The organism is Pseudomonas sp. LM13, from assembly GCF_041381355.1.
In the GTDB taxonomy this organism is placed as follows: Bacteria; Pseudomonadota; Gammaproteobacteria; order Pseudomonadales; family Pseudomonadaceae; genus Stutzerimonas; species Stutzerimonas frequens.
The window spans coordinates 57,672-170,632 of record NZ_JACBXH010000004.1; the positions used below are offsets into that span (position 1 = coordinate 57,672).

Here is a 112,961-nt window from a genome sequence, read left to right on the forward strand (position 1 = left end):
ACCGCCAGGGTCGTGGCGAGGCGCCGAACAGCGCAGCTTCTGGGTATCGGTGACCCGGGCGGTACTGACGGAAAGGTCCATCGCCGGGTTGAGTGTCAGGGTCGCAATCAGGGGCATCGCTCGCTCCTTGGCAAGTGCTGCCCAAGCCTACCAGCAACCGCGGAGACTGCACCGCCCTGCCCCGATTTGGCCCACCGCTGCGCACTCGTTGTGCAGCTGCCGCACCCGCCACGTGCAACTGAACCGCCGGGAACCACGCGCTACGGGCCTTCGCGATGGCTGGCACGCTAGATGCTTTGTTCTGGACACGCAGGCCAACGGCGGTCTGCCCATACGACAAAGGCGTCGCAACATTCCTGCTCCGGCAGGCGTGCTGCGGCGCCTTTTTGTTTTCCGCCTCGCCGATGGGGCGGATCGAGCAGCCCTGGCGGCCAACGCCGCGCCACGTAACGCCCTGGAGTCGATCCAATGAGCACAAGTTTCTGGAAAGCCGGCCACGCGCCGACCCTGTTTGCCTCCTTTCTCTATTTCGACCTGAGCTTCATGGTCTGGTACGTGCTCGGCCCGCTCGGCGTGCAGATCGCTGCCGACCTGGGCCTGACCACCCAGCAGCGCGCGTTCATGGTGGCGACGCCGATCCTCGCCGGCGCCGTGTTGCGCCTGGTGCTGGGCGTCCTCGCCGACCGCACCTCACCGAAGACCGCCGGCCTGTTCGGCCAGAGCGTGGTCATCGTTGCCCTGCTGGTGGCCTGGTTGCACGGCATCAACAGCTATGAGCAGGCGCTGCTGCTCGGCCTGTTCCTCGGCATGGCTGGTGCCTCCTTTGCCGTGGCGCTGCCGCTGGCCTCTCAGTGGTATCCGGCCGAGCACCAGGGCAAGGCCATGGGCATCGCCGGCGCGGGCAACTCCGGCACCGTGCTGGCGGCCCTGTTCGCGCCGGTCCTGGCGACGATCTTCGGTTGGAACAACGTGTTCGGCCTGGCGCTGATCCCGCTGGTTCTCACCCTGATCATCTTCGCCAGCGTCGCGAAGAACGCGCCCAACCGCCCGGCGCCGAAGTCACTGGCCGACTACCTGAAGGCGCTGGGCGACCGCGACAGCTGGTGGTTCATGTTCTTCTACAGCGTGACCTTCGGCGGCTTCCTCGGCCTGGCCAGCACCCTGCCCGGCTACTTCCACGACCAGTACGCCTTCGACCCGGTCAAGGCCGGCTACTACACCGCCGCCTGCGTGTTCGCCGGCAGCCTGCTGCGGCCACTGGGCGGTGCCCTGGCCGACCGCATCGGCGGCATTCGCGCACTGCTGGTGATGTACACGGTCGCCGCCATCTGTATCGCCGCGGTTGGCTTCAACCTGCCCAGTTCCACGGCCGCGCTGGCGCTGTTCGTGGTCGCCATGCTCAGCCTCGGTGCCGGAAACGGTGCTGTGTTCCAGCTGGTGCCGCAGCGTTTCAACAAGGAAATTGGCGTGATGACCGGGTTGGTCGGCATGGCCGGCGGTATCGGTGGCTTCCTGCTCACCGCCGGGTTGGGCGCGGTCAAGCAGTCCACCGGCGATTACCAGCTCGGCCTCTGGCTGTTCGCCAGTCTCGGCGTGCTCGCCTGGTTCGGCCTGCATGGCGTCAAGCGCCGCTGGCGCACCACCTGGGGTTCGGCAGCTGTGACCGCGGCGCGGGTGTAATGCCCAAGCAGATCCTGCAGGGCGCGAATATTGCTCTGCTGCAGTACGCAGCCATTCGAGAACGACCATGCCCCTGCGATTGAGCTATGGCGAGGCCAGCGGTGCCGGCCCGCGCGCAGAAAACCAGGACGCGATACGCATCGTCACCCCGGCGCCCGGGCTGGCCACTGGCAAGGGCTATCTGTTCGCCCTGGCCGATGGCGTCAGCCAGTGCGCCGATGGCGGACTGGCGGCCCGCGCGACACTGCAGGCGCTGGCCTTCGACTACTACGCGACACCGGAAACCTGGGCCGTCGCGCAATCGCTGGATCGCGTGCTGGTGGCGCACAACCGCTGGCTGCAGGCCAACGGTGGCAGCCAGCCGCTGCTGACCACGCTCACCGCGCTGGTGCTGCGTGGCCGGCGCTTCACCCTGGCCCACGTCGGCGATTGCCGCGCCTATCGCTGGAATGGCTCTCAGCTCGAGCGACTCAGCGAAGACCATGTCTGGGAACAGTCGGGCATGCAGCATGTCCTCAAGCGTGCGCTGGGGCTGGATCAACACCTGGTGATGGACTACCTCGACGGCGAGCTGCAGGAAGGCGAAAGCTACCTGCTGCTGAGCGATGGCGTCTGGTCCTACGTCCCCGAGCGCGACATCGCGCATATCCTGCACGATCAACCTGACCTCGACGCCGCGGCTCGGGCGCTGGTCAATCTGGCGCACCAGAGCGGCAGCCAGGACAACGCCAGCGCCTTGCTGCTGCGCGTCGAAGCCCTGCCCGAAGCGGTGCTGGCCGACGCCCTCGCCCAGCTCGATCATTGGCCGTTGCCGCCGAAGCTGCGCGCCGACCAGCTGTTCGAGGGCTGGCAGGTGAATGCACTGCTGCACGAGTCGCGGCAATCGCTGATCTACCGCGTGCTGGATGGCCAGGGCCAATCGTGGCTGTTGAAGACGCTGCCACCCAGCCGACAGGACGAGGCGGATGCCGGACCGGCGTTGCTGCAGGAAGAGTGGTTCATGCGGCGGGTCGCCGGGCGCAACTTCGCCGAGCTGCACCCGCTGCCAGAACGCCAACACCTCTATTACGTGCAGCGCGAGTACAGCGGGACGACGCTGGCGCGACGCTTCGAGCGGGACGGCCCCCTGCCACTGGCCGATCTGCTACAGGTCGCCTCCCGGCTGATCCGCGCGGTAGGCATGCTGCATCGGCGCAATATCCTGCACCGCGACATCAAGCCGGAGAACCTGCTGCTGGGCGAGGACGGCGAGCTGCGCATCCTGGATTTCGGCCTGGCGTTCTGCCCCGGGTTGTCCCGCGACCTGCCCAATCACCTGCCCGGAACCCCGAGTTTCATTGCCCCGGAGGCATTTACGGGAGCCGAACCCAGCGCAGCGCAGGATCTCTATGCGACCGGCGTGACCCTCTATTACCTGCTGACCGGGCACTACCCGTACGGCGAGATCGAAGCCTTCCAGCGTCCGCGCTTCGGCAATCCGACACCGGCCAGCCGCTATCGCCCGGACGTGCCGAACTGGCTGGAGGAAAGCCTGAGCCGCGCGGTGGCGGTCGATCCACGGCAGCGCTTCGAGACCGCCGAGCAATGGCTGCTTGAGCTGGAACAGGGCGAACAGCGCAGCGCCAGTCTTCGGCCACGCCCCCTGCTCGAACGCGAGCCGCTGAAGGTATGGCGCGGCATGGCGCTGCTGTCGCTGCTGCTCAACCTCTTGCTGGTCGTGCTGCTGATGAAGAGCGCCTGATTCAGCGCCGGGTGATCAGGCCCTGCCGCGCGACGCGGGTCAGCTCACGCACGCATTCTTCCAGGCGCTCTGCTGTCGGCGCCTGGATCACGGCCAGGTCGAAGCTGTCGGTGGCGAAACGCGCCAGCGACTCGTCGGCCGTGGCGAACTGGATAAGCAGGGCGCGGGATTTGCGATGACGTCGCGGCCAACCTTCGAGGTAGCGCAACAGGGATGGCTGGTGAGTACCACCCAAGAGGATTTTCGGATTGCTGGGATGCAGGCCGCTGGTGATCGGGGCCAGGCGCAACTGGGCGTGCTTTGCGTTCATCAATTCAACTTCCGCCTCGAGGATTCCGCTGGGCAGCGGTGGGAGGCGACACCGGAACCAGCGCTTTAGCGGTATTTCGAAGCCATCGGCTCCAGGCGCCCCGCAAGTAGCTGACTAAATCGGCGCATGGGCGAAACTTTAGAAAGCTGGCCGCAGCCTGTCAACGGCGTTTTTCAGAGTCGATCTCAGGGCGGATTCGCACCATCAGGGCGCAAGCCGCTGCATATCGGTGCAGCTGATCGGTCAGCGCCGCTCCACAGCAGGCGCTCAAGCCCTTGAAAACCGGCGCAATTGCAAGTTGGCACAGCCTCTGCAAAGCAGAACATCGAAGAATCATTACGACCTGACCCTCAACGTGGAGCGGCAGGTTTCCCGACTGAGCGGGACACGGACAAAGGCGTCCTCACTGGGTAACCGGTGGGACGCCTTTTTTGTTGTTGAAAAATTTCGAGCAGGCCGGGCGGCAGACATCGCTTGGCACGGAGAACGGGCATGAAGAAACTCAAACTGGTGATGATCGGCAACGGCATGGCCGGCGTGCGAACCCTCGAGGAACTGCTCAAGCTCACCAACGAGCTCTACGACATCACGGTGTTCGGCGCCGAGCCGCATCCCAACTACAACCGCATCCTGCTCTCCCCCGTGCTGGCCGGCGAACAGCAGTTCGAAGAGATCGTGCTCAACGACCTGGACTGGTACGCCGCGAACGACATCCGCCTCATGCTCAACCGCAAGGTGGTGAAGATCGATCGCGTCAAACGCCGGGTCATCGCCGATGACGGCAGTGAGGCCGAATACAACCGCCTGCTCATCGCCACCGGTTCCAATCCGTTCATCCTGCCGATTCCCGGCAACGATCTGCAGGGGGTCATCGGCTACCGCGACATTGCCGACACCCAGGTGATGATGGAAACCGCCAAGACCCACAAGCACGCGGTGGTCATCGGCGGCGGCCTGCTAGGCCTGGAAGCAGCCAACGGCCTCAAGCTGCGTGGCATGGATGTGACCGTGGTGCACATCGGTGACTGGCTGATGGAGCGCCAGTTGGACAAGACCGCCGGCACCTTGCTGCAAAACGCGCTGGAAAGCCGCGGCCTGAAGTTTCTCCTGCCCAAGCACACCGCCGAACTGCTCGACAACGGCGAAGGCCGGGTCTGCGCGGTCAAGTTCAAAGACGGTGACGTGATCCCCGCCGACCTGGTGGTGATGGCCGCCGGCATCCGCCCCAACAGCGAACTGGCCGAACAGGCCGGTATTCCGTGCAACCGCGGCATCCTGGTCAACGACACCCTGCAAACCTATGACCCGCGCATCTACGCCGTCGGCGAATGCGCCAATCATCGCGGCACCGCCTATGGCCTGGTCGCCCCGCTGTTCGAACAGGCCAAGGTCTGCGCCAACCACCTGGCCATGCTCGGCTTCGCCCGCTATCTCGGCTCGGTGACTTCGACCAAGCTCAAGGTCACCGGCATCGACCTGTTCTCCGCCGGCGATTTCATCGGCGGCGAAGGCACCGAGACCATTACCCTCTCCGATCCCATCGGCGGTGTGTACAAGAAGCTGGTGATCAAGGACGACGTGCTGGTCGGCGCCTGCCTGTATGGCGACACCGCCGATGGCGGCTGGTACTTCCGCCAGGTGCGCGAGGGCCAGAACGTCGCGCAGATCCGCGACCACCTGATGTTCGGCGAGGGCGCCATCGGCGACGCCGGCCACCAGGGCCAGAGCAAGGCCATGTCCATGCCGGACGACATGGAAGTCTGCGGCTGCAACGGCGTGTGCAAGGGCACCATCGTCAAGGCGATCCAGGAGCACGGGCTGTTCTCGGTGGACGAGGTGAAAAAGCACACCAAGGCCGCCAGTTCCTGCGGCTCCTGCGCCGGGCTGGTCGAACAGATTCTGATCAACACCGTGGGCGGCGCGGCCGACGTCAAGCCGAAGAGCGAAAAAGCCATCTGCGGCTGCAGCGACCTCAACCATGGCCAGGTGCGCAAGGCCATTCGCGAACACCATCTGACCAGCATTCCCGCGGCCATGGCCTTCATGGAATGGCGCACGCCGAACGGCTGCGCCACCTGCCGCCCGGCGCTGAACTACTACCTGATCTCCACCTGGCCGGGCGAGGCCAAGGACGACCCGCAGTCGCGCTTCATCAACGAACGCGCCCACGCCAACATCCAGAAGGACGGCACCTACTCCGTGGTGCCGCGGATGTGGGGCGGTGTCACCAATGCCGCCGAGCTGCGGCGCATCGCCGACGTGGCGGACAAGTATCAGGTGCCGATGGTCAAGGTCACCGGCGGCCAGCGTATCGACCTGCTGGGCATCCGCAAGGAAGACCTGCCGGGCGTCTGGAAAGACCTGGACATGCCCTCCGGTCACGCCTACGGCAAATCCATCCGCACCGTGAAGACCTGCGTCGGCAGCGAGTTCTGCCGCTTCGGTACGCAGAACTCGACGCAGATGGGCATCGACCTGGAACACGCGCTGTTCAACATGTGGTCGCCGCACAAGGTCAAGCTGGCCGTCTCCGGCTGCCCGCGCAATTGCGCCGAATCCGGTATCAAGGACGTCGGCATCATCGGTGTGGACTCCGGCTGGGAGCTGTACATCGGCGGCAACGGCGGCATCAAGACCGAGGCCGGCGAGTTCTTCGTCAAGGTGAAGAGCGCCGAGGAGGTCATGGAATACAGCCTGGCGTTCCTCCAGCTCTACCGCGAGGAAGCCTTCTACCTCGAACGCACCGTGCACTACCTGCAGCGCGTCGGCATGGATCACATCAAACAGGCCGTGCTGAACGATGCCGAGCGGCGCAAGGCGCTGCACCAGCGGCTGCTGTTCTCGCTTTCCTTCGAGCAGGACCCGTGGCAGGAGCAGCTTTCCAAGCCGCAGCTGAAGAAGGAATTCGACCGCATCGCCGTCAAGCAGCTGGAAAACGCCTGAGCACCGACCTGGAGGGACACCGCATGAACTGGCTCGATATCTGCGCACTGGATGAGATCAACCCGCTCGGCTCGCGCATCGTCGCCGGCCCCAAGGGTGACATTGCGATATTCCGCACCGCGGACGATCAGGTCTTCGCCCTCGACGATCGCTGCCCGCACAAGGGCGGGCCGCTGTCGCAGGGGATCGTCTACGGCAAGCAGGTCGCCTGCCCGCTGCACAACTGGCAAATCGATCTGGCCAGCGGCGAGGCCTTGGCCCCGGACGTCGGCTGCGCCCATCGTCACGCGGCGCGCGTCGAGAACGGGCGCGTGCAGCTTTCGCTGAACCCACGCAAGGAATGCGCGGCCTGAACACGCGCAATTGACCCAGCACCTTTTTCCAGGAGACGACGCCATGCGTATGACAACCGCCTCGACCTGCTGCTACTGCGGAGTCGGCTGTGGCGTGCTGATCGAGCACGACGGCGAGCGCATCCTCGATGTGGCCGGCGACCCCAGCCATCCGGCCAACCTCGGCAAGCTGTGCAGCAAGGGCTCGACCCTGCACCTGACCGGCGACCTGGGGGCCCGCGCGCTCTACCCTGAGCTGCGTCTGGGCAAGGGCCTGGCCCGCGGTCGCACCGACTGGGACAGCGCGCTGGAGCATGCGGCCAGCGTATTCGCCGAGACCATCCGCGAACACGGGCCGGACAGCGTCGCCTTCTATGTCTCCGGCCAGCTGCTGACCGAGGACTACTACGCCTTCAACAAACTGGCCCGCGCCCTGGTCGGTACCAACAACCTGGATTCCAACTCGCGGCTGTGCATGTCCTCGGCGGTGGTCGGCTACAAGCGCAGCCTGGGCGCCGACGCCCCGCCCTGCTCCTACGAAGATATTGAGCAGGCCGACTGCCTGCTGATCGCCGGCAGCAACATGGCCTACGCGCATCCGGTGCTGTTCCGCCGCCTGGAGGAAGCCAAGTCGAAGCGGCCGGAGATGACCATCATCGTCGTCGACCCGCGGCGCACCGACACCAGCGAACTGGCCGATCTGCACCTGCCGATCCTGCCCGGCACCGATGTCGCGCTGTTCCACGGCCTGCTGCATATCCTCATGTGGGAAGGCTGGATCGACCGCCGCTTCATCGATGCGCATACCGAGGGCTTCGATGCGCTGAAAAGCCTGGTGCGCGACTACACCCCGGCGATGGTCGCCGACCTCTGCGGCATCTCGGTAGATGATCTGCAAACCTGCGCACGGCTGATCGGAAGCGCTCCGGCCTTCCTCTCCCTGTGGTGCATGGGTCTGAATCAGTCTACCGCCGGCAGCGCGAAGAACAGCGCGCTGATCAACCTGCACCTGGCCACCGGACAGATCGGCAAGCCGGGCGCCGGGCCCTTCTCACTCACCGGTCAACCGAACGCCATGGGCGGCCGCGAAACCGGCAGCCTGTCCAACCTGTTGCCCGGCCACCGCGACGCGGCCAATGCCGAACACCGTGCAGAAGTGGCGGCCTACTGGGGTGTCGAGCAGCTGCCCGAACAGCCTGGATTGCCCGCCATTGGGCTGTTCGAGGCGGTGCGTGCAGGCAAGATCAAGGCGCTGTGGATCGCCTGTACCAACCCGGCGCAGTCGCTGCCGGACCAGCAGAAAGTCCATGAGGCCCTGGCCACCTGCCCCTTCGTCGTGGTGCAGGAAGCCTTCTTCACCACCGAGACCTGCCGCCACGCCGACCTTCTGCTGCCGGCCGCGAGCTGGGGCGAGAAGGAAGGCACGGTGACCAACTCCGAGCGCCGCATCAGCCATGTACGTCGCGCCGTGCCGGCGCCCGGCGAAGCCCGCGCGGACTGGGCGATCACTTGCGATTTTGCCCGACGGCTGGAACGTCATCTGCGTCCCGGCGCGCCGAGCCTGTTCGCGTTCGAGAGTGCCGAAGCGCTGTTCGAGGAGTACAAGCCGCTCACCGCCGCCCGTGATCTGGACTACAGCGGCCTGAGCTACGCACTGATCGACGCCCTCGGTCCGCAGCAATGGCCGTTTCCGCCAGGCAGCGAACTGGGCACCGCGCGGCTGTATGGTGACGGTGTGTTTCCCACTGCCACTGGTCGTGCGCGCTTTATCGCCGAGCACTACCAGGCGCCGAAGGAAAAGCGCGAGGCGCGCTACCCGCTGACGCTCAATACCGGCCGGCTGCGCGACCAGTGGCACGGCATGAGCCGCACCGGCACCGCGGCGCGGCTGTTCAGCCATGTCGAGGAAGCACTACTCGGCATGAACGCCGAGGACATGCGTCGCCGGCGTCTGCTGGACGGCCAGCTGGTACAGGTGAAGAGCCGCCGCGGCAGCCTGATCCTGCCGGTGCAGAAGGACGACAGCCTGCGTGCCGGCCAGACCTTCCTGCCGATGCACTGGGGCGATCGCTTTCTCAAGGGGCTGGGCTGCAACGTCCTGACCCTGGCCAGTGTCGACCCTTTGTCGAAGCAGCCGGAACTCAAGCACGCTGGCATCGAAGTCGAACAGGTCGAACTGCCGTGGCAGTTCTTCGCGCTAGTCGAAGGTGATGTGCAGCGACGCTTCGAGGCGCTGCGGCCATTGTTCGAAGCCTTCGACTACGCCAGCTTCAGCCTCGGCGGGCGCGAACGCTCGGCATTGCTGATCCGCGCCGCCCGGGATGCGACCCCAACGGCTGCCGAGCTGGACGCCATCGACAGCCTGCTCGGCCTCGACGAAGGCCCGGTGCTGGCCTATGACGACCCGCGCCGTGCTGTCGGCAAGCGCGTACGCATCGAGGAAGGCCGTATCGTCGCCCTGCGCCTGGCCGGCGAAACCGCCGCTCGGCAGTGGCTTCGCGGCCTCTGGGAAAGCGGCAGTGCCGATGCCGAACTGCGTCGCTGGCTACTGGCGCCCCTCAGCGCGCCGCCTGGCGGCGCGACGATCAATACCGACCGCACCCTGTGCAATTGCATGAACGTCAGCCAGAGCAAGGTCCGTGCAGGCATCGAGCGCGGTCTCGATCTGACTGGCCTCAAGCAGGAACTCGGTTGCGGCACCAGCTGTGGCTCCTGCGTTCCCGAAATCAAGCGTCTGCTGGCCAGCCAGCCGGAACGCGCACTTCTCTGATACCACCCAAGACGAGGATTTCCCTATGAGCGCAAAAGTCTGGCTGGTAGGCGCCGGCCCCGGCGACCCGGAACTGCTGACCCTCAAGGCCGTGCGCGCGCTGGGCGAGGCACAGGTGGTGATGATCGATGACCTGGTCAATCCCGCCGTGCTCGAACACTGCCCGAACGCTCGCATCATCCCCGTGGGCAAGCGCGGCGGCTGCCGTTCCACGCCGCAGGCCTTCATCCACCGGCTGATGCTGCGCTACGCCCGCCAGGGCAAGTGCGTGGTGCGCCTCAAGGGTGGCGATCCGTGCATCTTCGGTCGCGGTGGCGAAGAGGCCGAATGGCTGTCGGCACGCGGCATCGAGGTCGAACTGGTCAACGGCATCACCGCCGGCCTGGCCGGCGCCACGCAATGCGGCATCTCGCTGACCCAGCGCGGCGTGGCCCGCGGCGTCACCCTGGTCACGGCGCACACGCTCGACGACAGCAGCCCGGAATGGCAGGCGTTGGCCAAAAGCGGCACCACGCTGGTGGTGTACATGGGGGTCAGCAAGCTGGAGCAGGTACAGGTCGGGCTGCTGGAAGGCGGCCTTGCCGCTTCGACGCCAGTGGCGATGATCGAGAACGCATCGCTGCCGCAGCAACGCGAATGCCGTTCGAGCCTCGCCGACATGTGCCGAGATGCCCTGACCTTCAAGCTGAAGAGCCCGGCAATCCTGGTGATCGGCGAAGTCGCCGCCCAGGCTGCGTTCCAGGCGATAAGCCAGAGCGCCTGAGCGTAGCTGTCATGCGTAAGAAACCCATAAAAAAACCGCGGCCCCAGGGCCGCGGTTTTCGTTACAGCGTGATCATCACGCCTTCTGACGCAGCTTCTCCGGTTTGATCAGGAAGCGAGCCAGAGCCGGCAGCAGCCAGATCGCGCCGACCATGTTCCAGAGGAACATGAAGGTCAGCATAAGGCCCATGTCGGCTTGGAACTTGATCGCCGAGAACACCCAGGTCACCACACCGATCGCCAGGCAGATGCCGGTGAAGATCACCGCCTTGCCGGTGGATTTCAGCGTCTGGTAGTAGGCTTCCTGCAGGGTCATCCCCTGACGCAGGAAGGTCTCCAGGCGGCTGTAGATGTAGATCCCGTAGTCCACACCGATGCCCACACCCAGCGCGATCACCGGTAGCGTGGCGACCTTCACCCCGATGCCCATGAAGGCCATAAGCGCGTTGCCGAGGATCGATGTCAACACCAGCGGCAGGATCACGCAGAGCGTCGCGGCCAGCGAGCGGAAGGTCAGCAGGCACATGATGCTCACCGCCAGGTAGACGGCGATCAGCATGGTGGTTTCCGACGCGGCGATAACCTCGTTGGTGGCCGCCTCGATCCCGGCGTTGCCCGAGGCCAGCACGAACTCCAGACCTTCGCGGTTGTTCTCCTCGGCGAAGTCCTTTGCCGCGGCCACCACGTGTTCCAGCGTCTCGGCCTTGTGATCGTTGAGGAACACCAATACCGGCGCCAGCGAGCAGTCGCTGTTGTACATCCCTTCAGCACGGGCGATGGAGTTGTTCAGCACATGCTGGTTACGCGACAGCGTCTCCCATTTCAGGCTGCCCTCGTTCATGCCCTTGATGCCCTGGCGCGCCACCGACACCATCGATACCGCCGACTGCACGCCCTCGGTGTTCTGCATCTTCCACATCAGCTCGTCCATGGCGGCGAGCGTGTCGTAGTGCGAGCAGCCTTCTGGCGCGGTCTTGACCATCACCACCAACACGTCGGAGCTGGTCGAGTAGTTGCGGATGACGAAGTCGTTGTCCAGGTTGTAGCGCGAGTCCGGATGCAGCTCCGGTGCGCCCTGATCGAGGTCGCCGATCTTAAGGTTCTGTCCGTACCAGAGACCACCAACCAGGGCGACCACGGCAATGGTGATGGAAATCGGCGCCACTTTCGGGCTGGCGAAGTTCGACAGCGCGCGCCAGAAAGGATGATCGCGCGAGGCCTCTTCGCGGGCCTGCTTGATCGCCTTCTGGCTGATCCCCATGTAGGAGATCGCCACCGGCAGCAGGATCAGGTTGGTCAGGATAATCACCGCCACACCGAGCGAAGCGCCGATGGCCAGCTCGCGGATCACACCGATATCGATCAGCAGGAGGGTGACGAAACCCACCGCATCGGACAGCAACGCCACCATTCCCGGAATGAAAAGCTGGCGGAACGCCATGCGTGCTGCCGTCACCGGATCTTCGGTATAGCCCGAAGCCATGGCGATCCCGTTGATCTTCTGCACGCCGTGGGAAATACCGATGGCGAATACCAGGAACGGCACCAGCATCGAATAGGGGTCTAGCCCGAAGCCGAGGGTATGCAGCAGGCCGAGCTGCCAGACCACCGCGATCAGCGTCGTGATCAGCACCGCGATGGTGCTCTTCAGGCAACGGGTGAACCACAGCAGCAGCACGAAGGTGATACCGATGGCGACGATGAAGAACAGCGCCACGCCAACCAGCCCGTCAATCAGGTCACCGACCTTCTTGGCGAAGCCGATGATGTGCACCTTCACGTTAGGGTTCTGTGCCTGATACTTCTCGCGGATCTTCTCTTCCAGCTCGTGGGAGAACTTCTGGTAGTCCAGTTTGATCTGCCGGCTCTGGTCTTCCGGGTCCGGGTAGGACTCCAGCAGCGGCACATCGATGATGCTCGACTTGAAGTTGTTCGCCACCAGACGGCCGATCTGGCCGGACTTGAGGATGTTGTCGCGCAGGTCATCCAGGCTTTCGGGCGAGCCGTCGTAGGTCTGCGGGATCACTTCGCCGCCAGCGAAGCCCTCCTCGGTAACCTCGGTCCAGCGCACGCTCGGGCTCCACAACGACTTCATGTTCGAGCGGTCGACGCCGTGGATGTAGAACACCTCGTCATGGATCTGCCGCAGCGTCTCCATGTACTCCTTGGAGAAGATGTCGCCCTCCACCGCTTCCACCGAAATCCGCACGGTGTTGCCGAGGTTGGCCAGGTCGTTCTGGTGCTCGAGCATCTTCTGGATGTACGGATGCCCCAGCGGGATCATCTTCTCGAAGCTGGTCTGCGGCCGAACCTGGGCCGCCTGATAAAACAGGAACGCGCTGATCAGCAGGCAGAGTACGACGACTGCCGGCCGGTTATTGAATATCAGGCGTTCGAGGAACGACGCCGGCTTCTGTTGGTGCTTGGTCATGCAGACTCTCCCGGCTTTATTGTTTTGGGGCCAGATCCGCGCCCGATGGCGAGGCGATGCGAACACCACCCTGCCCTACCAGGATCAGGTTGCCTTGGGAATCGGAGGTAACGCCCGACAGCGAACGGCGGTCGGGACGATTGAACAGTTTGAAGCTACGGCCCTGATCGTCGCTGGTGAGCACCGCACCGCCATGGCCGACCACCACGATGCGCCCGTCGCGCAGCAGATTGCCGTCGGCCAGCCCGGACTCCAGCACATTGCCATTACCGTTGCTGAGCTCGATGCCTTCCCAGTTGTCGCCGAAATCGACGGAACGGAAGAGGTGGCCGCGCAGACCGAAGGCAACCACAACCCCCGGCTCCGAACCACTGACCACCCCGAAGAACGAACCCTGATACGGCGATTCGACGCGCTCCCAGGTTTCGCCGAGATCGGAGGAACGGAACATGCCGCCCAGTTCGCCAACCACGAACAGGCCCGAGCCCTGGATATGGGCGATGGCGTTCAGGTGGTAACCGTCCTCGTTGTCGAGGCGCTCGCTGATGTCCTCCCAGCTCTGCCCGCCATCGATGGTTTCGAGCAGCGCGCCGTAGGCGCCTACCGCGATGCCGTGCTGGGTGTCTTCGAACCAGACGTCCAGCAAGGGGGCTTCGCGTTCGCGATCCTCGTACTGCACCGTCCAGCTCTCACCGCCGTCGGCGGTAGCCAGGATCAGCGCGTCGTGGCCCACCGCCCAGCCGTGCTTGTCGTCGACGAAGTCGATAGCGGTCAGCAGCTGACGCGTCGGCACCTTGGCCTGCGTCCAGCTGGCACCGTCGTCATCGGAATAGAGAATGTGGCCCCGATCGCCCGCCGCAACGAGGCGTTCACCAGCCTGGGCGATGTCGAGCAGAAGATTGGATACGGCTTTCGCCGACTCGATGGAGTAGCGGGTCTGGCCGTCGGTAGCGGCCTGGACTGGTGCCGTTGCTGCCAGCAACAGGAGCGAAACGGCGCCGCACAGTGAAAGCATGCCGGCAACCGATGAGTGAAGACGCGACGCCCTCGCCTGGCTTGGAACCTCGGCGCGGCCGGATAGTGTGCGCCGCTGAACGGGCTCACTCATACATACCCCCTTTATTCTTATTAGGTAAGGCCCGAGATACAGGCGCAGCCATCCTAGCCAGCTTCCGCGGGCAGGCACAATTGGCCGGACGTTATGAATTGTTAACTCTCACGCAATGATTGACGCATGATCAGCCAGGCTGATTGGGCCAGTGGCCAGTATGGCCGGCCGCCTCGTTCGCACGCGCAGTGACGATCCGACGCGAGGCGCCGGTGGATGGTCACGATACGCAGGAAGGTTTGTTCTTCTGGATAGCGCCAGGGAACAGGCTCTCGCAAAAGAAAGGCCGATCGCATTGCACGATCGGCCTTGTCGAATCAGGCGAGGCTCTTGCTCACCACTTCGTAGACATCGCTGGACAGCTCTCCGGATGCAAGGATGCGCTCCAGCTCGCCCTTCATCAGCGCCTGGCGAGCGCTGTCGTATTTGCGCCAGCGGGTCAGCGGTGCCAGCAGGCGCGAGGCGATCTGCGGGTTCAACGCGTTGAGGGTGATGACCTGGTCGGCGAGGAAGCGGTAGCCGGCGCCATCGGCGCGGTGGAAGTTGACCAGGTTCTGGTTGGCGAAGGCGCCGATCAACGCACGCACCTTGTTCGGGTTCTTCAGGGTGAAAGCCGGGTGCTGCATCAGCGTCTGCACCCGCTCCAGCCCACCGGGCAACGGGTTGCCGGCCTGAACGCTGAACCACTGATCCATGACCAGCGGGTTGTCCTTGAAGTGCTCGGCGAAGGCCTGCAGCGCCTTGTCGCGCTCGGCCTCGAACGGCGAGTTGACCAACACGGCCAGTGCGGTCAGCCGCTCGGTCATGTTGTCGGCCTGCTCGAACTGTTCCAGGCAGGCTTCCACGACTTCGGCTTTTTCGCTCAGCATCAGATACGACAATGCGATGTTCTGCAGGGCGCGACGGGCGAAATGTTCGGCCGAGGCGACATAGGGCGTGCTGCGCGAGGTTTCGCGATTGGCCTGGTAGCGCTGCCACAGCGGCTCGAACAACGCGTCGGCGATGCGCTTGCGGGCGAACTCGCGTGCCGTATGGATGGCATCCACGTCCGCCACTTCGCTGATTTCGGTCAGATAGGCCTCGCCCGGCAACGAAAGCATCTCGGCAACCATGGCTGCATCGAGCGTCTCGTTTTGCAACAGGCTGCGTAGCGCATCGACCAGGCGCTCATCCATCACCAACGCTTCCCCACGCTGATGCTGACCGATCAGCTCCTGCAGCACCTGCACCGACAACTGCTGACCCGCTTCCCAGCGGTTGAAGCCATCGGAGTCGTGCTGCATGAGGAACATCAGCTGGTCACGGTTGTACGGATAGTCCAGCTTCACCGGTGCGGAGAAGCCACGCAGCAGCGATGGCAGCGGGCGCTCGGCGACGTCGACGAAGGTGAAGGTCTGCTCGGCTTCGGTCACCGCCAGCACGCGGCTGGTCCCGACGGCGGAGGCTTCACCGTCCAGACGCAGCGGCATGTCCGAACCATCGGCGGCAAGCAGGCCCAGCGCCACCGGAATCACGAACGGCTCCTTGGTCGGCTGGCCCGGTGTCGGCGGACAACTCTGGCGGAAGGTCAGGCGGTAGGTCTTCGCCGCCTCGTCGTATTGCTCGCTGACGGCCAGGCGCGGCGTGCCGGACTGGCTGTACCAGCGCTTGAACTGGGTCAGATCGGCACCGTTGGCGTCTTCCATGGCTTTGACGAAATCGTCGACCGTCACCGCCTGGCCGTCATGGCGTTCGAAATAGAGGTCGCTGCCCTTGCGGAAGCCTTCTTCACCTAGCAGCGTCTGGATCATCCGTACCACTTCGGCACCCTTCTCGTAGACGGTCAGGGTGTAGAAGTTGGAAATCTCGATAAAGGATTCCGGGCGCACCGAGTGCGCCATGGGGCCGGCATCCTCGGCGAACTGGTGAGTGCGCAGGTAGGCGACATCCTCGATGCGCTTGACCGTCGCCGAGTTCATGTCGGCACTGAACTGCGAATCGCGGAAGACGGTGAAGCCTTCCTTGAGCGACAGCTGGAACCAGTCGCGACAGGTCACGCGATTGCCCGACCAGTTGTGGAAGTATTCGTGGGCGACGATCGCCTCGACGCGCTGGTGCGCAGCATCGGTCGCGGTTTCGGCGCGGGCCAGCACGGCGCTGGAGTTGAAGATATTGAGGCCCTTGTTCTCCATGGCGCCCATGTTGAAGTCGTTGACCGCGACGATCATGAAGATGTCCAGGTCGTACTCGCGACCATAGGCCTCTTCGTCCCACTTCATCGACTTCTTCAGGCTGTCCATGGCGTGCTGGCACTTGTCGATATTTTCCGGCTCGACGTAGATGCGCAGCGCCACGTTGCGCCCGCTCATGGTGGTGAAGCTGTCTTCGACGCACCAGAGATCACCGGCCACCAGGGCGAACAGATAGGCCGGCTTCTTGAACGGGTCTTCCCAGGTCGCCCAGTGGCGGCCGTTTTCTTCGCTGCCGCTGGCAATCGGGTTGCCGTTGGAGAGCAGCACCGGGTAGGCCTTCTGTTCAGCGCTCACCGTGGTAGTGAACTTGCTCATCACGTCCGGGCGGTCGAGGTAGTAGGTGATCTTGCGGAAGCCCTCGGCCTCGCACTGGGTGCAGAACATGCTGCCGGACTTGTACAGCCCTTCCAGCGCGGTGTTGCTTTCCGGGTGGATCACCACCGAGCTGTCGATGACGAAGCTGTCGCTATCCGGCTGCAGGGTCAGGCAATCGTCGCTGATCTGGTAGTCACCCAGGCCAAGCTCGCGGTCGTTCAGCGCAATGGACAGCAGCTCGAGCTGCTGTCCATGCAGCTCCAATGGCGGCAGCTTGCCGGCCGGACGCTCGGAATTGCGGCGCATCACCAGCTGGGCGTGCACCAGGGTGCGATCCTCGTACAGCTCGAAGGTCAGATGGGTTTCATCGATCAGGTACTCGGGGGCCTGGTAATCCTTCAGATGAATGACTTTCGGTTGTTCGGTACGCATGGAAACCTCGTCGACTGAGCTTCAAGCGGCACGCTTCAAGCGGGAATATGGCGATGGTGCCAGCCCGGGGAACCCGGGCTGCGAGTGAGTTCGAGCTTAGCGTCTGTCGCGGCGGACTTGTAGGGTGGAAACAGCGAAGCCTTTTCCACGCGATTGCCCTGGCCGCTCATCCTTGAGCCGGCAGCCCTAGCGCCGTAGGGTGGATGTCGCTTCCTACATCCACCGTATGCACTCACTGTGTCCTGCCCTGCGGTGGACAAGGCTGCGCCGTTGTCCACCCTACGCAGCGGCGCTGGCGGCCACCTGATAGGCAGTGAACTTGCGGATATTGATCACGCCGGTATCGAGGATCAGGTATTGACCCTTGATGCCCAGCAGCGTCCCCTCGACCACCGGCGTCTTGTCCAGATCGAGACTGACGACCTTGGTCGGGTAGGCCTCCACGGGATAACGGATCTCCACCACCTCGGCATCGGCGACCGGCTGGATCGCCTGCAAGCCGTAGCGCTGCTGCAGACCCTGCAGCCCGGCGGCGCAGGCATCGAAGATCCGCTCGCGCATCTCGATCAGGTCGATGGGCTCGGCGTCACCCTTGAGCAGCGCGCGCCAGTTGGTGCGATCGGCGACCTGGCTGCGTAGCAGGTCTTCGACCATGCCCGATTGCTGACGGGTGGCGACCCGCATGATCGGCAGCGCCTGGCTCGCACCCTGGTCGAGCCAGCGGGTCGGCAGCTGGGTGGCGCGGGTGATGCCGACCTTGATGCCCGACGAGTTGGCCAGGTAGACCACGTGGTCGGTCATGCAGAAGTCCATGCCCCATTGCGGATCACGGCAGGTGCCGAAGTCGTGGTGGCATTTTTCCGGGCTCATGATGCAGACGTCGCACTGCGGCAGCTTCTTGAAGCAGGGATAGCAGTAGCCCTGGCTGAAGCTCTTGTTGGTCTTGCGCCCGCAGTGTGTGCAGTGGATGGCACCCAGGTATTCCAGCCGAACCTGCCGACCGATCAGTGGGTTGACCGGCACCAGTCCTTCGCCGAGGCGAAAGGCGTACTGCACAGGCACGCCCGATTCGAGCTGAACCGACATCTTCTCCAGCGCGCCGCGTCCGAGCTCCAGCATCAGTGGCGGGTTCCGGAAGCCGGTGTGAACAGGCTGGTGTCGATGGCGGCCTCGGCCTTCTTGCTCTTGGAGCCGCATTCCTGGCCACCCATGTAGCCGGTGCGCTCTTCCTCGGGAAGATTCTTCATCTCCCAGGCGATCACCGCCTGCATGCAGGTTTCCTTCTGCTCGGGGGTCAGCTTGCGGCCGTCAGCCCATTTGCCCAGTTCGAGGGCCTGCTTGAGGCTCGCGTAGATTTCGGGGGTGATGTTTTCGGCGGTTTGGATAAAGGTCGACATGGCCAGCTCCGGGGGAAACGAGCGGCCATTCTACCGGGCTGTCGCGCTTTAGGGAAAAGCGCGACAGCCCGCTAGCGGCGCCGCGCCAGCGTGCCGCCAATCACACCGGTCAGGCAGCCGGCGACCAGCCCGCCGACATGCGCCGCGTTGGCGATCGCCAGCGCGCCGAAGCTGAGCACCTCGATGACGCCGGTCAGGCAAATCACCAGCCACACCAACATCAGCACCACGACGCCGGGTGGCAGCCGGTAGGCCTCGTTCGGTGCGAGCTTCTGATACAGCCAGCAATGACCGAGCAGACCGTAGAGCACACCGGACAGACCACCGAAGATGCCCGGCCCACCGAACAGATACTGGGCGAAGTTGGACACCAGGCCGAACAGCACGGTCAGCGCCAGCAGCATCCAGGCACGCTGACGTGCTTCGATACGCCGCCCCAGCTCCCAGTACCACATGCTGTTCATGGCCAGATGAAGGATGCCGAAGTGCACGAAGATCGGCGTGATCAGTCGCCACCACTGGCCGGCCGCGAGGCTCTGCTCCAGCGTGGCGAAGTAGGCGTACTCGCCGTCGATGCGAAAGTCGACGAAGTTCAGCCAGCGGATCGTGGCAAAGTTCTCGCCGAGCAGAGTGATCCCGGCAACCACGAGGGTGATCAGCAGCATCGCCGCGGTAAGCGGGCTGGCGCGCAAGGCGGCGACGAAACCGCCGCGCCGCCGAGGCTGCTCGGCCACCACGCTGTCGTCTCCATGCGGGTATCGGGCATACAGGTCGCGCACCTGTTCGACCACCTCGCTTGGTACCCGCAGCACCTGCTGGTCGCCCTCTTCCGAAACCCGGCAAGGCACGCGCAGGCGGCGCAGCAGCGCGATGAACCCGCTGAGGTCTTCCGACAGCGGCAGGCGCAGCGCTTCGCTCACCGCGACACTCATGGACGGAACACCGCGCAGACCTCGACCCAGGCGAACTTCGCCGGGTCCAGGCGCGTTTCCTGGTCCAGCCGATAGGCCACCAGCTTGCCGTTCTTCACCGCACTGTAGTCCAGGCAGGCCAGGTTGCCGCGCAGCGGCCCCGGCTGGCCGCGGCGCCAGTAATGGCCGACGAACAGCAGCGGCTCGTCCGGCCCGTAAAGGAACAGCCGATTCTTCTGTTGCGGCGACAGCGGCAGGCGCGCCGCATGCTCCGGCAGGCCATCGGGCTGGAATACCACGTCACCGTAGGTCTGCGGGTTCTCTTCCCAGAACTTGGTGCGGAAGAAGGTGCGCACGAAGCCTTCCTCACTGGTCAGCGTCATGCCCTCGGGCAGCGGCATGTCGGTGCCGCGCAGCAGCCGATCCAGCGCCTGGCAGATGAAGGTACCCGGCAGCCCGGCCTCGCGCAGGAGCGCCGGGTTGATCCGGCCATCGTCGAGCAGCGGGCGCAGGCGCGCGATCACGCTGCTGTCCCAGCAGGCATGCACCACTCGGAAACGTTCGGTTTCCAGGAACAGCGGCAACTCGTAGAACCAGTCGCGGAAGGCCTGCCACTCGTCCGGATAGTGTTCGAACTGCTCGAACGTCTCCTGCAGCAGGCGTGCGAAACGCGGCGAGTGCGCACGCACGAATTCCCGGCCACTTCCCGGCGGCGCGGGCATGTACCAGCCCAGCGCGTTGAACTCGTGGTTGCCCATGATGCAGTGCGCCTGGCCGTGCTCGACCATCCCATGAACCAGATGCAGCGCCTCGCGAATATGCGGACCGCGGTCGATGATGTCGCCGAGGAAGATCACCTGCCGGCGTGAATGTCGCCAGACTCCGCCCTGCTGACGGTAGCCCAGCTGATCCAGCAGGCGCGCCAGCGCATGGCCGCAGCCGTGGATATCGCCTATCAGGTCGTAGCCGCGCTCGGGATCAAGCTGCATCAATCGCCCCCGCCGAGGCGGCTGCCCCAGCCCAGCTTGGTTCGGCAGACTTCGTAGTAGTTGTGATCCAGCGGATGGATCAGGTGCAGCTTCTGCGGCTTCTTGCGTACGGTCACGGTGTCACCGGGAGCACAGGTGAAATGGTTCTGGCCGTCGCAGGATACCTGCGGATAGATCTGCATGTTCGGCGACACCACGATCTTCAGCTCGCTGTTGCCATCGACCACGATCGGGCGACTCGACAGGGTGTGCGGGTACATCGGCACGACGACGATGGCGTCCAGCCGCGGATGCATGATCGGCCCGCCGGCGGAAAGCGAATAGGCGGTGGAGCCCGTCGGGGTCGCCACGATCAGGCCGTCGGCCTTCTGGCTGCAGACGAACTGGCCGTCGATGTACAGCTCGAACTCGATCATGCGCGTGGATTTTCCCGGATGCAGCACCACGTCGTTGAGCGCGTCGCCCTCGCCGATCGGCTCATCGAAGCGGCGCGCCTGGGCTTCCAGCAAAAAGCGGTTTTCCAGGGTGTACTGGCCGTTGAGCACCTCGGCGACCTTCTCTTCCAGCTCGTCCGGGCGGATGTCGGTGAGAAAGCCGAGGCTGCCGCGGTTGATGCCCAGCACCGGCACCCGATGCTTGGCCATTGCCCGCGCAGCGCCGAGCAGGCTGCCATCACCACCGACCACGATCACCAGATCACAGGATTCACCCAGCCGCTGCCGTGACGAGGTCTGCATGCCATGCCCGGGCAGGACCTCGGCAATGTTCTCCTCCAGGATCACATGCAGATGGCGTTCGACGAGAAATCGCTTCAGCCGGCGGATGGTATCCAGCACCTGGGAGCTACCCAGGCGGCCGATGATGCCGATATTGCGGAATTGCTCCATTGACGCTCCCTGGTGTGGCTGGGCGGATGGTTGCGGGCGTCGCAACGCCCGAAAGTTAACATGCGACGCGCCGGCGAGGCAGCCGGCCTGGGCGTGACGTGCCAGCAGATGCGCTCGAAGGTTCGCTGACAGCCGTTAGAGCGGTGCCGCGGCGCCTCTGTTCAGCGGCAGCGGATTATCGGCGAAACGTCGAACCGGCGGCAAACTGACGGCTATGCTGCTGACATGAACCCGATCAGTCTTGCCGAGCTGTCCAGCCTGCTTCGCCATCCACAGGTGCGCGATCTCGCCTGGACGCTGCTGTCGCCAGCATTGCTGAGCGAAGCGCCGCTGCGCCAGCGCCATCCTCTAACTGCGAGCCGCTGGCATCGCGAACCCGAGCTGCTGGCCACCTGGCTGCTGAGCCAGGATGCCGAACCATCGGTACTCGAGGCCTGGCTGTCGCAGCGCAGCAATCGCCGCCTGGGTCTGTACTACGAGCGCCTCTGGCAGTACGCGCTTTGCCAGGCACCCGATATTCAGCTGCTTGCAGCCAACCTGCCGATCCGCCAGAACGGCAGCACCCTCGGCGAGCTGGACCTGCTGTTCTGCGATGATCAGGGCGTGCACCATCTGGAGCTGGCGATAAAGCTCTATTTGGGCTTCGGACCTGGCGACGGCAGCCAGCACGCCCACTGGCTCGGTCCGGGCAATCATGACCGCCTGGATCTCAAGCTCGCCCATCTGTGCCAGCACCAGCTGCCCCTGTGCAACCAGCCGGCGACACAGGCCGTGCTCTCCGAACTCACCGGGCGCGAGGTGCAGAGCAGTTTCTGGCTCAGCGGTTACCTGTTCCAGCCCTGGCCACAGGGTTGCGCCCTGCCTCATGGAGCCAATCCTCGACATCTGCGCGGTCGCTGGCTGCGTCAGTCCGACTGGCCTGGCTATCAGGCTGCGACGCCCGAGACCGTCTGGCAACCGCTGCCCCGCGCGGCCTGGCTGGCCGCAGCACGCATCGCGCACAGCGAGCTGTGGAGCGTCAGCCGGCTTGCCGAATGGCTGGCGGGCCATCCGGCCCGAACGCGGGCGCAGCTGATGGTGCGTCTCGAACCTGACGCATCCGGCGACTGGCTGGAGCAGGAACGGCTGTTCCTCGTGGCGGACGACTGGCCACACAATGGCGAAGCGACACGCGCGTCTTCGGCCTGACACAATCGCCGGCTAGAATTTTCGCCCGACTCGACCCTTGCAGATCAGCCCATCCCCACATGTCCATCGACACCCAACGCCCCGCCGCCGAGCCCCTGAAAACCTGGACCATCTTCCTGATCTTCCTGCGTCTGGGGCTGACCTCCTTTGGCGGCCCGGTGGCGCATCTGGGCTACTTTCGCGACGAATTCGTCGCGCGCCGCCGCTGGTTGGACGAGCGCGGCTATGCCGATCTGGTTGCGCTCTGCCAGTTCCTCCCCGGCCCTGCCAGCAGCCAGGCCGGCCTGGCGATCGGCCTGCTGCGCGGCGGTTATCGGGGCTCGCTGGCGGCCTGGGCCGGCTTCACGCTGCCCTCGGCCGTCGCGCTGACGCTGTTCGCGCTGGGCATCGCCCGCTGGGGCGACGCCCTGCCCGGCGGGTTCATCCAGGGCCTGAAGATCGTGGCGGTGGCGGTCGTCGCCCAGGCCGTGTGGGGCATGGCACGCTCGCTGTGCAGCGACGGGCCGCGTGTTGCGATCATGCTCGGCGCAGCAAGCGCCGTGTTGCTGCTGCCTTTCGTCTGGAGCCAAGTGGCGATCATCATCGTGGCGGGGCTGATCGGATTGCTGGCGTTCCGCCCGACGCCAGGCGAGGCAACCCCCAACTTGCCCGTGCGCATCAGGACGCGCACCGCGCTGTCTGCCCTGTTTGCGTTCTTTGCGCTGCTGGTGCTGCTGCCCATGCTGGCCGGCGTCAGCGGCAGCCAGGCGCTGGCGCAGATCGATGCGTTCTATCGCACCGGTGCGCTGGTGTTCGGTGGCGGCCACGTGGTGCTGCCGCTGCTGCAGGCCGAAGTGGTGCCGTCCGGCTGGGTCGACAACGACGCCTTCCTCGCCGGCTATGGCGCGGCTCAGGCCGTACCCGGTCCGCTGTTCACCTTCGCGGCGTTTCTCGGCGCGTCGATGAACAGCGGCCCAAGCGGCTGGCTCGGCGCAACCATCTGCCTGCTGGCGGTGTTCGCGCCCTCCTTCCTGCTGGTGTTCGGCGCCTTGCCGTTCTGGGAGCGCCTGCGCGGCAATCGCCGCAGCCAGGCGGCGCTGGCGGGTGTCAATGCCGCCGTGGTCGGGTTGCTGCTGGCGGCGCTATACGACCCGGTCTGGACCAGCGCGATCAAGGCCGCGGAACACTTCATCCTGGCCGTGCTGGCCTTCGCCGCACTGAGCTACTGGAAGCTGCCGCCGTGGCTGGTGGTAATCGCCGGTGCGCTCGGCGGCGGCCTACTCGGCCTGACGGGCTGAAACTGCTCAGCTTTCCAGCGCCAGCAGCACCGCACTGGTCACCAGAAATCCGCTGAACAGCAGGCGCAGCAGATGCTCCGGCAGCGCATGGGCGAGGCGCACGCCCAGACTGATGCTGAGCAGCCCGCCAACGGCTAGCGGCAAGCCCAGCAGCCAGTTGACCTGCTGATGCAGCGCATAGGTCACCAGGGTAACGCCGGTGCTCGGCGCAGCCAGCGCCAGTGACAGCCCCTGGGCGACCACCTGCGAGGTGCCGAATACGCTGGTCAGGATCGGCGTGGCGATTACCGCACCGCCCACGCCGAACAACCCGCCCGCCGCCCCCGCCCCTGCGCCGAGGACGCTGAGCCATGGCCAGGAATGACGCAGCTGACCATTGCCGGGCGCTGGCCGCAGAAACACACGCAGCAGATTGTAGGCCGCCAGAGCCAAGAGAAAGCCAACGAACGCCAGGCGCATGCGGCCAGCGTCCAGCGAGACCGCTACGCCCGCGCCGAGAATGGCGAAGACAAAACTGGCTCCTGCCAGCGCTGCGGCGTGGCGCCAGTCGATGCGGTTGCGCTGATGGTAGCGCCAGATGGCGAGCAGCACGTTGGGCACCACCATCACCAGCGCCGTACCCTGGGCCAGTTGCTGGTCCAATCCGAAGAGCACGCCCAACACCGGAATCGCGATCAGCCCGCCGCCAATGCCGAACAGTCCGCCAAGCGTGCCCAACGCCAGTCCCAGCAGAATGTTCAGCCCGATGTCCAGCAGCATATGCGCGTTCCAATGTCAGAGAGACGCGAATGCTACGCCGCTACGGCTGGCGTCGATACGCACAGCCGCGCACAATGGCTTTGCACTTTACGCACAAGCAGAGTCGACAATGCTGCCAGACGCCCTTTCCGCTCAACTCGAACTCTTCCTCGACGTGCTGGAATGCGGCAGCTTCTCCGCTGCTGCGCGCCGGCATGGCCTCACGCCCTCCGCCGTGGCACGGCGTATCGATGCACTGGAGCAGGCCCTCGGCGGTCAGCTGTTCAGCCGCAGCACCCATGCCGTGCGGGCGATGCCTGCGGCACTGGCCTTTGCCGAGCGCGCCCGGCGCATCGTGCAGGAACTGCATCTGGCGCGTGCCGAAGCGACGTCGTTGGACAGCGCACCGGAAGGTCGGATCCGCATCGACGCCCCTGCGCCATTCGGGCGTCGGCACCTGGCGCCGGCGCTGGCTGAGTTCCTGCAGGCCTATCCAGGTGTAGATATCCAGCTGCGGCTGATCGACAGCTTCGTCGATCTGCAAGGTGAACATCTGGGGGAAGTGGATCTGGTGTTGCGCATCGGTCCGCTGGCCGACACGCGGCTGGTCGCCACGCCGCTGGCACCGATGGTGCGGATCGTCTGCGCCAGCCCGGCCTACCTGGAACGTCGTGGCCTGCCATTGCAGCCGGAGGAGCTTCCCGAGCATGACGGGCTCGACTGGGACGCGCTGGCTCCGCCGCATGCCTGGCGCTTCGAGCGCGACGGCAAGCCGCGCCTGCTGCGTCCCGGACGCCTGCGGATGGTGGCGAACAATGCCGAGGCGCTACTGGCCGGAGCGCTGGCCGGGCTCGGCATCGCTCACCTGCCGACCTGGCTGATCAGCGATCAGTTGCTGCGCGGCGAACTGCTTCCGCTGTTCTGCGAAAGCGGACTGCCGCAACCGGAAGCCAGCGGCATCTATGCCCTGCGCCTGACACGCGAGGCCGACTCGCGGACCCGACTGCTGCTGGAGTTTCTCAAATCCCGCTTCGGCCCGGTCCCGCCATGGGACCAGGCGCTCAATAGCGATTTGAAAAGGGAGTGACGTTCAGAGGCTCTGGCTTTCGATTTCCTGGGTGACGCCCCAGCCATCGAGCACACCACCGAGGGGTTCAACCAGATCCTCCAGATCCTGCTCGAAGTCGCCGATGCCGTCGAACGTCGCGTACATCACCTTGCTGACCTGCAGATTCCAGCTTCCGTCCTCGCGCGGAAAGACCTGGGTGTTGATGGTTTCACCGCGGAAGTTCTCGGCGGCGATCTGGGCACGGTCCCTCTCGGGGAATACCGCGTAGAACTCGATGGGATGCACACGGGCGAAATCGAAACCGCCCTCTTTCATCCGGCGCAGAACGGTGCTGCTGACATCCTCATGGAAGGTGGTGCTCATGATTCAACCTCCTCTCATACCTGGATGAAGTTGCCACGAGCTCAGCGGGAGATCGGCTCCGTCGTCGAGACATCGGGCAAACGGGAGTCGCAACAGCTAGTCGAAGAGACGTGGACGATGTCCACAGTGACAAGCTAGCAGGCCAGGGACCTGACTGCACGGACTCGATGACTCGACGCCACCGCGCGCCAGGGTCGCGGGCTTCATCAGTAGAACCCGCGAGACATGTGGCAGTTCAACCGGAGCGCGGAACACAAAACGGCCCGCACCGTTGCCGGGCGGGCCGCTCGAGGGGCGATGCGCCGTGCGCGATCAGTCGTTGCTGGGCTTGGCGATCGCATGTAGCACGTACTGCGGCAGCGCGAAGGCGGCGATGTGCACGTGCGGGTTGTAATAACGGGTCACGATGCCGCTGCCGCTATAGCGCTGCATCAGGGTTTCCAGCGGCAGTTTGCGGCTCTCGGCACTGCTGGCGCCCCAGGCGAAGGTCATCGCACCGCCAATGTAGGTCGGCACCGCGGCCTGATAGAAATGCCAATCGGCGAATAGACCCTGCATGCGCTTGGCGGTGGTCTGCACCTCGCCCAGTTGCAGGAACGGCGTGCCGTTCTGGGCGACCAGGATACCGCCCTCGTTCAGGCAGCGCCGGCACGCCTGGTAGAAGTTCTCGGAGAATAGCGCCTCACCCGGGCCGACGGGATCGGTGGCATCGCAAATGATGACGTCGAACTTCTCCTCGGTTTCCGCCAGGAAGTGCATGCCGTCATCGATCACCAGCTTCAGCCGCGGATCATCGAAGGTCCCGGCCGAATGGTTCGGCAGGAATTCCCTGCATATCTCCACCACTGCGCCGTCTACCTCGACCAGGGTGATGCTCTCGATGTCGCGATGGCGCGCCACTTCGCGCAGGATGCCGCCGTCGCCACCACCGATGATCAGCACCCGGCGCGCCAGGCCGTGGGCCAGGATCGGCACATGGGCGAGCATCTCGTGGTAGACGAATTCGTCGGCCTCGGTGGTCTGGATCACCCCATCAAGAGCCATGACGCGGCCCATGCGCGGGTTCTCGAAGATCACCAGATGCTGGTGCTCGGTGTGCACCTCGTGCAGCAGCTTGTCGATATGGAATCGCTGCCCGTATCCCTCGTAGAGAGTTTCCTGAAAGTCGCTCATGGCTGTCTCCCTTGGCAGGCATCGCGCAACGCCGCGACGTCTGCAAGCTGGCTGGGGACGGGCGATGAATCGCCCACCGAAAAGAGGCGCATTCTACGGTGGCCTAGATGACAGGAGGAACCATGGGGGTTCGAAAGCACACTTAGGGACGACAAAGCGACGCGCAGACGCTAGGGTCTGGAAATGAGCGAAACCATTCACCTGCCCTACCTCGAGCCCTGGGACTGGCAACAATTCCACCGCCACTTCGCCCTGCGTCTTCTGCCAGGTGTGGAGCGCCTGGAGCCACGCGGCTATGCCCGTACGCTGCGCCTCGGTGAGGCCTGCGGCTGGCTCAGCGTCAATGCTGCCGACGACCGCCCCGTGCTCGAACTCACCCTCAGCGACTCGCTGCTGCACGCCACCCAGCCACTGGTAGCCCAGGTGCGCAAGATGTTCGACCTGGACGCCGACCCGCAGGCGATCGCCACGCATTTCGCCAGCGACCCGGCGCTCGGCCCACTGGTCGCAGCTCAACCCGGCCTGCGCCTGCCAGCGGCCTACGATCCATTCGAGCAGGCCGTGCGCGCGATCGTCGGTCAGCAGGTCACCGTCAAGGCGGCCGTGACCATTACGCGCCGTATCGTCGAGCGCCTCGGCGAGCCGTTGCCACAGGCGCCAGCCGGACTGGAGATGCTATTTCCCACCGCGCAGGCGATCGCCGACGACCCGCTGGAGGCCATTGGCATGCCCGCCAAACGCGCCCAGGCGCTGCGCCGGCTGGCCGCCGCAGTGGCCGAGGGCGCGTTGCAGCTGCATGTCGGGGATGGCGCCGACACGCTGGTCCGGCGCCTGTGCGAGCTGCCGGGCATTGGCCCCTGGACCGCCGAATACATCGCGCTGCGCGGCTTCGGCGTGGCAGATGCCTTTCCCAGTGCGGATCTCGGTTTGCTCAAGGCGCCGCTTTGGGGAGCGGATGGGCTGACCGCCAAGGCACTGGCCGCACGCGCCGAAGCCTGGCGTCCATGGCGTGCCTACGCGGCGATCCACATCTGGGACAACTACGCCAAGGGCGGCTGACGGTACGTCTAAGGCGGCGGGACGCGCGCCAGGATCTGCGGAGGTACGGCCAGCGGCCGAGCCAGGATCAGCCCCTCGCCCGACTGCGGAAAGATGCCGGTCAGCGCAGTGATGTTGACCTGATGGCTGACCAATACCGCAACCTCACGGGGCTCCAGCCCGGCCAAGACTTCGCGCAGCTCAACGGTCTGCCGTCCCTCGCTGGCCGGCGAGGCGAAGAAGGAATCCAGCGCAGGCAGCGGCTCGACCGGGCCGAGCGCCATCTGCTCGGCCGTCTCCAGGGCGCGGCACCAGCGGCTGCTCAAAAGCCGTACCGCGGCCAGGCCTCTATCGCGCAACAGCGCGCCCCAGCGTTGGGCCTGGGCTCGGCCGCGCTCATCGAGATTACGCTGGGTGCTGCAGTCGGAGAGTCTGAAGCCGGGCGGATCGCCCAGCCCTGGCGCATTGGCGTGGCGCAGGATCAGCAGCGCACGGCCTTCGCGTAATGCCTGCCAGGCTTCGTCATCGTCCGCCTCTGCCGGGACAGAGACGAGCAGCAGCACAGCGAACAGCAAGCCACTGCCACGCATGCTTCACAGCCGCGCTTTGCCGAACGGCCCGGCCGCCGCGGCCCACATGATCAGGCCGACCACCGGCAGCAATACGATCACCAGCGACCAGATGACCTTGCGGCCAGTCTCGATGGGGCTGCGCCAGACATGCGCGATGGCGAGCACATCCAGCACCAGCACCACCAGGGCCAGCGGAGCGCTCAGGCTTTCCATTAGCGCTTACCGATACGGTCCGCGTGCATCGGGGCGATTGCCGCGCGGGCCCATGATTCCCCAGATGATCAGGCCGAGCACCGGCAGGATGATGATCAGCAGAACCCAGAGCACTTTCTTGCCAGTGGTGCTGTCGCTGCGAACGATGCTGATGATTGCCCAGATATCCAGTATCAGGATGAGCAGGCCGAAAATACCGCCGAATGCATCTCCCATGGGTACGCTCCTGTTTGGGTGAGTACCTAATTTAGGATGCCAGCGCGGCGGCAGGGTTCAGTTAGCGTGCCAGAGCGGCTCAGCAGCGCGTCGGATCGACCGGGCAAAGCTGCTGACGGTCATGTCTGCGCCTGCACCGGTGTCGATGGCCATGGTCGACGTATCAGTCATCCAGTCGAGGGAACTGGTCGGCGATGCGTTCGCCAGTAAACTCGGCAACCCAGCCGTCCGGATTGCCGAACAGGCGAATGGCGACGAAGTGCGGCTCTTCGCCCATGTCGAACCAGTGGCGCGTGCCGCCGGGTACGGTGATCAGGTCGTTCTTCTCGCACAGCACGGAGTAGACCATGTCGTCGATATGCAGACTGAACAGTGCGCGCCCGGCGACGAAGAAGCGCACCTCGTCCTCGGCATGGCGATGCTCATCGAGGAACTTCGCGCGCAGTTCTTCCTTCTGCGGGTGGTCGCGGGTCACGCTGATGACATCGACGGCGAGATAGCCGCGTTCGGTCATCAGTCGGTCGATCTGGGGCCGGTAGGCGGCGATCACCTCTTCCTGGCTGGCGCCAGCAGCAACCGGCGCGCCGGCTTCCCAGCGCTCCAGCTGTACGCCAACCTGGGCCAGCGTCGGGGCGATGTCTTCGAGGTGGGTCAGCACCTTGAGCGGCTGGTCGGGGCGGGATTCGTGATAGACGCTGAGGACACTCATGTTCGGCTCTCCGAAAGGGTCGTCTGACCGGTTACCCGGGCAGCTGAATTCATCTGTTGTGCAGAGCGCGCATTTTCAGTTGGCAGTCGAAAAATTCGAATGCGACAGTCATGCCCGGTCCTCCTGCAAACGCGAAGCAATGATAACGGCTGCGGCCAGCGCCGCCAGACTGGCGATGGCGAACGACCAGCCCGGCCCGAGGCCGGACCAGGCGTAGCCCGCGTAGAGCGCACCCAGCGCTCCACCGATGCCGGACAGGCTGGCATACAGCGCCTGGCCCTGGCCCTGCTGGCGATGACCGAAACTGCGCTGGACGAAGTGAATGGCGGCGGCGTGGAAACTGCCGAAGGTCGCCGCGTGCATCAGCTGCGCGATCAGCAGCACGGCCAGGTGCTCGGCGAACTGCCCGAGCAACACCCAGCGCAAGGCAGCGATCAGGAAGCTGGCCAGCAGCACCTGACGCAGCGTGAAGCGCTCGAGCAGGCGCGCCATGACCAGGAACAGCAGGATTTCCGCGACCACGCCCAGCGCCCACATCAGCCCGATAAAGCTGCGGCTGTAGCCCAGTGCTTCCAAGTGGATGCTGAAAAAGGTGTAGTACGGCCCATGGGCCAGTTGCATCAACGCCACGCAGCCGTAGAAGGCCAGTACCCCGGGACGGCGCAGTTGAGCGAGAAACCCGCCCTGCCCGTCCGACTCGGCGCGCTGGCGCGGCTGCGCGTTCGGGACCCAGACACTGCTCAGCACGATGCCCAGCATCACCGCAGCGACAGCGGTCGGATACAGGTCCAGACTCAACCGCTGGAACAGCAGCCCAAGCCCCACCACCGCCAGGATGAAGCCGATGCTGCCCCACAACCGTACCTGGCTGTAGCGCTCGGGTTGCTCGTGCAGATGCGCCAGGGTGATGACTTCGAACTGCGGCAGCACCGCGTGCCAGAAGAACGCATGCAGGGCCATTACCAGCGCCAGCCAGGCGAAGCTCTTGTCGAAGAAGATCAGGCCGAAGGACAGCAGCGTGCACAGGGCGCCGAGGCGGACGATCTCCAGCCGGCGGCCGCTGACGTCGCCCAGCCAGCCCCAGAGATTCGGCGCCACGCAACGCATCAGCATGAGAATGGCGATCAGCTCGCCGATCCGCTCCGGCGAGAAACCCAGATGATCGAAGTACAGCCCGAGGAACGGCGCCGTGGAGCCGAGCAGGCCAAAGTAGAAGAAGTAGAAACCGGACAGACGCCAGTACGGCAGAGCAGCGGCCATAGGCTACAAGCTACCGACTGCGGACAACGGCCGCCTTATGCTGCCGCCGTCGGTCTGCCGTCTACGGCCCGGATTCACAGTTGCGGCAGCACCGGGGTGAGCACTTGCACATCGGCGTTCTGCCCACGGTGGCGCAGCAGGTGATCGAGCAGAACGATGGCCATCATGGCCTCGGCGATCGGCGTGGCACGAATGCCGACGCAGGGGTCATGACGACCCTTGGTGATGACCTCGACCGGCGCGCCATTCACATCGATCGACTGCCCTGGCGTGGTGATGCTGGACGTCGGCTTGAGCGCCAGATGGGCGACGATCGGCTGACCCGAGGAAATGCCCCCGAGGATGCCGCCGGCATTGTTGGACAGAAAGCCCTGCGGGGTCAGCTCGTCGCGATGCTCGGTGCCACGCTGGGCCACCGAGGCGAAACCGGCGCCGATTTCCACGCCCTTGACCGCGTTGATGCTCATCAGCGCGTGGGCTAGTTCCGCATCCAGGCGGTCGAAGATCGGCTCGCCGAGGCCCGGCGGCACGCCCTCGGCGACCACGGTGATCTTCGCGCCCACCGAATCCTGATCGCGACGCAGCTGGTCCATGTAGGCCTCCAGCTCCGGCACCTTGTCCGGGTCGGGGCTGAAGAAGGCGTTCTGCTCGACGCTGTCCCAGGTCTTGAACGGGATTTCGATCGGCCCGAGCTGGCTCATGTAGCCACGCACCTGAATGCCCAGCGTCGCCAGGTACTTCTTGGCGATGGCACCGGCGGCGACACGCATGGCGGTCTCGCGCGCCGAGGAGCGGCCACCGCCGCGGTAGTCGCGCAGGCCGTACTTGTGGTGATAGGTGTAATCGGCATGGGCCGGGCGGAACTGGTCCTTGATCGCCGAGTAGTCCTTGGACTTCTGGTCGGTGTTGCGGATCAGCAGGCCGATCGGGCAACCGGTGGTCCTGCCTTCGAACACACCGGAAAGGATTTCCACCTCGTCGGCCTCCTGGCGCTGCGTGGTGTGCCGGCTGGTACCCGGCTTGCGGCGGTCGAGGTCGCGCTGCAGGTCTTCCAGCGACAGCTCCAGCCCGGGCGGGCAACCGTCGACGATGGCCACCAGCGCAAAACCATGGCTTTCGCCGGCAGTGGTGACGGTGAACAGCTTGCCGTAGGTATTGCCGGACATGCAGGACGCTCCGCGATCGACCGAAAAACAGGGGCCGGAAGTATACCTGAGGCCGCTACGGTGTCATCGCTCCCGTTGCCGGCACATACTGACCTTTGCGTCGATTACCGCGTCCAACCTGCTCCGTGAGCAACGAAATCCTTCCATGCGTGCCCTGCTGATACTGCTGCTACTGACCATGTCCCCTTCTTTCCTGCAGGCGCAGACCCTGCTCAACCAGACCCTGAACCTGGATACCGGCAGCGGCGTGCTGCAGGGCAGTCTGTTGCTGCCCAAGAGCGACCAGCCAGTACCGGTAGCGCTGCTGATCGCAGGCTCCGGCCCGACCGACCGCGACGGCAACAACCCGGCCGGGCGCAACGACAGCCTCAAACGCCTGGCCCAAGGCCTGGCCAAGCTGGGCGTGGCCAGTCTGCGTTACGACAAGCGCGGCGTCGGCGCCAGCCTGGCGGCCGCAGCGGACGAGCGCGAGCTGAGCGTCGAGGGCTATGTCAGCGATGCGCTGGCCTGGAGCGCGAAGCTCAAGGGCGATCCCCGTTTCGGCCAGTTGATCCTGATCGGCCACAGCGAAGGCGCGCTGATCGCCAGTCTCGCCGCGCCGAAGTCGGGCGCCGCGGCGCTGATCAGCCTCGCCGGCAGCGGCCGGCCGATCGACGAGGTGCTGCGCGAGCAACTGCAGGGCCGCCTACCACCAACACTGCTCGCCACCAGCCATTACCTGATCGACGAGCTCAAGGCCGGCCGAACCCACGCCGAAGTGCCGGAGCCGTTGCAGGTGCTGTTCCGTCCCAGCGTGCAGCCGTACCTGATTTCGCTGTTCGCCTACGACCCGGCCGAGGTCTTCGCGGCCGTCGAGACACCCGCGCTGATCATCCAGGGCCGCCACGACATCCAGGTCGGCATCGAGGACGCCGAAGCCCTGCAGCGTGCCAAGCCCGACGCCGAACTGGCGCTGATCGATGGCATGAACCATGTGCTGCGCATCGTGCCGGCGGATGCGCAACAGCTGGCCTCCTATGACGACCCCGATCTGCCGCTCGCCTGGGGCTTGCAGGAACGTATCCGGCACTTCCTAGAGGCCAATGGCATGCTGCCAGCCTCCAGTTAGGCGCCGCGCCGCCGATAGCCCCGTGACGATGGCCGAGACCAGTTCTGAACGAGCCGCCGCGCAGGCCCAGGAACGCGCAGATGACCGACACCGATATCACCCAGAGCACAGAGAAAGAGCCACCGGCGCCGCCGAAGCATCCGTGGGCCGAACTTCGCCCCGATCGTTTCCGTCTGCTGCGCCTGGCGCCGCTGCCCACCGAACGCGACGGCGGCGCGCGGCCACTGCGCTTCGTCGAGCTGGCGCAGCTGGAACGCCACACGCCCGAGCAGAGCCTGCTGCGGATGTTCGTCAACATCCCGGGGCAGGCGCGCTCGCGCAAGTACAACGTGCTGGAGGTATGGGCCGACCATCGCAGCAAGGAACTGCGCTTCGGCCCGGACAGCGGCTTGCATCTGGAACCCGCCAATCGCGGCCTCGGCCGTTTCCTGCTGGCACAAGGCGCGGCCTGGGCGCAGAAGCGTTGGGGACATTATCTGGTCGAGGGCGGATCGCTGCCCAAGGATGTGACGAGCGACGACCAGCGCCTGCGGCGTGACCACTGCCTGCGCACCCAGGGGTTCGATGTGGACTACCCAAAGGACCAGGCGGGCAAGGCGACCTACGGCGCGCCGCGCGCCAGCAGCCTGAGGCCGGACTGGAACAGCGAGAAGGTCCAGATTGTGGAGCTGCAGGATGCGGCGGCGATGCTGGAACAGGCCGACCGCAACCTGCAGGCGCAGGAAAACCAGATCCGCGACCTGCAGGAGCGTATCGCCCGCTTCCGCCGCGAGGACGGTGCGCTGCGATTCACCATTGTTTGCCTGATTGCGCTGGCGCTGTTCCAGGCCGGCCTGCTGATCTGGATGGCGACCCGCTAGCCGCTTACCACCAGTGCTCGACCTGCACGCCGAAGTTCGAACCGTGGCGAGCGTTGCCGAACGCACCGGTATCCGACAGCGCCAAGCCTTCGGCCATCACGTTGGCCGCCCGTTGCGCCGCGTCGTTCCAGCTGGCGTAGGTGTAGTACAGGCGAAACTCCGGCCGCGCCCAGAAGCCAGGACCGGCGGGTGACCAGGTCGGCGCGATGGTGAACTTGCTGAGCTTGCGCGTGCCGTCGGTGGCATCGATCTGGTCGTGACCCACCTCGGCGACGAGCTTGAACTGCTCGCTGAACGCATAGACCGGACGCGCGCCCACCGACCACCAGTCCTGGTCGCCGCCGTCGTCGCGCTTGTCTTTCTGGTAGACCCCCTGGAACTGGCCGCCGAAGCGCGGCGTCAGCTGCCAGTCGAAATACTCCACCACTCGCCAGCTCTTGGCGCTGTTGTCCAGGGTGACGTCGCCGGTATAACCGAGGCCGGTGCCCGGACCCTCGCCATACTGCAGCGCCAGGGTGTTCTTGCCGCCGAGGAAGTCGGATTGCACATGCTGCACCGTCACGGCCCAACCGCTGTTGGCATCGTCACGGCTGGGCTTGTCGAGGTAGCTCAGGCCGAACTCCAGCTCACCTCCCGGGTTGCTGTCGAAGCCGCCAACGTTGAAGTCGTGGCGGGTGACGTAGTCCTTCTGGAACACGCTGTCCTTGCGCGAGAAGGCATAGCTGTACTTCAGCCCGCCAATCTCCATGTCCTCCACGCCGGCACCGGTGGCGCTCTGGTTCCAGTAGTAGAAGTCGGAGATATGGATGTCGTTGCGCTTGTAGAAGCGCCGCCCGGCCCACAGCGAGCCGTTGTACAACGCCGGCACCTTGCTCCACTCGGCATAGGCCTGCACCATCCGCGCCCAGCCGTGATCGCCGGTGAACTCAGGGGTGTGGTTGTACTGGTTGTAGAGCGCCGCCATGCCTTCCAGGCTCAGTACCGAGCCGTCGGCGAAGGTGTAGAGGTCCTGACGCAGATCGAGCTCGGCGTACTGCTCGCACTCGTTACCCAGGCGGTACTTGGTCGGCGCGCCGGGCAACTGGAAGCAGGACTGCGAATCGCTGTTGACCGATTCGCCGACCCCGCTGCGCATGTAGCCGGTGAACTCCAGTGCATGGGCGCCCACAGGCAGCGTCAGACCCGCAATGGCGCTGGCAACGCTCAGGGCTGTTAGTGTTTTTTTCATATCCACTCCGCTTTTGTTGTTATTGATCGGTGGATCGAGCCCGTTCGGCTCCGTTGGTTCCTGTCTCCGTTATCCCCAGCCTGCTGGCAAGGCAGGCCGGTACCTCACTGCACCGGCCCCGCTCCGTTGGAAACCAGCCGGGTGACCTTGCTTTCGCGCGTGGCTGCAGGCTGCGCCAGGCCCAGCCGTTCGCCGCTCTGGGCGTCGAACAGCAGGACCTTGCGCGGATCGAACTGCAGGTTGAGCGTCTCCCCCACCCGCGGCGCCTGATCCGGCGCCAGCCGGCAGCAGGCCTTGACTTGATTGAGCGCGAAGACGACCAGCGTATCGGGGCCGGTCGGCTCCACCACTTCGATATCCACCAGCAGCGAAAGGTCCGCCGCAGAGCCATTCGACAGGCCGATCTGTTCGGGGCGAATGCCCAGAATGAGCTCCCGGTCACGCAGACCTTCGTCACTGGTGATCGGCAGCGGCAGCTCGCAACTGCCCTGCTCGCTGTTGAGCACGCCCACCCAGCGGCCGTCACGCTGACGAATGCGCAGCGGCACGAAGTTCATCGGCGGCGAGCCGATGAAGCTCGCGACGAACAGGTTGGCCGGGTTGTTGTAGATCTCGTGGGGGGTACCGAACTGCTGGATCACACCGTCCTTCATCACCGCGACCTTGTCGCCGAGGGTCATTGCCTCGATCTGGTCATGGGTGACATACACCGTGGTGGTTTTCAGCCGTTGGTGCATCAGCTTGATCTCTGTGCGCATCTCCACCCGCAGCTTGGCGTCGAGGTTCGACAACGGCTCGTCGAACAGATAGATCTTCGGCCGCCGCGCCAGCGCCCGACCCATGGCCACGCGCTGCTGCTGACCGCCGGACAGTTGCGACGGCTTGCGTTCCAGCAGCGGTTCGATCTGCAGCAGCTTGGCGACCCGTGCCACCTCCTCCTCGATCTTCGCCGCCGGCACCTTGCGCATCTTCAGGCCGAAGGCGATGTTGTCGCGCACGCTCATGGTCGGATAGAGCGCATAGGACTGGAACACCATGGCAATGTCCCGATCCTTCGGGCTGGCCTGACTGATGTCCTCGCCGTCGACGAGGATCTCGCCGCCGGTGATATTCTCCAGCCCGGCGATGCAGTTCATCAGGGTGGATTTACCGCAGCCGGAGGGGCCGACGAGAATCAGGAACTCACCGGCGTCGATCTTCAGCGCGATGTCCTTGAGCGTTGCGATCTGGCTGTTGCCATAATTCTTTTGAACGTTGCGCAGTTCCAGGGAAGCCATCGTTGTTCTCCTCAACCCTTGACGGCGCCGGCAGTGAGCCCGCGCAGGAAGTACTTGCCGGCGATCACGTAAACCACCAGCGTGGGCAGGCCGGCAATCATCGCGGCGGCCATGTCGACGTTGTATTGCTTGGCGCCGGTGCTGGTATTGACCAGGTTGTTCAGCGCCACGGTGACCGGCTGGGTATCGCCGCTGGCGAACACCACGCCGAAGAGGAAGTCGTTCCAGATCTGGGTGAACTGCCAGATCAGGCAGACCATGATGATCGGTACCGACATCGGCAGCAGGATGCGCCCGAAGATGGTGAAGAAACCGGCGCCATCCAGCCGCGCCGCCCGCACCAGCGCTTCCGGCACGCTGACATAGAAGTTGCGGAAGAACAGTGTGGTGAAAGCCAGGCCGTATACCACGTGCACCAGCACCAGACCGGTGGTGGTATTGGCCAGGCCCAGCTTGCCGAGGGTGAAGGACGCCGGCAGCAGGATCACCTGGAACGGCAGGAAGCAGCCGAACAACAGCAGACCGAAGAACAGCTGCGAGCCGCGGAAGCGCCACATCGACAGCACGTAGCCATTGATGGCGCCCAGCGCGGTGGAGATCAGCACCGCCGGGATGACGATCTTCACCGAGTTCCAGAAATAGCCACCAACGGCATCCCAGGCTGTCAGCCAGCCCACGGCCGTGAACGCCTCCGGCCAGCTCAGCAGGTTGCCGGTGCGGATGTCTTCCGGCGTCTTGAAGCTGGTCAGCAGCATCACGATCAGCGGCACCAGATAGACGGCACAGGCCAGCAGCAGCGTGGCGTGGATGGTCAGGCGCCCGAAGGTCAGGCGCGGTTGCGCGAAGTCAGACATGGCGCTTGTTCCTCAGCTCGGAATACAGGTACGGCACGATGATTGCCATCACCGCGCCGAGCATCAGCATGGCGCTCGCAGCCCCCAGCCCCATCTGGCCACGGGTGAAGGTGTGCGTGTACATGAACATCGCTGGCAGGTCGCTGGAATAGCCGGGGCCGCCAGCGGTCATCGCCGCCACCAGGTCGAAGCTCTTGATCGCAATGTGGGCAAGAATCATCAGCGCACTGAAGAACACCGGGCGCAGGCTCGGCAATACGATGCGCAGGTAGATGGTCGGCAGGCTCGCACCGTCCACCTGGGCAGCGCGGATGATCGATTGATCGACGCTGCGCAGACCGGCCAGGAACAGCGCCATGACGAAGCCCGAGGCCTGCCATACGGCAGCGATCACCAGGCAGTAGATGACCCGGTCCGGATCGACCAGCCAGTCGAAGCGAAAGCCTTCCCAGCCCCAGTCGCGCAGCAGCTTGTCCAGACCCAGGCCGGGATTGAGCAGCCATTGCCAGGCGGTACCGGTGACGATCATCGACAGTGCCATGGGGTACAGGTAGATGGTGCGGATCAGCCCCTCGCGGCGGATGCGCTGGTCCAGCAGCACGGCGAGCACCACGCCAATGAACAGGCTGATGGCGATGAACAGGCCGCCGAATACCAGCAGGTTCTGGCTCGCGACCCACCAGCGATCGTTGTCCCACAGCCGCTCGTACTGTTGCAGACCGGCCCACTTGTAGCTGGGCATGAAGCGTGAGTTGGTGAACGAGAGCAGGAAGGTCCAGCCGATGTAGGCATAGAAGCCGACCAGCACGATCAGCATGCTCGGCGCCAGCACCAGCTTCGGCAGCCAGCGCTGCAGGGCGTCGAGCGGCGAGACCTTGGCGGGCCTGGCTTGAAGCGCGATGGAGCTCATGGGTGTGATCCCTCATGGAAATCCGGGATGTCGTCGCCCGCGGCACGGGCCTTGGCCTGTACCGGGACAACGGTTCGGGAATCGGGCGGCCGCGGTCCGCCCTTGGCGTCACTGCACGGCCTGGATCGCCGCCGCCAGCTGCCTGGCCGCCTTTTGCGGATCGGCCTTGGGGTCGTTGAAGAAGTTGGTCACGACATCGAACACCGCGCCCTGCACGTAGCTCGAAGCGGCCATGCCGTGGGTCAGGCTGGGTTGCAGGCCGCTGCCCTGGGCCGCCGCCTTGAAGTCCTTCATCGACTGCTGGGCGCAGGCGTCGAACTCGCTCATGTCCTGATCCTGGCGAACCGGGATGGAGCCCTTGTTCTGGTTGAAGAAGGTCTGGTACTCCGGCTGCAGCACCGCGCGCGCCAGATCTTCCTGGGCCTTGCGGTTCTCATCGTCGCTCAGCTTGAACATCGCCAAGGAGTCGATGTTGTAGGTGAAGCTGCCCTGGGTGCCGGGAAACGGCAGGCACTGGTAGTCCTTGCCGGCGACCTTGTTGGCGGCGGTGAACTCGCTCTTGGCCCAGTCGCCCATGATCTGCATGCCGGCCTTGCCGTCGATGACCATGCCAGTGGCACGGTTCCACTCGCGACCGGCGGCATCGGCGTCTATGTAGTCACGCAGTTTCTTCAGCGCCGTGAACGCCTGGACCATCTTGTCGCCGGTCAGGGTGTCCTCGTCCAGCTCGACGAATGCCTTGTGGTAGTCGTCCGGCCCGAGAATGCTGAGCACGAAGCCCTCGAACACGGTGCCGTCCTGCCACGGCTGACCGCCGTGGGCGACCGGCACGAAGCCGGCGGCCTTGAGCTTCTCGGCAGCGGCAAAGAACTCCTCGAGGGTCTTCGGCGGCGTGGCACCGGCCTTCTCGAACACCTCGGGGTTGATCCACAGCCAGTTGACCCGGTGCACGTTGACCGGCACGGCCACATAGGAGCCGTCGTACTGCATGATCTTGCTGACCTGCTTGGGCAGCAGCTCGTCCCAGCGCTCGGCCTTGGCGGTGTCGTCGAGGTTGGCGAGCAGGCCGAGTTCGCCCCATTCCTGGATGTCCGGGCCCTTGATCTGTGCGGCGGACGGCGGGTTGCCGGAAACCGCGCGGGTCTTCAGTACGGTCATGGCGGCCTCGCCACCACCACCGGCGACGGCGAAATCCTTCCAGGTGTGGCCTTTCTGCTCGACCATCTTCTGCAGGGTGTCGGCGGCGCGCTTCTCGCCGCCGGAGGTCCACCAGTGCAGGACTTCGACCTCGCCGGCGTGGGCGAGCAGTGGCAGGGCAAGGGAAACGGAAAGAGCGAGACGATGGATCGCATTCATGGAGGAGTACCTTCTTGTTTTTATCCGGCAAGTCGTGGGTCGCTTGCGATGGACCGAGTCTATGCCCGGAAAAATGGACACTGGGTAACGAAGGGATGGCCGATGGTCACCAACCGGTTACAAAGGCACGCGACAGGTAACAGGCACGCCCGGCGGGCTTCAGCGCGGTAGTGTGAGGGTCACCCTCAGCCCTCCCTGCTGCAGGTTGCGCATGCTCAGCTCGCCGCCGTGGGCGTGAGCGATGTTGCGCGCGATACCCAGCCCCAGGCCGTAGCCCTGCTGCTGGCCGGAGAGCCGTACATGGGGTTCGAAAACGTGCTCCAGGCGCTGCTCCGGCACACCCGGGCCCTCGTCGTCAACGTGCAGCACCAGCGCCTCCTTGCCATCCTCGACGTGCAGGTGGGCACGCTCGCCATACTTCAGGGCGTTGTCCAGCAGGTTGCCGATGCAGCGCTTGAGTGCCAGCGGCTTGCCGGGGTAAGTCGCCAGCGCGCGTCCATCCAGGGTCACGCGGGTCTGGTCGCAGGCCTGGTAGGGCTCGACGATGTGTTCGAGCAACAGATTGGGGTCCACTGCCTCGATGTTCTCGTGGATATCGGTGTCCTTAACACACTGCAGGGCACCCTTGACCAGCAGTTCCAGCTCGTCGAGATCGCGGTTGAACTTGACTTGCTGGGCCTCGTCCTCCAGCAGTTCGACCCGCAGCCGCAGCCGTGTGATGGGCGTACGCAGGTCGTGGGAGATGGCGCTGAACAACTGGCCGCGCTCGGTCAGATAGCGGCTAATGCGCTCGCGCATGTTGTTGAAGGCGCGGCTGACCTCGACGATCTCGCTGGCACCAATCTCGGCCAGCGGACGCACTTCGCCTCCCACCGACAGCTCTCGCGCCGCCTTGGCCAGGCGCTTCAATGGCCGGCTCTGCCAGCGCACCAGCAGGCCGATGAACAGCAGCAGGAAGGCGCTGGTCAGCACGATGAACCACAGCTGCTGCACCGGCAGCCCCTCGTCTTCCAGGCTGACGTAAGGCGCGGGCATCAGCGAGGCGAGATAGAGCCACTCCTGCGGCGCGATCTGGATCTGCGTCACCAGCACCGGTGGCGCCAGCGGTTCGAAGCCCAGCGCGTAGTGGGCCCAGGAGCGCGGCAGTTCCTCGAGCTTGATGCCGCTGTTGAAGATGCGCAGATCGTCCGGGCTGACGAACTCGATGGTCAGGTCCACCGCGCCACCCAGACGCTGGCGCAGCACCTGCTCCACCTCGTGCAGCACCGCACGCTTGCGTGGCGTCTCCGGCAGGATCTTCATCTCCAGCGGCTTGTCGTTGAGCGAGACGAAGAAGCGCGTGCCGCCCATGCTGCGCAGCTGGTCGAGCACCAGCGGTCGGTAGCCCAGCGGCAGCGATCGGAAGTAGCTGACGCTCGCCCCCATCGACTGCGCCAGGCTGCGGGCGCTGGCCAGCAGCCCTTCCATCTGACTGGCGCGCAGCTGTGACAACCAGATCAGGCTCGACAGGCCCTGCGCCAGCAGCACCGCGAGCAGGGTCAGCAACAGCATGCGTCCGAGCAGTGAGCGCGGCACCAGCCGCAGGCGTCGCCGCTCAGTGCGCAGATTCATGGTGCGGCGTCACCTGGGTTGCCAACAGATAGCCGCAGCCGCGCACGGTGCGGATCAGCCGGGGCGACTTGCCGGTGTCGCGCAGGCGCTGGCGCAGACGGCTCACCGCCATGTCGACGATGCGCTCCAGCGGCATCACCTCGCGCCCGCGGGTGGCGTTGGCAATGGTGTCGCGGTCGAGGATCTGCTGCGGATGATCGAGAAACAGCTTGAGCAACGCGAAATCGGCACCGGACAGAAATACTTCCTCGCCATCGGCGTGAAACAGACGGTGGCTGATCATGTCCAGCCGCCATTCATCGAAGGCCAGCACGTCGCTGCCGCGCTCCTGGGCGAAGCTGACCCGCCGCAGCAAGGCCTTGATCCGCGCCAGCAGCTCGCGTGGGCTGAACGGCTTGCCGAGGTAATCGTCGGCGCCCAGCTCAAGACCGACCACCCGGTCGGCCTCGTCGGAACTGGCGGTGAGCATGATGATTGGCATCGAGGCCAGCCGCTCGTGCTGGCGAATCCAGCGGCAGAGGCTGAAGCCGTCCTCGTCGGACAGCATCACGTCAAGTATCACCAGATCGGCCGGTTCGGCGCACAGCGCGCTGCGAAACTGCGCGCCGTCCGGCACGCCGCGGACCTGAAAGCCCGAGCGGCTGAGATAGGTCTGCAGCAGCTCGCGGATTTCCTGATCGTCGTCGACCAGAAGGATGTTCTTACCTGCTTGGCTCACGTCACGTCCCTTTTCTTGTTGTTATCCGATCGCCCGTCGCCTTTCCCTGCCAGCCGCCTAGACGCCCTCCAGCAGCGATTGCAACGCCACGCCGGCGCCTTCCAGGCCCGGATAAGGCGCGGTCACCAGCCATACCGGCAGGCGATCGAAATAGCCACTCATTTGGCCCTTCTCGCACAGGGCATCGCAAAAGCCGCTGTGTATGAAGAACTCGGCGAAGCGCGGTACCACGCCGCCGACGATATATACCCCGCCGCGTGCACCGAGCGTCAGCACGTTGTCGCCGACGATGCGCCCCAGCCAGCGGCAGAATTGCTCCAGCACGGCGACGGCGTACGGCTCGCCAGCCAGCGCAGCCTTGGTGATCTCGGCCGGGGAGTCGTGTTCGGCCGCTCGGCCATCCAGCGCGCAACAGGCACGATAGAGCGTCAGCAATCCCGGCCCGCTGAGCACGGCTTCGGCATTCACATGGCCCTGTGCGCGGTGCAGTTGCGTCCAGATCGCCGCCTCGCGCTCGCTGCCGATCGGCAGACAGATATGCCCGCCCTCGCCCGGCAACGCGCGCCAGCCGCCGCCCACCAGCGGCAGCAGCCCGGCAACCCCCAACCCGGTGCCGGGGCCTATGACCAGACGCGGCCGGCCGGGTTCAGGCTCGCCCTCGCGGACCGTGACGCGCTCGTCATCGCGCAGCCGGGTCATACCCAGGGCCATGGCGGTGAAGTCGTTGATCAGCAGCAGATCCTTCAGACCCAGTTCGCGGCAGAACGCCTGTCGGCTCAGCTGCCAGTGGTTGTTGGTGAAGCGGAAGTGATCGCCGCTCACCGGCCCGGCACAGGCCAGGCACACCGCTTCCAGCGCATCCAGCGGCTGGCCCACTTCGTCGAGGTAGGCGCGGATTGCCAGCTCCGGACGCGCATGGTCTGCCGTGGGCAGCACGCGAATCTGCTCGATCCGCTGGTCGCGCCACAGCGCGAAACGTGCATTGGTACCACCGATGTCGCCAACCAGCGCTGTCTTCACTTGAGCGCCTCCAGACTCTCGGTGAATGCGCTGGCGCCCTGCTCCGCCGTGCTGAACGAGGCGCGCATGAAGGCGAACAACTCGCGACCACAGCCGATGCCCATGTCTTCAGGGCGAATCGCCGGCTCCCGCGCGTCCCACTCGTCCGGATCGACCAGCACCCGCAGCTCGCCGGTCTCGCCATCGACGCGGATGATGTCGCCATCGCGCACTCGCGCCAGCGGGCCACCATCCAGCGCCTCGGGGCAGACATGGATGGCCGCCGGCACCTTGCCGGAGGCGCCGGACATGCGCCCGTCGGTGACCAGCGCCACCTTGTAACCGCGGTCCTGCAGCACGCCGAGGAACGGCGTGAGTTTGTGCAGCTCCGGCATGCCGTTGGCCTTCGGCCCCTGGAAGCGCACCACGGCGACGAAATCGCGCTCCAGCTCGCCGGCCTTGAAGGCTGCTGCCAGCTCGCTCTGGTCGATGAACACCCGTGCCGGCGCCTCGACCACACGATGCTCCGGCGCCACGGCCGAGATCTTGGTCACGCCGCGTCCCAGGTTGCCTTCCAGCACACGCAGGCCGCCCTCCGGCGAGAAAGGCCGCTCTGCCGGACGCAGGATGGTTTCGTCCAGGCTCTGAGCGGGTCCATCGCGCCAGACCAGCTTGTCACCGTCGAGGAACGGCTCCTGGATATAGCGGCGCAGGCCCTTGCCGACCACCGTATGCACATCCTCATGCAGCAAGCCGGCGTCGAGCAGCGTGCGCACCATGAAGGGCACGCCGCCGCAGGCATGGAAATGGTTCACATCGGCCTGACCGTTGGGGTAGACCTTGGCCAGGGTCGGCACCACCTCGGAAAGGTCGGCCATGTCCTGCCAGGTCAGCTGGATGCCGGCGGCGCGGGCGAATGCCGGAATATGCAGGGTGTGGTTGGTCGAACCGCCGGTGGCGTTGAGCGCGACCACCGAGTTGACGATGGATTTCTCGTCGACCACCTGGCACAGCGGCGTGTAATTGCCAGCCTGATGGGTCAGGCGCGTGACCTGCTGCGCGGCTTCGCGGGTCAGCGCATCGCGCAGCGGCGTGTAAGGGTTTACGAACGAGGAGCCCGGCAGGTGCAGGCCCATGATCTCCATCACCACCTGATTGGTGTTGGCGGTGCCGTAGAAGGTGCAGGTGCCCGGGCTGTGGTAGGACTTCATTTCCGATTCCAGCAGCTCCTCGCGGCTCGCCTTGCCTTCGGCGTAGCGCTGGCGCACCGCGGCCTTTTCCTTGTTGGGGATGCCCGATGGCATGGGCCCACCCGGTACGAAGATCGTCGGCAGATGACCGAAGCGCAGCGCACCGATCATCAGCCCCGGGACGATCTTGTCGCAGATGCCGAGCATCAGCGCGGCGTCGAACATGTTGTGCGACAGCGCCACCGCGGTGCTCATGGCGATCACTTCGCGACTGGCCAGGCTCATCTCCATGCCCGCCTCGCCCTGGGTCACGCCGTCGCACATTGCCGGCACGCCGCCGGCGTGCTGGCCGACCGAGCCGATCTCGCGCAGCGCCTGGCGAATCATTTCCGGGAAGTGCTCGTAGGGCTGATGCGCCGAGAGCATGTCGTTGTACGCCGAGACGATGGCCACATTGGCCGAGTTCATCAGGCGCAAGCTCTGCTTGTCCTCGCCGGAATTGCAGCCGGCGACGCCGTGGGCGAAGTTGGCGCACTGCAGCTTGCCCCGCTGCGGCCCCTCGCTGGCGGCGGCGGCCATCATCGCCAGGTAACGCTCACGCGTCTTGCGGCTGCGCTCGACCAGGCGCTCGGTGACTTCCAGAACTCGCGGGTGCATGCCTCTCTCCTGCTGCGAAATTTTGTTCTTCGACAACCATAAACCATCCGGAGTCGGTTGGCGTTCGGACCGGACGCAAGGCCAATGGTTGCGCGCGCAGCCTAGCAACATGAGCGTTTCGCCGGCAGCGAGCGCTCGACGGGCTCGAGACGGCCGTTATCCGGGTGTCACACGGAACCGCGGCTATGGCGCCGGTGGTTCCTCGTCCGGGTCGATGTACGCCGCTTGCGCTTCGAGCAAGTCGTCGAAGTCGGTCTTGAGCCCCTGCTCCATGCCATCGAGTTCCGCCAGCAGGCTGCGGAAACTGGTCTGCTCGCGCACAGGCGCCTGCGGCTCGTCCAGGGCCTCGTCGGCGCGGGCCTGCAGCGCGACTGGCACCGCGGCATCCTCGTCGTCCAGCACCGGGCGCAGCTCCGGTTCCATCTCGCGCAATACGGCGAGTGGCGGAAGTTCATCGAGGTTCTTCAGGTTGAAGTGGTCGAGAAACTGGCGGGTGGTGGCGAACATTGCCGGCCGACCCGGCACGTCACGATGACCGACCACGCGAATCCACTCGCGCTCCTGCAACGTCTTGACGATCTGGCTGTTGACCGCAACGCCGCGAATGTCCTCGATCTCGCCGCGGGTGATGGGCTGGCGGTAGGCGATCAGCGCCAGGGTTTCCAGCAATGCACGGGAGTAGCGCTGCGGCCGCTCTTCCCAAAGCCGGCCGACCCATGACGAGAAACGCTGGCGCACCTGCAGACGATAACCACTGGCCACCTCCTTGAGTTCGAAGGCGTGCCCCTTGCAGGACTTGTCCAGGACTTCGAGGGCCTTCTTCAGCTGCGCCGACGAGGGTCGTTCATGCTCCTCGAACAGCTCGCCGAGGCGCTCCAGGGAGAGCGGCTTGCCGGACGCGAGCAGAAAGGCTTCGAGCAGCGAAGCGAGATCCTTGGGATCGGACAGGTCCACGGTTGACTCCTGCAAATATCTATTCGGTTCGACTGCGCACATGGATGGGCGCGAAGGGCTCGTTCTGCACCAGCTCGACCAGCGATTCCTTGATCAGCTCGAGCACGGCCATGAAGGTCACCACCACACCGAGGCGCCCTTCCTCCACATGGAACAGCGCGACGAACGGGACGAAACCGCCTCCCTTCAGACGCTCGAGCACCTCGCTCATGCGCTCACGAGTCGACAGCGCCTCGCGGGTCACCTGGTGGCTCTCGAACATGTCGGCACGGCGCAGCACCTCGGCCATGGATACCAGCAGTTCCTCCAGGCTGACATCCGGCAGCAGCTTGCGCGCGCGGGCATCCGGGGCGTCGAGGCGTGGCACCTGCAGGTCGCGGCCGACCCGTGGCAGCTCGTCCAGATCCTCGGCGGCGGCCTTGAAGCGCTCGTATTCCTGCAGCCGGCGGATCAGCTCGGCGCGCGGGTCCTCCTCCTCTTCGGCGGCTTCGGCCGAGCGCGGCAACAACATGCGCGACTTGATCTCGGCGAGCATGGCGGCCATCACCAGGTACTCGGCGGCCAGTTCCAGGCGCACCGACTTCATCAGCTCGACGTAACCCATGTACTGGCGGGTGATTTCCGCCACCGGGATGTCGAGGATGTCGATGTTCTGCTTGCGGATCAGATAGAGCAGCAGGTCAAGCGGGCCTTCGAAGGCTTCGAGAAAGACTTCCAGCGCATCCGGCGGGATATACAGGTCCAGCGGCAGCTCGGTTACCGCCTCGCCATAGACCAGCGCCAGGCGCAGCTGCTCGCCGGGCTGAGTCAGTTCGGGCCTCTGGGGTTCGGTCTGCATGATCATCCTCGAAGGCGGCGGGCGCGTGTCAGCGGTAGGTCAGGCCCATCGCCTGGCGGACTTCGATCAGCGTCTCGCGGGCTTCGTCGCGTGCGTGCTCCGCCCCCTCGGCGAGGATGCTGCGCACCAGATCCGGATTCTGCTCGTAATCCAACGCGCGTTCCTGCAGCGGCGCCAGGTCCGCCTTGATCGAATCGATCAGCGGCGCCTTGCATTCCAGACAGCCGATGCCGGCGCTGCGACAGCCCTGCTCGGCCCACTGGCACACCGCCTCCTCGGAATGCGCCTGATGCATCTGCCACACCGGGCAGCGCGTCGGCTCACCGGGATCGCTACGGTGTACGCGCGCCGGGTCGGTGGGCATGCGGCGGATTTTCTCCTCGATCTCGTTCGGCGTGTCGCGCAGATAGATCGCATTGCTGTTGGATTTGGCCATCTTGCCGCCGTCGAGCCCGGACAGCTTCGGTGACTCGCCAAGCAATGCCTGCGGCTCCGGTAACAGCAGCTTGCCGCAGCCTTCCAGGTAGCCGAACAATCGCTCCTGGTCGCCGATGGTGATGGTCTGTTGCTCCTTGATCAGCGCACGGGCAGTGCTCAGTGCCTCGACGTCGCCCTGCTCCTGATAGCTCTTGCGCAGGCTGACGTAGAGCTTGGAGGTCTTCTTGCCGAGCTTGCGGATCGCCGCTTCGGCCTTGTCCTCGAAATCCGCCTCGCGCCCATAGAGGTGATTGAAGCGCCGCGCCACATCGCGGGCGAACTCGATATGCGGCAGCTGGTCCGCTCCCACCGGCACCAGCCCGGCACGGTAGAGCAGGATGTCGGCCGCCTGCAGCAGCGGGTAGCCGAGAAAGCCATAGGTGTCGAGGTTCTTGTCCTGCAGGCTCTGTTGCAGCTCCTTGTAGGACGGCACCCGCTCCAGCCAACCCAGCGGGCAGATCATCGACAGCAAGAGATGCAGCTCGGCGTGCTCGGGAACCTGGGACTGGATGAACAGCGTCGCCGAACTCGGACTGACCCCGGCCGCCAACCAATCCACCGCCATGTCCATCACGTTCTGCGAGATTTCGCCGGAGCATTCGTAGTCGGTGGTCAGCGCGTGCCAGTCGACGATACAGAAGAAGCACTCGTACTCGTGCTGCAGCCTGACCCAGTTCTTCAATACACCGTGGTAGTGACCGAGGTGAAGTCGGCCCGTGGGACGCATGCCGGAAACCACGCGCCGCTGTGAATCCATGGAGCTCAAAAGGGTGTCCTTGGTTAATTGGCTTGCTTGGTAAGTTCAGTTGGTCAACGTTCGCATCCGAACTTGGCTCAACCCTCTCACCGCACAGGCCGGATGTTGTACGGGCTCACTCGCCATCCAGGCTCAGGCCATGAAGGGTTCGGGATCGCCGCAGCCGACCCGCACCACCTCGGGCTGGTCATCGACCAGGCTGATTACGGTCGAGGCCTCCAGACCACCGTACCCGCCATCGATGATCAGGTCTACCTGATGCTCCAGCGCGTCGCGCATCTCGTACGGATCGCTCATTGGCAGCTCTTCGCCCGGCAGAATCAGGCTAACGCTCATCAGCGGCTCACCGAGTTCCTCCAGCAGCGCCTGGGCGATCGGCTGCGCGGGCACACGCAGGCCGATGGTGCGGCGCTTGGGATGCAGCAACATGCGCGGCACTTCGCGGGTGGCCGACAGGATGATCGTGTAGGGCCCAGGCAGATGCGCCTTGAGCAGGCGGAAGGCAGCGGTATCGACCTTGGCGAACAGGCCCAGCTGCGACAGGTCGCGACAGGCCAGGGTGAAGTTGTGCTTGTCGTCGAGCTGGCGCAGCCGGCGGATGCGCTCGATGCCGGCCTTGTTGCCCATCGAGCAGCCGATGGCATAACTGGAATCGGTGGGATACACCACCACCCCGCCCTTGCGGATGATCTCCACGGCCTGCTTGATCAGGCGTGGCTGCGGGTTGTCCGGATGGATCTGAAAGAACTGGCTCATGGGAACTCCCTGTTCAGCTGGCAGCAGGTAGGCGGCGCTCATGGTCGAAATGTCTCCAGAGTGGTGACAGATCCTCCGGCAGGTTGCGGTACAGCCCCAACTCGGACCAGTCGCCCGGCGCGTGGAAGTCGCTGCCCACGGTGGCCATCAGGCCGAACTCGCGCGCCAGGATCGACAATCCGCCGACCTGCTCCAGCGGCTGCATGCCATTGACCACCTCCAGCGCATGACCGCCGGCTTGGGCGAAATCGATCACCAACCGACGCCGCTTGCTGCGGGTGAAGTCGTATTGCCACGGGTGCGCCAGGCTGATACAGGCGCCCGCCTCGCGCAAGGTCCGAACCGTCTGCTCGAGGCTCGGCCAATGCTGCTTGACGTCGCCGAGCTTGCCCGAGCCGAGCCACTTGCGAAACGCTTCGGCACGGTCACGCACATGGCCGGCACGCACCAAGAACTCCGCAAAATGTGGGCGGGCCGGCGCGTTGCCGCTGTCACCCAGCTCCTGCTGGATCGCCCGAGCGCCTTCCAAAGCGCCCGGCATGCCCTTCGCTTCGAGCCGTTGAGCAATCTGCTCGGCCCGGCGCCAGCGCCCTTCGTGCAGCTGCGCGATCGCCTGCTGCAGTGCCGGCGCATCGGTGGTAAACCCATAGCCCAATACATGAATGGTAGCCCCGTTCCACAGGCACGAGAGCTCGATGCCATTGACCAGCTGCATACCCAGCGCCTGCGCGGCAGTCCGCGCCTCGGCGAGGCCGTCGACGGTGTCGTGGTCGGTAAGCGCCAGCAGCTGGACACCGCGCCCGTGGGCGCGCTCCACCAGCTTGGCGGGCGCCAGCACGCCATCGGAGGCGGTGCTGTGGCAATGCAGATCGACGATCATCAGGTAACGCACTCCAGTGAGGTGCTGGCACCTCGAAAAAACTGTCCGAAAACCCAGCTCGAGCAAGACAGAGCGGGCGAACGGCTGGCTAGTCTAACGCCGCGCCGGGGCTTTGGCTCGCGCCAACGGTGCCCGCCGCGGCAAACCTTCTGCTTCGACAGCCGATGGCGCTTGCCGTGCGATGCGTCGTCGGTCTCGGCAGTTTCCCGCCAGGCGCCGTTTGCTATGATGCCGCGCTGCCGGCCTGCGAACGTCAACGCCGGGCCCGGCACACGCCCGCGCTGCCCGGCGTGGATGCAAATTTCCCCTTTACCGCCGCAACCCACGCGAACGAGGAACGACCATGCTGTACGCCGTTATCGCCACCGACGCACCGAACTCCCTGCAGGACCGCCTCGCCACCCGCCCGGCCCACTTGGCGCGCCTGGAACAGCTGAAGAACGAGGGTCGCCTGGTGCTTGCCGGCCCGCACCCTGCAATCGACAGCAACGACCCCGGCGAAGCCGGTTTCAGCGGCAGCCTGGTGGTCGCCGAATTCGAATCGCTGGAAGCCGCGCAGCAGTGGGCGGACGCCGATCCATACAAGGCCGCCGGCGTTTACGTGAATGTGGTGGTCAAGCCCTTCAAGAAAGTGCTGCCCTGAGCCGACACAGCGGGGATAGCGAATCCGCCCGGCCGTTGGGCTTCCACGGCCTCGTAAGGAAATAGGAGTTCCGATGCGTCAACGACCGCTTTCCCTGCTGCTTGCCCTGATCCTGCTGGCGCCAGCGCTGCAGGCTGAAGAAGTGCCAACCGAGCCCGCGCTTCCGGTTCTGGAAACCACCGAACCCGAAGAATCCGCGCCGGCCGAGGCGCAGCAAACCGACCCCGCTCCCCAGGCGGCACGCCTGGCCAGCGATACCACCGAAGCCCTGCTGCTGCGTCTGCGCGAGGAAAACCGCCGGCTGCGCATGCAGTTGCAAGCCGAGCAGTCGAAGGTTCTGCCGGCGTTGCTGAACGAGCAGCAGCAATGGTTCGCGGTGGGCGGAGCCGTTGGCGTCACCAGCTTCTTACTGGGCCTGCTGGTGACGCGCGGCCGGCGTCGGCGCCAGTGGCTCAATTGAGTAACAGGCAAACATGAGCGAATTGCTGCTTATCGATGATGATCAGGAGCTGTGCGAGCTGCTGATCAGCTGGCTCGCACAGGAAGGCTTCGTCGCCCATGCCTGCCATGACGGGCAGAGCGCGAAGCAGGCGTTGGCGCAGTATCAGCCCGCCGCGGTAGTACTGGATGTGATGCTGCCGGACGGCAGCGGCCTTGAACTGCTCAAGCAGCTGCGCAGCGAACATCCGGACCTCCCGGTGTTGATGCTGTCCGGTCGTGGCGAACCGCTGGACCGCATCCTCGGACTCGAGCTCGGTGCCGACGACTATCTGGCCAAGCCCTGCGACCCGCGTGAACTGACCGCGCGCCTGCGCGCCGTGCTGCGCCGCAGCCAACCGGCGGCGCAGCCCAGCCAGCTCGAGCTTGGCGACCTCAGCTACAGCCCAGCCCGCGGCGTTGCCAACATCGGAGGGCATGACATCAGTCTGACGCTGTCCGAGGGCCGCATCCTCGAGGCGCTGCTGGCCCAGGCCGGCGAGCCGATCGACAAGCAGGCCCTTGCCCAGCATGCACTGGGTCGCAAGCTCACACTCTACGACCGCAGCCTGGACATGCATGTCAGCAACCTGCGACGCAAGCTGGGCCCATACGCCGACGGTCGCCCGCGGATCGTTGCCCTGCGCAGCCGTGGCTATCTTTACTCGGCCTGATCGGCATCGGCTGATCGTCTTTACCGAGGCTTTACCCAGGGCTGACCGCCCTTGACCTTGCGCTACGTAGACTGAACTCATCCGGTCACCGAACAGCCACCAGCTTCTTCAATACCGCTGCGGCACGGCCGGTTTCCATACATAGGAGAGCTTCTTCATGCGCAAGTCACTCGTAGCCCTGTTCATCGCCGCTGCCCTGCCGACCCTCGCCTTCGCCGTGCCCGGCGGTATGCACGACGGCCCTCATGGCGGCAAAAGAGCCCCGCACATGTTCCAGGAGCTGGACCTGACAAAGGAACAGCAGCGCGAAATGCGCAAGCTGATGGGCGAACAGATGAAGCAGCGCCAGGCGATCACCCAGCGCTACCTCGACAAGTTGCCCGAAGCCGAACGCCAGGCCATGCAGAAGGATCTGGACGCCAGTCGAGAAAAGACTCACCAGAGCATGCGCGCCCTGCTCAAGCCGGAGCAGCAGAAAGCCTTCGATGAAGGCCTGAAGAAAATGGAAGAAAAGCGCGCCGAACGCGCCGAATTCCTCAAGTGGAAGGCCGAGCGCGATCAGAAGAACTGATCCGGCGGTCCATCTGATACCCCGCCCGGCAGCGTCCGCCCGTCATGTGATGGGCGAAGCGTGCCGGGCTTTTTGCCGTGGAGAGACCCGGTGCGATCACTTTTCTGGCGCATACTCGCAACCTTCTGGCTGGCCATTGCCCTGGTCGCCGGCCTGGCGATGCTGCTCGGCCATGCACTGAACCAGGATGCCTGGATTCTCGGTCGGCATCCCGCCTTGCAGGGCCTGGCCGAGACCTGGACCGAAGTGTACGAGCGCCAGGGCCCGCTGGCCGCTCAGCGGCTGCTCGAACAGCACCGCCATCGTGCACGGGTCGATGTACAGGTCCTGGCGGAAAACGGCCAGCCGATCATCCGCGGTACCTTCCCCGCCCGCGCTGCCGCCTTCGAGGCGCGCCATCAGGATCGCGAGCGTCCACTGCCCTGGCGACGCCTGACCGCCGACTACACCAGCCCGACCACCGGCGAAACCTACCTGTTCATCTACCGTATTCCGCATCCCGAACTGCAGGCCTGGCACCGCGGCAGCCTGGCCTGGCCGCTGAGTGCGCTGGGCATCGCTCTGGTGGTGCTGACCGGCTTCAGCCTGCTGCTGACGCTCTCCATCACCCGACCGCTGGATCGCCTGCGCCGTGCCGTGCACGACCTCGGCCAGACGACCTATCAGCAGCAGTCGCTGGCGCGCCTGGCGACCCGCCGCGACGAGCTCGGCGTGCTGGCCAGCGATTTCAATCGCATGGGTGCGCGCTTGCAGGCACTGATCGGCAGCCAGCGACAGTTGCTGCGCGACGTGTCCCACGAATTGCGCTCGCCGCTGGCGCGACTGCGCATTGCCCTGGGCCTGGCCGAGCGCGCCACGCCCAGCGAACGCGAGGTGATCTGGCCACGGCTGGCCAAGGAATGCGACCGCCTGGAGGCGTTGATCAGCGAGATTCTGGAACTCTCGCGGCTGGATGCCGAGCCCGGCGCGGCAATCGACGTCGATCTGCCCGATATGTTCGAACAACTGAAGGACAACGCCCGTATCGTCGCCCCCACGCAACGTATCGACAGTCGCGTCGAACCCGGCATCCGCTACACGGGCTGGCCGGATATGCTCGAGCGTGCGCTGGACAATCTGCTGCGCAATGCCCTGCGCTTCAATCCAGAAGGGGTGCCGGTGGAGCTGCGCGCCCAGCGCGACGGCCAGGACCTGGTGATCAGCGTTCGCGACCATGGCCCCGGTGTCGCTAACGAGCATCTGTCCCAGCTCAGCGAACCCTTCTTTCGCGCTCCGGGCCAGACCGCGGCCGGGCATGGCCTTGGACTGGCCATCGCCAGGCGCGCTGCCGAGCGCCACGGCGGCCGCCTGCAACTGGCCAATCACCCCGACGGCGGCTTCGTCGCCAGCCTGCATCTACCGCTGACTGGCGTGGCGAGCAGGACTTCAGACGATCTGGCGTCTCACTGACCGGTCCAACGCTGGATGAACTCTTCGGGTGCGAGAACCGGCGCGCTGCGCACGCGCCCCTCCGGTGTACCCAGATAGAGGAAGCCCAGCAGGCGCTCCTGCTCGGTCAACCCGAGCCCCTCGAGCACCCGCGGATCGTAGGAAAACTCCCCGGTGCGCCACACCGCTCCGATGCCCTGGGCATGCGCGGCGAGCAGCAGACCATGCGCCGCGCAGCCGGCAGCGAGTACCTGCTCGCCTTCAGGCACCTTCGGATGCGGCTTCACGCTGGCGATCACCAACACCAGCATCGGTGCCCGCAACGGCATGTTGCGCGCTTTCTGCAGCGCCTCCTCGGCAGCATCGGCATTGCGCACACGCAGGGCCTCGGCGAACAGTTCGCCAAGCTTGTGGCGGGCATCACCTTCGATGATCAGGAAGCGCCACGGGTGTAGTTGACCATGGTCCGGAGCGCGCAGTCCGGCACGGAACATCAGGTCGAGCTGATCGGCGGTGGGGGCCGGTTCGCACAGGCGGGTGACCGAAACGCGGTTGAGCAGCAGATCCAGAGCGTCCATCCATTACCTCCTAAGGCGGTCGGACATTCTAGAGGCAGTTGCCGCCTTGCCGCGAGTGATGGCTGGCCGACAGTTCAGTCGATGTCCCGATTCAGGCCACCCGATCCGGCGACAGATGCGGCTGCAGCGGCGGCACCAGCGGTGGCAGGCCATGGGCAGCACGGGCGGCATCGCAGTGCGGGTTGTGCTCGCCATTCTCCCAGGAGGCCTCGAACTCGCGGCAGGTGCTCGAACGCTGCTCGTACATGCTGCAACGGACCCCACAGCCGACGTCACCGAGCAGGCCGACGCAGCGCGCGGGTTTGCTGTCGGTGCCGAGCATGGCGACATGGAACGGCGACACCTGGACGGTCAGATGGTCGGGCACCGCGCCGCCCGCCGACACGCATTCACCAAAATAGAAGGACACACGAAAGTACGCGCAGCAGGCGCCGCACGTGAGGCAGGGATTGTCGATGGACATGAGAGGTGAACACCCAGAGACCGGAATGGGCCGGCGCCCGGGCGGCTATTCTATTCATGCCAATGCGCTTGGGAAGAGCCCTCGAGCGCGCCGCGAAAACATTTTTCGCGCAACCGCCGAGCGGTTTACTGCGGCAACGACGCGGGTAGAATGTCCGCCCCCTTCCCCACCGTGCCGAGCACCCCTACATGGCTTTGCCGACCCTGCGCATCATCGGTTTCATACTCGGCATTTTCCTGATCACGCTGGCCGTGAGCATGATCATTCCCATGCTGACCTTGCTCGTATTCGAACGCACCGATGATCTGCAGGCGTTCATCTGGGGTAGCCTGATCACCTTTTCCTGTGGTTTCGCGCTGGTCGCCCCGGGCAGGCCGGCCAATACCCAGCTGCGACCGCGCGACATGTACTTCCTGACCACCATCAGCTGGGTGGTGGTGTGCTGCTTCGCCGCGCTACCGCTGATGCTGATCCAGCATGTCAGCTACTCCGACGCGTTCTTCGAAACCATGTCCGGCATCACCACCACCGGCGCCACGGTAATTTCCGGGCTGGACAACGCTTCGCCCGGCCTGCTCATGTGGCGCTCGCTGCTGCACTGGCTGGGCGGCATCGGCTTCATCGGTATGGCCATCGCGATCCTGCCGTTGCTGCGGGTTGGTGGCATGAGGCTGTTTCAGACCGAATCCTCCGACTGGTCGGAAAAGGTCATGCCGCGTTCGCATATTGCTGGCCAGTACCTGCTGATGATCTACGTGGCCTTCACGCTTGCGGCTTTCATCGCCTTCCTGCTGACCGGCATGAGCGCCTTCGATGCCATCAACCATGCGATGTCCACCGTCGCTACCGGCGGTTTCTCCACCTCGGACGCCTCGATGGGTAAGTTCGGCCCCTCCGCCCACTGGGTCGCGGTCTTCTTCATGATCCTCGGCAGCCTGCCGTTCACGCTGTACGTCATGACCTTGCGCGGCCATCGCACTGCGCTGCTCAAGGACCAACAGGTGCGCGGGTTCGTGCTCATGCTGGCCATCACGAGCCTGCTGTTCAGCGGCTGGTACTGGCTGAACAACGATGTGCCGGCACTGGATGCACTGCGCATCGTCACCTTCAGCGTGGTATCGGTGGTCACCACCACCGGCTTCGCCGTGGATGACTACACCCAGTGGGGTGGTTTCGCGGTGATGGCGTTCTTCTACCTGACCTTTATCGGCGGCTGCTCGGGCTCGACCTCGGGCGGCTTGAAGATGTTTCGCTTCCAGGTGGCCTACTCGCTGCTCCGCGCCAACTTCAAGCAACTGATCCACCCCCGCGCGGTCATCCGCCAGCAATACAACGGGCACAACCTGGACGAGGAAATCGTTCGCTCGATCCTCACATTCTCCTTTTTCATCACCATGACCATTGGCGTGCTGGCGCTGTGCCTGGCGCTGCTCGGGCTCGACCCCATCACGGCGCTGACCGGCGCAGCAACCGCCGTCTGCAACGTCGGTCCGGGCCTGGGCGAGATCATCGGCCCGGCAGGCAACTTCTCGACGCTGCCGGACACCGCGAAATGGCTACTGTCGATTGGCATGCTGCTCGGACGGCTGGAAATCATCACCGTCCTAGTGCTGCTGACGCCCGCGTTCTGGCGGCACTGATCAGCTGCTGCGCCTGAACAGCCGCCCGCCGAGGCTTACCAGCGCAAGCACCACACCGCCGGCCAGAATGCCGAACGCCGCATCGAGCAGCGTCGGCAGCAGTCCGCCGAGCACCACGCCGACATAGGGCAGCCCGAGCGCATCATGGGCGCTGCTTTCGATGAAATGATGAACAGCGCCGATGCCGTGGGTGAGAATGCCCCCGCCGACCATGAACATCGCGGCCGTACCAACCACTGACAAGGCCTTCATCAGCCAGGGCGCGACCATGAGGATGCCGCGCCCGAAGGCGCTGGCCGCACCGCTGGATTTCCTGCTCAGTGCCAGTCCGAGATCGTCCAGCTTGACGATCGCGGCTACTAATCCGTAAACCCCTACGGTCATGACGATGGCGATGCCCACCAGCACCAGCACCTGCTGCGTGAAAGTCGCAGCCGCGACCGTTCCGAGGGTGATCGCAATGATCTCGGCCGAGAGGATGAAATCAGTACGCACAGCGCCACTGATCTTGCGTTTTTCGAACGCGACGATATCCACCGAGGGGTCCGCAAGGGCCTTTACCGTTTCGGCATGCTCGCTGGCGTCATCGTGATGCAGGAAACGATGCGCGAGCTTCTCGAAGCCCTCATAGCAGAGGAACGCGCCGCCCAGCATCAACAGTGGCGTGATTGCCCAAGGTATGAACGCGCTGATCAGTAGCGCCGCAGGCACCAGAATCGCCTTGTTGCGAAACGAACCCTTGGCCACTGCCCAGACCACCGGCAACTCGCGATCGGCCTTGACGCCAGTGACTTGCTGGGCGTTGAGCGCGAGGTCATCGCCCAGTACCCCCGCGGTTTTTTTCGCCGCGACCTTGGTCATTACCGACACATCGTCGAGCACGGTCGCGATATCGTCGATCAGTGCGAGCAGGCTGCTGGCCAATTGTATGTCTCCATCGGTTGAATGTTTCGCAGCCGTAGCGGCCCGTCGTAGATAAGGCTATGTATGCCAGAACAGGTTCCTAGGCATGCCCTCGCAGGGCCTGACGGTATTCCCCAGGCGTCACCCCGAACCAGCGCTTGAAGGCCCGATAGAAGTTGCTCGGATCGGCGAAGCCGAGCAGATAGGCTATCGCCAGAGGCGCCAGATCCGGTTGGCAAAGGTACTGTACCGCCAGATCGCGGCGCGTATCGTCGAGCAACTTCTGGAAGCTGCTACCTTCTTCCTGCAAGCGGCGCTGCAGGGTCCTCTCGGACAGGCACAGCGCCTGCGCCACTGTCTCGCGCCGGGGTTCTCCTTGCGGCAGCATCCGGCACAGCATCTGCCGAGCCTGGTGCATCACCCTCGTATCGACGAAACGCGAGAGGTATTCGCCGGCAAAGCGGTCATGCAGTTGCGCCAAGGCTTCGTTGGCCGTCGGCAGCGGGGCTTCGACATCAGCCCGGCGAAACAGCAACGCGTAGCGTGCTGCGCCGAAACGAAGCGGGGCCTGGAACAGCTGCCGATAGGGCTCCAGATCATCCGGTGCCGGGCCCTGGAAGCTGACTTCCAGCGGCCGCAAGGCCGTACCGGTCAACCAGCGGCAGAACGTCAGGCAGCCGGCCAGCGAGCCCTCGGCGCTTTGCCGGGCAGGCGGCAGGCGATCGCCGTGGATGGTCAGACTGAGGCGGTAGCCCTGGGCGCAGGGCTGGAAGTCCAGATCAGCCCCCTCGGCGATGATTCTCTGATAGCGCACCAGACGGGCGAAGCCGTCCTGCAGATTGCGACTGGACATCAGGGCGTAGCCCACCACGTTCAACGCAGCCGGGCGGGCCTGGCGGGCCATGTCCAGGCCGATCGCCGGGTTGCCGGAAACCTCCACGGCGCGCCGCCACAGGCGAGTCATGTCGTCCTGGGCGAAACGGGCGTCGGCATCGTTGAGGGCCGCGTAGTCCAGGCCTAGCTCTGTGAACAGCTGCCGGCAGTCTACGCCTGCCGACTCCAGCGCCTGGACGATGCCCTGCGCCCAACTGGATGAAGTGGTGCGTTCGCTCATGAGGCTTCTTGTTCTTCGAATGATCGGGCTACGAAGCCCAAGGCTACTAAACTGGCCCTGATTGTCACTGACCGGCCGGATAAGGCAAGGCTAAGCTGGCCGACGACAATAACAGGAGGTACGCCATGAAAACGCAAACCGCCGAACGCTTCACCCGCTTTGCCGATTTCTACCCGTTCTACCTGGCCGAGCACAGCAACCCGACCTGCCGCCGGCTGCACTTCGTCGGCAGCCTGCTGGTACTGACGATCCTCGGCTATGCCCTATCCACCGGACAATGGGCATGGCTGCTGGCGATGCCGCTGGCAGGCTATGGCTTCGCTTGGGTCGGCCACTTCGTATTCGAGAAGAACCGCCCGGCCACCTTCCAGTACCCGCTGTACAGTTTTCTCGGCGACTGGGTCATGTTCAGGGACATGCTGACCGGCCGAATCCGCTTCTGAGTGCGACGGTGGCAACATATCCGACCGATGCCACCATTCTTTTCAACCTCTGGTTTGGCGATGCTGCGCCGCTTGGTTATGATCACCCGGCTATCGCGCAGCCGCTGACCGCCGAGCGGGCTGCGCAATGGCAAGGCTGAGCGCAGCTCGACAACCGTCTCACAGCAGATCGTGCGTGCGACGACCCCCGCCTCAGCCTGCAAGGCGCATAGAAAAAGGCGTCGAATCATTACCAGGGATCGTAAGCACACATGACTTCCAGCACGGTTGAGCGCCGCAATGGCCTCGCTACTCGCCCGTTACGCGAGTACTACTCTCGTGTGCTCGCCTACCTGGCCTGCGCCGCCACGCTTGCTGCCGGAACCTACACCCAATACTTCTCGATAGACCTGCTGTGGATGGTGCCATACGCACTGCTCTACCCACACCTGGCCTATCACCTGAGCTACCGCTTCAAGCGCGACCATCCCGAGCGGACCTCGCAGGCATTGCTTTGCCTGGATGCGCTGAACGCCGGCGCCGGCATTTACCTGCTCGGTTTCTCGATCGTACCCAGTCTGATGTTCCTGCTCACCCTCAGCTTCAGCGCGCTGGTCATCGGCAGCCTGCGCAACCTGACGCTGGCACTGGTGTGCGTCGTGATCGGACTCGGGGCCGGTTTCCTGCTGCTGCCCTTGACCTACCAGGGCACCACACCGCCACTGGTTTCGCTGGTCAGCATCCTCTTCACCACCTTCTACGTCTGCGCCACGGCCTACTTCGTTCATCAACAGGGCCAACGCCTGGCCCAGGCACGCAAGGAGATCGAGACGGAACAGGCCAAGGCCGCCCGCCTCGCCCGCAACCTCGCCAAGTACCTCTCACCGCAGGTATGGGAATCGATCTTTACCGGCAAGCGCAGCGTGCGCCTCGAGACCCAACGCAAACGCCTCACCGTGTTCTTCTCCGACATCAAGGGTTTCACCGAACTGTCCGAAGAGCTGGAAGCCGAAGCCCTCACCGACCTGCTCAACAACTACCTCAACGAGATGTCGAAGATCGCCCTCAAGTACGGCGGCACCATCGACAAATTCGTCGGTGACTGCGTCATGGTGTTCTTCGGCGACCCAACCAGCCAGGGCGCGAAGAAGGATGCAGTGGCCGCGGTATCCATGGCCATCGCCATGCGCAAGCACATGAAGGTGCTGCGTCAGCAATGGCGCGCGCAGGGCATCACGCGCCCGATGGAGATCCGCATGGGCATCAATACCGGTTACTGCACGGTGGGCAACTTCGGCGCCGATACGCGCATGGACTACACCATCATTGGCCGCGAAGTGAACCTCGCTAGCCGTCTGGAAAGCGCTGCCGAGGCCAGCGAGATTCTGGTCTCGCACGAGACCTACTCGCTGATCAAGGACGTGATCATGTGCCGCGACAAGGGCCAGATCGCGGTCAAGGGCTTCTCCCGCCCGGTACAGATCTATCAAGTGGTCGACTTCCGCCGCGACCTGGGCGCCACCTGCAGTTTCGTCGAACATGAACTGCCGGGCTTTTCCATGTATCTCGACACCAATGGCGTGCAGAACTTCGACAAGGAGCGAGTCATCCAGGCCCTGCAGCAGGCTGCCGAGAAACTTCGCGACAAGGTCATCCTCTGATTACCTGAGACAAGCTTCTGGCCGTTTTCCGCAGGCTCCGCGTTCTGCGGTGCCTGCCCCCACGAGAACCAGCTTCATGCTTTCGCTGCGCAACTATCGCCATGATCTCATCGCGCATACCCATGACCATCCGCAACTGGTATTTGGCCTGGATGGCTTGCTGGAATTCGAGATTGCCGGGCGCGGTAGCTGCGTCGGCGAACAGCGCCTGGCAGTGATCCCCTCAGCAGTGCATCACGCCTGCTCGAGCACCAAGGGCAGTCGCTGCCTGGTGCTGGACGTTCCATCCGGACGCTGGGTGAGTGATAACCTGGGCCGCCACACCGAGCACAGCCTGCGCCTGCTGGACCGACCGAACACCCTGCAGCTGACACCCGCTCAGTGCAACCTCATTACCTGGCTGGCCAACGGCCCGATCAACGATCCACTGGTGGCCGAACAGGGTGGCGTCCTCTTGCTGGCCAGCCTGGCCGGGGAGCCAGTGCAGCCGCGTGGCGGCCGAACGCTCGGGCTGGCGGCGATCGATGCCTTCATCGACCGACATCTGGCGCATCCGCTGCAAGTCACTGACCTTGCGCGGGTCGCTGGCCTTTCGGCTGCACGCCTGCACGCACGGCTGCTCGAGGAAACCGGGCGCACACCGATCGACTACGTACGTCGACGCCGCCTGCACCACGCAGAGAAGCTGTTGCACGAGACCCACCTGCCGATCGGCGAGATCGCCGCGCGGGTGGGCTATAGCTCGCAAAGCGCCTTCACCGCCGCGCTGGTCCGAGAACGGGGCTGTACACCACGAGCGTTGCGACGCGAGTTTCGCGATAAAAACCGGTAGTAACGCGACAGACTGGCACACCGTCGCGGTCTAGCATGGGGCCTTCAACTGCAATTGCAGGCAACGACAACCCCATGAACATTTCGCGATCGATCCATCCACAATCTGGCCGGTGCGCAGCGCCCGGACGCTCGTGCCGGTCATGACACCACGCAACGCCCTGCTGGCGATCCATCTCGGCGCACTGATGTTCGGCCTCTCCGGCGTGCTCGGAAAACTGGCCGACAGTCCGGCGCTGATCATCACCTTCGGCCGCGCGCTGTTCGCCGTACTGGCCCTGCTGCTCGTCGCCCAATTACTCAAGCCCAGCGGTGCACTGCCGGATTGGCGACAGCGCGGCAGACTGGCGCTCGGCGGTCTGCTGCTCGGCGCACACTGGCTGACGTTCTTCATCGCGGTAAAGATCGCCGGGGTCGGCATCGCCACGCTCGGTTTCGCCAGCTTCCCAGCCTTCACCGTGCTGCTCGAAGGCGTTCTGTTTCGCGAACGCACCCGCGCCGTCGAATTCACCATGGTCGGTCTTGTATGCGCGGGTCTGCTACTGGTAGCACCTACGTTCGACCTCGACAGCGCCCCGACTGCGGGCCTCCTCTACGGCGTGCTCTCGGGACTGCTGTTCGCGTTGCTGTCGCTGCTCAACCGAGCGGTCACCCGCGGTCTGGATCCGGTGCACTCGGCGCTCTGGCAGAATCTCGCGGTCTTCGCCTGCCTGCTGCCGTGGAGCTGGCGAGGCCTTCCCGCCGTGCCAGCACCGGACTGGCTCTGGCTGGCTCTGCTCGGGATACTCTGCACGGGACTGGCCCATAGCCTGTTCGTCGCCAGCTTGCGCGTCCTGAAGGCACGCACCACGTCGGTGATCTTTGCTCTGGAGCCGGTCTACGGTATCGCCTTTGCCTGGTGGCTGTTCAACGAGCAGCCGACTCTGCGCATGCTGCTGGGCGGAGCGATGATCATCGTCGCCAGCATCGTCACCAGCCGGCTGAAGAGCCCGCCTGGCGCCGTAGCGAAGCTGGCGAGCTGACCTCAGCGGTCGTTGTGGCCTAACGAGCGCTGCGGGTCGATGCGGTCACGTACCCGCTGCTTCAGTTCCTTGGCCTCGGGAAAGCCACCATCGCGCTTGCGCTCCCAGATCTGCTCACCGTCGCAGGTGATGTGAAAGGTGCCGCCAGTAGCCGGAACCAGGCACACGCGACCGAGATCGTCGGCGAAAGTCGAAAGCAGCTCCTGGGCCAGCCAGGCCGCGCGCAGCAGCCACTGGCATTGCGTGCAGTAGGTAATGGCGATCTCGGGCTTGGCATGGGTCATGGTGGCGTCTCCGATCGGTGTATGGCGGCCTATAATAGCCGCCCCGCCAAGCTCGCCCCGGTCCCAAGCCATGTTCCGCCTGCTCTCTGCCCTGCTATTGCTCGTTGCCCTGCCACTTACCGCAGCCGAGCCGGTCCAGCCGAAGGTCGGCCTGGTCCTGTCCGGCGGCGCGGCGCGCGGCCTCGCCCATGTCGGCGTACTCAAGGCGCTGGAGGAGCAAGGCGTGCGCGTCGATGCGATCGCCGGCACCAGCATGGGCGCTGTAGTCGGTGGGCTGTATGCGGCCGGCTACAGCGTGGCCGAGCTGGAGCGCCTGGCCCTGACCCTCGACTGGCAACAGGTGCTGTCCGACGATCCGCCACGCCAGGACATCCCTTACCGCCGCAAGCAGGATGATCGCGACTTCCTGATCAAACAGAAACTCAGCTTTCGCGACGACGGTAGCCTCGGCCTGCCGCTGGGCGTGATCCAGGGCCAGAATCTCGCCCTGCTGCTCGAGCGCCTGCTGGTTCATGCCAGCGATACCCGCAACTTCGACCAGCTGCCGATCCCGTTCCGCGCCGTGGCCACCGACATTGCCAACGATGAGAAGGTGGTCTTCCGCAGCGGCCACCTGCCGCAGGTCATTCGCGCCAGCATGTCGATCCCGGCGGTGTTCGCACCGGTGGAAATCGAAGACCGGCTGCTGGTCGACGGCGGCATGGTAGACAACATCCCAATGGACGTGGCGCGCGACATGGGCGTCGATCGGCTCATCGTGGTCGACATCGGTACGCCGCTCAAGCCGCGCAAGGAACTGCTGACCGTGGTCGATGTACTGAACCAGACCACGACGATGATGACGCGGCGCAACTCCGAGGCACAGCTGGCGACGCTGCAGCCTCAGGACCTGCTGATCCAACCCCCGCTGGCGGCTTACGGCTCGACCGACTTCGACCGCGCCGAGCAGCTGGTCGATGCCGGTTACCGCGCCACGCTCGCCCTCGAGGGGCGCCTGGCCGAGCTGCGTACCACAACCGGCGGCAACCCCGCGCTCAGCCTGGCACGCTCAAGCGACCCGCGCACACCCGTGATCACCGCGATCCGGGTGGACAACGATTCCAAGGTGGGCGACGCAGTTATTCGCCGGCACATCCGCCAGCGACTGGGCGAGCCGCTCGATCTGGAAGACCTGCAGAAGGATATGGGCACGCTCTACGGACTGGATTACTTCGAGCGGGTCGAATACCGCGTCCAGCGCGGCAAGCTGGGCAATACGCTGGTCATCAGTGCGCGCGAGAAGCGCAGCGGCACCGATTACTTGCGCCTGGGACTCAGCCTGTCCGATGACTTCCAGGGCGACAGCGTATTCAACCTGGGCGCCAGCTACCGGAAGAACGGCATCAACCAACTGGGTGCCGAATGGCTCACGCGCTTGCAGCTGGGCGACCGTCAGGAGCTCTACAGCGAGTTCTACCAGCCGTTGGACGCAGGCTCACGCTGGTTCGTCGCGCCGAATCTGTTCATCGAAGCGCAGAACATCGAGGCCATTCTCGACAACGATCCGATCGCCGAATATCGCCTGCAGCGCTACGGCTACGGTATGAATCTGGGTCGCCAGATTGCCAACAATGGCGAGATCCGCTTCGGTATCGGCCAGGCCTGGGGCGAGGCAGACGTTCGGATCGGTGAGCGCGACCTGCCGGACTTCAGCTTCACCGAAGGCTACTACGAGCTGCAGTACTCGTTCGACACGCTGGACGATGTCGATTTTCCGCGCGAAGGCGAAGACATTCGCCTGACCCTGCGCCAGTACGACCCCAGCCTGAGCTCGGATCAGCGCTACCGGCAATGGCAGCTCAAGCTGGACAAGGCGCTTAGCCAGGATGCCAATACCTGGGTGCTCGGCGGGCGCTACGGTCGCACACTGGACGATGCCGAGGTCGTGACGTCGAGTTTTCTCCTCGGCGGAGCGCGGCAGTTATCAGGCTTCCGTCAGGACGCGCTGGCCGGGCAGAACATCAGCCTGGGGCGGGTGGTTTACTACCGCCGCATGACGCAACGCAGCTTCCTGCCGCTGGACTTCCCGGTGTATCTGGGAGCATCACTGGAGCGCGGGCGTGCCTGGAACAACGGCAACGACTTCGACAGTGGCTACATCGACGCAGCCAGCGTATTCCTTGGCTACGACACGCCGCTGGGCCCGTTGAACTTCGGCTACGGCGTCAATGACGAGGACGAGCAGGCGCTCTACATGAACCTGGGACGCAGCTTCTAGCGCTTGTCCAGATTGGCGAGAATTCGCGCATGCACCTGCTGGCACTTGCGCAGATCCTCCTCGTCGATGCCGGCAAATGCTTCCTGGCGGACCTGGGTGGAAATCGCCTCGATTTTCTCGATCAGCGGCAGTGCCGGTGCGCCCAGCGATATTCGTTTGGCACGCCGATCTTCCGCCGAAGCCTTGCGGTGCACGAGCCCCTGCGCTTCGAGGCTATCGAGCAGACGCGCCAGCGTGGGGCCTTCCACCGCCACGCTCTGCGCCAGCTCGCGCTGAGTAGGTTCGTGATCGAAACGAGCAAGGTGCAGCAGCACCAGCCAACGTGCCTGTGACAGCCCCAGATCGGCCAGGCGGCGGTCCAGTTCTGCGCGCCAGCCACGCGAGAGTTGTGCCAGTTGCATGGCGAAGCGATGTTGCTCGGCGTACATGTACGACTTTTCCTGCAAAAACTAATTATTAGTGAGCTAATCACAGCTCTGAAATGCAGGCAAGACGACCTTTGGCCGTTGATAGCCCGACAGAAGTCGAAATGATGGCACTACGCGCCCAGATGTAGCCGTGCAATGCCCTCAGCGCTGCGCCTTGCGGCGTCGAATGCGATGCACCCGGTTACAATTCGAACTCGACCTGCAGTGCGGCGCGCACGCAGTAGAGCACCTGCTCCGGCACACGATCGGCGAACTGGGCGGCCACGGCGCTGACCGGCGGCAGCTCGCCCTCGCCATCAAGGAACGCTTCCTGAATCTCGCCGAGCAGTTCTTCGGGCAGGTCGAGTGCCTGCTCAAGACTCAACTGCTGCTGCCCGATCGCCTCGGCCAGCATGGCGTAGACGTTCTTCTCGCTGCAGTCCAGCTGACGCGCGATTTGCATGGGCGTCATGCCGGCCCGCGCCAGGCTGATCAACTCATGCCGCAGGTCGGCCGGCGACCTCGCCGCCTGCGCAGTTCCTTGCAGCACTTCGAGGAACGCCTGGCCGTAGCGCTCCAGCTTGCGAGCACCGACACCACTGATACGCGCCATATCCGCCAGCGATGCCGGCTGGCTGCGCAGCATCTCCAGCAGGGTGGCGTCCGGAAAGATCACGTAGGGTGGCACGCTGTGCTCTTCGGCCAGCTTGCGGCGCAGTGCGCGCAGCGCCTCCCAGGTCTCCCGCTCTTCACTGCGCACCAACTGGCTGGCAGCACTGGCAGCCGGTTTCGGCGCCTTGCTGGACAGGTCGCGACGCAGCTCAAGGGTCACCTCGCCGCGGAGCAACGGGCGACAGCTTTCGCTCAGGCGCAAGCCACCGAACCCTTCCAGATCGACATCGGCCAGTCCTCGAGCGACCAGCTGGCGGAACAGCGATCGCCATTCACCCTCCGACAGCGCCTTGCCGACGCCAAACACCGATAGATGCTGATGACCGAGGCCACGCACCTTGTCGTTGTCGCGCCCGAGCAGCAGGTCGACCAAATGGCCAACGCCGTAGCGCTGGCCACTGCGATAGATCGCTGAAAGCGCTTGGCGTGCCGGCTCGGTAGCGTCCCAGGTCTGAACGCCGTCGACGCAGTTATCGCAGTGCCCGCATGGGTTGGCCAGCTCTTCGTCGAAGTAGGCCAGCAGCGCCTGACGTCGGCAACGAGTCTCCTCACATAGCGCCAGCATGGCGTCGAGCTTGTGCTGCTCGACGCGCTTATGCCGCTCGTCGCCTTCCGAGTTGTTGAGCATTTGCTTGAGAAAGATCACATCCTGCAGGCCATAAGCCATCCAGGCATCCGCTGGCAGGCCATCACGCCCTGCCCGCCCGGTCTCCTGGTAATACGCCTCGAGCGACTTGGGCAGGTCGAGATGAGCGACGAAGCGCACGTTGGGCTTGTCGATGCCCATACCGAAGGCGATGGTCGCGACCATGATCAGGCCTTCCTCGTTGAGGAAGCGCTTCTGGTGATAGGCGCGCAGATCGCTCGACAACCCGGCATGGTAAGGCAGCGCCGGAAAGCCCTGCTCGGTCAGGAATGCGGCGAGGTCATCGACCTTCTTGCGCGACATGCAATAGACGATGCCGGCATCGCCACGGCGCTCGGCGAGAAAGCCGAGCAGCTGCTTACGTGGCTGCTCCTTCGGCACGATGCGATAGAAGATGTTCGGGCGGTCGAAGCTGGAGAGAAAGCGCTCGGCGTTCTCCAGGTGCAGGCGCTGAACGATCTCTTCCCGGGTACGCTTGTCTGCCGTGGCGGTCAGGGCAATGCGCGGCACCTCGGGAAACAACTCGGCAAGCTGCCCGAGCTGCATGTATTCGGGACGGAAGTCGTGCCCCCACTGGGAGACGCAGTGGGCCTCATCGATGGCGAATAGCGCAATGTCCAGCCGCTGCAGAAACGCCAGCATGCGCGGCTGGACCAGCCGCTCGGGCGCGAGGTAGAGCATCTTGATCCCGCCGCGCCGGATGCGCTCGGCGATGTCGCGCTGCTCCTCGGCGCCAAGCGTGGAGTTGAGCGCAACAGCCGCGACACCCAATTCGTCCAGCGTGGCGACCTGATCATCCATCAAGGCGATCAATGGCGACACCACCACTGCCAGGCCTTCGCGCAACAGCGCCGGGACCTGATAGCACAGCGACTTGCCGCCGCCGGTCGGCATCAGCACCAGCGCATCGCCGCCACCGCCGACCCGCTCGATGATCGCGCCCTGGTTGCCACGAAAGGCGTCATAGCCGAATACGTCTTTGAGGATGCGCTGTGCCTGGTCGAGCATGCCGGTCTCCGAAACAAGGCGCGCAGTATACGCCAGCGGGACCGCGAGTTCAGGACCGCGGCCCGCTAACGGACGAGTCGCCCTTGCCCAGGCGGTGCTCCGCAGGCTTGAGTAGCCTGCGCCCCGCGCCTCGTCTAGAATCCGGGTTGTCTTCCCACCCCAAGGTAGTTCCCGATGTCATTCGCCGAGCAACTCGCCCGCCTGCAAGTCTTCCTGGATGCAGATGACCTGCACGAGGAAGCACTGGATTACATCGCCGCCCATGGCTACCTGACGGCTCTGTGCATCTGTTCCGAACAGGTGCCCGAGCGCGAATGGATCGATGCGCTGTTCTCCGAGCCCCCGAGGTACAAGGATGACACCGAGCGCGAGGCCATCGAAGCCACGCTTGTCCAGCTCAAGGCCCATATCGCTCGTCAGCTGGCCAGCGACGAGGACATGGAACTGCCCTGCGAGCTTGACCTGGGTGAGGAGCCCGACGAATCCGACTTGCGAGGCTGGTGCATCGGCTTCATGGAAGGCGTATTCATGCGCGAGGCGGTCTGGTTCGAAGACGCCGAAGAAGAAGTCAGCGAGCTGCTGCTACCGATCATGGTGGGTTCGGGCCTGTTCGATGAACAGCCGGAGTTCGCCGATATCGCCGACAACCCCGATTTGGTCGACGAAATGGTCGCGCAGATTCCGGAACTGCTGACGGCGCTGTACCTCATCTGCCATGCGCCTGAGGAAAAACCGGCCCTGCTCAAGCCGCGTCGCCACTGACCCCGACGACCTCAACAAAGCGCAGATCGAGTTCAGCCGGCGTGGCGCCACCGCGCTCGGCACCGGCCCGCGGCAGCGGGCTCACTCACCAGAGGAGGCTCGCTCAGCATGTCCGTGCATTCTGATTGCCCGCCGCGGCATGGCAGAAACCGGTCGAGCAACGGCTGCCATATCCAGAGACTTCACAGCGGACCGGCAAACGGCGAGAGGTAGCCCGGCATGAGCCACCGCGACGTTCGCCAGCATCGTAACCCCCTTATCCGCTCGCTTCTGCTGGCGGCGGGCTGGCTCGCCGTCGCCCTTGGGGTCATCGGCATCTTCCTGCCGGTGCTTCCCACCACCCCGTTCCTGTTGCTGGCCGCTGCCTGCTTCGTGCGCAGCTCGCAACGTTTCTACGACTGGCTGGTTGGTCACCCGCGCCTGGGCCCATGGTTTCGCGACTACCTGGAAGGACACGGCATCCCGCTCAAAGGCAAGGTCTACACCATAGCGACCATGTGGCTCAGCATTGGTGTGTCCTGCTGGCTGGTCCCGTTGTTCTGGGCTCGCGTGGGCATGTTGCTCAGCGCCACCCTGGTGACCCTCTACATCCTCCGGCAGAAGACCCTGTCGATCGCCAAGCAACCTGAAGCCAGATAGCACCAGCTTCCGCAGCCTGGCCGAATAGGACCAGCTCGCTATCGACTACCGTGGTTGCGCTGGAAGACCTCCGGGCCCATCGCGCTGATCTGACCTTCGATCAATGCCTCGAACGGGCGCAACAGCTCGTCGTAACGTCGCGGGCTTTCGAGAATATCGAGCGCCGCTACGATCGCTTCGATGGTCGACAACGCGCCGGGCATCGGCGCTTTGCGCAATCGATAGCGCGACGTCAGCCCCGCTGGTAGCTCAACCCGCGGCAGCGCCGCGAGCCACGGATTGACGTGCAGCAGCTTGCGCGCCTTTCGCCAGGTGCCATCCGGCACGATCAGCCGTAGCGAGCTCCCTGCATCGGCGAGGCTGCTCACCGGCAAGGCGCCCTCCCCGGGAAACAGCAGGTAGCTCGGCCGATCGGCATCGACATCCTCATCGAAGCGCTCGGCGATCTTCAGTTGCGCATTGCGAAGCCCGAGCGCCGCCAGCCGCGCGGTATTCAGCGCATGCCCCGCCTCGCTGGGGTGCTGCAGGATGAGCAACCGGGTGCGGCTGTCCAATGCCGGGATCAATTCGCACAGGCAATGGGCTAACGGGCGCTGACAGCGCGAACAACATGGACGGGACATGATTCACCTCGGCCGCGGAGTCTGCCATACCGAGCAGCGCTCTGCAGAGCGGCTATGCTTGGGCCGACCCACCAAGAGGAGCCGGCATGATCACCGTCCATCACTTGAACCACTCACGCTCGCATCGCGTGCTCTGGCTGCTGGAAGAACTGGAACTGCTCTACGAACTCAAGCGCTACCCACGTGACCCGAAGACGATGCTCGCGCCTGCTGAACTGAGAGCGATTCATCCGCTTGGAAAATCCCCGGTCATCACCGACGACGACCTAACGCTGGCCGAGTCGGGGGCCATCCTGGAGTATCTGCTGGATCGCTACGGCAACGGACGTTTGAGGCCGCACGATGCGGCAGACCATCGTCGGTTTCGCTACTGGATGCGTTACTCGGAAGGTTCGGCGATGCCGCCTCTGTTGCTGAAACTGGTTTTCGACCGGGTCGCCGACGGCCCTATGCCTTTTTTCGTCAGGCCGGTGGCGCGGGCCATTGCCAAGGGCGCCCAGCGCGCCTTCATCGGGCCGCAACTGAAGACTCATCTCGATTACATGGAGTCGGAACTCGCCCGCTCGGCCTGGTTCGCTGGCGAGAGCTTCAGCGCAGCGGATATTCAGATGAGCTTTCCGATCGAGGCGGCGCGCGCCAGAGGCGGCCTGGACGATAGCCGCCCACGCCTGATGGACTTCCTGCATCGCATAAAGCAGCGGCCCGCTTATCAACGAGCCGTGGAGCGCGGAGGTCCCGCGCTGCCGAACGCCTAGAGCCCGGCCTCAACGAGACTGGCGACGCTCCTGCTCGCGACGGGCGCGTACCGGAATAGGCTGCATGCGCGGCGGCTGGATCAGCCCAAGCGTGACCGCCAACTTCCAGAACGTTTCATAGAGCCTTGCTTTCATGGTCACACCCTCCTGCGAGATAATGGGTTACATCGGAGCCATGCAGGCTTCGTCACCAGCATAATTCAACTTCCACACAAGCGCTCGTGCATGTCGCCAGCGGCAGCCCCGGAGCCGTCAGCGCTTTGTTACGGCGCTTTACAACTGCGACCCAACCCGGCAGGAGGCGTTCAGGATTCGCCGACGGTCGGGATGGCCGCGCGGCCAATCAGTTGCGGTCCGCCTTGCGCCGATAGGGAAACACGTCGATGACCTTCCCATCGCGGATCGCATCCTGCAGACCTTTCCAGTAATCCGCGTCATAGAGCTCACCGTGCAGGCTGGCGAAGAGCCGTCGTTGCCCATGATCGGCGAACAAAAAGCGCGGAAACTCCTCAGGGAAGACATCGTTCGGCCCTACCGAGTACCAAGGCTCGGACGCCATCTCGTCTTCGGGGTAACGCGGCGGCGGGATGTGGCGGAAATTCACCTCGGTAAGAAAGCTGATCTCGTCGTAGTCGTAGAACACCACCCGGCCATGGCGCGTGACGCCGAAGTTCTTCAGCAGCATGTCCCCGGGAAAGATATTGGCCGCCGCCAGTTGCTTGATGGCCAGGCCGTAATCTTCCAGCACCTCGCGCACCTGCTGCTCGCTGGCGTGCTCCAGATAGATGTTCAAGGGCGTCATGCGCCGCTCGGTCCAGCAGTGGCGCACCAGCACCGTATCGCCCTGCACCTCGACCGTCGACGGCGCGACCTCCAGTAGTTCGGCCAGGCATTCGGGCTCGAACTTCGACGTGGGAAAGCGGAAGTCGGCGAACTCCTGGGTATCGGCCATGCGCCCTACCCGATCAACGCTCTTGACCAGGCGATACTTCTCGATGACGTTGGCTCGATTGACGCTCTTGACCGGTGAGAAGCGATCCTTGATCAGCTTGAACACCGTGTTGAAGCCCGGCAGGGTGAACACCGTCATCACCATGCCACGCACACCGGGCGCCATGACGAAGCGGTCATCGGTGTTGGCCAGATGGTCGATCAACGCCCGGTAGAACTCGGACTTGCCGTGCTTGTAGAAGCCGATCGAGGTATAGAGTTCGGCGATGTGCTTGCCCGGCAGGATGCGTTTGAGAAAACCAACGAACTCGGCAGGAATCGGCACTTCGACCATGAAATAGGAGCGAGTGAAGGAGAAGATGATCGACACCTCCGCCTCGTCGGTTATCAGGGCGTCGGCGACGATTCCATCATCCTCGCGGTGCAGCAGCGGTATCACCAGCGGCCATTGTTCGTCGCGCGTGAAGATCCGTCCGAGCAGGTATGCCCCCTTGTTGCGATAGAGGACCGAGACGAACAGCTCGACCATCAACTCGGGATCCTTGCACACCCAGTCGGGCAGGGTTTCCTGCAACTGCGTCTGCAGCCGCCGCAGATCGCCCGACAGGTCGCAGTAAGGTACCGAAAACGCATAATCGCGCAGGATCTGCTCCAGCATCCCCGCCAGATCACCATTGGGTTGGTAGGTGCGGGTTTGTGCCATGCGCTCATGGGCACGCACCGCCGGCCGGGTGGTCTGGATGAACATGGTGCGGTCGCTGATGCAGTCGTGGCTGAACAAGCCGCAGAAGATCGAGTTGTACCAGGTCTCCGACAGCTCATCGTCGAAGCGCGGATTGATCAGATCGATGTAGGCGCTCTTGATCTGCGGCCAGGCCTCGACCCCTAGCAAATCGGCATGATCGAAACTGCCCAGCAAGCGGCGCCGGGTTTCGCCGACCTTTTCCTCGTAGAGATTGATCCGCGCCGCCGAAGCGCGCTGCGCCTCCTGCCACTGGGCCTGCTCGAAGCGTGCCCGCGCACCCTCGGTAATCAGACGGAACTGCTCACGGTAGTCGTCGAAGCCGAGAAGGATCTGCCGCGCTATATCCACGGCCAGTTCATGCTGCACCATGCTGCCCTCGCTGCAGGATCTGGAAGTCCGCCGAGCTTAGCAGCCCGCGGTTTGAAAGTCGGTTTCGGATTGCCAGTTGCGCCAAGGACGACAACACTTGCCGCTCCATCGATGGAGCCCCGTCATGCGCCCGCTCGATCTGCTTCGACTGCTCGCCCTTGCTGCCATCTGGGGCGCGAGCTTCCTCTTCCTGCGCATCATCGCGCCGGTGCTTGGCACCTTTCCCACGGCGTTTTTCCGTGTGTTGCTGGGCACCGCCGGCCTGCTGGTGATTCTTGTGTTGATGCGCACCCGCTGGGACTTCCGAGGTAAGTTCGGCCTATGCCTGGTGCTTGGCATGATCAATTCGGGACTGCCGTTCGCCCTGTATTCGGTAGCGGCGCAACAGGTGCCGGCGGGCTATTCGGCCATCTTCAATGCGACGACGCCGATGATGGGGGTACTGATCGGCGCGCTGTTCTTCGCCGAGGAGCTGACTCTGGCGAAGATCGTCGGAGTGCTCAGCGGGCTCGGCGGCGTCGCGCTGTTGATGCGCATTGGTCCGGTGCCACTGGATGCCGATCTGCTGCTCGGCGCCCTGGCCTGCCTGGGTGCTACGGCCTGTTATGGCCTGGGTGGATTTCTTACCCGCCGCTGGATCAATCAGCGGGGCGATGGACTGAACAGCGAGATGGTGGCCTTTGCCAGCCAGGCCGGCGCCATGCTGTGTCTGCTGCCCCTGTTCGGCCTCTCGCTGCTGCAGGCACCGCCGCGCAGCTGGGGCGATCAGACCGTATGGCTCAGCCTGCTGGGGCTCGGGCTGGTCTGCACGGCCTTCGCCTACATCCTGTATTTCCGCCTGCTGGCGGACATCGGCCCAGTGAGAACCCTGACCGTGACCTTCCTGATCCCGCCATTCGGCGTGCTGTGGGGCGTGCTGTTGCTCGATGAACCGCTGTCCTGGGCCTATGTCCAGGGCGGTGCGCTGATCGCGCTGGCCTTGTGGCTGATTCTGCGTCCGGGAACGCCGCTCGAGCCACGAACCGATCTGCGCCGCGGCTGATCCGGCAGCCGCGACGCAAGCGCCTTACTGCACCAGCTCCTGCTCGCTGAACATGTCACTGAACAGCATGCTGGACAGGTAGCGTTCACCCGAGTCGGGCAGGATCACCACGATGTTTTTGCCTTGCATTTCCGGACGCTCGGCCAGCCGCACCGCCGCGGCCATCGCCGCGCCACAGGAAATACCGCAGAGGATGCCTTCCTCGCGCATCAGGCGAAGCGCCATCTGCTTGGCCTCTTCGTCATCGACCAGTTCAACGCGATCGACCATCGACAGGTCGAGGTTCTTCGGCACAAAGCCAGCGCCGATGCCCTGGATCTTGTGCGGACTTGGCTTGACCTCGTCGCCGGCCAGGGTCTGGCTGATCACCGGGGAACTGCTCGGTTCCACGGCAACGCTGAGGATCTGCTTGCCCTTGGTGTTCTTGATGTAGCGCGATACCCCGGTAATGGTGCCACCGGTACCGACACCGGCGACCAGCACGTCGATGCCGCCATCGGTGTCATTCCAGATTTCCGGCCCGGTGGTCTTTTCGTGAATTGCCGGGTTGGACGGATTCTCGAACTGCTGCGGCATGTAGTACTGCTCCGGGTTCGAGGCGGCGATCTCGGCGGCTTTCTCGATAGCGCCCTTCATGCCCTTGGCAGGCTCGGTCAGCACCAGCTCGGCGCCGAGCGCCTTGAGCACCTTGCGTCGCTCCAGGCTCATCGAGGCCGGCATGGTCAGCATCAGCTTGTAACCGCGTGCCGCGGCGACGAACGCCAGGCCGATCCCGGTGTTTCCGGAGGTGGGCTCGACCAGCGTCATGCCGGGCTTGATCCGGCCGCTGTCTTCGGCGTCCCAGATCATGCCGGCGCCGATCCGGCACTTCACCGAATACGCCGGATTGCGCCCTTCGATCTTGGCCATGATGCTGACGCCCTTCGGGCCGAGGCGGTTGATCATGACCAACGGGGTGTTGCCGATGGAGCGTGCGTTGTCTGCGTATATGCGACTCATGGGAATGCCCTGTCCGAGGTGTACCAGACCGATCAGACTATGCGCAGTCCAGGGCGACAGTCCAGCCGAACTCAAGGGCGCCGCGCGAGGTCCATCGTCAACATTCAGCCATCCTCCGGAATGCCATGACTCGTCGCCTGCTTCCTCTGTGGATCCTGCTCGCGCTTGGCCTGCTGCTGCTCTTGCTGCACCTTGCCCTGCCGCATCTGGTACGCAACTACCTGAACGACAAGATGGCTGACATGGGGGATTACCAGGGCCATGTCGAAGATGTCGATCTGGCCTGGTGGCGCGGGGCCTATCGTATCGAAGGGCTGCTGATCGAGAAGAAGGACAAGCGCGTGCAGGCACCGCTGTTCAAGGCACCGGGTATCGATATCGCCATCAGCTGGAACGCCATCCTGGACCACCAGGAGATCGTCGGCGAAGTGGCCTTCGAGCAACCGCATCTGAACTTCGTCGACGGTGGCGACAGTGGCGACTCGCAGAGCGGCGAAGGCGTCGATTGGCGCGATCAGCTCGAGGCCCTGATACCGATCACACTGAACGAAATCCGCGTCGTCGATGGCCAACTGTCGTTCCGCAATTTTTCCTCCGACCCGCAAGTGCATGTCTATGCCAGCGATATCCAGGCGACCCTGTACAACCTGACCAACACCGACGATGCCGACGGCACCCGTACCGCGACCTTCGAAGGCACTGGCAAGCTGTTCGATCAGGCACCGATCGAAGCCAGCGCCCGCTTCGATCCTTTCACCGACTGGGAAGATTTCGAGGTCGATCTTCGGGTGACGGACGTTCCACTCAAGCAGCTGAACGACTTCAGCCGTGCCTATGGCAACTTCGATTTCGCCGGCGGCACCGGCGACCTGGTGCTCGAAGTGGCAGCCAAAGACAGCCAGCTCGACGGCTACATCAAGCCGCTGCTGCGCGACGTCGACGTCTTCGATTACGAACAGGATGTCGAAAATGATGACAAGGGCTTCCTGCGCGGACTGTGGGAGGCTGTAGTCGGCGGCGGTCAGGAAGTGCTGCAGAATCAGCGTAAGGACCAATTCGCTACCCGCGTCGAGCTGTCGGGTACCACCAAGGACACCGAAGTCAGCCCGTTCCAGGCGTTCATCGCCATATTGCGCAACGGATTCGTCGAGGCCTTCACGGCCCGCTTCGAGCGCGCCATGGGCGACGATGAGTGAATGGCAGCGTCACCAGAAACTCAATGCCAGCCATTCAGTGACTGAATGATGCGCTCGCGTTCACAGTCGCCTGGCCTTCCCTTATAGTCGACCCCTGACTACAACGAGCGCCTGCGTGCCAGGCCCCGCCGAAGGAATCCGCAATGAAATTCGAAGGCACCCAGTCCTACGTCGCCACCGACGACCTGAAACTCGCGGTCAATGCCGCCATCACCCTGCAGCGTCCGCTGCTGGTGAAGGGCGAACCGGGCACCGGCAAGACCATGCTGGCCGAGCAGCTGGCCGAATCCTTCGGCGCCAAGCTCATCACCTGGCACATCAAGTCCACCACCAAGGCGCACCAGGGCCTCTACGAATACGACGCAGTGAGCCGCCTGCGTGATTCGCAGCTGGGCGTGGACAAGGTCCACGATGTGAAGAACTACATCAAGAAAGGCAAGCTGTGGGAGGCCTTCGAGAGCGAGCAGCGGGTCATCCTGCTGATCGACGAGATCGACAAGGCCGACATCGAGTTCCCCAACGACCTGCTGCAGGAACTCGACAAGATGGAGTTCTACGTCTACGAGACCAACGAAACCATCAAGGCGACCCAGCGCCCGATCATCATCATCACCTCGAACAACGAGAAGGAACTGCCGGACGCCTTCCTGCGCCGTTGCTTCTTCCACTACATCGCCTTCCCTGATCGCGAGACGCTGCAGAAGATCGTCGATGTGCACTACCCCGGTATCAAGCAGTCGCTGGTCAGCGAGGCGCTGGACGTCTTCTTCGACGTGCGCAAGGTGCCGGGGCTGAAGAAGAAACCCTCGACTTCCGAGCTGGTCGACTGGCTGAAGCTGCTGATGGCCGACAACATCGGCGAAGCCGTGCTGCGCGAGCGCGACCCGACTCGTGCCATCCCGCCGCTGGCCGGCGCGCTGGTGAAGAACGAGCAGGACGTGATGCTGCTCGAGCGTCTAGCCTTCATGAGTCGGCGCGCCAACAGCCGCTGATCGGCACCGGGTTCCCGGTGGAGCCGGCCGTGCACTCACTGGAGGAACGAAACATGCAAACGCATACCGGTAGTTGCCTGTGCGGCGTCGTGCGCTATCGCATCGACGCCCCAATCGATGCGCTGACCCATTGCCACTGCAAGATGTGCCGCAAGGCTCACGGCGCCGCATTCGCCACTTACGCGAGCGTGCCGCTGGATGCCTTCCACTTCATGTCCGGCAAGGATCAGCTCGGCGTCTACCACTCCTCTGAGCACGTGACCCGCACGTTCTGCATCCGCTGCGGCGCCAATCTGCTGTTCGTCGACAATCGCGAGCACGAGGTCGGCGTTGCCGCCGGCACCCTGGATTCGCCGCTGCCGGTGCCACCGCAATCGCATATCTACGTCGGATCCAAGGCTGACTGGTACGAGATCCGCGACGGACTGCCCCAACACAACGGCGACAGCCCCCGCTGAGCGCCACGTACAGCGCGCCACTCCGGCGCCAGAGGTTTTGCCATGCTGCTTGGCCTGTTCAACGAGATGCGCGCCGCCAAGGTTCCGGTTTCGGTGCGCGAACTGCTGGATCTGATCGACGCGCTCAAACACCGTGTCGTGTTCGCCAACATGGACGAGTTCTATTTCCTTGCCCGTACGGTGATGGTCAAGGACGAGCGCCACTTCGACAAGTTCGACCGGGCCTTCGGTGCCTACTTCAAGGGCCTGGAAAATCTCGACCAGCATCTCGAGGCTCTGATCCCCGAAGACTGGCTGCGCAAGGAGTTCGAACGCAGCCTCACCGATGAGGAGCGCGCACAGATCCAATCTCTCGGCGGGCTCGACAAGCTGATCGAGGAATTCAAGAAGCGCCTCGAAGAGCAGAAAGAACGCCATGCCGGCGGCAACAAGTGGATCGGCACCGGCGGCACCAGCCCCTTCGGCTCGGGCGGTTACAACCCCGAGGGCATCCGCATCGGCGATGCCGGCAAGCGTCAGGGCAAGGCGGTGAAGGTCTGGGACCAGCGCGAGTACAAGAACCTCGACGACCAGGTCGAACTCGGTACGCGCAACATCAAGATCGCCCTGCGTCGCCTGCGCAAGTTCGCTCGCCAGGGCGCGGCGGATGAGCTCGATATCGACGGCACCATCGACCATACCGCGCGGGATGCCGGCCTGCTCAACATCCAGATGCGGCCGGAGCGGCGCAATGCGGTGAAGCTGCTGATCCTGTTCGATATCGGCGGCTCGATGGACGCCCACGTCAAGGTCTGCGAGGAGCTGTTCTCGGCCTGCAAGACCGAGTTCAAGCACCTCGAGTACTTCTACTTCCACAACTTCATCTACGAATCGGTGTGGAAGAACAACTTCCGCCGCACCTCGGAGCGCACCTCGACCCTCGACGTGCTGCACAAGTACGGCGCGGACTACAAGGTGGTGTTCGTCGGCGATGCCGCGATGGCGCCCTACGAGATCACCCAGCCGGGCGGCAGCGTCGAGCACTGGAACGAGGAAGCGGGCTACGTGTGGATGCAGCGTTTCATGGAGAAGTACAAGAAGCTCATCTGGATCAACCCCTACCCCAAGGACACCTGGGGCTATACCACCTCCACCGGCATCGTTCGCGAACTGGTGGAGGATCGCATGTATCCGTTGACCCTCAGCGGGCTCGAAGAAGGAATGAAGTTTCTCGCCAAGTGATCGGACCGGCACAGGGACGCGCCGACAGGTCCGCGAAAACCATACCGCTGCGGTACTCAGCGAGACGATCGGTGGCGCCGTACGCGGGAACGAAAGGGAAAGCTCGCCGCCAGCAGCAGGCTTTCCACCAGCCAGGCCAGCAGAACCGCGCAGCTCAACCCCCAGGCGATGGCTTCGGGCGCCAGCAGTACCTGGAAGCGGTAGCTGTCCCAGACCTGCTGCCGCAGGCTGCGCTCCGCTCCGAACAGGACGTGCACGGCGCGCGCATACCAGGGCCGCTGCATGGCTTGCCACTCACGCTCCAGCATACGGGCACGGCTCACCAGCTGTTCGACGCTCTGCGCATCGCTCTGGAAAACCGGGTCGGTGCTATCGCGGTAGTGCCGCACGAGCGCATCCAGATCGCCATCGAAGAAGCGTCGCGCGGTCTCCTGAAAGCCCCGCAAGCCCTGCTCCGCCTCCAGCCGTCGGGCCTCGACATGCTGCGCATAAGCTTCGATGAAGCCCGGTACCTGGATGCCGACCAGCAGACCGAAGGTGAACAGCGTGAGCCGCAGGTAACTTCTCAGCATCAAGACATCCTGCCCGTCGCCATACACTCGCCCAGTCGCCACAGGCTCCATTGCCCGGGTTCGTGCAGCGTCCACGGCTCGTTGTCGGTCAAGGGCTCGGTCGCCAGCACGGTGACCACGTCGTCCGGCGTGGTCTCGGCGTGGAAGTTCACCATCAACTCGGCGTCCTTGAGCTGGGCCGGACCGAACGGGGCGCGCCGGGTGATCTCGGCCAGCTTGGTGCTGCAGAAGCTGAACAGCCATTCACCGTTGCTCAGCAAGCAATTGAATACGCCCTTGCGACGGTACTCCTGGCAGGCGCCCAGCAGAACCGGCAGCAGATCCTCGGCGGCGCAACGATCTGGGAAGTCCAGACGAATGCGGTTCAACAGGTCGCAGAATGCGCGCTCGCTGTCGGTATCACCGACCGGGCGATAGATACCCCGAGGCGGCTCGAAATCGGACAGCTGGCCGTTGTGCGCAAAGCACCAGTGCTGGCCCCACAGCTCGCGAACGAAGGGGTGAGTATTGACCAGTGCGACCTTGCCGACATTGGCGTGGCGGATATGGCCGATCACCACCTCGCTCTTGATCAGGTAGCGCTGCACCATCTTCGCCACTTCGGATTCACAGCTGGCGACCGGGTCCTGGAACAGGCGCAGGCCTCGCCCCTCGTAGAAGGCAATGCCCCAGCCGTCCTTGTGCGGTCCGGTCTTGCCACCCCGCTGCATGAGTCCGGTAAAGCTGAACACGATATCGGTGGGCACGTTGGCGCTCATGCCAAGCAGCTCGCACATGCGTCATCTCCCGATGATTGACTTGAAGCTTCGAGGCCCTAGATACGGGGCTCGGTACGGACACGCCCGCGCGCTGGCGCATGGTCCGGCTCGTAGTGATCGTCGTCATCCTGCTCGAGGCGCTCACGCAGCGTGCGCGGATCCTCGACGTCATCCGCCGCCTCGTCACGGCGGCCAAAACGCCGTTCGAGCGGCCAGCGGATCGCCACGAGCACCAGATAGAGCGCAAAGGCGATCAAGCCGTACAGGGCTAGATCGGCCACCGCCCGCCAGGCGTTGTTGCCGACCTGGAACAGGATATCCATGGCTGTAATGGCCACAGCCGGGGCAAACAGTTCCTTGGCAGGATCGACGATCGTCGGCGTGAACAACAGCACAGCGGCAGCCAGACGCAGCGATTCGCGCAGCCAGCGCCACATCCAGCGTGTCACGCGGAACCAGAACAGCAGGCAGCCCAGCGCAGCGATGCCGTACAGGGCCCAGGCGAGCGAATAGTCGGAGTCGAACATCAGCATGGTGTTTTCTCGATCACAAGCCGTTCACGGAAGCCGCGCGGCGACAGGTCCGGCGTCACATGATCGTGCAACGGCTCGACGAGCCGGGACAGTGACGCGGCGCAAGGGCCGCCATCATAACAGCCCGTACCCTGTCGACGTCATCGCTAGTGACAACAAGCCACTGGCACAGCTCGAAGCAAGGTCGTATAAACCCGTTAAACAAAAGGGTACTTACCCATATGAAGCCGGAAAGCCAGCCACAGCCGACCGGTACGCAAGGAGAAAAAGCCATGCCCTATCAGCACATTCTGGTCGCCGTCGATCTGACGGAAGAGTGCCACCCGGTCGTCGCGCGTGCCCAGGCACTGGCCAGCACCAGCGGCGCCAAGCTCAGCCTGGTTCACATCATCGAACCCATGGCCATGGCCTTCGGCGGCGATGTTCCGATGGACCTGTCCATGCTGCAGCAGCAACAGTTCGACCAGGCGCGCGAGCGCATGAACGGTTTCGCCGACAGCTACCCGAGCCTGGCGCCCGAACAGCGCCACCTCGCCTACGGTCAGCCGCGCCAGGAAGTGCACCGCCTGGCCAAGGAACAACACTGCGATCTCATCGTGGTCGGCAGCCACGGCCGTCATGGCCTGGCATTGTTGCTGGGCTCAACGGCCAACGACATTCTGCACGGTGCCCCGTGCGACGTGCTGGCCGTACGCCTCAAGAAAGCCGAGTAAGGACAGCGGCAGGCTGCCGGCCGCGCAAGCCGTCGCTCAGACGGCTTCGACCCCTTCGCCGGCACACATGACCAGCGGCCGGATCTTCTGCAGCTGGGTCTCCAGCGAGTAAGTGAGGCTCGACGCCATCGAAAAGAAGGTCAGGAAGGCCTTGAGGTTGGAGTCGGCGTGACAGGTATCGTGGATGCGCTGCCAGAACGCCTGATTGACCAGCTGCAGCTGCTGGAAGGAACGCACCAGCCCGCGCAGCTCCCAGTCGGCATGGCGACCTTCGCGCAAGTTGAAGTACTGCCGCGCCAGGTAGAGCGACACTGCGCGCAGAACGAACTCATGATTGCTGGCGAACGGCAGATGTTGCTGGGCCATGGGCTTGAGCCGGCCGAGCACCGGACAGGCACTGGTCGCCATGATCACCCCGAGCAACGCGCGTAGACCTTCGTCCAACCCCACCAGCTTGGTGTACTCGCGTTCCGGCGTACGCACCCAGACGAGTGCCTTCTTCACCGCCGGCAGGCCCTGAAAGTCCTCGATCACCCGGTGCAGATCCACCGCGGCCGGGCAATGGCTGAACTGATCCTTGCTGAGCGGGCAATTCGAGCAACGTTGATGTTCGAGGCGAGTCCATTTCGGCGCCTGTGCGGCGACCTCCCGGTCATAGTCGCGATCCAGTTCGATCCGGTAACTGAAATCGTGTTCATCATCCAGGGTGATGCGGTATTCGATTGCCATTGACGCTCCATCATGACTGCATGATCCAATGCGGCTACTTAACTACGCGTCAGCGCGCATGGCATTGATCCATCTCATAAGCCGTGACCGCAGCCTGCACTGCTCGCTCGAATCGCCTGCGAACGTACCGCCTTACTCCTCCAGCTCGGCCCAGCGCTCCAGCAACCCGTCCAGCTCCTGTTGCAGCGCTTCGAGACGAGCCAGCGCGGCTGCAGTCACGTCAGCCGGCTGCTGGTAGAAGGCCGGCTCGGACACTTCGGCCTGCAGTACCTCGATCCGCTTTTCCAGCTCATCGATCTGCCCTGGCAGCGCTTCCAGCTCGCGCTGCAGCTTGTAGCTGAGCTTCTTCTTCGCTGGCGCGGCCTCGGTCGCGACCGGTACGACCGGAGCCGGCTGAGGCTTGCTTGCCTCTTTCGTCTCGCCGCCGGATTCGGCAACGCCGAGCAGGCGCGGCGATCCCCCCTGGCGCAACCAGTCCTGATAGCCACCGACGTACTCGCGCACCTCACCCCCGCCCTGAAACACCAGGGTGCTGGTGACCACGTTATCGAGGAAGGCACGATCGTGGCTGACCATCAGCACCGTGCCCTGGAAGCCGAGCAGCACTTCCTCGAGCAGCTCGAGGGTCTCCACATCGAGATCGTTGGTCGGTTCGTCCAACACCAGCAGGTTGGCCGGCTTACTGAACAGCTTGGCGAGCAAGAGCCGTGCCCGCTCCCCACCAGACAGCGCCTTGACTGGCGTGCGCGCTCGTTGCGGGCTGAACAGGAAGTCGCCGAGATAGCTCAGCACATGGCGATTCTGGCCATCGATGCTGATGAACTCGCGCCCTTCGGCGAGGTTGTCCACCACGGTCTTCTCCAGCTCCAGCTGGTGACGCAATTGGTCGAAATACGCCACTTCCAGCTTGGTGCCGAACTCGATCACGCCGCTGCTGGGTTGCAGCTCGCCCAGCAGCAGCTTGAGCAGGGTGGTCTTGCCGGTGCCGTTGGCACCGAGCAGCCCGATGCGGTCGCCGCGCTGAATAACGATGGAGAAGTCGCGAATCAGCGGCTCGCCACCTGGATGGGCGAAGCTGATGTGCTCGGCGACAACCACCTGCTTGCCCGATTTTTCCGCGACTTCCACTTGGAAGCTGGCCTTGCCCTGCCGATCACGCCGCTCGCCGCGCTCGGCACGCAGCGCCTTGAGCGCACGTACCCGACCTTCGTTGCGGGTGCGTCGAGCCTTGATGCCCTGGCGAATCCAGACTTCTTCCTGAGCGAGCTTCTTGTCGAACAGCGCGTTGGCGGTTTCCTCGGCGGCGAGCTGCTGTTCCTTGTGCACCAGGAAGCTGGCGTAATCGCCGTTCCAGTCGATCAGGTGGCCGCGGTCCAGCTCCAGAATGCGAGTGGCGAGGTTCTGCAGGAAAGCACGATCGTGGGTGATGAACAGCACGGCACCGTTGAAGCCGGTCAGCGCCTCTTCCAACCAGGCGATGGCACCGATGTCCAGATGGTTGGTGGGCTCGTCGAGCAGCAACAGGTCGGGCTCGGACACCAGCGCCTGTGCCAGCAGCACGCGGCGGCGCCAGCCACCGGACAGCTCGGCCAGAGTCCGGTCGGCCGGCAGCTGCAGGCGGCTCAGCGTGCTTTCCACCAGCTGCTGCAGGCGCCAGCCGTCCTTGGCTTCCAGTGCCTGCTGCACATGCATGAGCTTGTCCAGGTCATCCTGATCCTGAATGTTCATGCTCAGATGATGGTATTCGGCGAGCAGCTCACCCACGCCCGCCAGCCCCTCGGCGACCACGTCGAAAACCGTGCGGTCGTCGGCGCGCGGGAGTTCCTGCGGTAGCTCGCCGATCTTCAGCCCCGGTGCGCGCCAGATCTCGCCGTCATCTGCCGAGCGGTCGCCCTTGACCAGGCGCAGCATGCTGGATTTGCCCGTCCCGTTGCGGCCGATGATGCAGACCCGCTCGCCCCGTGCGATCTGCCAGGACACGCCATCGAGCAGCGGCGTGGTGCCGTACGCGAGAGATACATCGGTGAACTTGAGCAGGGTCATGACTACCTCCGGAAAACAGGGCGCGCATTCTAGCAGATGCCGCTCGCTGGGCCCCGATCACATTGGCTGCTCCCCCCTTCGACGACGCGTGTGCACCCCTCAGCGAAACGGCGATTTCGCTGTTTGGACGCTACGCTCGTCGGAAGTCCACCATTGTTTGTTTCCAGAGCTTAAACCGCGTTTAACTGGCCGATCCGGCACGCTAAGCTAGTTGCTGCAGCAGGCCGTTCCTGAGCCCCCGGCACAGCACGCCGCCTGTTATCCAAAGCCCCCGTTTTACGGATGTACCATGCGCGGCCGACTCTCCAGTTTGTGTTTCTGCCTGTTCGTTGCAACTCTTGGCCTGGACGCGTCCGCCGCCCCCCTCAGCCAGCAGCGCCAGTATTACGATGAGGCCAAGCAGGCCCTGGCCAAAGGCGACAGTGGACCCTATCGCCGCCACCTCAATGCCCTGCGCGACTATCCCCTGACGCCGTACCTCGCCTACGACGAGCTGACCAACCGCCTCAAAAGCGCCAGCAATCAGGAAGTCGAGAAATTCCTTGCCGAGCACGGCGACCTGCCGCAGATCAGCTGGATGAAGTTGCGCTGGCTGCGGCTGCTGGCCGCCCGCGGCGACTGGCAGACCTATGTCCGTCACTACGATCCAAAGATGAACTTCACGGAACTGGACTGCCTGTTCGCCGGATACCAGCTGCGCAACGACCTGCCGGGCGCCGACGCTGCCGTGGAGCGTCTCTGGCTGGTCGGCAAGTCCCAGCACAATTCCTGCGACCCGGTGTTCGAGCTCTGGCAGGCCAAGGGACTGCTGACCGAGGAACGGCGCTGGAAGCGCACCAAGCTCGCGGTCGAGAGCGGCAACTACGGCGTCGCCAGCTATCTGGTCAAGCGGCTGCCGACGTTGCAGGCGCAAGGCCAATTGATGATCGATGTCGCGCAGAAACCGCAGATGCTTCGCCAGCCGGAACGTTTCGCCTCGACCAGTGCGACCATGGCCGATGTCGTCTCGATCGGCCTGCGTCGGCTGGCGCGACAGGACCCGGAACAGGCGCTGACCCTGCTCGACAGTTATGCGCGTCGCTTCGCCTTCTCGAGCGACGAGAAGGTCGCGATCGCACGGCAGGTCGGGCTGACGCTCGCCAAGCGCTTCGATAGCCGCGCCCTGAAGGTCATGGCCGAGTACGATCCGGAGCTTCGCGACAATACCGTCAGCGAATGGCGTGCACGTCTGCTCCTGCGCCTGGGCCAGTGGGACGAAGCCTACCGGCTGACTCAACGCTTCCCCGACGAACTGGCCAACACCAATCGCTGGCGTTACTGGCAGGCGCGTAGCCTGCAACTCGCCAAGCCGGAGAGCAAGCAGACTGCACTGCTCTACAAGCCGGTGGCACAGGAGCGCGACTTCTACGGTTTCCTCTCGGCCGATCGCATCCAGGCGCCTTACAAACTCAACCACCAGCCGCTGGCACTAGACGCTAAAGTCGTGCAGAAGGTACGCAACACCGCGGGCATCCGCCGCGCGCTGGAGTTTCACGATCGCGGCCAGATCGTCGATGGCCGTCGCGAGTGGTATCACGTCAGCCGACTGTTCAGTCGCGACGAACTGGTGGCCCAGGCGCGGCTTGCCTATGAAAAGGAATGGTATTTCCCGGCCATCCGCACCATCAGCCAGGCCCAGTACTGGGACGACCTGGACATCCGCTTCCCCATGGCTCATCGCAGCGCGCTGGTCCAGGCCGCCCGGACCCGGCAGATTCATCCGAGCTGGGCGTTCGCCATCACCCGCCAGGAAAGCGCATTCATGTCCGATGCGCGCTCGCACGTCGGCGCCACCGGCCTGATGCAACTGATGCCCGCCACAGCCAAGGAGACAGCCAGGCGTTTCGGCATCCCGCTGGCCTCAACGCAGCAGGTGCTCAATCCGCACACCAACATCCAGCTGGGCACCGCCTACCTGAGTCAGATCTACGGCCAGTTCAACGGCAACCGCGTCCTGGCTTCGGCGGCATACAACGCCGGACCCGGGCGTGTCCGACAATGGCTGCGTAACGCCGAACATCTGTCGTTCGATGTCTGGGTGGAAAACATCCCGTTCGACGAAACCCGCCAATACGTGCAGAACGTGCTGACCTACTCGGTGATCTACGGACAGAAGCTGAACTCACCACAGCCACTGGTGGAATGGCACGAACGCTTCTTCGAGTCGCAATGAGCGAGCAGGCCTGCGCTGCAACGCAGCTCAGGCGTGCTACTCCAGCACCTCCAGCGGCATGCCGACCGCCAGCTCGCCACAGCCCTCGGCGATCAGGTTCTGCCCGAAGAAGACGCCACCCGGCCCCTTGCGATAGCTCAACAGCGTGGTCAACGGTTCCCGATCGGCCGCCCGCTCGGCGGTCAGCGGGTCGAGGGTGGGGATGACGCATCGCGAGCAGGGCTTGACCACGCGAAACGTGAGAGCACCGATGCGAATGCGCTTCCAGCGGTCCTCGGCATAGGGCTCGGCACCGCTGACCACCAGGTTCGGCCGAAAACGCAGCATTTCCAGCGATCGGCCGACGCGGCGGCTCAGATCGTCGAGTGACGCCTGTCCGATCAGCAAAAACGGAAAACCATCACTGAACGCCGTGCGCTCGCCCAGCCGGGCGTAATCCAGATCGACCTGAATGCCATCGTCGATAGGCAGATGCACCAGCCGACAGGCCTGGCCAAGCGCTTCTGACAGCCAGGCCGCCGCGGCCTCTCCGGCATCGGGGACCACCGGGTTGGAGTTCCAGATCTGTACACAGCGCAGCGTCCTATCGTCCGGCACCGGCACGAGCAACTCCGGCATCCCCGGCGCGCTCAGACGCAGGGTCGCTTCGTCCTGCCAGTGCGCTTGCAGCAGTGCCATGCGTGGCACCGCGCGCTGCGTCAGGAACCGACCAGTCCCGGCCGCGACGACCATCCAGCGGCGATCACCGAGCAGACCCAGAGCATCGCTCGGGCACTGCTGCAGCGCTTCGCCAGCGGCAGATTTCAGAGGAAAGCGATAAAGCGAGGAGAGATGCATGCTGCGCCTCCTGGACCAAAGCACAGCAGCATACAGGGCGGCCCGGCGGATTTCAGCCGCCGGGCCGGTGTCGATCGGTCAGGCGTCTTTGCCCTGCTGCAAGCGATCCTGAATGACGTCGACGAGCTTTTCCGGCTGGAACTTGGAAAGGAAGTTGTCACAACCAACCTTTTGCACCATCGCCAGGTTGAAGCTGCCGGACAGCGAGGTATGCAGCACTACGTAGAGATCGCGCAGGCGCGGATCGTGGCGGATCTCGGTGGTCAACCGGTAGCCGTCCATCTCCGGCATCTCGGCATCGGTAAAGACCATCAGCAGCTTGTCGGTCAGCACCTCACCGGCGTCGGCCCAAGCCTTGAGCATGTTCAGGCCCTTCAGACCGTCACTGGCGGTGTGAACTTTCAGGCCGAGCTGGCTCAGGGTCTCGCGCAACTGCGCCAGGGCGACGGTAGAGTCGTCCACACAGAGCACTTCACGGCCGCGGGCTCGTTCGAGAATAGGGTCGGCCAGGCGCTCGGCGGAGATACTGGTGTCGTACGGCACGATCTCGGCCAGCACCTTCTCCACATCGATCACTTCCACCAGCTCGTCGTCGACCTTGGTGATGGAGGTCAGGTAATGCTGGCGGCCGGCGGTGCTCGGCGGCGGCATCACCTCATCCCAGTTCAGGTTGACGATGCGGTCCACACCGCCGACCAGGAATGCCTGCACGGTGCGGTTGTATTCGGTGACGATGATGGTGCTGCGCTCATCAGGCACCAGCGGTCGCAGGCCTATGGCACGGGACAGGTCGATGACCGGCAGCGTCTGGCCGCGCAGATTGACCACGCCACAGACCGAGCCGTGTCGATGCGGCATGAGAGTCATCTTCGGTAGCTGGACTACTTCCTGCACCTTGAACACATTGATGGCGAACTTCTGCCGCCCACCGAGCCGGAACATGAGAATTTCCAGGCGATTCTGCCCCACCAGTCGGGTGCGCTGATCGACTGAATCGAGTATGCCGGCCATATCCAGGCTCCTTGGGAAAACATCGTAAAACACATATCGGCCGCATCCGGCCTGGCTTTAAGCGCCGAGCACAATAATTCAGCCAGCCAACCGGAGCCCTCATGCCGGGCCGGCATCGGGGCGCACCAGCAGCGGCGAATCTGCCGGCAGGTGCATGCGCAACGCACCGGCGCGCACGCCGAAACGCAGAGTGGCGCCGGAAAACGGTTCGCCGTCGAGGTTGATGTCGATTGCCTTCGGCGCTTCGACGTTCAGCCAAGGGACGCGCGCACTGACCGACACCGCATCGACGCCCAGCAGTCCCCCGCTGAGCAGGGTCCCCAGGGTGCCGACGGTATCCGCCGGCGCAGGCACGATGCACAGATCGAGCAGACCGTCATTGATGGTCGCCTGCGGACAGAGCAGCTGACCGCCGCCAGCCTGCCGACCATTGCCGATACCAAGGGCGAGGAAATCGCCTTCCCAGTCGAAACCCGGACCGCTGAAGCGGCCTCGCGCCGAATGGATTTCCGAAAAGCGGGTGAGGCCGGTCAGCAGATAGGCGCCGCCACCGAGGAAGCGCTTGAGCTCCTCGGACGTGCTGGCCGTGACCTGCGAACCAAAGCCACCGGTGGCCATGTTGACGAATGGCTGGCCATCCATCTCGCCAACATCGACCGCCTGCGGCGGCTCATCCAGCAATGCCAGCGCCTCGAACGGATCGAGGGAAATGCCCGCAGCCCTGGCGAAGTCGTTGGCACTACCGAGCGGCATCAGCGCCAGGCTGGCATCGGTGTTCGCCTCGAGCATCGCCTCGGTGACCTCACGCAACGTGCCGTCACCGCCTCCTGCGATCACGATAGGGTATCCGGCGGCCAGCGCCTCACGGACCAGCCGCTGTGCATCGCCCGCCTCCCATGTCACGCGCACCGCCAGCTCCCAGCCGAGGTCACGCTGCTGCCGTACAGCCTCACGCACCTCATCATTGAGCGCCTGTTTCCCATGCAATATCAGCAGCGCCTTGGCGTCGCTCATGACAGTAGTTCCCTTCGCAGATACACCGCTGCTTCAGACACGGCACACGGGCCGAAGTTGTATGTGCCAAACGCAGCGGTATTAATCCAAATGTTCGATCAATCGTGCCGCCGGTCAGCGGCCCAGCACCGCCATGCCAACCCTGGCCCGCCTCCCGCCTTCGATAAAACCTTTGCAAAACAGCTGTTTGCGTCGCTCGGGTGAAAAGCGTCCTTTTTCTGGCAGCCGGCTGCCTAGTACTGAACTCATTCTGAGAGGCACGGTCGGAGCAGGAGTCCCGATCACGGTTGCGATGGCGGCCTGCTATCAAACCCCGCGTACCGCGGCGATTAATTCGAGATTTGAGCCAGCTTTGAGCTGAGGATGGAGCCTTGTATGCGCGTACAGTCTGTTGGAACCCTTGAATATGCTCACCCGAGTTTCGTCGATTACTTCCTGGCCAGTGTCCGTCTGATCCATGGACTGACAGCCATCCTGCCCGGCCTGTTGCTGCTGGCGTTTCTGGAGCTTCCTGCGAGCGGTCCTTTCAGTGCTTTTCTCGGGTTCTTCGCGGTACTCAGCATCATCATCTTCCAGACGGTAGGCATCTATAGCGAAGAGGTGTTCAGCACCCTGCTGCGCTTCCGCGTGATGTTCGTCGCCTGGGCGGCGGCCTTCAGCTTCCTCATCTTCATGCACCAGGGCATGGGACTGTTCAGCTACCTGAACGCCCAGCACCTGGCGTTCTGGTTCTTCACCAGCGCCGTCCTGTTCGGCGCCGAGCGCCTGGCCATGCTTGCCCTGTTCCGCCGGCTGATGGCCCGCGGCATGTTCCTGCAGAACGCGGTGATCCTCGGCGGCACGGAGAACGGCATGCGCGTTGCGGAGTACCTGCAGCACAACCGCGACATCCGCACCGGCGTGCTCGGTTTCATCGATGATCGCCTGGAGCGCCTACCGAACCAGCTCGCCAACCTGCCGCTGCTGGGCAACACCCGCGACCTCGAACAGATGATTCGTGAAGAGAAGGTCACCCAGGTGCTGGTCGCCCTTCCCTGGTTTGCCGACAGCCGCATCGGCCAGCTGATCGCCGAGCTGCGCAAGCTGCCGGTCAATGTCCTGCTGGTGCCGGACATGGTCGCCTTCCGTCACGCCGACAAGCGCATCACCGAGGTCGGCGGCCTGCCGACGCTGATCGCCTCCGATCTGCCGCTGCGTGGCTGGTCGCCTTTCTTCAAGCGTCTGGAAGACATCGTCATCTCCAGCATTGCGCTGCTCGCCGCAGCCCCGGTCATGCTGCTGATCGCTCTGGCCATCAAGCTCGATTCGCCCGGCCCGGTGCTGTTCAAGCAGAAACGCTACGGCTACAACAACCGCCTCATCGAGGTCTTCAAGTTCCGCTCGATGTACCACGAGAAATCCGATGCCAATGCCGACCGCCAGACCACTCGCGGCGACGACCGCATCACCCGCGTCGGTCGCTTCATCCGCAAGACCAGCCTGGACGAACTGCCGCAACTGCTGAACGTCTTCCTCGGCAGCATGTCCATGGTCGGCCCACGCCCCCATGCGACCGCGACCAAGGCCGCCGGCGTGCTGTTCGAGGACGCCGTGGCCGAATACTCGGCACGCCACCGGGTCAAGCCGGGCATCACTGGCTGGGCCCAGATCAACGGCTATCGCGGCGAAACCGACACCCTGGAGAAAATCGAGAAGCGGGTCGAGTTCGACCTCGACTATATCGAGCGCTGGTCGGTCTGGTTCGACCTCTACATCCTCGTGCGCACCCCGCCAGCCCTGCTGCTCAACAAGGACGTGTACTGATCGGCGAGCGCACCCGCGCAGCGCTGAAAAGACTGGAACAAGTCACGTTCAAGGCGCGTGACAGGACGGAACTAATGATGCTCCCAAAAATCTCATTTTCGTTCACCCCGGGGGGTTTCCCGGAGGCTGCGAATACGCGGCCGCGAGGGTGAACAGCATGTTCAAGAACATCTTGATCGTCTGTGTCGGAAACATCTGCCGAAGCCCCACGGCCGAGGCGTTGTTCCTGCACAGACTCGGCGACCAGGGCCTGACGATCAGTTCGGCAGGCATTGGTGCACTAGTAGGTAACCCCATGGACAAAACCGCTCATGAAGTATTGCAGGATCATGGACTGGAATTTCCGGCCCACTGCGCGCGCCAGGTCGACAGCCACATGCTGCACGAGGCGGACCTGATCCTGGCAATGGAGCATAGCCATATACAGCATCTTCGCCAGATCGCACCCGAGGTGCATGGCAAAACGTTTCTCATCGGCAAATGGCAAGACGACCTGGAGATTCCGGACCCCTACCGTCAATCCAAACCCGCTTTTGAACACGTCCACAATCTCCTGACGAAATCCGTCGAGAGCTGGCTTCCTTACCTGAAATGAAGAAGGAACTTCGATGACAACCATGCCCCGCCCAATCTATGAAACCAAAGAGGACAAGGACATCGATCTGGCCCACCTCTTTGACACCTTCATCAACAACCGCGTGCTCATCCTCGGGATCACCGGCTTTTTCGCCGCGCTCGGGATCGCCTATGCGCTGCTCGCGACGCCGGTTTACCTGGCCAGCGCGATGATCCAGATCGAGCCCAAGAACGGGTTGCCGAGCCTGACCGACGTGGTAAACACCAACCCGCCGGTTTCGCCCGCACAGACGGAAATCGCCCTGCTCAAGTCGCGCTCGGTGGTGGGTGGCGCGGTGAGCAACCTGAACCTCGACATCATCATCAAGCCGCATCACTTCCCGATCATTGGCGGTTTTATGGCGCGCCGTTTCGAGCCGAGCGAGGAAGGCGAGCTGGGCTGGCATCCGGCCGGGCTGGGCGGCTACGCCTGGGGTGGCGAGACACTTAAGGTCACTCAGCTGGAAGTGCCGGACAAGATGCACGGCAAGGAGCTGACCCTGGAGGCGGCCGAGAACAACGGTTTCATCCTGCGTGACGAGGATGGCGAAGTGCTCATCCAGGGCATCGTTGGCGAGCCGGTCGAGAACGAAGACTATCGGGCTACCGTGGCCGAGCTGAACGCACGCGCCGGCACCACCTTCACCGTGATCAAGAACCGGACCTACAACACCACCGAGAGCTATCAGCAGCGTCTCTCGGCCGCCGAGCGCGGCAAGCAGTCCGGCATCGTCAACGTGACGCTCGAGGATCAGGACCCGGCCCATGCCATTCGTGTGTTGGAGGAAGTGGCCAACCTCTATGTCGAGCAGAACGTCGCACGCAATGCCGCCGAAGCCACGCAGAGCCTGGAATTCCTCAACGAGCAAGTGCCAGCGGTACGCAAGAAGCTGGAAGCCGCACAGACCGCTCTTAACAAGTACCAGACCGGGTCCGGCTCGGTGGACATCACCGCCGAGACCCAGTCGGTGCTCGACCGCATCGTCGATCTGGAAAAGCAGATCTCCGAGCAGAACCTCAAGCGCACCGAGATGGAGCGCCGCTTCACCCGTCAGCACCCGAACTTCCAGGCCCTGATGAACCAGATCAACCAGCTGCAGATGCAGAAGGAAGAACTGGAGAAGCAGATCGGCACCCTGCCCTCCACCCAGCAGGAACTGCTGCGCCTGAACCGTGATGTCGAGGTCTCCTCGGAAACCTATTCGATGCTGCTGAACAAGACCCAGGAGCTGGACATCATTCGCGCCGGCACCGTGGGCAACGTGCGCATCATCGACCATGCCGCAGCTGACCTGGAGAACCCGGTCAAGCCGAACAAGCCGCTAGTGGTGATCGTCTTCACCCTGCTCGGCGCCCTGCTCGCCACGGCCTTCGTCTACGTACGTGAAGCCCTGAAGCGCGGCGTGGAGAATCCGGAAGACATCGAGCGTACCGGCACCCCGGTGTATGCCTCGATTCCGTTCACCGACAAGCAGGCCGCGCTGGAAAAACGCCTGGCCAACTTCAAGCGGGACAAGAGCACCGCCTCCTACCTGCTGACCATCAACGAGCCCGCCGACCTGGCCACCGAAGCGATGCGCAGCCTTCGTACCAGCCTGCACTTCGCCATGATCGAGGCCAAGAACAACGTGCTGATGATCACCGGTCCGAGCCCGGCGGTAGGCAAGTCGTTCGTCACCACCAACCTGGCTGCCGTGGTCGCGCAGTCCGGCAAGCGCGTGCTGCTGATCGACGCCGACATGCGCAAGGGCTACCTGCACAAGGTCATGCGTTGCGATGGCGACAAGGGTCTGTCGGACATCCTCTCCGGCCGCATCACCCTGTTCGATGCCATCCAGAAGACCCAGCTCAACAACCTGCATGTGATCACCCATGGCCAGCTGCCGCCGAACCCGTCGGAACTGCTGATGCACGAGAACTTCTCGCGCTTCGTCAAGGAGATCAGCCACATGTACGACCTGGTGATCTTCGATACCCCGCCGATCCTGGCCGTCACCGACGCCGCTCTGGTCGGCAGCCAGGCCGGCACCACGCTTATGGTCACCCGCTATGGCCTCAACGGCCTGAAGGAAATCGAAGCGGCCAAGCGTCGTCTCGAGCAAAACGGCCTGCTGGTCAAGGGCGTGATATTCAACGCCGTGGTACGCAAGGCCTCCACCTATGGCGAGTACGGCTACTACCAGTACGAATACGCCAGCACCAAATAACAGGTGAGTCGCATGGCGACGGTTATCCCGTCGCCTTGCCGAACCCACCGGTTCACATTCTTCCTGCTGCCTTTGCAACTGACCAAGCGCGTCAGTAGACGTTTTTTTGCCTGAAGATAGGTGTTAGCTAATGACCAGACACCCCAACCGGCCCGCCAGACGCTTTACGCGGCTGGCCCTGGCATTGACGGCCGCGCTGTCGGCCATGGGCGTCTGCGCCGCCGATTGGCCGAAGGGCGATGACGGCCTCGCGTTATTGGGGGTCAATCTGTCCGGTGCCGGCTTCGCGCCCCATATCACCCCCGGAAAGAACGGTACCCATTACTTCTATCCGGAAAAGAAGCACTTCAAGTACTACGCCGATCAGGGGATCAAGCTGATTCGTTTCCCCTTCATCTGGGAGCGGGTTCAACATTCCCTGGACGATGGATTGAACTTCGACCAGATCCGGTTGTTGAAGAAGACCCTGGATCTGGCCGCGATGAATGGCCAGAAGGTCATTCTCGATATGCACAACTACGGTCGTTACCACGGCGAGCTGATCGGCTCGAGCAAGGTGCCCTACGAAGCCTATGCCTCGGTCTGGCGACAGCTGGCCGAACGCTTCAAAGGCCACCGCGGCCTGCTCGGCTACGACATCATGAACGAGCCGCACGGCACCGTCGGCCTCTGGCCAGGCGCGGCGCAGGCGGCGGTCGATGCGATTCGCGAAGTCGATGATCAGACGCTGATCTTCGTCGAGGGCGAGCGCTGGTCGAGTGCCTATCACTGGCCGCTGGTGAACGCCAACTTCCTGATCAACGACCCGGCCGAGCGCATCGTCTACGAAGCCCACCTGTACTTCGATCAGGACTTTTCCGGCAAATACATGGCGCAGACCAGCCGCGACATCGACCCGATGATCGGCGTCGAGCGCGCTCGCCCCTTTATCGAGTGGCTGAAGAAACACGGCCAGCAAGGCTTCCTCGGCGAATACGGCATTCCCGACGACCTGCCCGAAGCGGCGGTCGCCATGGACAACCTGCTCGCCTACCTCAATGACAACTGCGTACCCAGCGCCTACTGGGCCGGTGGCCCCGGCTGGGGCACCTACAAGCTTGCAATCGAGCCGCGCAAGGGAGAGGACCGTCCTCAGATGGAGCTCATGCGCAAACACCTGGCGAACGACTGCACTGCCATTGGCCCTACCCCCGCGCACACCGCTGACTGATTCTGGAGTGACTCGAACATGAAATTCGGACTGCTATGGCACTCGTTCTCTTCCGGCAACCTCGGGGTTGGCGCCCTGAGCATTTCCAACATGCTGCTGATCGACGAGGCCGCGCGTAAATGCGGGATCACCCCGGAGTTCCTGATCATCGGTTCGTCCGGCCCCTGCGACTACCCGCCGTCCACCGAGCGTTTCAAGTACGAATTCATCGAGTTCAACGAGAAGGCGCTGCTGAAGAATCCCCACGGCCTGTACCAGGCAATCAGCTCCTGTGACGCGGTGTTCGATATCGGCGAAGGCGACAGCTTCTCCGACATCTACGGTGCCAAGCGCCTGATCAAGCTGCTGGTCAGCAAAGGCATGGCGCTGGGCGGTCGCGTTCCGCTGATCCTCTCGCCGCAGACCATCGGACCGTTCAAGTCGGACTGGGGCACCAAGGCTTCGGCCTGGGCGATGAAGAAGAGCACCATGGTCTTCGCCCGCGACCACCAGTCGTTCGACGTCCTCAAGCAGCTGAACATCCCCAATCGCGACGAAGTCATCGACGTCGCCTTCGCCCTCCCCTTCGAGCGCCAGAGCGAACAGCGCGATCCGAGCAAGCTGGCTGTCGGCCTCAGCGTCTCGGCGCTGCTGCATCACGGCGGCTATGAAGGCACGGCCAACCAGTTCGGCCTGCGTGCCGACTATAAGGCGCTGACCGACCGGCTGATCCGCACGCTGCTCAAGCGCGGCCACGAAATACACCTGGTACCCCACGTGATCCCGATCGGCTTCCCGGCCGAGGACGACTACACGGTGTCCCAGCAACTGCAGCAGCAGTATCCCGAGCTGAAGCTGGCGCCACGCTTCAAGGGGCCGATCGAAGCCAAGTCCTATATCAGCGGCATGGACTTCTTCGTCGGCGCACGCATGCACGCGACCATCGGCGCGTTCTCCGCCGGCGTACCGGTCGTGCCGCTGGCCTACAGCCGCAAGTTCGCCGGGCTCTATCAGTCGCTCGACTACCACCGAGTGGTGGACCTCAAGACCGAGGACACCGAGAGCGCACTGGAACTGGTTCTGTCGCACCTGGACAACCGCGAACAGCTCAAGACTGAAGTCGCTGCCAGCGGTGCGATCATCCGCCGCAAGCTGGACGCCTACAGCGTGGCGCTGGAACAGATCCTCGCCAGCCTGCACCAGCCCCAGGCCGCGTATCAGAGATAATCATGCGCGATCACGCCCTGATGGGGGTTACCACGGCGGCTCGCACCGCCGTGCAGCTCGGCACCCTGCTGATCCTCGCGCGAACGCTGGGGCCGAGCGATTTCGGCTTCATTTCGATCGTGATCACCTGGTCGACCATCGTCGCCCTGGTGACCGACTACGGCTTCGGCATGCGCGCCTTGCGCGACATCGGCGCCGAACGCCATCGCGCGGGCGAGATCATGTCCGCCAGCCTGGCGGCGAAGTCCGTACTGGTACTGCCGGCCTGCATCGTGCTGCTGCCGATCATCCTGTTCGTCCTCGACCTGCACACCACCGAGCGCTTTGCCGCGGTGTTGTTCCTGCTCGGCACCCTGGCCTCGTCCTACGGCGACCTCGGCCTGACGGTGTTTCGCAGCATCGGCCAGTTCCATCGCGAAACGAGGATCGTGGCCGCGACGGCACTGGTGCACTTCATCCTGATCGGCGCCGCGATCCTGCTGCGCAACGACGTGCTGGCCATCGGCCTCGCTTTCCTGGTTTCGCGCCTGATCTACGCCACCTTCGCCCTGCGCGCGCTGTCGAAGATCCTCGAACTGGGCGGCATCCTGCGCAACTCCTGGCAAGTGCTGGGCGAGCGCTTCAAGTCTTCCACCAGCTTCGCGGTGGACAGCGGCGCGACCAACATCTTCGCGCAGCTCGACGTCATCCTGGTCAACCACCTCGCCGGGCGCGAGGCCGCGGGCATCTATTTCGCCGGCTCGCGGCTGATTCAAGGCGCGGTGCCGTTCAGCGTGCTGCTGGCCAGCGTGCACATCCCGCGCTTCGCCTACCAGCTGCACAACAAGACCGCCGGGCTGGCCCGCTACGGCCTGCGCATCCTTGGCGAATACGCCGGCATGGGACTGATCTTCGCCCTGGCGTTCTTCTTCATCGGCCCGCTGTTCACCGACTACTTCCTCGGCGCCGAGTACGCCGAGCTGAACACCCTGTGGCTGGCTTTCGCCTGCTTCACCGCGGCGCGCTTCATCGCCGCCGGCCTGGGCGTGCAGCTGATGGCCATGGGCACGGGCTTCTTGCGCACCTTCGGGATCATCGCCTCGGGCGTGATCACGGTGCTCTGTTACTGGATTTTCATTCCGTCGCACGGAATACAGGCGGCCCCCTGGGTGTCCACTCTGGGCATGGTCGTCCTGACAGCTATCTACGGTTATGCGGTGCTCGCCATCTACCGCAAGCGGCACCAGCCCGCATGACCGGACTCGTCAAATATTGCCGGTCGCGCCATGTGTCCGACCGGCCGCTCAAGGGAAGGCAGCTATGAAAGCTCTATTGAACCGCGTGCTGAACAACGACCTGTGCAGTGGCTGTGGCATGTGCAGCTCGGTCGCCGAGGACGATGCCATCAAGATTCGCCTGACCGGTGATGGCTATCACCGCCCGGTGCTCAACAGCCAGTACCAGGACAAGCCGGTGGCCAGCGAACAGACCAGCGCGGCGTTCGCCAAGTCCTGCCCGGCACTGAATCTGGACATCCGCCCGTACAAGTCGGCGAACTACCACCCGATCTGGGGTGAGATTCTCGACACGCTCAAGGGCTACGCCGCTGATGACGAGATCCGCCAGGCCGGCTCCTCCGGCGGCGTGATCTCTGCCCTGGCGCAGTACTGTCTGGAACACAAGCTGGTCGATGGCGTGATCCAGATCCAGGCTTCGACCACCGATCCGCTGGAGAACGTCGCGACCATCAGCCGCTCGCGGCAGAACGTCATCGCCTCGTCCGGCTCGCGCTATGCGCCGGCCAGCCCGGGTGAAGCGCTGAAATGGGTCGCCATGTCCACCGAGAAATACCTGTTCATCGGCAAGCCCTGCGACGTGGCCGCGGTGCGCCAGATGCAGCAACACAACCCGCGGCTGAAGGAAAACATCCCCTACATCGTCTCCTTCATGTGCGCCGGCACGCCGAGCCTGCAGGGCACCGAGCAGGTGCTGGACAAACTGGAAGTCGAGCGCAAAGACGTCACCGCCTTCCGTTACCGCGGCGACGGCTGGCCGGGGCTGACCAAGGCCACGCTGAAGAACGGCGACGAGCGCACCATGACCTACAACGACTCCTGGGGAAAGGTGCTCAACCGCCACCTGCAGACCCGCTGCAAGATCTGCCCGGACGGCATCGGTGAGTTCGCCGACATCGTCTGCGCCGATGGCTGGGAAGGCGACGAGAAAGGCTATCCGTCGTTCGAGGAGCGCGAGGGCAACTCGCTGATTCTGGTACGCACTGCAAAAGGTCGCGAACTTTTTCGCAACGCGGAGGCTGCTGGCGTTGTCAAAGCCGAGGCTTTCGATACCGGCAGCATCTTTGCCATCCAGCCGTTTCAGTACTACCGCCGCACGACGATCCTGCCGCGGTTGCTGGCAATGAAGCTGCTGATGCTCAAGACCCCGGCGTACAAAGGCTTCGAGCTTGGCAAAGGGGCAAGGGAAATCGGGTTCTACCAGAGCTTCAAGGCGTTCACCGGCCTGCTGGTGCGGCGCAAGAAGATCAAGAAGCGAGCACTGGAGACGGCATGAAAGGCCGTAGCGCTCAGGGAACCAATACCTAAGGACTCAGGTTGATGACGAATTTCACCTCACGCTTCTTCTTTTTTCCGCTGCTGATCCTGGCGATCGTGCTGCATTTTTCCGTGTTCGGTGACAGCCCGCACAACCCCTACGGCATCAAGGGGCTGAACGAGGCGTATCTCGCGGTCTGCATCATCTTCACCATTTTGCTGTTGCTGGCCTCGGCGGAAGACGCCCCGCGTGAGTTTCGCATCCTGATGTACTACTGCCTGTACAGCACAGTGGTCTTCCTGCTGATGCCGGCGGTCTTCGCCTACTACACCTATGGCCAACCGATCGTCTTCGGGCTCATCGAAGAGCGACGGGTACTGTTCTGCCTGGGCTTCGCGCCCCTGTTGTTCCTCGGCAAACGTGTCAGCACCCTGCAGTTCGAGCGCGCCCTGCTCTATGCGGCACTGGCCGCTGCGTTCTTCTCCTGGTGCTTCAAGTTCGGCGTGATTCCCGACATGCGCCCGGAAGTTCGTTCGGATGACCGCCCTGACCGCTCGTCGATCGGCCCTTACCTGCTCTGCCTGGGCTACTTCTACTGCATCCAGATCTGGTCGAAGGGCGCCTCGCCCATTAACGGCGCTGCTCGCAGCAAGACCTTTTACCTGGTGATCGCCGCACTGTTGCTGCTGACCCTGGTGTTCGCCACCCAGACCCGCCAGCTGATCGTGCTGTGCCTGGCCTTCACCCTGTTCTGCCTGCGCGCCAAGGCAGTCATCTGGGCCGCCTCGCTGGCGATTCTGCTATCGCCGTTCTATTTCTATCCGAGCCTGCTGGAGATTCTCGGCCTCAACGTCGAGTTCTATGACAGCTCCCTGGAAAGCGTGGAAGACGGCGCTCGCTCCCATACCATCGCCGCGATCTTCGCTCACCTCGACCAGGTCAACTGGCTGCCCAGCGGTTCGCTGTCGCTGATGTGGCAGGACGGCTTCATTCCCTATTTCGGAGAGCATTTCTTCCTCTCGGACGTCGGCATTATCGGCACGCTGTTCCGCTTCGGCTTCCTCACCTTCCTGATCGTACCGATGACGCTGTTCGTCTATCACCGCATTGCCAAGAACATCGCCAGCGACATGACCTTCATCTACGCGACCATGCTGGCGTTCTTCGTCATCTGGCCGCTCAACGGCTTCTTCGAATACGGCCAACCGGTTTTCGCATTGCTGTTCGTCATTCATGCCCTAAGGGCCCGTCATCTTCGCAGCCAGGAACGTATCCATGAACGTCGCGCTTATCCTCAACTACAAGGCAGCTACTGAAACCATCAGTTGCGTTGAGAGCCTGCTCGCTCATTGCCCGGCTCTCGACCATGTGGTGGTCATCGACAACGACTCCCAGGACGGCTCCGTGGTGGCGTTCCACCAGTGGCTGGAGGCACAGCCACGACACAACGTGACCGTACTGGCCAACCCGGAAAACAACGGCTACGCCGGTGGCAACAACTACGGGCTGCGCTGGGCGCTGGATAACCTGCCAGTGACCAATTTCTGGATCGTCAACAACGACACCTATGTCGACAGCGACGCGCTCTCTCCGCTGCTGGCGGCCTTGGCGGAGAACGATCGCCAGTTCGTCGGCTCGGTCATCCTCAGCGCCGATACCGGGCGCCTGGAGTGCTACGGCGGCGGCAAGCTCTACCCGCTGCTGGGCAAGGCCAAGCTACTGGGCAAGGACCAGTCGCTCGAAGCCATGGCAAACAACAGCGAGCAGCCCGACTACCTGATGGGCTGCAGCCTGGCGTTCTCGGCCAAGCTGATCGACCGCATCGGCATGATGGACGAGGCGTACTTCATGTACTCCGAGGAAGTCGACTGGCAGTTCCAGGCGAAGAAGAAAGGCGTGTCGATCCGCGTCGTGCCCGAGAGTCGCCTGTTCCATTACGGCTCGCTCAGCTCGGGCGGCCGTTCGGCCTTCTACCACTACTACCGCAACCGCGCGGCGACCCGTTTCAACAAGCGCTTTTACGGCCAGGGTTTCGCACTGGCGTCGGCCTGTTTCCTGTCGGCGATCACCGTCATCAAGGAGTACAACCACCCCAGCCTCGCCTGGTCCGGCATCAAGGGCGCATTCAAGGGAGTAACGATGAGTGTCTAACCAGACTAACCACGCGTTCGGTGTGAACTTCTATACCGGCAGCAAGGCAGCCCTGCTGGACTGCATTCGCGAAGGGGTCAGGCAGCCCTACTCATTCGTGGTGACACCCAACGTCGATCACCTGGCACAGCTGCAGGACAACCCTGCCCTGCGCGAGGCTTACGCCAAGGCTCGCCTGCGCCTTTGCGACAGCCGAATCCTGCAGCCGCTGCTGCAGCGGCTCGGCGTGCAGATCGAGGAAGTCATTCCTGGCAGCGACCTGACCATGGACCTGCTCGACTGGGCCAATCGCGAGCATCTGCGCATCGTACTGATCGGCGCCACCGAACAGGAATGCAGCAAGTTGCGCGCGCTCTATCCCGGTATCACGGTGTACCACCATAACCCGCCCATGGGTTTCATCAACAAACCGGAAGAAGTGCAGCGAGCCCTGCAGTTCGTTCGCGAACATCCTTCCGAACTGGTGTTCTATGCGGTCGGCGCACCGCGTCAGGAAATACTCGCCAGTTCCATCGAAGGTCACGAACGAACCGGCATGGGCTTCTGTATCGGCGCATCCATCTCGTTCGCCACCGGCAGTATTAAGCGTGCGCCTGTATGGATGCAGAACTGCAAACTCGAGTGGCTGCACAGGATGCTTTCCGAGCCCAAGCGATTGGTAAAACGTTATGCCCATGATGCGCTGTTCATAGTTCCGGCATTCATGCGGGAGAAGAGCTACCGGATGGACAAGGCCAAACCGGCCAAGCAGGACAGTTGAGTCATTCATCGAAAAAATGGCTGCAATTGCACTGAAACACGATGAACCCCGCTTGACCGGGACGGTCTATCCCTACTGTGAAAAGTGCGACGCGATGGCAATTCAACATCGAACTAACCACGCGCGTCGCGCGTCCCAGGCAGAAGGCAGCGGTGCTTACTCTCAACGAATAAAGGATTAAACCCTGTCTAATTAAACCGCAGTTTTACTGCCAGGAGGAAAGGCAATAACGCTTCCGCGTAGCTGAAATAAAAAAGCTGCAGGAGATGAACATTCAGGAAGGAGAGAAACTTTGGCTACCGATCCGATTTGGTCGCTGAGGAGTGTGGAGTAATGACTCCGATCCTCTTGGAAAGGCGAAACAACAACTCGAATGCCTCAGGCAGAACAGTGAATCCAGCCGTCTCACTCTTTGAACAACAACCACTCCGTCAAGGATGAACAACCCATGAAACCATTTATTGCTCTTGCTTTTACTTCCGCACTGGCGCTGCAGGGTTGCGCCTTCGCCCCTGGCCAGTATCTCGATCCCGATGAGTTCAAGGACGGCGCCGAAGCCGAGCACGGCACGGTCCAGCTGATCCGCATCACGCCGGAGATGCTCAAGGGCGACCTGGCCTCCGACATGGGTACCTCCAGCAAGCAGGAACTGCTCAACTACAAGCCCAGCGCCTATCGTATCGGCGCCAATGACCTGCTCTACATCACCGTATGGGACCACCCGGAACTGACTGCACCCTCCGGCCCGCAGCAGCAGCTGGACGCCAACGGTCGTCTGGTGCGCCCTGACGGCACCCTCTTCTATCCGTACATCGGTAACGTCGAGGCCGCTGGCAAGACCATCGAAGAACTGCGCGCCACCATCGCCCGTCGCCTGACCAACTACATCGACAGCCCACAGGTCGACGTCTCGATCCTGCGCTTCGGCAGCCAGCGCGTGGTGGTCTCCGGTGCGTTCGATACCGCCGGTGAAGTACCGATCACCACCGCGCCGATGACCATCACCCAGGCCATCGGCCAGGCCGGCGTGGACACCGAAACGGCCGACCTGACTGGCCTGACCCTCAAGCGTGATGGCCGCGAGTACATGCTCGACGTCGACTCGCTGAACCGTCCGGACTCCTGGCTGCATCAGGTTTACCTGAAGGACGGCGACCAGCTGCACCTGCCGTACAACGACCAGCGCAAGATCTACGTGTTGGGCGAGGTAAACCTGCCGCAGGCTCTGTCTTTCAAGGCCACCACCATGAACCTGATGGATGCAGTGGGTACCGCTGGCGGCATTCGTCAGGAGACTGCCGATGGTGAGGCACTGTACGTGATTCGTGGCGCGGAAGACATGATGACCGAGCCGGCCAAGGTCTTTCAGCTGAACGCCAAGTCGCCGACCGCCTTTGCCTTGGCCAAGCACTTCCCGCTGCAGCCGCAGGACGTCGTGTTCGTCGGGCCGGCCAACATCACCCGCTGGAACCGCTTCATCAGCCAGCTGCTGCCGTCGGCCAACGTCATCGGCATCGGTGCCGCAGCGGGCTACTACCTGAACCGTTAAGCAGCATCGCTTGATCGCCTGACGATCAGGCAATAAAGAAGCCGCAGAGTCATCGCCGATGCTCTGCGGCTTTTTCGTATGTCAGCGGTAGCCATTGCAACAAGCTGCCTGCAAGGCGATGCATCCAATGGCAACCGGATGCAAAGCCGCCATCGGCGGGGGCACTCGCCCCACCGCCCCCGCCAGTCCGCAGCGGCTGAGCAAGCACACGGGACTCACCCCGAACGAAAAACGGGCCTGCTACAACTCGGTAGCAGGCCCGTTTCGCTAAACGGTTTCGATGGCGTTAACGCACCGCCTCGAACAACCCGGCAGCGCCCATGCCGCCGCCGACGCACATGGTCACCACGCCGTAGCGCAGATTGCGTCGCTGCAGTTCGCGCACGATGTGTCCCGCCGTACGCGAGCCGGTCATGCCGAACGGATGGCCGATGGAGATCGAGCCGCCGTTGACGTTGTACTTCTCGTTATCGATGCCCAGCGCGTCGCGGCAGTACAGGCACTGCGAGGCAAAGGCCTCGTTGAGCTCCCACAGGTCGATATCGGCGATCTGCAGCCCCTTGGCCTTGAGCAGACGCGGCACGGCGTACACAGGGCCGATGCCCATCTCTTCCGGTTCGCAACCGGCCACGGTGAAGCCACGGAAGAACGCACGCGGCTTGAGGCCAAGCTCGATGGCCTTGTCCAGGCTCATCACCAGCGTCATCGAGGCGCCGTCCGACAGTTGCGACGCGTTACCGGCGGTGACCGAACCATCCTCGGCGAAGGCCGGCTTGAGCCCGGCCAGGCTTTCCAGCGTGGTGTCCGGACGGTTGCAGTCGTCACGGTCGACCACGCCCTGGTGCAGCGTACGTTCGCCGGTGTTCTTGTCCTCGGTGAAGTACTGCACGTTCATCGGCACGATCTCGTCGCCGAACAGACCATCGACCTGAGCGCGCGCGGTGCGCTGCTGGCTCTGCAGGGCATAGAGATCCTGCTGCTCGCGGGTGACGTTGTAGCGCCGCGCCACCAGCTCGGCGGTCTGGCCCATGGTGTGGTAGATGCCTGGCACGCGCTCCTGGATGATCGGGTTGAACAGGTGATCAGTGTTGCGGCTCTTCAGCGTCAGGGTGATGGACTCGACCCCGCCGGCCACGATGATGTCGCTGCAGCCCGAAGCGATCTGGTTGGCCGCGACCGCGATGGCCTGCAGGCCCGACGAGCAGTAACGGTTCAGCGTCATCCCCGAGCAGGCGATGCCCAGGCGTGACAGCACGGCCACGTTGCGGCCGATGTTGTAGCCCTGCGCACCTTCATTAGAGCCGGCACCGACGATGCAATCCTCGACCAGCGCCGGATCGAGGTCGTTGCGCGACAGCAGCGCATCAATGCAATGCGCCGCCATGTCGTCGGGACGGGTCATGTTGAACTTGCCGCGGAAGGACTTGGCCAGGCCGGTCCGCACGCTATCGACGATCACTACTTCACGCATGGGATACCTCAGTTATCGAGGCGGTCGCGGGGATGTTATGACGGCGCCGGGCGCACGGATTGTTCCACGACCGCTGGGTGGACGGTGATCCGAGCATAGTTCCGGCGTCGCGAGCATGGCGACGACCATTCAGCAAGCATATGCACGGCCATCGCCTCGCTGGCCGGCACCCTTTGCGCAGGCTTGCCAGCAATCCCGTTGGTGAGCGCATAGCGCCTGACCAGCGGCCTCGCTGATTCGCGGGCAAGTCCGCTCCCACAGAGGCGTGGTGCGCCGGATCAGGGATCGTTCCTAACGCTTAACAGGGCAGCGGAATTACCCTTGCCCACAGAAACGACACGAACGAAAGGAACAGGCCAGGTGAGGGAGCGGACCGCGAACAACCCACCGGCAACTTCGCGATCAGGGTCGCGGTCAACGCCCCTTCTCGATCGCCGCCTCCAGCGCCTCGTTCAACGTCCGCAGCACCTTCACCCTGGCGAAGCGCTTGTCGTTCGCCTCCACCAGCGTCCAGGGCGCGATCTCGGTACTGGTGCGGTCGACCATGTCCGCCACAGCGTGGCCGTACTCATCCCAGCGCTCGCGGTTGCGCCAGTCTTCATCAGTGATCTTGAAGCGCTTGAAGGCGGTCTCTTCTCGCTCCTTGAAGCGCTTGAGCTGGGTCTTCTTGTCGATGCTCAGCCAGAACTTCACCAGCACCACATCCCCATCCACCAGCTGCTCCTCGAAATCATTGATCTCCGAATAGGCTCGCAACCACTCATCCGGCGTGCAGAAACCTTCGACCCGCTCGACCAGCACACGCCCGTACCAGGAGCGGTCGAAAATGGTGAACTTGCCGCGCTCCGGCACGTTGCGCCAGAAGCGCCAGAGCCAGGGCTGCGCCAGCTCCTCGTCGGTGGGCGCGGCGATCTGCACGGTGCGGTAAAGCCGTGGGTCGAGCGCCCCGGTGACGCGCCGGATGGCACTGCCCTTGCCCGCCGCATCGTGTCCTTCGAACAGCGCGAGCACCCCGCGTTTGCGCAAGCGGCGGTCGCGCAGCAGTTGCGACAGGCGCGCCTGCTCCGTCACCAGCTGCTGCTGGTAATCGTCCTTGCTCAGCTTCTGTGACAGGTCGAGGCTGTCGAGCAGGCTCAGATGATCCAGATCGACCTGAAGCGGCGCCGAATGCGGCTGGGACATCGGTGCGGTGGGTTGCTCCGCGACCTCCAGCGCCGCTTGGAGCCCCTCAAGGATCACCCGCCCAACAGTCAGGCTGCGGTAACGCTCATCGGCCCCCTCGACCACGTACCAGGGGGCGAAATCCCGGCTGCTCAAACGCAGGATCTTCTCCCCGTGGCGCACGAACTTGTCGTAGGTCTTGGACTGCTGCCAGTCCAGCGGGCTGATGCGCCAGCTGTGCAAGGGGTCGTTCTTCAGCGAATCGAGTCTGGCGTTCATCCGGTCCTTGGACAGGTGCAGCCAGAACTTGAAGATCAGCGTGCCTTCGTCGCACAGCATCCGCTCCAGACGTTGCGCCCGTGCGACGGCGAGTTTCAGCTCGGCGCTGTCGATACGGCCATGCACCCGGTCCTCGAGCATCTTGCTGTACCAGTTGCCGAAGAAAATCCCGGTATGCCCCTTCGGCGGCAGCCGCCTCCAGAAACGCCAGGCCAGCGGACGGGCCAGTTCTTCGTCGCTCGGCACATCGAAGCTGTCGACCCGAATCAGCCGCGGGTCCATCCATTCGTTCAGCAGCTTGATGGTCTCGCCCTTGCCCGCCCCCTCGATGCCGTTGATCAGGATGAGCACCGGAAAACGCGCCTGCGCCTTGAGCCGATACTGCGCCTGCAGCAACGCCTCACGCAGCTCTGGCACCGCGGCGTCGTAGGTTTCCTTGTCGATGGCGTGACCGATTTCGGCTGATTCGAACATTACTGGCTCCGTCCCGGGTGATGCACTCAACCCTAGCAGGCAGGCCCCAAAGATAGCGAGCCAGACGCAGAGCTAGATCGATCTCCATTGATCCAGGTCGACGCTCGTAGCCTCACGCCCACGAGCATTTTCACAAGGGATTACGGCACAATGGCGACCATGAACGACCTCCCCCCGATCCCGCGCTGCTGCACGCCACCACTCGACCACTGGCCGCTGCCCCGGCCGCTGCCCGGCGTACAGCTGCTGAGTACGCGTTTCGACCCGACGTTGCTCGAACGCGACGATTTCCTGCGCTGGAATATTCCAGAACCCAAAGGCGTGAGCAAACGGCAGACCGAGTTTCTCGCCGGCCGTCTGTGCGCCCGCGAAGCACTGCATCGCCTGACTGGCTCGGCGTACGTGCCCACGGTCGGAGAGGACCGGGCGCCGCAATGGCCGGCCGGTACGGTCGGCTCCATCACCCACGGTGCAGGCTGGGCCGGCGTAGTGGTGGCGCGCCAGGAACAATGGTGCGGCCTGGGCCTGGACGTCGAGCGCCTGCTCACATGCGAACGGGCCGACCGCCTGGCCGGTGAAATTCTCACCAGCGGCGAGCTGGAGCTCTACGCGTGCCTGAACGACAAAGAGCGCGCACGACTGGTCACCCGCACCTTCTCGCTCAAGGAGAGCCTGTTTAAAGCGCTGTACCCGCTAGTCAAACAACGCTTCTACTTTCAGGATGCCGAAGTGCTGGACGTTAACGCAGACGGTATCGCTCGCCTGCGCCTGTTAATTGATCTATCGGAAGGCTGGCGCAACGGCGCAGAACTCGACGGCCAGTTCGCGATCTTCGATGACTACCTGCTCAGCCTGATCGCCATCCCGGCAGAGCGCCCGGCCGGCTGATTGTCCTTGCCACACATGCCTGGCGAGCGCCGGCCGGCTCTGGTAGGGGCTCGTGCCAGAGCCTTGCGACCGAACCCTCGGCGCCACAGCGGGTCAACCAGACAGCCCAATTCACCGGCGCGCACGCCTATAATCGCGCCCTCAGAAATCGACACAGGTGCACCATGGCCAATCCATACCACGATCACAACTTGGCTCTGCTGGCCCATCTGCGCGGCATCCTGCTTGCCATGGGCGAAGCCGAACAGGTCTCGGAGGAAAGCCACGCGCTGTTCCTCGAGCGCTTCGACGAGCTGATCATGAACCTGCAGAACGTACCGGAAGAGCGCCACATGGGTCAGGACCTGATCTGCCAGGTCTTCCACCGCTACCCACAGATCGCCCACCTGGTTCCGCGCGACCTGCTCTGGTTCTTCGGCGGCGACTGCCTGCACTTCATGCCCGACGAGGAAATCGCCGTCTTCCAGCAACTCGAAGAACGCCGCTATGAAGCCGAGCAGAACGACGAGCTTTTCGACTGGAATCTGGAAAAGCAGCTGCTGAGCATGCCGGACGAGGGCGCACGGCACTGATAGTGACCGTACTCTATCAATGGAGGGTTTCTAGTGAATCCAAGCTTGGCGGGTGACGGTCACTCGATCCCTACCAGGTGCAAGCCAATTTCACAGTAAGTGAGCCGGCAGTGATGTCATACTTATAGATCCTCCCAAACAGCATAATTGCCCCGGGTACGTGATACTGCTGTGTGGGGCTAGTCCTCATTCACCCGATCCCGCAGCTCCTTCCCTGGCTTGAAATGCGGAACGAATTTGCCGTCGAGGCTGACGGACTGGCCGGTTTTGGGATTGCGGCCGATGCGCGGGGCGCGGTAGTGCAGGGAGAAACTGCCGAAGCCGCGGATCTCGATCCTCTCGCCGGTGGCCAGGGCCTGAGCCATCTGCTCGAGCATGGTCTTGATGGCCAGCTCGACATCCTTGGATGAAAGCAGCCCCTGCTGGGTGACGATTCGCTCGATCAACTCCGACTTGGTCATGGTTTTCCCTTCGTTTTCAAGCGGCTAGATCATTCGGGTTGCGTTCGTTTGTAGCATGTTGTTCAGAGTTTGAACAGCCCGAACGGGATTGACGACGAATGAGTGCTTGGTTTAGGAGACCGTGGCACAGATCGGAAATTTGGCTCGCCGCCCGCTCATGGGCGGCGCCGGTCGAAGGCAGGATTGCTGCCAGATCTTTTTTAAGGGAATAAAAAAGGCGGGCTCTAGAGCCCGCCTTTCGTTTTGCCTACTGCAAATCAGTCTTCGCGATAACGGCGTAGCTTGAGCTGCTTGCCACCCACACGGGTGTCCTTGAGCTTGCCGAGCAGGCGATCGAGGCCATCTTCCGGCAGCTCGACCAGGCTGAAGCTGTCGCGCACCTGGATACGGCCGATGGCTTCGCGGGCCAGGCCGCCCTCGTTGAGGATAGCGCCGAGCAGGTTGCGGGCGGCGATGCCGTCACGCGCGCCCAGCGGGGTGCGGCAACGGGCGCGGCCTTCTGCCAGGGGCATCGGCGCACGACGCTCGCGATCACCGCTGCGCTCAGGACGATCGGAGCGTTCGCGCGGACCGCTGCTCGGGACCAGCGGTTGCTCTTTCTCCACTTCGGCCAGGGTCAGCGCCTGGCCATTGGTGGCCTTGCGCAGCAGCGCAGCGGCCAGTGCACGCGGACTGCAGCCGATGTCGGCAACCAGTTTGTCGAGCAGCTCGCCATGGGTGGCTTCGGCATCGGCGACCAGCGGCGCGAGGCTGCTGGTCAGCTTCTTGATACGGGCATCCAGCACTTGCTGGGCATTGGGCAGACGGGCTTCGGCGACCTTCTGGTTGGTCACACGCTCGATGACCTGCAGCATGCGACGCTCACGCGGAGTGACCAGCAGCAGCGCGCGACCTTCGCGACCGGCACGGCCGGTACGGCCGATGCGGTGCACATAGGATTCCGGATCGTACGGCATGTCCACGTTGAACACGTGGGTGATGCGCGGCACGTCGATACCACGGGCGGCGACGTCGGTGGCGACGACGATGTCCAGACGGCCATCCTTGAGCGATTCGATGACGCGTTCACGCTGGTTCTGCGCGATGTCGCCGTTCAGCGCAGCGGCCTTGTAGCCCTTGGCTTCCAGCGCGGCGGCCAGGTCAAGGGTGGCCTGCTTGGTGCGCACGAAGGCGATCAGCGCGTCGAAATCCTCGACTTCCAGCAGGCGCAGCACGGCCTGGATCTTCTGGTCGGCGTGGACCATCAGGTGCGCCTGTTCGATGCGCGCGACGGTCTGGGTCTTGGCAGCGATCTTGATGTGCTGCGGCTCGCGCAGGTGCTTCTCTGCAATGGCACGGATGGAGTGCGGCAGCGTGGCGGAGAACAGCACGCTCTGGCGGCTTTCCGGCATGGCTTCGAAGATCACTTCCAGATCGTCCATGAAGCCGAGCTTGAGCATCTCGTCGGCTTCGTCGAGGACCAGGAAGCGGATGGTCGACAGCAGCTCGCTGTTACGGCTCAGGTGGTCGACCAGGCGGCCCGGAGTGGCGACGATGACCTGCGCGCCCTGGCGGATGGCCTTGAGCTGCGGGCCCATCGGGGCACCACCGTAGATGGCGACGACGCTGACGCCCGGCATCTGCTTGGAATAGGTTTCGAACGCGGTGGCGACCTGCAGCGCCAGTTCGCGTGTCGGCGCGAGGATCAGCGCCTGCGGCTCGCGCTTGGCCGGATCGATCTTGGACAGGATCGGCAGCGCGAAGGCGGCGGTCTTGCCGGTACCGGTCTGGGCCTGGCCGATCATGTCGTGGCCACCGAGGATCACCGGGATCGCCTGGGCCTGGATGGGGGATGGTTCTTCGTAGCCGACTGCGCTGATGGCAGCCAGAACAGCGGAGTGAATACCGAGTGCGGCAAAGCCGCCGATTTCCTGGGTCATGGGTCTTGTCTCTGATGCTCCGCAAGACCCATTGTTCCGAAGCTGCGCATGCCGTGCAAAACCCGAAGGTCACCCTGGCAGCCTGGTCGGCGGGGTTGCGAAAACGTATGGATGATGAATCGTCAAGATAGTCCGCTCGAAGCGGACAGCAGCCGAAGCGGCGCTTCGTGTGTTGCAGTACCTGAACGCAGGCTGGGTTTCAGCCGGCGCGTACTATACCGGATTAACGTGAAGCTGTGCGGATATTTTACGGTGCAGCGGATAGCGCGATGCCTCGGGACTACCCGCGCCTGCGCCTCCCACCGGAGCTGGTGGGAGGCACTGCTTGGGGTCAGGCCGCTTCGCTGTTGGCGGCACTGACACGGAAACGACCGACCAACTGATGCAGTTTGCCGGCGGTGTGGCGCACGCGTTCGGCGCTGTCCTGCAGCACGCCCAACGTCTGCCTCATTTCGCTGGAGGCCTGGTCGACGCCACGAATGGTCTGGCCATAATGCAGGCTGCGCTCGTTCAGCCCCTTGATGATCTCGAACATGCGTTCCACGGTTTCGTGCAGATGGACGTTTTCCGATGTCGCCTCCTCCGTCAGTCGCAGGCTGCTGTCGACATCCTGCACGCCGCCCTGCATGAACGACACCGCCTGGCGCGTCTCGCCCTGCAGGCTCTCGACCTTCTCGCGGATGTCCTCCGCGGCCTTGGCCGTACGCAGCGCGAGCGAGCGCACCTCCCCCGCCACCACGGCAAAGCCGCGCCCGTGATCGCCGGCGCGAGCGGCTTCGATCGCGGCATTGAGCGCGAGCAGGTTGGTCTGGTTGGTGATATCGCTGATCAGGCGGACGATCTCGTCGATCTCGCCCATGCGGCTGTCGAGCAGCTGCACGCTCTGCGCCGAGCGCTGCACCACGTCGCGGATGGACTCGGTGCCCTCACGTACGGTCGCGAAGCGCACGCGGGCACGACTCATTACCTCGTCCATTGCCGCCTTCATCTCCTCGGCGGTCATCGAGGCCTGCTGGATCTCGCCCAGCTGCTCTTCCACCAGTAACAGCAGCTGGTGTATGGATTCGGCGACGTCGCTGGTGGTCTGCCCGGCTTCGCTGCTGCGAGCAAGCATCAGCTCATTGTCCTGGCGCACATGCTTGGATACCTGGATCACCTGGCCGACCACGCCATCCAGGCTGTCGATGAAGCTGTTGATCCAGCGCGCCATGTCGCCGCTCTCGTCGCGCTGCATGGTACTACTGTCGAGCCGCTGACGAAGGTTTCCCTCACCCTCGGCGAGGGTGCGGATCACCTCGGTCATCTCCTGCATGCGCGCTGCCAGCCGACGCGGACCGAAGGTGGCGAATGCCCAGGCACCGAGCACGAGCAACACGCCGTTGAGCAGGTAGAGCGCCGCCTCGGACAGCCCACTGAAGGCCTGCAACAGGCTGCCGGCAGCGAACAAGGTGGTCACGGTGAGCAGATAGGTCTTCATCAGCCCGACGCTCAGCGAGCGCCGGCGATAGACCTCCTCCAGGTCAGCCTCGCACATCATGCCCCAGCGATCCGGCGAACCGCGCAGCTGGAAGGTCACGCCTTTGCCGATCACCGGGATGTGGCGGTAATCGGAATAGCCGGGATAGCTGACGAACAGGTTGGAGCCCCTGGCGATGGTTTCCCGCACGCCGGGGTGAAGCTGGCCGGTGGCCGGATCGGTAAAGCGCAGCTCCAACTCGGTATGCCGCTGCACACGTACCGTACCCCAGCGGGTGTGCACCCCGCTCTTGAGGTTTTCGCCGTGGCTGAAGGTGCCGTCCTCGAAGCGTGAGCGCGACAAGGCGGTCCCGGGCTGAATGCGACTGTCGAAGCGCGAATCGACCATGAACAGGTAGTTGTCGCCGGATTCCGGATAGACGTGCCCGGCTTCGCGTTGGATCAGATCCCCCAGCACATCGTTCGGCACACGCGCGCAAAGGCAGCCGAGGCGTTTACCTCCCACCTGCACTGGTTGGTAGAACATCAGCGTCACCGCGTCATGAAAACGCGAGGTGGTCGGGCCCAGGCGCTCGGTCAGCGGATCACGGTAAGGCCCATGCAGGAACGGCTCGCTCAGCCCCTGCGCCACGGCACGGGCATCGAGATCCTGCTGACCGACATGCGCGGCACAGGTCGAGGTCAGCACCCGCCCCTGTGGGTCGATGACGAACAGCTCGGACAGATCCGGCAACTGAGCGCGCTTCTTCTCCAGAGTCTGGACATCGGCATGCGCCAGATCCTCGCCCAGGCTCGCGGCCAGGTCAGCCAGATGCTCCCAGTGGGTGTTCACCCAATTCTGCAGAATGCGCACCCGCGATTGCGCTACGCCCTCGAACACCTGCTCTATGGCCGCGTAGACGCCGCGGTTCAACCAGCAGGACCAGCGCATCGACAGCTTGCCAGTGCGCCCCAACCAGGGCAGCCAGTGACGTTCGCTAGGGGAAAGTTGCATCTGCAGGCTTTGAAGCTGGGGCACCGGGTGTTCCTTATTGCCGAGAAGACATACTGGCAAACTGCAATTAGCAGACCAGCATGCAGCTGCGCGACGGTACCGTCGCGCAGACTTGGGCTTTAGCCCACCACTGATGCTCGGCTATTCCAGTGGGCTGAAGCCCACCCTGCGGGCTGCTTGCGCACCAGAAACGCTCATGCTCGCCTTGGAAGCCGATGCAAGTAACGCCTGAAATAGCGCAGCGCTCTGCGCAGGGGTGTGGCGAAACTACGCGGGACTGATCTCCCGGGGCGAGCGCGCTGCAAGCGCACCAATTCGGGTCCCGCAAACCATCACGGTGCATCGCCGCGCACCGCTTTGTCGCACTGCTTAGCTGGCTGGGCGCAGTGCCTCGATCAGCGAATCCAACGAATAGCCAAGACGCGGCGCGAGTGCCTCGGCGCGTTGGCGCAGATCGGCAACGTCCAGCATTTGCTCGAGGTCGGCCGGCACCAGCACGACCACATTGCCCTCTTTCACCGGACACTCCCAGTAATGCCGGTGGTACAACCCACGAAGCAGCGCTGCACCGAGCGGACGATCATCATCGGTGCCCCACTGGTTGATCACCAGCCAGCCTCCCGGATTGAGCTTTTCCTGACAGAGTTTGAGGAACGTCCAGGCCAGGTGCGCGGCATCCGGGCCGGCATCGTTGTAGAGGTCGACAA

The 112,961-nt window shown here is 63.9% G+C and carries 104 protein-coding genes (2 of these 104 cut by a window edge); 46 read left to right on the forward strand and 58 right to left on the reverse strand.

The annotated features are described in order from the left end of the window. Positions 1-117: the beginning of a 1-phosphofructokinase family hexose kinase gene (locus HZR81_RS05115; RefSeq protein WP_500127490.1), read on the reverse strand. 819 nt of this gene lie to the left of the window's left edge; the window shows 117 of its 936 coding nt (coding positions 1-117); its start codon is at positions 115-117; the stop codon falls past the left edge of the window. 351 nt (positions 118-468) lie between these two features. Here HZR81_RS05115 and HZR81_RS05120 point away from each other — a divergent pair, with 351 nt between their 5' ends. Together HZR81_RS05120 and HZR81_RS05125 are read left to right on the forward strand one after the other, a co-directional pair. Then, the gene (locus HZR81_RS05120; protein WP_267930610.1) at positions 469-1,680 is read left to right on the forward strand and encodes a nitrate/nitrite transporter; all 1,212 of its coding nucleotides are present in this window, start codon (positions 469-471) and stop codon (positions 1,678-1,680) included. Between the two features lie 67 nt (positions 1,681-1,747). Continuing rightward, positions 1,748-3,421, forward strand: a complete 1,674-nt coding sequence (locus tag HZR81_RS05125; RefSeq protein WP_500127491.1) for a bifunctional protein-serine/threonine kinase/phosphatase — start codon at positions 1,748-1,750, stop codon at positions 3,419-3,421. Position 3,422: 1 nt separating this feature from the next. Here the strand turns inward: HZR81_RS05125 and HZR81_RS05130 are convergent, their stop codons facing one another. Further along, entirely contained in the window at positions 3,423-3,731 is a 309-nt protein-coding gene (locus HZR81_RS05130; RefSeq protein WP_015276770.1) for a hypothetical protein, read from the reverse strand. Positions 3,732-4,223: 492 nt separating this feature from the next. Here HZR81_RS05130 and nirB point away from each other — a divergent pair, with 492 nt between their 5' ends. From nirB to cobA, 4 genes are read left to right on the forward strand one after another with little or no spacing between them, the layout of a single operon-like run. After that, complete coding sequence (nirB, locus tag HZR81_RS05135) at positions 4,224-6,674, forward strand: nitrite reductase large subunit NirB (RefSeq protein WP_500127492.1); 2,451 nt, start codon at positions 4,224-4,226, stop codon at positions 6,672-6,674. A gap of 23 nt (positions 6,675-6,697) precedes the next feature. Next, positions 6,698-7,027: a nitrite reductase small subunit NirD gene (gene nirD, locus HZR81_RS05140; RefSeq protein ID WP_013983030.1), complete on the forward strand. Its 330-nt coding sequence runs from the start codon at positions 6,698-6,700 to the stop codon at positions 7,025-7,027. A gap of 43 nt (positions 7,028-7,070) precedes the next feature. Then, entirely contained in the window at positions 7,071-9,776 is a 2,706-nt protein-coding gene (locus HZR81_RS05145) for a nitrate reductase (protein WP_500127493.1), read from the forward strand. Between the two features lie 25 nt (positions 9,777-9,801). Further along, positions 9,802-10,539: a uroporphyrinogen-III C-methyltransferase gene (cobA, locus tag HZR81_RS05150; protein WP_133456790.1), complete on the forward strand. Its 738-nt coding sequence runs from the start codon at positions 9,802-9,804 to the stop codon at positions 10,537-10,539. A gap of 75 nt (positions 10,540-10,614) precedes the next feature. Here cobA and HZR81_RS05155 read toward each other — a convergent pair whose 3' ends face one another. The 8 genes from HZR81_RS05155 to HZR81_RS05190 form a co-directional block, all read right to left on the reverse strand. Then, a complete protein-coding gene (locus HZR81_RS05155; protein WP_110776627.1) occupies positions 10,615-12,969 on the reverse strand; it encodes an efflux RND transporter permease subunit in 2,355 nt (784 codons plus the stop codon). A gap of 16 nt (positions 12,970-12,985) precedes the next feature. After that, positions 12,986-13,984: a WD40/YVTN/BNR-like repeat-containing protein gene (locus tag HZR81_RS05160; RefSeq protein ID WP_482738532.1), complete on the reverse strand. Its 999-nt coding sequence runs from the start codon at positions 13,982-13,984 to the stop codon at positions 12,986-12,988. 410 nt (positions 13,985-14,394) lie between these two features. Beyond that, positions 14,395-17,055, reverse strand: a complete 2,661-nt coding sequence (gene pepN, locus HZR81_RS05165) for an aminopeptidase N (protein WP_500127494.1) — start codon at positions 17,053-17,055, stop codon at positions 14,395-14,397. Between the two features lie 279 nt (positions 17,056-17,334). Next, on the reverse strand, positions 17,335-18,174 hold the full coding sequence (locus tag HZR81_RS05170; RefSeq protein ID WP_063541010.1) for a DUF2797 domain-containing protein: 840 nt from the start codon (positions 18,172-18,174) through the stop codon (positions 17,335-17,337). Next, positions 18,174-18,452: a YeaC family protein gene (locus tag HZR81_RS05175; protein ID WP_200595236.1), complete on the reverse strand. Its 279-nt coding sequence runs from the start codon at positions 18,450-18,452 to the stop codon at positions 18,174-18,176. Before HZR81_RS05175 ends, HZR81_RS05170 begins: the two co-directional genes overlap by 1 nt. A gap of 71 nt (positions 18,453-18,523) precedes the next feature. Further along, on the reverse strand, positions 18,524-19,384 hold the full coding sequence (locus HZR81_RS05180; RefSeq protein WP_063541008.1) for a rhomboid family intramembrane serine protease: 861 nt from the start codon (positions 19,382-19,384) through the stop codon (positions 18,524-18,526). Next, the gene (locus HZR81_RS05185; RefSeq protein ID WP_253751260.1) at positions 19,381-20,352 is read right to left on the reverse strand and encodes a metallophosphoesterase; all 972 of its coding nucleotides are present in this window, start codon (positions 20,350-20,352) and stop codon (positions 19,381-19,383) included. Before HZR81_RS05185 ends, HZR81_RS05180 begins: the two co-directional genes overlap by 4 nt. Then, entirely contained in the window at positions 20,352-21,239 is an 888-nt protein-coding gene (locus tag HZR81_RS05190) for an NAD(+) kinase (RefSeq protein WP_003280695.1), read from the reverse strand. The genes HZR81_RS05185 and HZR81_RS05190 overlap by 1 nt, the downstream gene beginning before the upstream one ends. A 225-nt stretch (positions 21,240-21,464) precedes the next feature. Between HZR81_RS05190 and HZR81_RS05195 the strand changes: the two genes are divergently transcribed. Both HZR81_RS05195 and chrA read left to right on the forward strand, forming a co-directional pair. Next, positions 21,465-22,427, forward strand: a complete 963-nt coding sequence (locus HZR81_RS05195; RefSeq protein ID WP_500127495.1) for a DUF1853 family protein — start codon at positions 21,465-21,467, stop codon at positions 22,425-22,427. Positions 22,428-22,486: 59 nt separating this feature from the next. Next, positions 22,487-23,704: a chromate efflux transporter gene (gene chrA, locus HZR81_RS05200; protein ID WP_500127496.1), complete on the forward strand. Its 1,218-nt coding sequence runs from the start codon at positions 22,487-22,489 to the stop codon at positions 23,702-23,704. Positions 23,705-23,710: 6 nt separating this feature from the next. Here chrA and HZR81_RS05205 read toward each other — a convergent pair whose 3' ends face one another. Next, positions 23,711-24,463 carry a sulfite exporter TauE/SafE family protein gene (locus tag HZR81_RS05205; RefSeq protein WP_156243944.1) on the reverse strand — a complete coding sequence of 251 codons (753 nt, stop codon included), beginning with the start codon at positions 24,461-24,463 and terminating at the stop codon, positions 23,711-23,713. A 109-nt stretch (positions 24,464-24,572) separates the two neighbouring features. Here HZR81_RS05205 and HZR81_RS05210 point away from each other — a divergent pair, with 109 nt between their 5' ends. After that, on the forward strand, positions 24,573-25,529 hold the full coding sequence (locus HZR81_RS05210) for a LysR family transcriptional regulator (protein WP_063540434.1): 957 nt from the start codon (positions 24,573-24,575) through the stop codon (positions 25,527-25,529). 3 nt (positions 25,530-25,532) lie between these two features. Here the strand turns inward: HZR81_RS05210 and HZR81_RS05215 are convergent, their stop codons facing one another. Both HZR81_RS05215 and speE read right to left on the reverse strand, forming a co-directional pair. Next, a complete protein-coding gene (locus tag HZR81_RS05215) occupies positions 25,533-25,874 on the reverse strand; it encodes a ribonuclease E inhibitor RraB (RefSeq protein ID WP_063540435.1) in 342 nt (113 codons plus the stop codon). 312 nt (positions 25,875-26,186) lie between these two features. Next, on the reverse strand, positions 26,187-27,047 hold the full coding sequence (gene speE, locus HZR81_RS05220) for a polyamine aminopropyltransferase (RefSeq protein WP_430731475.1): 861 nt from the start codon (positions 27,045-27,047) through the stop codon (positions 26,187-26,189). 183 nt (positions 27,048-27,230) lie between these two features. Between speE and HZR81_RS05225 the strand changes: the two genes are divergently transcribed. Further along, positions 27,231-28,106 carry a DNA-3-methyladenine glycosylase family protein gene (locus HZR81_RS05225; RefSeq protein WP_102840315.1) on the forward strand — a complete coding sequence of 292 codons (876 nt, stop codon included), beginning with the start codon at positions 27,231-27,233 and terminating at the stop codon, positions 28,104-28,106. Between the two features lie 8 nt (positions 28,107-28,114). Here HZR81_RS05225 and HZR81_RS05230 read toward each other — a convergent pair whose 3' ends face one another. The 6 genes from HZR81_RS05230 to aroC all read right to left on the reverse strand — a co-directional run bounded on the left by HZR81_RS05230 (position 28,115) and on the right by aroC (position 32,221). Next, the gene (locus HZR81_RS05230; RefSeq protein ID WP_500127497.1) at positions 28,115-28,675 is read right to left on the reverse strand and encodes a histidine phosphatase family protein; all 561 of its coding nucleotides are present in this window, start codon (positions 28,673-28,675) and stop codon (positions 28,115-28,117) included. Positions 28,676-28,678: 3 nt separating this feature from the next. Beyond that, positions 28,679-28,870, reverse strand: coding sequence for a PLDc N-terminal domain-containing protein (locus HZR81_RS05235; RefSeq protein ID WP_125867825.1), 192 nt, complete (start codon positions 28,868-28,870; stop codon positions 28,679-28,681). A 6-nt stretch (positions 28,871-28,876) separates the two neighbouring features. After that, a complete protein-coding gene (locus tag HZR81_RS05240; protein WP_063540440.1) occupies positions 28,877-29,086 on the reverse strand; it encodes a PLD nuclease N-terminal domain-containing protein in 210 nt (69 codons plus the stop codon). Positions 29,087-29,249: 163 nt separating this feature from the next. Then, positions 29,250-29,795: a 1,2-dihydroxy-3-keto-5-methylthiopentene dioxygenase gene (locus HZR81_RS05245; RefSeq protein WP_200595256.1), complete on the reverse strand. Its 546-nt coding sequence runs from the start codon at positions 29,793-29,795 to the stop codon at positions 29,250-29,252. Between the two features lie 108 nt (positions 29,796-29,903). Beyond that, complete coding sequence (locus tag HZR81_RS05250; protein WP_500127498.1) at positions 29,904-31,055, reverse strand: MFS transporter; 1,152 nt, start codon at positions 31,053-31,055, stop codon at positions 29,904-29,906. A 74-nt stretch (positions 31,056-31,129) separates the two neighbouring features. Beyond that, positions 31,130-32,221 (reverse strand): chorismate synthase, encoded by a 1,092-nt coding sequence (gene aroC, locus HZR81_RS05255; RefSeq protein WP_500127499.1) that lies wholly within the window; start codon positions 32,219-32,221, stop codon positions 31,130-31,132. A 145-nt stretch (positions 32,222-32,366) separates the two neighbouring features. Between aroC and HZR81_RS05260 the strand changes: the two genes are divergently transcribed. Together HZR81_RS05260 and HZR81_RS05265 are read left to right on the forward strand one after the other, a co-directional pair. After that, entirely contained in the window at positions 32,367-33,329 is a 963-nt protein-coding gene (locus HZR81_RS05260; protein ID WP_500127500.1) for an alpha/beta hydrolase, read from the forward strand. Positions 33,330-33,409: 80 nt separating this feature from the next. Continuing rightward, entirely contained in the window at positions 33,410-34,189 is a 780-nt protein-coding gene (locus HZR81_RS05265) for a hypothetical protein (protein ID WP_181090623.1), read from the forward strand. A gap of 4 nt (positions 34,190-34,193) precedes the next feature. On the opposite strand, the gene HZR81_RS05270 is transcribed toward HZR81_RS05265, so the two are convergent. The 14 genes from HZR81_RS05270 to HZR81_RS05335 all read right to left on the reverse strand — a co-directional run bounded on the left by HZR81_RS05270 (position 34,194) and on the right by HZR81_RS05335 (position 49,651). Next, positions 34,194-35,417 (reverse strand): maltoporin, encoded by a 1,224-nt coding sequence (locus HZR81_RS05270; protein ID WP_200595265.1) that lies wholly within the window; start codon positions 35,415-35,417, stop codon positions 34,194-34,196. Between the two features lie 104 nt (positions 35,418-35,521). After that, a complete protein-coding gene (locus tag HZR81_RS05275; protein ID WP_011913552.1) occupies positions 35,522-36,694 on the reverse strand; it encodes an ABC transporter ATP-binding protein in 1,173 nt (390 codons plus the stop codon). Between the two features lie 11 nt (positions 36,695-36,705). Then, entirely contained in the window at positions 36,706-37,548 is an 843-nt protein-coding gene (locus HZR81_RS05280) for a carbohydrate ABC transporter permease (protein ID WP_200599528.1), read from the reverse strand. Next, a complete protein-coding gene (locus tag HZR81_RS05285) occupies positions 37,541-38,458 on the reverse strand; it encodes a carbohydrate ABC transporter permease (protein ID WP_279642858.1) in 918 nt (305 codons plus the stop codon). The genes HZR81_RS05280 and HZR81_RS05285 overlap by 8 nt, the downstream gene beginning before the upstream one ends. 108 nt (positions 38,459-38,566) lie before the next feature. Then, positions 38,567-39,814: an ABC transporter substrate-binding protein gene (locus HZR81_RS05290; RefSeq protein ID WP_500127501.1), complete on the reverse strand. Its 1,248-nt coding sequence runs from the start codon at positions 39,812-39,814 to the stop codon at positions 38,567-38,569. A 159-nt stretch (positions 39,815-39,973) separates the two neighbouring features. After that, the gene (locus HZR81_RS05295) at positions 39,974-41,389 is read right to left on the reverse strand and encodes an ATP-binding protein (protein WP_500127557.1); all 1,416 of its coding nucleotides are present in this window, start codon (positions 41,387-41,389) and stop codon (positions 39,974-39,976) included. 19 nt (positions 41,390-41,408) lie between these two features. Beyond that, the gene (locus HZR81_RS05300) at positions 41,409-42,143 is read right to left on the reverse strand and encodes a response regulator (protein ID WP_500127502.1); all 735 of its coding nucleotides are present in this window, start codon (positions 42,141-42,143) and stop codon (positions 41,409-41,411) included. A 57-nt stretch (positions 42,144-42,200) separates the two neighbouring features. After that, complete coding sequence (locus HZR81_RS05305; RefSeq protein ID WP_500127503.1) at positions 42,201-43,163, reverse strand: glucokinase; 963 nt, start codon at positions 43,161-43,163, stop codon at positions 42,201-42,203. Further along, entirely contained in the window at positions 43,160-44,989 is a 1,830-nt protein-coding gene (edd, locus tag HZR81_RS05310; protein ID WP_500127504.1) for a phosphogluconate dehydratase, read from the reverse strand. The genes HZR81_RS05305 and edd overlap by 4 nt, the downstream gene beginning before the upstream one ends. Before the next feature lie 183 nt (positions 44,990-45,172). Then, positions 45,173-45,943 (reverse strand): SMC-Scp complex subunit ScpB, encoded by a 771-nt coding sequence (scpB, locus tag HZR81_RS05315; protein ID WP_500127505.1) that lies wholly within the window; start codon positions 45,941-45,943, stop codon positions 45,173-45,175. A gap of 19 nt (positions 45,944-45,962) precedes the next feature. Further along, on the reverse strand, positions 45,963-46,781 hold the full coding sequence (locus HZR81_RS05320) for a segregation and condensation protein A (protein WP_500127506.1): 819 nt from the start codon (positions 46,779-46,781) through the stop codon (positions 45,963-45,965). Between the two features lie 28 nt (positions 46,782-46,809). Beyond that, on the reverse strand, positions 46,810-48,015 hold the full coding sequence (locus tag HZR81_RS05325) for a tryptophan--tRNA ligase (RefSeq protein ID WP_500127558.1): 1,206 nt from the start codon (positions 48,013-48,015) through the stop codon (positions 46,810-46,812). Positions 48,016-48,147: 132 nt separating this feature from the next. After that, complete coding sequence (locus HZR81_RS05330) at positions 48,148-48,771, reverse strand: L-threonylcarbamoyladenylate synthase (protein WP_063540513.1); 624 nt, start codon at positions 48,769-48,771, stop codon at positions 48,148-48,150. A gap of 13 nt (positions 48,772-48,784) precedes the next feature. Next, positions 48,785-49,651, reverse strand: a complete 867-nt coding sequence (locus tag HZR81_RS05335) for a PHP domain-containing protein (RefSeq protein ID WP_500127507.1) — start codon at positions 49,649-49,651, stop codon at positions 48,785-48,787. A 343-nt stretch (positions 49,652-49,994) separates the two neighbouring features. Here HZR81_RS05335 and HZR81_RS05340 point away from each other — a divergent pair, with 343 nt between their 5' ends. From HZR81_RS05340 to HZR81_RS05360, 5 genes are all read left to right on the forward strand, one after another. Beyond that, a complete protein-coding gene (locus HZR81_RS05340) occupies positions 49,995-50,294 on the forward strand; it encodes a YciI family protein (protein ID WP_500127508.1) in 300 nt (99 codons plus the stop codon). 73 nt (positions 50,295-50,367) lie between these two features. Then, positions 50,368-50,754: a hypothetical protein gene (locus tag HZR81_RS05345; protein WP_500127509.1), complete on the forward strand. Its 387-nt coding sequence runs from the start codon at positions 50,368-50,370 to the stop codon at positions 50,752-50,754. A 13-nt stretch (positions 50,755-50,767) separates the two neighbouring features. Next, complete coding sequence (locus tag HZR81_RS05350; protein WP_500127510.1) at positions 50,768-51,445, forward strand: response regulator transcription factor; 678 nt, start codon at positions 50,768-50,770, stop codon at positions 51,443-51,445. A gap of 157 nt (positions 51,446-51,602) precedes the next feature. Further along, positions 51,603-52,016 (forward strand): Spy/CpxP family protein refolding chaperone, encoded by a 414-nt coding sequence (locus HZR81_RS05355; RefSeq protein ID WP_500127511.1) that lies wholly within the window; start codon positions 51,603-51,605, stop codon positions 52,014-52,016. 90 nt (positions 52,017-52,106) lie between these two features. Continuing rightward, complete coding sequence (locus HZR81_RS05360; RefSeq protein ID WP_500127512.1) at positions 52,107-53,465, forward strand: sensor histidine kinase; 1,359 nt, start codon at positions 52,107-52,109, stop codon at positions 53,463-53,465. On the opposite strand, the gene HZR81_RS05365 is transcribed toward HZR81_RS05360, so the two are convergent. Continuing rightward, positions 53,459-54,022, reverse strand: coding sequence for an NAD(P)H nitroreductase (locus tag HZR81_RS05365; RefSeq protein ID WP_500127513.1), 564 nt, complete (start codon positions 54,020-54,022; stop codon positions 53,459-53,461). The genes HZR81_RS05360 and HZR81_RS05365 overlap by 7 nt on opposite strands. A gap of 91 nt (positions 54,023-54,113) precedes the next feature. Beyond that, on the reverse strand, positions 54,114-54,485 hold the full coding sequence (locus HZR81_RS05370) for a YkgJ family cysteine cluster protein (RefSeq protein ID WP_011913570.1): 372 nt from the start codon (positions 54,483-54,485) through the stop codon (positions 54,114-54,116). A 188-nt stretch (positions 54,486-54,673) separates the two neighbouring features. On the opposite strand from HZR81_RS05370, the gene HZR81_RS05375 reads away from it, so the two are divergent. Further along, a complete protein-coding gene (locus HZR81_RS05375; protein ID WP_063540460.1) occupies positions 54,674-56,125 on the forward strand; it encodes a TrkH family potassium uptake protein in 1,452 nt (483 codons plus the stop codon). Here HZR81_RS05375 and HZR81_RS05380 read toward each other — a convergent pair whose 3' ends face one another. Together HZR81_RS05380 and HZR81_RS05385 are read right to left on the reverse strand one after the other, a co-directional pair. Further along, a complete protein-coding gene (locus tag HZR81_RS05380; protein WP_500127514.1) occupies positions 56,126-57,049 on the reverse strand; it encodes a DUF808 domain-containing protein in 924 nt (307 codons plus the stop codon). Positions 57,050-57,128: 79 nt separating this feature from the next. Next, a complete protein-coding gene (locus HZR81_RS05385) occupies positions 57,129-58,142 on the reverse strand; it encodes an AraC family transcriptional regulator (RefSeq protein WP_500127515.1) in 1,014 nt (337 codons plus the stop codon). A 125-nt stretch (positions 58,143-58,267) separates the two neighbouring features. Here HZR81_RS05385 and HZR81_RS05390 point away from each other — a divergent pair, with 125 nt between their 5' ends. The 4 genes from HZR81_RS05390 (at position 58,268) to HZR81_RS05405 (ending at position 62,078) form a co-directional block, all read left to right on the forward strand. After that, positions 58,268-58,585 carry an Mpo1-like protein gene (locus HZR81_RS05390; RefSeq protein WP_133456761.1) on the forward strand — a complete coding sequence of 106 codons (318 nt, stop codon included), beginning with the start codon at positions 58,268-58,270 and terminating at the stop codon, positions 58,583-58,585. Between the two features lie 251 nt (positions 58,586-58,836). Beyond that, a complete protein-coding gene (locus HZR81_RS05395; protein WP_133456760.1) occupies positions 58,837-60,225 on the forward strand; it encodes an adenylate/guanylate cyclase domain-containing protein in 1,389 nt (462 codons plus the stop codon). Between the two features lie 76 nt (positions 60,226-60,301). Next, complete coding sequence (locus tag HZR81_RS05400; RefSeq protein ID WP_500127516.1) at positions 60,302-61,057, forward strand: helix-turn-helix domain-containing protein; 756 nt, start codon at positions 60,302-60,304, stop codon at positions 61,055-61,057. Between the two features lie 142 nt (positions 61,058-61,199). After that, positions 61,200-62,078 (forward strand): DMT family transporter, encoded by an 879-nt coding sequence (locus HZR81_RS05405; RefSeq protein ID WP_208216219.1) that lies wholly within the window; start codon positions 61,200-61,202, stop codon positions 62,076-62,078. A 2-nt stretch (positions 62,079-62,080) separates the two neighbouring features. Here the strand turns inward: HZR81_RS05405 and HZR81_RS05410 are convergent, their stop codons facing one another. Then, positions 62,081-62,362, reverse strand: coding sequence for an Rdx family protein (locus tag HZR81_RS05410; RefSeq protein WP_063540466.1), 282 nt, complete (start codon positions 62,360-62,362; stop codon positions 62,081-62,083). A 70-nt stretch (positions 62,363-62,432) separates the two neighbouring features. Between HZR81_RS05410 and HZR81_RS05415 the strand changes: the two genes are divergently transcribed. After that, positions 62,433-64,619, forward strand: coding sequence for a patatin-like phospholipase family protein (locus HZR81_RS05415; RefSeq protein WP_500127517.1), 2,187 nt, complete (start codon positions 62,433-62,435; stop codon positions 64,617-64,619). Here the strand turns inward: HZR81_RS05415 and HZR81_RS05420 are convergent. Further along, positions 64,616-65,047: a MarR family transcriptional regulator gene (locus HZR81_RS05420; RefSeq protein ID WP_013983076.1), complete on the reverse strand. Its 432-nt coding sequence runs from the start codon at positions 65,045-65,047 to the stop codon at positions 64,616-64,618. The genes HZR81_RS05415 and HZR81_RS05420 overlap by 4 nt on opposite strands. A gap of 181 nt (positions 65,048-65,228) precedes the next feature. Further along, on the reverse strand, positions 65,229-67,352 hold the full coding sequence (recQ, locus tag HZR81_RS05425) for a DNA helicase RecQ (RefSeq protein ID WP_500127518.1): 2,124 nt from the start codon (positions 67,350-67,352) through the stop codon (positions 65,229-65,231). 174 nt (positions 67,353-67,526) lie between these two features. Between recQ and HZR81_RS05430 the strand changes: the two genes are divergently transcribed. Together HZR81_RS05430 and HZR81_RS05435 are read left to right on the forward strand one after the other, a co-directional pair. Beyond that, positions 67,527-68,114, forward strand: coding sequence for a UPF0149 family protein (locus HZR81_RS05430; RefSeq protein WP_063540469.1), 588 nt, complete (start codon positions 67,527-67,529; stop codon positions 68,112-68,114). A 219-nt stretch (positions 68,115-68,333) separates the two neighbouring features. Next, positions 68,334-68,753, forward strand: a complete 420-nt coding sequence (locus HZR81_RS05435) for a YbaN family protein (protein ID WP_063540470.1) — start codon at positions 68,334-68,336, stop codon at positions 68,751-68,753. Positions 68,754-68,791: 38 nt separating this feature from the next. On the opposite strand, the gene HZR81_RS05440 is transcribed toward HZR81_RS05435, so the two are convergent. Continuing rightward, positions 68,792-69,376, reverse strand: coding sequence for a tRNA-uridine aminocarboxypropyltransferase (locus HZR81_RS05440; protein WP_500127519.1), 585 nt, complete (start codon positions 69,374-69,376; stop codon positions 68,792-68,794). Positions 69,377-69,462: 86 nt separating this feature from the next. Here HZR81_RS05440 and HZR81_RS05445 point away from each other — a divergent pair, with 86 nt between their 5' ends. After that, positions 69,463-70,131: a glutathione S-transferase gene (locus HZR81_RS05445; protein WP_500127520.1), complete on the forward strand. Its 669-nt coding sequence runs from the start codon at positions 69,463-69,465 to the stop codon at positions 70,129-70,131. Positions 70,132-70,140: 9 nt separating this feature from the next. Here the strand turns inward: HZR81_RS05445 and HZR81_RS05450 are convergent, their stop codons facing one another. Together HZR81_RS05450 and aceK are read right to left on the reverse strand one after the other, a co-directional pair. Beyond that, the gene (locus HZR81_RS05450; RefSeq protein WP_256070032.1) at positions 70,141-70,266 is read right to left on the reverse strand and encodes a PA1414 family protein; all 126 of its coding nucleotides are present in this window, start codon (positions 70,264-70,266) and stop codon (positions 70,141-70,143) included. Between the two features lie 208 nt (positions 70,267-70,474). Then, entirely contained in the window at positions 70,475-72,196 is a 1,722-nt protein-coding gene (gene aceK, locus HZR81_RS05455) for a bifunctional isocitrate dehydrogenase kinase/phosphatase (protein ID WP_500127521.1), read from the reverse strand. Between the two features lie 124 nt (positions 72,197-72,320). Between aceK and HZR81_RS05460 the strand changes: the two genes are divergently transcribed. Then, the gene (locus tag HZR81_RS05460; protein WP_500127522.1) at positions 72,321-73,238 is read left to right on the forward strand and encodes a DMT family transporter; all 918 of its coding nucleotides are present in this window, start codon (positions 72,321-72,323) and stop codon (positions 73,236-73,238) included. Positions 73,239-73,262: 24 nt separating this feature from the next. Here the strand turns inward: HZR81_RS05460 and cysK are convergent, their stop codons facing one another. Further along, positions 73,263-74,237: a cysteine synthase A gene (gene cysK, locus HZR81_RS05465; protein ID WP_102840280.1), complete on the reverse strand. Its 975-nt coding sequence runs from the start codon at positions 74,235-74,237 to the stop codon at positions 73,263-73,265. Between the two features lie 125 nt (positions 74,238-74,362). Between cysK and HZR81_RS05470 the strand changes: the two genes are divergently transcribed. The 4 genes from HZR81_RS05470 (at position 74,363) to HZR81_RS05485 (ending at position 78,104) form a co-directional block, all read left to right on the forward strand. After that, positions 74,363-75,433: a DUF748 domain-containing protein gene (locus HZR81_RS05470; protein WP_500127523.1), complete on the forward strand. Its 1,071-nt coding sequence runs from the start codon at positions 74,363-74,365 to the stop codon at positions 75,431-75,433. 143 nt (positions 75,434-75,576) lie between these two features. Beyond that, positions 75,577-76,425, forward strand: a complete 849-nt coding sequence (locus HZR81_RS05475) for an AAA family ATPase (protein ID WP_063540477.1) — start codon at positions 75,577-75,579, stop codon at positions 76,423-76,425. Between the two features lie 53 nt (positions 76,426-76,478). Further along, positions 76,479-76,883 (forward strand): GFA family protein, encoded by a 405-nt coding sequence (locus tag HZR81_RS05480; RefSeq protein ID WP_102840278.1) that lies wholly within the window; start codon positions 76,479-76,481, stop codon positions 76,881-76,883. Positions 76,884-76,925: 42 nt separating this feature from the next. Beyond that, a complete protein-coding gene (locus HZR81_RS05485) occupies positions 76,926-78,104 on the forward strand; it encodes a vWA domain-containing protein (protein ID WP_061373225.1) in 1,179 nt (392 codons plus the stop codon). A 56-nt stretch (positions 78,105-78,160) separates the two neighbouring features. On the opposite strand, the gene HZR81_RS05490 is transcribed toward HZR81_RS05485, so the two are convergent. The 3 genes from HZR81_RS05490 to HZR81_RS05500 are packed head-to-tail and all read right to left on the reverse strand — an operon-like array spanning position 78,161 to position 79,967. Continuing rightward, the gene (locus HZR81_RS05490; protein WP_500127524.1) at positions 78,161-78,676 is read right to left on the reverse strand and encodes a DUF2937 family protein; all 516 of its coding nucleotides are present in this window, start codon (positions 78,674-78,676) and stop codon (positions 78,161-78,163) included. Beyond that, positions 78,676-79,452: a class II glutamine amidotransferase gene (locus tag HZR81_RS05495; RefSeq protein ID WP_500127525.1), complete on the reverse strand. Its 777-nt coding sequence runs from the start codon at positions 79,450-79,452 to the stop codon at positions 78,676-78,678. Before HZR81_RS05495 ends, HZR81_RS05490 begins: the two co-directional genes overlap by 1 nt. A gap of 38 nt (positions 79,453-79,490) precedes the next feature. Next, positions 79,491-79,967 (reverse strand): MFS transporter, encoded by a 477-nt coding sequence (locus tag HZR81_RS05500; RefSeq protein ID WP_500127526.1) that lies wholly within the window; start codon positions 79,965-79,967, stop codon positions 79,491-79,493. A gap of 272 nt (positions 79,968-80,239) precedes the next feature. Between HZR81_RS05500 and HZR81_RS05505 the strand changes: the two genes are divergently transcribed. After that, positions 80,240-80,680 carry a universal stress protein gene (locus HZR81_RS05505; RefSeq protein ID WP_063540482.1) on the forward strand — a complete coding sequence of 147 codons (441 nt, stop codon included), beginning with the start codon at positions 80,240-80,242 and terminating at the stop codon, positions 80,678-80,680. Between the two features lie 36 nt (positions 80,681-80,716). Here HZR81_RS05505 and HZR81_RS05510 read toward each other — a convergent pair whose 3' ends face one another. Both HZR81_RS05510 and HZR81_RS05515 read right to left on the reverse strand, forming a co-directional pair. Continuing rightward, on the reverse strand, positions 80,717-81,409 hold the full coding sequence (locus HZR81_RS05510; protein WP_102840274.1) for a DUF6901 family protein: 693 nt from the start codon (positions 81,407-81,409) through the stop codon (positions 80,717-80,719). Between the two features lie 132 nt (positions 81,410-81,541). After that, positions 81,542-83,452 (reverse strand): ATP-binding cassette domain-containing protein, encoded by a 1,911-nt coding sequence (locus tag HZR81_RS05515; protein WP_500127527.1) that lies wholly within the window; start codon positions 83,450-83,452, stop codon positions 81,542-81,544. Positions 83,453-83,741: 289 nt separating this feature from the next. Here HZR81_RS05515 and HZR81_RS05520 point away from each other — a divergent pair, with 289 nt between their 5' ends. Continuing rightward, positions 83,742-85,664, forward strand: coding sequence for a transglycosylase SLT domain-containing protein (locus tag HZR81_RS05520; RefSeq protein ID WP_500127528.1), 1,923 nt, complete (start codon positions 83,742-83,744; stop codon positions 85,662-85,664). Positions 85,665-85,700: 36 nt separating this feature from the next. Here HZR81_RS05520 and HZR81_RS05525 read toward each other — a convergent pair whose 3' ends face one another. The 3 genes from HZR81_RS05525 to yegS form a co-directional block, all read right to left on the reverse strand. Then, positions 85,701-86,501, reverse strand: a complete 801-nt coding sequence (locus HZR81_RS05525; protein WP_500127529.1) for an MOSC domain-containing protein — start codon at positions 86,499-86,501, stop codon at positions 85,701-85,703. A gap of 78 nt (positions 86,502-86,579) precedes the next feature. Continuing rightward, the gene (locus HZR81_RS05530) at positions 86,580-87,512 is read right to left on the reverse strand and encodes a chemotaxis protein CheV (RefSeq protein WP_102840270.1); all 933 of its coding nucleotides are present in this window, start codon (positions 87,510-87,512) and stop codon (positions 86,580-86,582) included. 99 nt (positions 87,513-87,611) lie between these two features. Next, positions 87,612-88,526, reverse strand: coding sequence for a lipid kinase YegS (yegS, locus tag HZR81_RS05535; protein WP_500127530.1), 915 nt, complete (start codon positions 88,524-88,526; stop codon positions 87,612-87,614). 375 nt (positions 88,527-88,901) lie between these two features. Between yegS and HZR81_RS05540 the strand changes: the two genes are divergently transcribed. From HZR81_RS05540 to HZR81_RS05590, 11 genes are all read left to right on the forward strand, one after another. After that, entirely contained in the window at positions 88,902-90,329 is a 1,428-nt protein-coding gene (locus tag HZR81_RS05540) for an undecaprenyl-phosphate glucose phosphotransferase (RefSeq protein WP_102840268.1), read from the forward strand. Between the two features lie 157 nt (positions 90,330-90,486). Next, a complete protein-coding gene (locus tag HZR81_RS05545) occupies positions 90,487-90,924 on the forward strand; it encodes a low molecular weight protein-tyrosine-phosphatase (protein ID WP_063540490.1) in 438 nt (145 codons plus the stop codon). Positions 90,925-90,937: 13 nt separating this feature from the next. Next, positions 90,938-93,151, forward strand: a complete 2,214-nt coding sequence (locus tag HZR81_RS05550) for a polysaccharide biosynthesis tyrosine autokinase (RefSeq protein WP_500127531.1) — start codon at positions 90,938-90,940, stop codon at positions 93,149-93,151. A gap of 130 nt (positions 93,152-93,281) precedes the next feature. After that, on the forward strand, positions 93,282-94,361 hold the full coding sequence (locus HZR81_RS05555) for a glycoside hydrolase family 5 protein (protein WP_500127532.1): 1,080 nt from the start codon (positions 93,282-93,284) through the stop codon (positions 94,359-94,361). Positions 94,362-94,379: 18 nt separating this feature from the next. Beyond that, positions 94,380-95,567 (forward strand): polysaccharide pyruvyl transferase family protein, encoded by a 1,188-nt coding sequence (locus HZR81_RS05560; RefSeq protein WP_500127533.1) that lies wholly within the window; start codon positions 94,380-94,382, stop codon positions 95,565-95,567. Positions 95,568-95,569: 2 nt separating this feature from the next. Further along, a complete protein-coding gene (locus tag HZR81_RS05565; protein WP_500127534.1) occupies positions 95,570-96,802 on the forward strand; it encodes an oligosaccharide flippase family protein in 1,233 nt (410 codons plus the stop codon). Positions 96,803-96,866: 64 nt separating this feature from the next. After that, on the forward strand, positions 96,867-98,117 hold the full coding sequence (locus HZR81_RS05570; protein WP_110776577.1) for a Coenzyme F420 hydrogenase/dehydrogenase, beta subunit C-terminal domain: 1,251 nt from the start codon (positions 96,867-96,869) through the stop codon (positions 98,115-98,117). A gap of 44 nt (positions 98,118-98,161) precedes the next feature. Beyond that, on the forward strand, positions 98,162-99,415 hold the full coding sequence (locus tag HZR81_RS05575) for a hypothetical protein (RefSeq protein ID WP_326428490.1): 1,254 nt from the start codon (positions 98,162-98,164) through the stop codon (positions 99,413-99,415). Beyond that, entirely contained in the window at positions 99,375-100,250 is an 876-nt protein-coding gene (locus HZR81_RS05580; RefSeq protein ID WP_063540497.1) for a glycosyltransferase family 2 protein, read from the forward strand. The genes HZR81_RS05575 and HZR81_RS05580 overlap by 41 nt, the downstream gene beginning before the upstream one ends. Next, on the forward strand, positions 100,243-101,010 hold the full coding sequence (locus tag HZR81_RS05585) for a WecB/TagA/CpsF family glycosyltransferase (RefSeq protein WP_063540498.1): 768 nt from the start codon (positions 100,243-100,245) through the stop codon (positions 101,008-101,010). The genes HZR81_RS05580 and HZR81_RS05585 overlap by 8 nt, the downstream gene beginning before the upstream one ends. 448 nt (positions 101,011-101,458) lie before the next feature. After that, entirely contained in the window at positions 101,459-102,559 is a 1,101-nt protein-coding gene (locus HZR81_RS05590) for a polysaccharide biosynthesis/export family protein (protein ID WP_500127535.1), read from the forward strand. A 286-nt stretch (positions 102,560-102,845) separates the two neighbouring features. Here HZR81_RS05590 and HZR81_RS05595 read toward each other — a convergent pair whose 3' ends face one another. Then, positions 102,846-104,030, reverse strand: a complete 1,185-nt coding sequence (locus tag HZR81_RS05595; RefSeq protein WP_500127536.1) for a thiolase family protein — start codon at positions 104,028-104,030, stop codon at positions 102,846-102,848. Positions 104,031-104,444: 414 nt separating this feature from the next. Then, positions 104,445-105,944: a polyphosphate:AMP phosphotransferase gene (gene pap, locus HZR81_RS05600; protein WP_125867867.1), complete on the reverse strand. Its 1,500-nt coding sequence runs from the start codon at positions 105,942-105,944 to the stop codon at positions 104,445-104,447. A gap of 159 nt (positions 105,945-106,103) precedes the next feature. Between pap and HZR81_RS05605 the strand changes: the two genes are divergently transcribed. Together HZR81_RS05605 and HZR81_RS05610 are read left to right on the forward strand one after the other, a co-directional pair. Then, positions 106,104-106,832, forward strand: a complete 729-nt coding sequence (locus HZR81_RS05605) for a 4'-phosphopantetheinyl transferase family protein (protein ID WP_500127537.1) — start codon at positions 106,104-106,106, stop codon at positions 106,830-106,832. A 164-nt stretch (positions 106,833-106,996) separates the two neighbouring features. Further along, positions 106,997-107,404 (forward strand): PA2817 family protein, encoded by a 408-nt coding sequence (locus HZR81_RS05610; protein ID WP_500127538.1) that lies wholly within the window; start codon positions 106,997-106,999, stop codon positions 107,402-107,404. Positions 107,405-107,583: 179 nt separating this feature from the next. Here HZR81_RS05610 and ihfB read toward each other — a convergent pair whose 3' ends face one another. The 4 genes from ihfB to HZR81_RS05630 form a co-directional block, all read right to left on the reverse strand. Further along, the gene (gene ihfB / locus HZR81_RS05615) at positions 107,584-107,865 is read right to left on the reverse strand and encodes an integration host factor subunit beta (RefSeq protein WP_267930652.1); all 282 of its coding nucleotides are present in this window, start codon (positions 107,863-107,865) and stop codon (positions 107,584-107,586) included. A 257-nt stretch (positions 107,866-108,122) separates the two neighbouring features. Continuing rightward, on the reverse strand, positions 108,123-109,784 hold the full coding sequence (locus HZR81_RS05620) for a DEAD/DEAH box helicase (RefSeq protein ID WP_500127539.1): 1,662 nt from the start codon (positions 109,782-109,784) through the stop codon (positions 108,123-108,125). A gap of 331 nt (positions 109,785-110,115) precedes the next feature. Beyond that, positions 110,116-112,254, reverse strand: coding sequence for a methyl-accepting chemotaxis protein (locus tag HZR81_RS05625; RefSeq protein ID WP_500127559.1), 2,139 nt, complete (start codon positions 112,252-112,254; stop codon positions 110,116-110,118). A gap of 369 nt (positions 112,255-112,623) precedes the next feature. Next, on the reverse strand, positions 112,624-112,961 hold the end of the coding sequence (locus HZR81_RS05630) for a spermidine synthase (protein ID WP_500127540.1). Its footprint extends 412 nt past the window's final position; only the last 338 of its 750 coding nucleotides appear in the window; the start codon falls outside the window, past its right edge; it ends in the stop codon at positions 112,624-112,626.

Excerpts from the sequence above, each read along its gene's own strand:
- HZR81_RS05520 (WP_500127528.1), top strand. The coding sequence starts at position 83,742 with ATGCGCGGCCGACTCTCCAGTTTGTGTTTCTGCCTGTTCGTTGCAACT.
- HZR81_RS05350 (WP_500127510.1), top strand. The coding sequence starts at position 50,768 with ATGAGCGAATTGCTGCTTATCGATGATGATCAGGAGCTGTGCGAGCTG.
- speE (WP_430731475.1), bottom strand. The coding sequence starts at position 27,047 with ATGAGCGACTTTCAGGAAACTCTCTACGAGGGATACGGGCAGCGATTC.
- HZR81_RS05625 (WP_500127559.1), bottom strand. The coding sequence starts at position 112,254 with ATGCAACTTTCCCCTAGCGAACGTCACTGGCTGCCCTGGTTGGGGCGC.
- HZR81_RS05400 (WP_500127516.1), top strand. The coding sequence starts at position 60,302 with ATGCTTTCGCTGCGCAACTATCGCCATGATCTCATCGCGCATACCCAT.
- HZR81_RS05120 (WP_267930610.1), top strand. The coding sequence starts at position 469 with ATGAGCACAAGTTTCTGGAAAGCCGGCCACGCGCCGACCCTGTTTGCC.
- HZR81_RS05290 (WP_500127501.1), bottom strand. The coding sequence starts at position 39,814 with ATGAATGCGATCCATCGTCTCGCTCTTTCCGTTTCCCTTGCCCTGCCA.
- HZR81_RS05485 (WP_061373225.1), top strand. The coding sequence starts at position 76,926 with ATGCTGCTTGGCCTGTTCAACGAGATGCGCGCCGCCAAGGTTCCGGTT.
- chrA (WP_500127496.1), top strand. The coding sequence starts at position 22,487 with ATGTCCATCGACACCCAACGCCCCGCCGCCGAGCCCCTGAAAACCTGG.
- HZR81_RS05610 (WP_500127538.1), top strand. The coding sequence starts at position 106,997 with ATGGCCAATCCATACCACGATCACAACTTGGCTCTGCTGGCCCATCTG.
- HZR81_RS05595 (WP_500127536.1), bottom strand. The coding sequence starts at position 104,030 with ATGCGTGAAGTAGTGATCGTCGATAGCGTGCGGACCGGCCTGGCCAAG.
- pap (WP_125867867.1), bottom strand. The coding sequence starts at position 105,944 with ATGTTCGAATCAGCCGAAATCGGTCACGCCATCGACAAGGAAACCTAC.
- HZR81_RS05280 (WP_200599528.1), bottom strand. The coding sequence starts at position 37,548 with ATGTCTGACTTCGCGCAACCGCGCCTGACCTTCGGGCGCCTGACCATC.
- HZR81_RS05385 (WP_500127515.1), bottom strand. The coding sequence starts at position 58,142 with ATGAGCGAACGCACCACTTCATCCAGTTGGGCGCAGGGCATCGTCCAG.
- HZR81_RS05175 (WP_200595236.1), bottom strand. The coding sequence starts at position 18,452 with ATGTCGACCTTTATCCAAACCGCCGAAAACATCACCCCCGAAATCTAC.
- recQ (WP_500127518.1), bottom strand. The coding sequence starts at position 67,352 with ATGCTCGACCAGGCACAGCGCATCCTCAAAGACGTATTCGGCTATGAC.
- HZR81_RS05210 (WP_063540434.1), top strand. The coding sequence starts at position 24,573 with ATGCTGCCAGACGCCCTTTCCGCTCAACTCGAACTCTTCCTCGACGTG.
- edd (WP_500127504.1), bottom strand. The coding sequence starts at position 44,989 with ATGCACCCGCGAGTTCTGGAAGTCACCGAGCGCCTGGTCGAGCGCAGC.
- HZR81_RS05620 (WP_500127539.1), bottom strand. The coding sequence starts at position 109,784 with ATGACCCAGGAAATCGGCGGCTTTGCCGCACTCGGTATTCACTCCGCT.
- HZR81_RS05395 (WP_133456760.1), top strand. The coding sequence starts at position 58,837 with ATGACTTCCAGCACGGTTGAGCGCCGCAATGGCCTCGCTACTCGCCCG.
- HZR81_RS05570 (WP_110776577.1), top strand. The coding sequence starts at position 96,867 with ATGAAAGCTCTATTGAACCGCGTGCTGAACAACGACCTGTGCAGTGGC.
- HZR81_RS05170 (WP_063541010.1), bottom strand. The coding sequence starts at position 18,174 with ATGCTGGAGCTCGGACGCGGCGCGCTGGAGAAGATGTCGGTTCAGCTC.
- HZR81_RS05275 (WP_011913552.1), bottom strand. The coding sequence starts at position 36,694 with ATGGCTTCCCTGGAACTGCGCAACGTTCAAAAGAATTATGGCAACAGC.
- HZR81_RS05490 (WP_500127524.1), bottom strand. The coding sequence starts at position 78,676 with ATGCTGAGAAGTTACCTGCGGCTCACGCTGTTCACCTTCGGTCTGCTG.
- HZR81_RS05340 (WP_500127508.1), top strand. The coding sequence starts at position 49,995 with ATGCTGTACGCCGTTATCGCCACCGACGCACCGAACTCCCTGCAGGAC.
- HZR81_RS05215 (WP_063540435.1), bottom strand. The coding sequence starts at position 25,874 with ATGAGCACCACCTTCCATGAGGATGTCAGCAGCACCGTTCTGCGCCGG.
- pepN (WP_500127494.1), bottom strand. The coding sequence starts at position 17,055 with ATGCGTACCGAACAACCGAAAGTCATTCATCTGAAGGATTACCAGGCC.
- nirB (WP_500127492.1), top strand. The coding sequence starts at position 4,224 with ATGAAGAAACTCAAACTGGTGATGATCGGCAACGGCATGGCCGGCGTG.
- HZR81_RS05480 (WP_102840278.1), top strand. The coding sequence starts at position 76,479 with ATGCAAACGCATACCGGTAGTTGCCTGTGCGGCGTCGTGCGCTATCGC.
- HZR81_RS05405 (WP_208216219.1), top strand. The coding sequence starts at position 61,200 with ATGACACCACGCAACGCCCTGCTGGCGATCCATCTCGGCGCACTGATG.
- HZR81_RS05235 (WP_125867825.1), bottom strand. The coding sequence starts at position 28,870 with ATGGAAAGCCTGAGCGCTCCGCTGGCCCTGGTGGTGCTGGTGCTGGAT.
- HZR81_RS05245 (WP_200595256.1), bottom strand. The coding sequence starts at position 29,795 with ATGAGTGTCCTCAGCGTCTATCACGAATCCCGCCCCGACCAGCCGCTC.
- HZR81_RS05505 (WP_063540482.1), top strand. The coding sequence starts at position 80,240 with ATGCCCTATCAGCACATTCTGGTCGCCGTCGATCTGACGGAAGAGTGC.
- HZR81_RS05370 (WP_011913570.1), bottom strand. The coding sequence starts at position 54,485 with ATGTCCATCGACAATCCCTGCCTCACGTGCGGCGCCTGCTGCGCGTAC.
- HZR81_RS05190 (WP_003280695.1), bottom strand. The coding sequence starts at position 21,239 with ATGGAGCAATTCCGCAATATCGGCATCATCGGCCGCCTGGGTAGCTCC.
- HZR81_RS05475 (WP_063540477.1), top strand. The coding sequence starts at position 75,577 with ATGAAATTCGAAGGCACCCAGTCCTACGTCGCCACCGACGACCTGAAA.
- HZR81_RS05375 (WP_063540460.1), top strand. The coding sequence starts at position 54,674 with ATGGCTTTGCCGACCCTGCGCATCATCGGTTTCATACTCGGCATTTTC.
- HZR81_RS05540 (WP_102840268.1), top strand. The coding sequence starts at position 88,902 with ATGCGCGTACAGTCTGTTGGAACCCTTGAATATGCTCACCCGAGTTTC.
- HZR81_RS05545 (WP_063540490.1), top strand. The coding sequence starts at position 90,487 with ATGTTCAAGAACATCTTGATCGTCTGTGTCGGAAACATCTGCCGAAGC.
- HZR81_RS05240 (WP_063540440.1), bottom strand. The coding sequence starts at position 29,086 with ATGGGAGATGCATTCGGCGGTATTTTCGGCCTGCTCATCCTGATACTG.
- HZR81_RS05205 (WP_156243944.1), bottom strand. The coding sequence starts at position 24,463 with ATGCTGCTGGACATCGGGCTGAACATTCTGCTGGGACTGGCGTTGGGC.
- HZR81_RS05605 (WP_500127537.1), top strand. The coding sequence starts at position 106,104 with ATGAACGACCTCCCCCCGATCCCGCGCTGCTGCACGCCACCACTCGAC.
- HZR81_RS05345 (WP_500127509.1), top strand. The coding sequence starts at position 50,368 with ATGCGTCAACGACCGCTTTCCCTGCTGCTTGCCCTGATCCTGCTGGCG.
- nirD (WP_013983030.1), top strand. The coding sequence starts at position 6,698 with ATGAACTGGCTCGATATCTGCGCACTGGATGAGATCAACCCGCTCGGC.
- HZR81_RS05510 (WP_102840274.1), bottom strand. The coding sequence starts at position 81,409 with ATGGCAATCGAATACCGCATCACCCTGGATGATGAACACGATTTCAGT.
- HZR81_RS05575 (WP_326428490.1), top strand. The coding sequence starts at position 98,162 with ATGACGAATTTCACCTCACGCTTCTTCTTTTTTCCGCTGCTGATCCTG.
- HZR81_RS05145 (WP_500127493.1), top strand. The coding sequence starts at position 7,071 with ATGCGTATGACAACCGCCTCGACCTGCTGCTACTGCGGAGTCGGCTGT.
- HZR81_RS05225 (WP_102840315.1), top strand. The coding sequence starts at position 27,231 with ATGAGCGAAACCATTCACCTGCCCTACCTCGAGCCCTGGGACTGGCAA.
- HZR81_RS05325 (WP_500127558.1), bottom strand. The coding sequence starts at position 48,015 with ATGGATTCACAGCGGCGCGTGGTTTCCGGCATGCGTCCCACGGGCCGA.
- ihfB (WP_267930652.1), bottom strand. The coding sequence starts at position 107,865 with ATGACCAAGTCGGAGTTGATCGAGCGAATCGTCACCCAGCAGGGGCTG.
- yegS (WP_500127530.1), bottom strand. The coding sequence starts at position 88,526 with ATGAGCGACGCCAAGGCGCTGCTGATATTGCATGGGAAACAGGCGCTC.
- HZR81_RS05560 (WP_500127533.1), top strand. The coding sequence starts at position 94,380 with ATGAAATTCGGACTGCTATGGCACTCGTTCTCTTCCGGCAACCTCGGG.
- HZR81_RS05365 (WP_500127513.1), bottom strand. The coding sequence starts at position 54,022 with ATGGACGCTCTGGATCTGCTGCTCAACCGCGTTTCGGTCACCCGCCTG.
- cobA (WP_133456790.1), top strand. The coding sequence starts at position 9,802 with ATGAGCGCAAAAGTCTGGCTGGTAGGCGCCGGCCCCGGCGACCCGGAA.
- HZR81_RS05565 (WP_500127534.1), top strand. The coding sequence starts at position 95,570 with ATGCGCGATCACGCCCTGATGGGGGTTACCACGGCGGCTCGCACCGCC.
- HZR81_RS05125 (WP_500127491.1), top strand. The coding sequence starts at position 1,748 with ATGCCCCTGCGATTGAGCTATGGCGAGGCCAGCGGTGCCGGCCCGCGC.
- HZR81_RS05155 (WP_110776627.1), bottom strand. The coding sequence starts at position 12,969 with ATGACCAAGCACCAACAGAAGCCGGCGTCGTTCCTCGAACGCCTGATA.
- HZR81_RS05185 (WP_253751260.1), bottom strand. The coding sequence starts at position 20,352 with ATGCAGCTTGATCCCGAGCGCGGCTACGACCTGATAGGCGATATCCAC.
- HZR81_RS05180 (WP_063541008.1), bottom strand. The coding sequence starts at position 19,384 with ATGAGTGTCGCGGTGAGCGAAGCGCTGCGCCTGCCGCTGTCGGAAGAC.
- HZR81_RS05450 (WP_256070032.1), bottom strand. The coding sequence starts at position 70,266 with ATGAAAGCAAGGCTCTATGAAACGTTCTGGAAGTTGGCGGTCACGCTT.
- HZR81_RS05580 (WP_063540497.1), top strand. The coding sequence starts at position 99,375 with ATGAACGTCGCGCTTATCCTCAACTACAAGGCAGCTACTGAAACCATC.
- HZR81_RS05320 (WP_500127506.1), bottom strand. The coding sequence starts at position 46,781 with ATGCAGACCGAACCCCAGAGGCCCGAACTGACTCAGCCCGGCGAGCAG.
- HZR81_RS05460 (WP_500127522.1), top strand. The coding sequence starts at position 72,321 with ATGCGCCCGCTCGATCTGCTTCGACTGCTCGCCCTTGCTGCCATCTGG.
- HZR81_RS05415 (WP_500127517.1), top strand. The coding sequence starts at position 62,433 with ATGTTCCGCCTGCTCTCTGCCCTGCTATTGCTCGTTGCCCTGCCACTT.
- HZR81_RS05250 (WP_500127498.1), bottom strand. The coding sequence starts at position 31,055 with ATGGCCGCTGCTCTGCCGTACTGGCGTCTGTCCGGTTTCTACTTCTTC.
- HZR81_RS05590 (WP_500127535.1), top strand. The coding sequence starts at position 101,459 with ATGAAACCATTTATTGCTCTTGCTTTTACTTCCGCACTGGCGCTGCAG.
- cysK (WP_102840280.1), bottom strand. The coding sequence starts at position 74,237 with ATGAGTCGCATATACGCAGACAACGCACGCTCCATCGGCAACACCCCG.
- HZR81_RS05430 (WP_063540469.1), top strand. The coding sequence starts at position 67,527 with ATGTCATTCGCCGAGCAACTCGCCCGCCTGCAAGTCTTCCTGGATGCA.
- HZR81_RS05530 (WP_102840270.1), bottom strand. The coding sequence starts at position 87,512 with ATGGCCGGCATACTCGATTCAGTCGATCAGCGCACCCGACTGGTGGGG.
- HZR81_RS05260 (WP_500127500.1), top strand. The coding sequence starts at position 32,367 with ATGCGTGCCCTGCTGATACTGCTGCTACTGACCATGTCCCCTTCTTTC.
- HZR81_RS05420 (WP_013983076.1), bottom strand. The coding sequence starts at position 65,047 with ATGTACGCCGAGCAACATCGCTTCGCCATGCAACTGGCACAACTCTCG.
- HZR81_RS05390 (WP_133456761.1), top strand. The coding sequence starts at position 58,268 with ATGAAAACGCAAACCGCCGAACGCTTCACCCGCTTTGCCGATTTCTAC.
- HZR81_RS05160 (WP_482738532.1), bottom strand. The coding sequence starts at position 13,984 with ATGCTTTCACTGTGCGGCGCCGTTTCGCTCCTGTTGCTGGCAGCAACG.
- HZR81_RS05550 (WP_500127531.1), top strand. The coding sequence starts at position 90,938 with ATGACAACCATGCCCCGCCCAATCTATGAAACCAAAGAGGACAAGGAC.
- HZR81_RS05335 (WP_500127507.1), bottom strand. The coding sequence starts at position 49,651 with ATGATCGTCGATCTGCATTGCCACAGCACCGCCTCCGATGGCGTGCTG.
- HZR81_RS05285 (WP_279642858.1), bottom strand. The coding sequence starts at position 38,458 with ATGAGCTCCATCGCGCTTCAAGCCAGGCCCGCCAAGGTCTCGCCGCTC.
- aceK (WP_500127521.1), bottom strand. The coding sequence starts at position 72,196 with ATGGTGCAGCATGAACTGGCCGTGGATATAGCGCGGCAGATCCTTCTC.
- HZR81_RS05440 (WP_500127519.1), bottom strand. The coding sequence starts at position 69,376 with ATGTCCCGTCCATGTTGTTCGCGCTGTCAGCGCCCGTTAGCCCATTGC.
- HZR81_RS05355 (WP_500127511.1), top strand. The coding sequence starts at position 51,603 with ATGCGCAAGTCACTCGTAGCCCTGTTCATCGCCGCTGCCCTGCCGACC.
- HZR81_RS05130 (WP_015276770.1), bottom strand. The coding sequence starts at position 3,731 with ATGAACGCAAAGCACGCCCAGTTGCGCCTGGCCCCGATCACCAGCGGC.
- HZR81_RS05330 (WP_063540513.1), bottom strand. The coding sequence starts at position 48,771 with ATGAGCCAGTTCTTTCAGATCCATCCGGACAACCCGCAGCCACGCCTG.
- HZR81_RS05445 (WP_500127520.1), top strand. The coding sequence starts at position 69,463 with ATGATCACCGTCCATCACTTGAACCACTCACGCTCGCATCGCGTGCTC.
- HZR81_RS05515 (WP_500127527.1), bottom strand. The coding sequence starts at position 83,452 with ATGACCCTGCTCAAGTTCACCGATGTATCTCTCGCGTACGGCACCACG.
- HZR81_RS05435 (WP_063540470.1), top strand. The coding sequence starts at position 68,334 with ATGAGCCACCGCGACGTTCGCCAGCATCGTAACCCCCTTATCCGCTCG.
- HZR81_RS05525 (WP_500127529.1), bottom strand. The coding sequence starts at position 86,501 with ATGCATCTCTCCTCGCTTTATCGCTTTCCTCTGAAATCTGCCGCTGGC.
- HZR81_RS05555 (WP_500127532.1), top strand. The coding sequence starts at position 93,282 with ATGACCAGACACCCCAACCGGCCCGCCAGACGCTTTACGCGGCTGGCC.
- aroC (WP_500127499.1), bottom strand. The coding sequence starts at position 32,221 with ATGTCCGGCAATACCTACGGCAAGCTGTTCACCGTCACCACTGCCGGC.
- HZR81_RS05195 (WP_500127495.1), top strand. The coding sequence starts at position 21,465 with ATGAACCCGATCAGTCTTGCCGAGCTGTCCAGCCTGCTTCGCCATCCA.
- HZR81_RS05495 (WP_500127525.1), bottom strand. The coding sequence starts at position 79,452 with ATGTGCGAGCTGCTTGGCATGAGCGCCAACGTGCCCACCGATATCGTG.
- HZR81_RS05500 (WP_500127526.1), bottom strand. The coding sequence starts at position 79,967 with ATGCTGATGTTCGACTCCGACTATTCGCTCGCCTGGGCCCTGTACGGC.
- HZR81_RS05410 (WP_063540466.1), bottom strand. The coding sequence starts at position 62,362 with ATGACCCATGCCAAGCCCGAGATCGCCATTACCTACTGCACGCAATGC.
- HZR81_RS05270 (WP_200595265.1), bottom strand. The coding sequence starts at position 35,417 with ATGAAAAAAACACTAACAGCCCTGAGCGTTGCCAGCGCCATTGCGGGT.
- HZR81_RS05230 (WP_500127497.1), bottom strand. The coding sequence starts at position 28,675 with ATGCGTGGCAGTGGCTTGCTGTTCGCTGTGCTGCTGCTCGTCTCTGTC.
- HZR81_RS05265 (WP_181090623.1), top strand. The coding sequence starts at position 33,410 with ATGACCGACACCGATATCACCCAGAGCACAGAGAAAGAGCCACCGGCG.
- HZR81_RS05470 (WP_500127523.1), top strand. The coding sequence starts at position 74,363 with ATGACTCGTCGCCTGCTTCCTCTGTGGATCCTGCTCGCGCTTGGCCTG.